108 protein-coding genes (1 of these 108 running past the window's edge) are annotated in these 112,851 nt (G+C 56.3%); 55 read left to right on the forward strand and 53 right to left on the reverse strand.

Annotation, left to right across the window (positions count from 1 at the left end; genetic code table 11):
• Positions 1 to 186 carry the end of a VirK/YbjX family protein gene (locus F3J28_RS10045; protein ID WP_166875469.1) on the forward strand. 762 nt of this gene lie to the left of the window's left edge, so the window shows 186 of its 948 coding nt (coding positions 763-948); the start codon falls outside the window, past its left edge; its stop codon occupies positions 184 to 186.
• A gap of 21 nt (positions 187 to 207) precedes the next feature.
• On the opposite strand, the gene F3J28_RS10050 is transcribed toward F3J28_RS10045, so the two are convergent.
• Positions 208 to 1,863, reverse strand: coding sequence for an ATP-dependent endonuclease (locus F3J28_RS10050; protein WP_008461098.1), 1,656 nt, complete (start codon positions 1,861 to 1,863; stop codon positions 208 to 210).
• A gap of 410 nt (positions 1,864 to 2,273) precedes the next feature.
• Here F3J28_RS10050 and aqpZ point away from each other — a divergent pair, with 410 nt between their 5' ends.
• The 4 genes from aqpZ (at position 2,274) to hcr (ending at position 6,789) form a co-directional block, all read left to right on the forward strand.
• Positions 2,274 to 2,969: an aquaporin Z gene (aqpZ, locus tag F3J28_RS10055; RefSeq protein ID WP_039291469.1), complete on the forward strand. Its 696-nt coding sequence runs from the start codon at positions 2,274 to 2,276 to the stop codon at positions 2,967 to 2,969.
• A gap of 147 nt (positions 2,970 to 3,116) precedes the next feature.
• Entirely contained in the window at positions 3,117 to 4,016 is a 900-nt protein-coding gene (locus tag F3J28_RS10060) for a LysO family transporter (protein ID WP_166875471.1), read from the forward strand.
• A 142-nt stretch (positions 4,017 to 4,158) separates the two neighbouring features.
• Entirely contained in the window at positions 4,159 to 5,811 is a 1,653-nt protein-coding gene (gene hcp / locus F3J28_RS10065; protein ID WP_166875474.1) for a hydroxylamine reductase, read from the forward strand.
• 9 nt (positions 5,812 to 5,820) lie between these two features.
• Positions 5,821 to 6,789, forward strand: coding sequence for an NADH oxidoreductase (gene hcr, locus F3J28_RS10070; RefSeq protein ID WP_166875476.1), 969 nt, complete (start codon positions 5,821 to 5,823; stop codon positions 6,787 to 6,789).
• 35 nt (positions 6,790 to 6,824) lie between these two features.
• Here the strand turns inward: hcr and F3J28_RS10075 are convergent, their stop codons facing one another.
• A complete protein-coding gene (locus F3J28_RS10075) occupies positions 6,825 to 7,256 on the reverse strand; it encodes a DoxX family protein (protein WP_166875479.1) in 432 nt (143 codons plus the stop codon).
• A 150-nt stretch (positions 7,257 to 7,406) separates the two neighbouring features.
• On the opposite strand from F3J28_RS10075, the gene poxB reads away from it, so the two are divergent.
• The 4 genes from poxB to F3J28_RS10095 all read left to right on the forward strand — a co-directional run bounded on the left by poxB (position 7,407) and on the right by F3J28_RS10095 (position 12,761).
• Positions 7,407 to 9,128 (forward strand): ubiquinone-dependent pyruvate dehydrogenase, encoded by a 1,722-nt coding sequence (gene poxB, locus F3J28_RS10080; RefSeq protein ID WP_166875482.1) that lies wholly within the window; start codon positions 7,407 to 7,409, stop codon positions 9,126 to 9,128.
• A 65-nt stretch (positions 9,129 to 9,193) separates the two neighbouring features.
• Positions 9,194 to 10,195, forward strand: coding sequence for a low-specificity L-threonine aldolase (gene ltaE / locus F3J28_RS10085; RefSeq protein ID WP_166875485.1), 1,002 nt, complete (start codon positions 9,194 to 9,196; stop codon positions 10,193 to 10,195).
• Positions 10,196 to 10,210: 15 nt separating this feature from the next.
• Positions 10,211 to 11,662 (forward strand): SDR family oxidoreductase, encoded by a 1,452-nt coding sequence (locus F3J28_RS10090; RefSeq protein WP_166875488.1) that lies wholly within the window; start codon positions 10,211 to 10,213, stop codon positions 11,660 to 11,662.
• A gap of 88 nt (positions 11,663 to 11,750) precedes the next feature.
• Positions 11,751 to 12,761 (forward strand): 3-beta-hydroxysteroid dehydrogenase, encoded by a 1,011-nt coding sequence (locus F3J28_RS10095; protein ID WP_008461085.1) that lies wholly within the window; start codon positions 11,751 to 11,753, stop codon positions 12,759 to 12,761.
• On the opposite strand, the gene F3J28_RS10100 is transcribed toward F3J28_RS10095, so the two are convergent.
• Together F3J28_RS10100 and F3J28_RS10105 are read right to left on the reverse strand one after the other, a co-directional pair.
• Positions 12,758 to 13,588, reverse strand: coding sequence for an N-acetylmuramoyl-L-alanine amidase (locus F3J28_RS10100; protein ID WP_008461084.1), 831 nt, complete (start codon positions 13,586 to 13,588; stop codon positions 12,758 to 12,760). The genes F3J28_RS10095 and F3J28_RS10100 overlap by 4 nt on opposite strands.
• The gene (locus F3J28_RS10105) at positions 13,585 to 13,908 is read right to left on the reverse strand and encodes a heavy metal-binding domain-containing protein (protein WP_008461083.1); all 324 of its coding nucleotides are present in this window, start codon (positions 13,906 to 13,908) and stop codon (positions 13,585 to 13,587) included. The genes F3J28_RS10100 and F3J28_RS10105 overlap by 4 nt, the downstream gene beginning before the upstream one ends.
• Positions 13,909 to 14,016: 108 nt before the next feature.
• Between F3J28_RS10105 and F3J28_RS10110 the strand changes: the two genes are divergently transcribed.
• From F3J28_RS10110 to artJ (F3J28_RS10135), 6 genes are all read left to right on the forward strand, one after another.
• The gene (locus F3J28_RS10110) at positions 14,017 to 14,541 is read left to right on the forward strand and encodes a lipoprotein (RefSeq protein WP_166875491.1); all 525 of its coding nucleotides are present in this window, start codon (positions 14,017 to 14,019) and stop codon (positions 14,539 to 14,541) included.
• A gap of 227 nt (positions 14,542 to 14,768) precedes the next feature.
• Positions 14,769 to 15,497 carry an arginine ABC transporter ATP-binding protein ArtP gene (artP, locus tag F3J28_RS10115; protein ID WP_008461079.1) on the forward strand — a complete coding sequence of 243 codons (729 nt, stop codon included), beginning with the start codon at positions 14,769 to 14,771 and terminating at the stop codon, positions 15,495 to 15,497.
• Positions 15,498 to 15,517: 20 nt separating this feature from the next.
• Positions 15,518 to 16,249, forward strand: a complete 732-nt coding sequence (gene artJ / locus F3J28_RS10120; protein ID WP_008461077.1) for an arginine ABC transporter substrate-binding protein — start codon at positions 15,518 to 15,520, stop codon at positions 16,247 to 16,249.
• A gap of 8 nt (positions 16,250 to 16,257) precedes the next feature.
• Positions 16,258 to 16,974 carry an arginine ABC transporter permease ArtQ gene (gene artQ, locus F3J28_RS10125; protein ID WP_166875494.1) on the forward strand — a complete coding sequence of 239 codons (717 nt, stop codon included), beginning with the start codon at positions 16,258 to 16,260 and terminating at the stop codon, positions 16,972 to 16,974.
• Positions 16,974 to 17,642 carry an arginine ABC transporter permease ArtM gene (artM, locus tag F3J28_RS10130; RefSeq protein ID WP_061274240.1) on the forward strand — a complete coding sequence of 223 codons (669 nt, stop codon included), beginning with the start codon at positions 16,974 to 16,976 and terminating at the stop codon, positions 17,640 to 17,642. Before artQ ends, artM begins: the two co-directional genes overlap by 1 nt.
• A 155-nt stretch (positions 17,643 to 17,797) precedes the next feature.
• The gene (gene artJ, locus F3J28_RS10135) at positions 17,798 to 18,529 is read left to right on the forward strand and encodes an arginine ABC transporter substrate-binding protein ArtJ (RefSeq protein ID WP_166875496.1); all 732 of its coding nucleotides are present in this window, start codon (positions 17,798 to 17,800) and stop codon (positions 18,527 to 18,529) included.
• 253 nt (positions 18,530 to 18,782) lie between these two features.
• Here artJ (F3J28_RS10135) and F3J28_RS10140 read toward each other — a convergent pair whose 3' ends face one another.
• Complete coding sequence (locus tag F3J28_RS10140; RefSeq protein WP_166875499.1) at positions 18,783 to 19,532, reverse strand: GntR family transcriptional regulator; 750 nt, start codon at positions 19,530 to 19,532, stop codon at positions 18,783 to 18,785.
• A gap of 323 nt (positions 19,533 to 19,855) precedes the next feature.
• Between F3J28_RS10140 and F3J28_RS10145 the strand changes: the two genes are divergently transcribed.
• Positions 19,856 to 20,785 carry a DUF7916 family protein gene (locus F3J28_RS10145; protein ID WP_166876568.1) on the forward strand — a complete coding sequence of 310 codons (930 nt, stop codon included), beginning with the start codon at positions 19,856 to 19,858 and terminating at the stop codon, positions 20,783 to 20,785.
• A gap of 71 nt (positions 20,786 to 20,856) precedes the next feature.
• Positions 20,857 to 22,710 carry a glycosyltransferase family protein gene (locus tag F3J28_RS10150; protein ID WP_166875502.1) on the forward strand — a complete coding sequence of 618 codons (1,854 nt, stop codon included), beginning with the start codon at positions 20,857 to 20,859 and terminating at the stop codon, positions 22,708 to 22,710.
• Between the two features lie 77 nt (positions 22,711 to 22,787).
• Here the strand turns inward: F3J28_RS10150 and rlmC are convergent, their stop codons facing one another.
• The 13 genes from rlmC to F3J28_RS10215 form a co-directional block, all read right to left on the reverse strand.
• Positions 22,788 to 23,915, reverse strand: a complete 1,128-nt coding sequence (gene rlmC / locus F3J28_RS10155; protein ID WP_166875505.1) for a 23S rRNA (uracil(747)-C(5))-methyltransferase RlmC — start codon at positions 23,913 to 23,915, stop codon at positions 22,788 to 22,790.
• 48 nt (positions 23,916 to 23,963) lie between these two features.
• Complete coding sequence (locus tag F3J28_RS10160) at positions 23,964 to 24,437, reverse strand: YbjO family protein (RefSeq protein WP_166875508.1); 474 nt, start codon at positions 24,435 to 24,437, stop codon at positions 23,964 to 23,966.
• A 75-nt stretch (positions 24,438 to 24,512) separates the two neighbouring features.
• Positions 24,513 to 25,358, reverse strand: a complete 846-nt coding sequence (potI, locus tag F3J28_RS10165) for a putrescine ABC transporter permease PotI (protein WP_008461065.1) — start codon at positions 25,356 to 25,358, stop codon at positions 24,513 to 24,515.
• Entirely contained in the window at positions 25,355 to 26,317 is a 963-nt protein-coding gene (potH, locus tag F3J28_RS10170; RefSeq protein ID WP_166875511.1) for a putrescine ABC transporter permease PotH, read from the reverse strand. The genes potI and potH overlap by 4 nt, the downstream gene beginning before the upstream one ends.
• Before the next feature lie 9 nt (positions 26,318 to 26,326).
• Complete coding sequence (gene potG / locus F3J28_RS10175) at positions 26,327 to 27,460, reverse strand: putrescine ABC transporter ATP-binding subunit PotG (protein ID WP_166875514.1); 1,134 nt, start codon at positions 27,458 to 27,460, stop codon at positions 26,327 to 26,329.
• Between the two features lie 141 nt (positions 27,461 to 27,601).
• A complete protein-coding gene (potF, locus tag F3J28_RS10180; protein WP_008461059.1) occupies positions 27,602 to 28,714 on the reverse strand; it encodes a spermidine/putrescine ABC transporter substrate-binding protein PotF in 1,113 nt (370 codons plus the stop codon).
• 383 nt (positions 28,715 to 29,097) lie between these two features.
• Positions 29,098 to 29,577, reverse strand: a complete 480-nt coding sequence (locus tag F3J28_RS10185; protein WP_008461058.1) for a YbjN domain-containing protein — start codon at positions 29,575 to 29,577, stop codon at positions 29,098 to 29,100.
• 92 nt (positions 29,578 to 29,669) lie between these two features.
• On the reverse strand, positions 29,670 to 30,572 hold the full coding sequence (gene rimK / locus F3J28_RS10190) for a 30S ribosomal protein S6--L-glutamate ligase (RefSeq protein ID WP_166875517.1): 903 nt from the start codon (positions 30,570 to 30,572) through the stop codon (positions 29,670 to 29,672).
• 75 nt (positions 30,573 to 30,647) lie between these two features.
• Positions 30,648 to 31,553 carry a LysR family transcriptional regulator gene (locus tag F3J28_RS10195; RefSeq protein ID WP_166875520.1) on the reverse strand — a complete coding sequence of 302 codons (906 nt, stop codon included), beginning with the start codon at positions 31,551 to 31,553 and terminating at the stop codon, positions 30,648 to 30,650.
• Between the two features lie 65 nt (positions 31,554 to 31,618).
• Entirely contained in the window at positions 31,619 to 32,875 is a 1,257-nt protein-coding gene (locus F3J28_RS10200; RefSeq protein WP_166875523.1) for a nucleoside permease, read from the reverse strand.
• A gap of 28 nt (positions 32,876 to 32,903) precedes the next feature.
• On the reverse strand, positions 32,904 to 33,737 hold the full coding sequence (gene xapA, locus F3J28_RS10205; RefSeq protein WP_166875526.1) for a xanthosine phosphorylase: 834 nt from the start codon (positions 33,735 to 33,737) through the stop codon (positions 32,904 to 32,906).
• A 140-nt stretch (positions 33,738 to 33,877) separates the two neighbouring features.
• Positions 33,878 to 34,600, reverse strand: coding sequence for an oxygen-insensitive NADPH nitroreductase (nfsA, locus tag F3J28_RS10210; RefSeq protein ID WP_008461053.1), 723 nt, complete (start codon positions 34,598 to 34,600; stop codon positions 33,878 to 33,880).
• Positions 34,584 to 34,883: a YbjC family protein gene (locus F3J28_RS10215; protein ID WP_166875530.1), complete on the reverse strand. Its 300-nt coding sequence runs from the start codon at positions 34,881 to 34,883 to the stop codon at positions 34,584 to 34,586. Before F3J28_RS10215 ends, nfsA begins: the two co-directional genes overlap by 17 nt.
• A gap of 175 nt (positions 34,884 to 35,058) precedes the next feature.
• On the opposite strand from F3J28_RS10215, the gene F3J28_RS10220 reads away from it, so the two are divergent.
• Positions 35,059 to 35,331: a GrxA family glutaredoxin gene (locus F3J28_RS10220; RefSeq protein ID WP_008461049.1), complete on the forward strand. Its 273-nt coding sequence runs from the start codon at positions 35,059 to 35,061 to the stop codon at positions 35,329 to 35,331.
• Positions 35,332 to 35,357: 26 nt separating this feature from the next.
• Here F3J28_RS10220 and F3J28_RS10225 read toward each other — a convergent pair whose 3' ends face one another.
• Entirely contained in the window at positions 35,358 to 35,741 is a 384-nt protein-coding gene (locus F3J28_RS10225; protein WP_166875533.1) for an inner membrane protein YbjM, read from the reverse strand.
• A gap of 297 nt (positions 35,742 to 36,038) precedes the next feature.
• On the opposite strand from F3J28_RS10225, the gene F3J28_RS10230 reads away from it, so the two are divergent.
• A complete protein-coding gene (locus tag F3J28_RS10230) occupies positions 36,039 to 37,721 on the forward strand; it encodes an aspartate:alanine antiporter (protein WP_166876571.1) in 1,683 nt (560 codons plus the stop codon).
• A gap of 205 nt (positions 37,722 to 37,926) precedes the next feature.
• Here F3J28_RS10230 and F3J28_RS10235 read toward each other — a convergent pair whose 3' ends face one another.
• Positions 37,927 to 38,487, reverse strand: a complete 561-nt coding sequence (locus F3J28_RS10235) for a TetR/AcrR family transcriptional regulator (RefSeq protein WP_166876573.1) — start codon at positions 38,485 to 38,487, stop codon at positions 37,927 to 37,929.
• A 110-nt stretch (positions 38,488 to 38,597) separates the two neighbouring features.
• Here F3J28_RS10235 and F3J28_RS10240 point away from each other — a divergent pair, with 110 nt between their 5' ends.
• From F3J28_RS10240 to F3J28_RS10250, 3 genes are read left to right on the forward strand one after another with little or no spacing between them, the layout of a single operon-like run.
• Positions 38,598 to 39,803, forward strand: coding sequence for an MFS transporter (locus F3J28_RS10240; RefSeq protein ID WP_039301447.1), 1,206 nt, complete (start codon positions 38,598 to 38,600; stop codon positions 39,801 to 39,803).
• An 11-nt stretch (positions 39,804 to 39,814) separates the two neighbouring features.
• Positions 39,815 to 40,627 carry a Cof-type HAD-IIB family hydrolase gene (locus tag F3J28_RS10245; RefSeq protein ID WP_166875536.1) on the forward strand — a complete coding sequence of 271 codons (813 nt, stop codon included), beginning with the start codon at positions 39,815 to 39,817 and terminating at the stop codon, positions 40,625 to 40,627.
• Positions 40,628 to 40,644: 17 nt separating this feature from the next.
• On the forward strand, positions 40,645 to 41,085 hold the full coding sequence (locus F3J28_RS10250) for an acetyltransferase (RefSeq protein ID WP_166875539.1): 441 nt from the start codon (positions 40,645 to 40,647) through the stop codon (positions 41,083 to 41,085).
• A gap of 72 nt (positions 41,086 to 41,157) precedes the next feature.
• On the opposite strand, the gene F3J28_RS10255 is transcribed toward F3J28_RS10250, so the two are convergent.
• The 3 genes from F3J28_RS10255 to mntR form a co-directional block, all read right to left on the reverse strand.
• Positions 41,158 to 42,201, reverse strand: coding sequence for an aldo/keto reductase (locus tag F3J28_RS10255; RefSeq protein ID WP_166875541.1), 1,044 nt, complete (start codon positions 42,199 to 42,201; stop codon positions 41,158 to 41,160).
• 123 nt (positions 42,202 to 42,324) lie between these two features.
• Positions 42,325 to 43,437, reverse strand: a complete 1,113-nt coding sequence (locus tag F3J28_RS10260; protein WP_166875544.1) for an SLC13 family permease — start codon at positions 43,435 to 43,437, stop codon at positions 42,325 to 42,327.
• A 2-nt stretch (positions 43,438 to 43,439) separates the two neighbouring features.
• Complete coding sequence (gene mntR / locus F3J28_RS10265; protein ID WP_008461034.1) at positions 43,440 to 43,907, reverse strand: manganese-binding transcriptional regulator MntR; 468 nt, start codon at positions 43,905 to 43,907, stop codon at positions 43,440 to 43,442.
• 190 nt (positions 43,908 to 44,097) lie between these two features.
• On the opposite strand from mntR, the gene mntS reads away from it, so the two are divergent.
• Together mntS and F3J28_RS10275 are read left to right on the forward strand one after the other, a co-directional pair.
• Positions 44,098 to 44,226, forward strand: a complete 129-nt coding sequence (gene mntS, locus F3J28_RS10270; RefSeq protein WP_008461033.1) for a manganase accumulation protein MntS — start codon at positions 44,098 to 44,100, stop codon at positions 44,224 to 44,226.
• A 321-nt stretch (positions 44,227 to 44,547) separates the two neighbouring features.
• The gene (locus F3J28_RS10275) at positions 44,548 to 46,131 is read left to right on the forward strand and encodes a phosphoethanolamine transferase family protein (RefSeq protein WP_166875547.1); all 1,584 of its coding nucleotides are present in this window, start codon (positions 44,548 to 44,550) and stop codon (positions 46,129 to 46,131) included.
• Positions 46,132 to 46,202: 71 nt separating this feature from the next.
• Here the strand turns inward: F3J28_RS10275 and ompX are convergent, their stop codons facing one another.
• Complete coding sequence (gene ompX / locus F3J28_RS10280; protein ID WP_008461031.1) at positions 46,203 to 46,712, reverse strand: outer membrane protein OmpX; 510 nt, start codon at positions 46,710 to 46,712, stop codon at positions 46,203 to 46,205.
• A gap of 371 nt (positions 46,713 to 47,083) precedes the next feature.
• Here ompX and rhtA point away from each other — a divergent pair, with 371 nt between their 5' ends.
• From rhtA to glnQ, 5 genes are all read left to right on the forward strand, one after another.
• Positions 47,084 to 47,971, forward strand: coding sequence for a threonine/homoserine exporter RhtA (rhtA, locus tag F3J28_RS10285; protein WP_008461030.1), 888 nt, complete (start codon positions 47,084 to 47,086; stop codon positions 47,969 to 47,971).
• A 309-nt stretch (positions 47,972 to 48,280) separates the two neighbouring features.
• Positions 48,281 to 48,784 (forward strand): DNA starvation/stationary phase protection protein Dps, encoded by a 504-nt coding sequence (gene dps, locus F3J28_RS10290; RefSeq protein WP_039301421.1) that lies wholly within the window; start codon positions 48,281 to 48,283, stop codon positions 48,782 to 48,784.
• Between the two features lie 361 nt (positions 48,785 to 49,145).
• Positions 49,146 to 49,892: a glutamine ABC transporter substrate-binding protein GlnH gene (glnH, locus tag F3J28_RS10295; RefSeq protein WP_008461028.1), complete on the forward strand. Its 747-nt coding sequence runs from the start codon at positions 49,146 to 49,148 to the stop codon at positions 49,890 to 49,892.
• A 127-nt stretch (positions 49,893 to 50,019) separates the two neighbouring features.
• Positions 50,020 to 50,679, forward strand: a complete 660-nt coding sequence (gene glnP, locus F3J28_RS10300; RefSeq protein ID WP_008461026.1) for a glutamine ABC transporter permease GlnP — start codon at positions 50,020 to 50,022, stop codon at positions 50,677 to 50,679.
• A complete protein-coding gene (gene glnQ, locus F3J28_RS10305; RefSeq protein WP_008461025.1) occupies positions 50,676 to 51,398 on the forward strand; it encodes a glutamine ABC transporter ATP-binding protein GlnQ in 723 nt (240 codons plus the stop codon). The genes glnP and glnQ overlap by 4 nt, the downstream gene beginning before the upstream one ends.
• A 56-nt stretch (positions 51,399 to 51,454) precedes the next feature.
• Here glnQ and rlmF read toward each other — a convergent pair whose 3' ends face one another.
• Complete coding sequence (gene rlmF / locus F3J28_RS10310; RefSeq protein ID WP_166875550.1) at positions 51,455 to 52,396, reverse strand: 23S rRNA (adenine(1618)-N(6))-methyltransferase RlmF; 942 nt, start codon at positions 52,394 to 52,396, stop codon at positions 51,455 to 51,457.
• A 101-nt stretch (positions 52,397 to 52,497) separates the two neighbouring features.
• On the opposite strand from rlmF, the gene F3J28_RS10315 reads away from it, so the two are divergent.
• The 5 genes from F3J28_RS10315 (at position 52,498) to F3J28_RS10335 (ending at position 57,489) form a co-directional block, all read left to right on the forward strand.
• Positions 52,498 to 53,124, forward strand: coding sequence for a flavin reductase family protein (locus F3J28_RS10315; protein WP_166875553.1), 627 nt, complete (start codon positions 52,498 to 52,500; stop codon positions 53,122 to 53,124).
• Positions 53,125 to 53,317: 193 nt separating this feature from the next.
• The gene (gene mcbA / locus F3J28_RS10320; RefSeq protein WP_008461021.1) at positions 53,318 to 53,575 is read left to right on the forward strand and encodes a DUF1471 family periplasmic protein McbA; all 258 of its coding nucleotides are present in this window, start codon (positions 53,318 to 53,320) and stop codon (positions 53,573 to 53,575) included.
• A gap of 192 nt (positions 53,576 to 53,767) precedes the next feature.
• Complete coding sequence (gene celB, locus F3J28_RS10325; protein WP_166875556.1) at positions 53,768 to 55,075, forward strand: PTS cellobiose transporter subunit IIC; 1,308 nt, start codon at positions 53,768 to 53,770, stop codon at positions 55,073 to 55,075.
• A gap of 6 nt (positions 55,076 to 55,081) precedes the next feature.
• Entirely contained in the window at positions 55,082 to 56,050 is a 969-nt protein-coding gene (locus F3J28_RS10330) for a glycosylasparaginase (protein WP_166875559.1), read from the forward strand.
• Positions 56,047 to 57,489: a leucyl aminopeptidase gene (locus F3J28_RS10335; protein ID WP_166875562.1), complete on the forward strand. Its 1,443-nt coding sequence runs from the start codon at positions 56,047 to 56,049 to the stop codon at positions 57,487 to 57,489. The genes F3J28_RS10330 and F3J28_RS10335 overlap by 4 nt, the downstream gene beginning before the upstream one ends.
• A gap of 192 nt (positions 57,490 to 57,681) precedes the next feature.
• On the opposite strand, the gene F3J28_RS10340 is transcribed toward F3J28_RS10335, so the two are convergent.
• Positions 57,682 to 58,515, reverse strand: coding sequence for a helix-turn-helix domain-containing protein (locus tag F3J28_RS10340; protein ID WP_166875565.1), 834 nt, complete (start codon positions 58,513 to 58,515; stop codon positions 57,682 to 57,684).
• Positions 58,516 to 58,876: 361 nt separating this feature from the next.
• Between F3J28_RS10340 and ybiJ the strand changes: the two genes are divergently transcribed.
• Entirely contained in the window at positions 58,877 to 59,137 is a 261-nt protein-coding gene (ybiJ, locus tag F3J28_RS10345) for a DUF1471 family protein YbiJ (RefSeq protein ID WP_008461011.1), read from the forward strand.
• A 130-nt stretch (positions 59,138 to 59,267) separates the two neighbouring features.
• Here ybiJ and ybiB read toward each other — a convergent pair whose 3' ends face one another.
• The 6 genes from ybiB to F3J28_RS10375 form a co-directional block, all read right to left on the reverse strand.
• The gene (gene ybiB, locus F3J28_RS10350) at positions 59,268 to 60,230 is read right to left on the reverse strand and encodes a DNA-binding protein YbiB (RefSeq protein WP_166875568.1); all 963 of its coding nucleotides are present in this window, start codon (positions 60,228 to 60,230) and stop codon (positions 59,268 to 59,270) included.
• A gap of 14 nt (positions 60,231 to 60,244) precedes the next feature.
• A complete protein-coding gene (gene dinG, locus F3J28_RS10355; RefSeq protein ID WP_166875571.1) occupies positions 60,245 to 62,404 on the reverse strand; it encodes an ATP-dependent DNA helicase DinG in 2,160 nt (719 codons plus the stop codon).
• A gap of 196 nt (positions 62,405 to 62,600) precedes the next feature.
• On the reverse strand, positions 62,601 to 62,999 hold the full coding sequence (locus tag F3J28_RS10360) for a CesT family type III secretion system chaperone (RefSeq protein WP_166875574.1): 399 nt from the start codon (positions 62,997 to 62,999) through the stop codon (positions 62,601 to 62,603).
• Positions 63,000 to 63,001: 2 nt separating this feature from the next.
• Positions 63,002 to 64,381 (reverse strand): hypothetical protein, encoded by a 1,380-nt coding sequence (locus F3J28_RS10365; protein ID WP_166875576.1) that lies wholly within the window; start codon positions 64,379 to 64,381, stop codon positions 63,002 to 63,004.
• A gap of 77 nt (positions 64,382 to 64,458) precedes the next feature.
• The gene (gene xopG / locus F3J28_RS10370; RefSeq protein ID WP_008461005.1) at positions 64,459 to 65,094 is read right to left on the reverse strand and encodes a XopG/HopH/AvrPtoH family type III secretion system effector; all 636 of its coding nucleotides are present in this window, start codon (positions 65,092 to 65,094) and stop codon (positions 64,459 to 64,461) included.
• Positions 65,095 to 65,114: 20 nt separating this feature from the next.
• Positions 65,115 to 65,597, reverse strand: coding sequence for a CesT family type III secretion system chaperone (locus F3J28_RS10375; RefSeq protein ID WP_166875579.1), 483 nt, complete (start codon positions 65,595 to 65,597; stop codon positions 65,115 to 65,117).
• A 227-nt stretch (positions 65,598 to 65,824) separates the two neighbouring features.
• On the opposite strand from F3J28_RS10375, the gene F3J28_RS10380 reads away from it, so the two are divergent.
• The gene (locus F3J28_RS10380; RefSeq protein ID WP_008461003.1) at positions 65,825 to 66,457 is read left to right on the forward strand and encodes a response regulator; all 633 of its coding nucleotides are present in this window, start codon (positions 65,825 to 65,827) and stop codon (positions 66,455 to 66,457) included.
• Here F3J28_RS10380 and F3J28_RS10385 read toward each other — a convergent pair.
• Together F3J28_RS10385 and F3J28_RS10390 are read right to left on the reverse strand one after the other, a co-directional pair.
• The gene (locus F3J28_RS10385; protein WP_166875582.1) at positions 66,435 to 67,922 is read right to left on the reverse strand and encodes a histidine kinase; all 1,488 of its coding nucleotides are present in this window, start codon (positions 67,920 to 67,922) and stop codon (positions 66,435 to 66,437) included. The genes F3J28_RS10380 and F3J28_RS10385 overlap by 23 nt on opposite strands.
• A 45-nt stretch (positions 67,923 to 67,967) precedes the next feature.
• Positions 67,968 to 68,561, reverse strand: coding sequence for an RNA polymerase sigma factor (locus F3J28_RS10390; RefSeq protein WP_166875585.1), 594 nt, complete (start codon positions 68,559 to 68,561; stop codon positions 67,968 to 67,970).
• Positions 68,562 to 68,823: 262 nt separating this feature from the next.
• On the opposite strand from F3J28_RS10390, the gene sctW reads away from it, so the two are divergent.
• From sctW to sctU, 11 genes are read left to right on the forward strand one after another with little or no spacing between them, the layout of a single operon-like run.
• Positions 68,824 to 69,999, forward strand: coding sequence for a type III secretion system gatekeeper subunit SctW (gene sctW, locus F3J28_RS10395; protein WP_166875588.1), 1,176 nt, complete (start codon positions 68,824 to 68,826; stop codon positions 69,997 to 69,999).
• A 27-nt stretch (positions 70,000 to 70,026) separates the two neighbouring features.
• Positions 70,027 to 72,123 (forward strand): type III secretion system export apparatus subunit SctV, encoded by a 2,097-nt coding sequence (sctV, locus tag F3J28_RS10400; RefSeq protein WP_008460998.1) that lies wholly within the window; start codon positions 70,027 to 70,029, stop codon positions 72,121 to 72,123.
• 11 nt (positions 72,124 to 72,134) lie between these two features.
• Entirely contained in the window at positions 72,135 to 73,079 is a 945-nt protein-coding gene (locus F3J28_RS10405) for an FHA domain-containing protein (RefSeq protein WP_166875591.1), read from the forward strand.
• Complete coding sequence (gene sctN / locus F3J28_RS10410) at positions 73,073 to 74,437, forward strand: type III secretion system ATPase SctN (protein ID WP_205247154.1); 1,365 nt, start codon at positions 73,073 to 73,075, stop codon at positions 74,435 to 74,437. The genes F3J28_RS10405 and sctN overlap by 7 nt, the downstream gene beginning before the upstream one ends.
• A complete protein-coding gene (locus F3J28_RS10415) occupies positions 74,424 to 74,891 on the forward strand; it encodes a type III secretion protein (protein WP_166875597.1) in 468 nt (155 codons plus the stop codon). The genes sctN and F3J28_RS10415 overlap by 14 nt, the downstream gene beginning before the upstream one ends.
• Entirely contained in the window at positions 74,888 to 75,511 is a 624-nt protein-coding gene (locus tag F3J28_RS10420) for a type III secretion system HrpP C-terminal domain-containing protein (protein ID WP_166875598.1), read from the forward strand. Before F3J28_RS10415 ends, F3J28_RS10420 begins: the two co-directional genes overlap by 4 nt.
• Entirely contained in the window at positions 75,508 to 76,560 is a 1,053-nt protein-coding gene (locus F3J28_RS10425; protein ID WP_166875601.1) for a FliM/FliN family flagellar motor switch protein, read from the forward strand. The genes F3J28_RS10420 and F3J28_RS10425 overlap by 4 nt, the downstream gene beginning before the upstream one ends.
• Positions 76,560 to 77,225, forward strand: a complete 666-nt coding sequence (gene sctR / locus F3J28_RS10430) for a type III secretion system export apparatus subunit SctR (RefSeq protein ID WP_008460987.1) — start codon at positions 76,560 to 76,562, stop codon at positions 77,223 to 77,225. Before F3J28_RS10425 ends, sctR begins: the two co-directional genes overlap by 1 nt.
• Positions 77,226 to 77,232: 7 nt before the next feature.
• Complete coding sequence (sctS, locus tag F3J28_RS10435; RefSeq protein WP_039291380.1) at positions 77,233 to 77,499, forward strand: type III secretion system export apparatus subunit SctS; 267 nt, start codon at positions 77,233 to 77,235, stop codon at positions 77,497 to 77,499.
• Positions 77,496 to 78,305 carry a type III secretion system export apparatus subunit SctT gene (gene sctT / locus F3J28_RS10440; protein WP_166875604.1) on the forward strand — a complete coding sequence of 270 codons (810 nt, stop codon included), beginning with the start codon at positions 77,496 to 77,498 and terminating at the stop codon, positions 78,303 to 78,305. Before sctS ends, sctT begins: the two co-directional genes overlap by 4 nt.
• Positions 78,306 to 78,329: 24 nt before the next feature.
• Positions 78,330 to 79,412 carry a type III secretion system export apparatus subunit SctU gene (sctU, locus tag F3J28_RS10445; RefSeq protein WP_008460983.1) on the forward strand — a complete coding sequence of 361 codons (1,083 nt, stop codon included), beginning with the start codon at positions 78,330 to 78,332 and terminating at the stop codon, positions 79,410 to 79,412.
• Positions 79,413 to 80,250: 838 nt separating this feature from the next.
• On the opposite strand, the gene F3J28_RS10450 is transcribed toward sctU, so the two are convergent.
• The 11 genes from F3J28_RS10450 to F3J28_RS10500 form a co-directional block, all read right to left on the reverse strand.
• A complete protein-coding gene (locus tag F3J28_RS10450) occupies positions 80,251 to 81,195 on the reverse strand; it encodes a type III secretion protein (RefSeq protein ID WP_166875607.1) in 945 nt (314 codons plus the stop codon).
• Positions 81,196 to 81,372: 177 nt separating this feature from the next.
• A complete protein-coding gene (hrpT, locus tag F3J28_RS10455) occupies positions 81,373 to 81,558 on the reverse strand; it encodes an HrpT family type III secretion system protein (RefSeq protein ID WP_008460981.1) in 186 nt (61 codons plus the stop codon).
• A gap of 9 nt (positions 81,559 to 81,567) precedes the next feature.
• On the reverse strand, positions 81,568 to 83,637 hold the full coding sequence (gene sctC / locus F3J28_RS10460) for a type III secretion system outer membrane ring subunit SctC (protein ID WP_166876576.1): 2,070 nt from the start codon (positions 83,635 to 83,637) through the stop codon (positions 81,568 to 81,570).
• A gap of 265 nt (positions 83,638 to 83,902) precedes the next feature.
• Positions 83,903 to 84,133, reverse strand: a complete 231-nt coding sequence (locus F3J28_RS10465) for a hypothetical protein (protein ID WP_008460979.1) — start codon at positions 84,131 to 84,133, stop codon at positions 83,903 to 83,905.
• A gap of 102 nt (positions 84,134 to 84,235) precedes the next feature.
• Positions 84,236 to 84,856: an HrpE/YscL family type III secretion apparatus protein gene (locus F3J28_RS10470; RefSeq protein WP_166875610.1), complete on the reverse strand. Its 621-nt coding sequence runs from the start codon at positions 84,854 to 84,856 to the stop codon at positions 84,236 to 84,238.
• A gap of 3 nt (positions 84,857 to 84,859) precedes the next feature.
• A complete protein-coding gene (locus tag F3J28_RS10475; protein ID WP_166875613.1) occupies positions 84,860 to 85,474 on the reverse strand; it encodes a type III secretion protein HrpD in 615 nt (204 codons plus the stop codon).
• Between the two features lie 5 nt (positions 85,475 to 85,479).
• A complete protein-coding gene (gene sctJ / locus F3J28_RS10480; RefSeq protein ID WP_166875615.1) occupies positions 85,480 to 86,280 on the reverse strand; it encodes a type III secretion system inner membrane ring lipoprotein SctJ in 801 nt (266 codons plus the stop codon).
• A 6-nt stretch (positions 86,281 to 86,286) separates the two neighbouring features.
• Entirely contained in the window at positions 86,287 to 86,700 is a 414-nt protein-coding gene (locus tag F3J28_RS10485; RefSeq protein WP_166875618.1) for an EscF/YscF/HrpA family type III secretion system needle major subunit, read from the reverse strand.
• 65 nt (positions 86,701 to 86,765) lie between these two features.
• Positions 86,766 to 86,975, reverse strand: a complete 210-nt coding sequence (locus tag F3J28_RS10490) for a hypothetical protein (protein ID WP_008460970.1) — start codon at positions 86,973 to 86,975, stop codon at positions 86,766 to 86,768.
• A 94-nt stretch (positions 86,976 to 87,069) separates the two neighbouring features.
• A complete protein-coding gene (locus tag F3J28_RS10495; protein WP_008460967.1) occupies positions 87,070 to 88,044 on the reverse strand; it encodes a sigma 54-interacting transcriptional regulator in 975 nt (324 codons plus the stop codon).
• 805 nt (positions 88,045 to 88,849) lie between these two features.
• Positions 88,850 to 89,875 (reverse strand): lytic transglycosylase domain-containing protein, encoded by a 1,026-nt coding sequence (locus tag F3J28_RS10500; protein ID WP_166875622.1) that lies wholly within the window; start codon positions 89,873 to 89,875, stop codon positions 88,850 to 88,852.
• A gap of 199 nt (positions 89,876 to 90,074) precedes the next feature.
• Here F3J28_RS10500 and F3J28_RS10505 point away from each other — a divergent pair, with 199 nt between their 5' ends.
• Positions 90,075 to 90,575 carry a lytic transglycosylase domain-containing protein gene (locus F3J28_RS10505; protein ID WP_166875625.1) on the forward strand — a complete coding sequence of 167 codons (501 nt, stop codon included), beginning with the start codon at positions 90,075 to 90,077 and terminating at the stop codon, positions 90,573 to 90,575.
• A gap of 40 nt (positions 90,576 to 90,615) precedes the next feature.
• Here F3J28_RS10505 and F3J28_RS10510 read toward each other — a convergent pair whose 3' ends face one another.
• Positions 90,616 to 91,041: a type III secretion system chaperone gene (locus F3J28_RS10510; protein WP_166875628.1), complete on the reverse strand. Its 426-nt coding sequence runs from the start codon at positions 91,039 to 91,041 to the stop codon at positions 90,616 to 90,618.
• A gap of 4 nt (positions 91,042 to 91,045) precedes the next feature.
• Positions 91,046 to 96,538, reverse strand: a complete 5,493-nt coding sequence (locus F3J28_RS10515) for an AvrE-family type 3 secretion system effector (protein WP_286178113.1) — start codon at positions 96,536 to 96,538, stop codon at positions 91,046 to 91,048.
• Between the two features lie 288 nt (positions 96,539 to 96,826).
• Between F3J28_RS10515 and F3J28_RS10520 the strand changes: the two genes are divergently transcribed.
• The 3 genes from F3J28_RS10520 (at position 96,827) to F3J28_RS22480 (ending at position 99,699) form a co-directional block, all read left to right on the forward strand.
• Positions 96,827 to 97,948, forward strand: a complete 1,122-nt coding sequence (locus tag F3J28_RS10520) for a ribosomal protein uL16 3-hydroxylase (protein ID WP_166875630.1) — start codon at positions 96,827 to 96,829, stop codon at positions 97,946 to 97,948.
• Between the two features lie 780 nt (positions 97,949 to 98,728).
• Positions 98,729 to 99,484 (forward strand): MerR family transcriptional regulator, encoded by a 756-nt coding sequence (locus F3J28_RS10525; protein WP_166875633.1) that lies wholly within the window; start codon positions 98,729 to 98,731, stop codon positions 99,482 to 99,484.
• Positions 99,485 to 99,606: 122 nt separating this feature from the next.
• Positions 99,607 to 99,699 carry a YohO family small membrane protein gene (locus F3J28_RS22480; protein WP_409335219.1) on the forward strand — a complete coding sequence of 31 codons (93 nt, stop codon included), beginning with the start codon at positions 99,607 to 99,609 and terminating at the stop codon, positions 99,697 to 99,699.
• Here the strand turns inward: F3J28_RS22480 and F3J28_RS10530 are convergent.
• From F3J28_RS10530 to osmF, 4 genes are all read right to left on the reverse strand, one after another.
• Positions 99,680 to 100,411 (reverse strand): ABC transporter permease, encoded by a 732-nt coding sequence (locus tag F3J28_RS10530; RefSeq protein WP_039291356.1) that lies wholly within the window; start codon positions 100,409 to 100,411, stop codon positions 99,680 to 99,682. The two genes, F3J28_RS22480 and F3J28_RS10530, sit on opposite strands and share 20 nt — an antisense overlap.
• Positions 100,395 to 101,342 carry an ABC transporter ATP-binding protein gene (locus F3J28_RS10535; RefSeq protein ID WP_166875636.1) on the reverse strand — a complete coding sequence of 316 codons (948 nt, stop codon included), beginning with the start codon at positions 101,340 to 101,342 and terminating at the stop codon, positions 100,395 to 100,397. The genes F3J28_RS10530 and F3J28_RS10535 overlap by 17 nt, the downstream gene beginning before the upstream one ends.
• On the reverse strand, positions 101,342 to 102,493 hold the full coding sequence (locus F3J28_RS10540) for an ABC transporter permease (RefSeq protein ID WP_502706899.1): 1,152 nt from the start codon (positions 102,491 to 102,493) through the stop codon (positions 101,342 to 101,344). Before F3J28_RS10540 ends, F3J28_RS10535 begins: the two co-directional genes overlap by 1 nt.
• Positions 102,494 to 102,611: 118 nt before the next feature.
• Entirely contained in the window at positions 102,612 to 103,523 is a 912-nt protein-coding gene (gene osmF, locus F3J28_RS10545; protein ID WP_166875639.1) for a glycine betaine ABC transporter substrate-binding protein OsmF, read from the reverse strand.
• A 260-nt stretch (positions 103,524 to 103,783) separates the two neighbouring features.
• Between osmF and F3J28_RS10550 the strand changes: the two genes are divergently transcribed.
• Entirely contained in the window at positions 103,784 to 105,202 is a 1,419-nt protein-coding gene (locus F3J28_RS10550; RefSeq protein WP_166875642.1) for a glutamine synthetase family protein, read from the forward strand.
• Between the two features lie 42 nt (positions 105,203 to 105,244).
• On the forward strand, positions 105,245 to 106,666 hold the full coding sequence (locus F3J28_RS10555; RefSeq protein WP_166875645.1) for an alpha,alpha-trehalose-phosphate synthase (UDP-forming): 1,422 nt from the start codon (positions 105,245 to 105,247) through the stop codon (positions 106,664 to 106,666).
• A 726-nt stretch (positions 106,667 to 107,392) separates the two neighbouring features.
• Here F3J28_RS10555 and F3J28_RS10560 read toward each other — a convergent pair.
• Entirely contained in the window at positions 107,393 to 107,968 is a 576-nt protein-coding gene (locus F3J28_RS10560) for a YceI family protein (RefSeq protein WP_166875648.1), read from the reverse strand.
• Positions 107,969 to 108,245: 277 nt separating this feature from the next.
• Here F3J28_RS10560 and F3J28_RS10565 point away from each other — a divergent pair, with 277 nt between their 5' ends.
• Together F3J28_RS10565 and folC are read left to right on the forward strand one after the other, a co-directional pair.
• Complete coding sequence (locus F3J28_RS10565; RefSeq protein ID WP_166875651.1) at positions 108,246 to 109,109, forward strand: dioxygenase family protein; 864 nt, start codon at positions 108,246 to 108,248, stop codon at positions 109,107 to 109,109.
• Positions 109,110 to 109,153: 44 nt separating this feature from the next.
• Complete coding sequence (gene folC / locus F3J28_RS10570) at positions 109,154 to 110,437, forward strand: bifunctional tetrahydrofolate synthase/dihydrofolate synthase (protein ID WP_166875654.1); 1,284 nt, start codon at positions 109,154 to 109,156, stop codon at positions 110,435 to 110,437.
• A 75-nt stretch (positions 110,438 to 110,512) separates the two neighbouring features.
• Here the strand turns inward: folC and bglX are convergent, their stop codons facing one another.
• Positions 110,513 to 112,810 (reverse strand): beta-glucosidase BglX, encoded by a 2,298-nt coding sequence (gene bglX / locus F3J28_RS10575; protein ID WP_166875657.1) that lies wholly within the window; start codon positions 112,808 to 112,810, stop codon positions 110,513 to 110,515.
• Positions 112,811 to 112,851: the final 41 nt, after the last annotated feature.

Raw genomic sequence — 112,851 nt, forward strand, 5'->3', positions numbered from 1 at the left:
CATGCGGACTATGACAGTTTCTGGCAGTCTATGAGCGGTGAACCTCGTGCCGACGGCCTGTTTGCCCTGCCGTCCAGCGTGGAACGCAAACCGCTGGAAGACATTGCCAGCAAAAAACGTGCAGAATATCGCCGCCGTTATGAATTGCTCGACGGCATGATGAACAGCATCAACGGTCATTTCTAAATCTGCCTTTCCAGCCGGGCGCTAATCCGCCCGGCCACGCGCCAGCCAAAGCACCCGGGAAAACATTTTACGAAACAGCGGCGGAACCGCATCCACGCCGCGACGCCCCGCCTCCAGCGCCACTTCGATAGCTAAATCAGGCTTTGACGAACGATGAATAGCTTTCGTAATAATCCGGCGCAAATTCATCGGCACATTTTCGGGCAGCTGAGCCACGCGATGAAACACATCTGAAAATCCCTGCCGATACATAAAGTGTTCCATATCCAGCGCAGGCAGCGCTGTAAGATGATCGCGCTCCTGATCCCGGTCATTGTCCAGCAAGCCGCGTACGGTTGCCGCATATTTTTTACCGGCATCATCCCCGTCCACCAGCACATGCCATTCAATGCCCATCCGGCGAGCGAACTTAATCAGCGGGCGCAGGCCAGATTGTGCAAACTCAATGACCTTCACGCCTTCGGCATCAAAATGGTGCCCACACTGCCGCGCCAGTTCGTTCATCACCCACACTTCGGTCTCGCCTTCCACCAGCAACCAACAGCGGGCAAAGAGCGACGACGCGCGATTAAAACGAATGTGGAAAGCAATTCTCCGGCTCTCTTCCGCGTTCATCCCGCCCGGTCCAAGCCGCCACGCGGCCACTCGGGAGGATTCACGCACCAGCCGGCAAACCTGTTCTACCGGCGTCAGAGAGAGCAGCTCTCCGGAATTGGTCGTGGTAATTTTTTGTAGCGGCAGCAGATTCAGAAGGTGCCAGGCGACAGACAGCATAATCGGATGCAGTCGGGTTTCAGGATCTTCCACCAGCAGCAGCGGGCGGGCGTCCCTGTCGAGCGCAATGCTGCCCTTCGCCTGTAGCAACGTGGAAAACATGCCCAGCAGGATCATGCGGTGCGAACGGCTGCCTGGCTTGTCGATCATCCGGTTGATCACGTCCAGATAGCGCCAGCTGCGCTGCTCATCATGAGAACGCCGCCGCATCAGGCGCTGGTGGGCTATCGCGCCCTGCTCAGAGAAATAGTGTTCAAGCAGCTGTACCATGGCCGACAGCCCTTGCCGCAGCTGCGCATCGGTGAGGTTTTGCGGCCTTGATACCAGCTCTCGCGCCAGGAAATCCAGCTGGCGCGCAGTCAGCTCCGTTTCCGGCATTTCGGGCATGCTTCCGTTGCGCAGCCGCCGCATGAATCGGGCATCTCTGAGGCGCAGCACCGGGTTCAGCCGCGTGATATTCATCGCCATGTCGTCAATTTCGTCCAGCGCCAGCGGCTGGCCGTGGGCATTAAGAAAGCTTCGCAGCGTTAAAACTGTCCCTTCATCCCCAAGCTCTCCTTCCAGACGGTAGTAAATACGATGAAAGCCGTCGTTCCCCGCCACCCAAACCGGGGAAAGATTACGATACCGCCGCCCTAAATGGTGGCCAGGCGCTGCCTCGCGGAAGGTCAGGATGATTTGCAAGTGACTTTCACGCCCATGCAGCTCGCCGGGGGGAAAATAGAAATCTTCGCGAACAAAATGGTACAGCTCCCGGTGCGGGGAAAGTAGCAAAGTCAGCGCATCTAACAGGCTGGATTTACCCCAGGCATTTTCGCCAATCAGCACGTTGTTTTGCTCAAGCATTAACGACAAACGGTTAATACCGCGAAAACCAACCATCTCAACTCGCTCGAGAAACATACCGCCTCCTGTGCATCCGCTTCCATCCAGCGTCCTTTTCGAGTATAGCGGCAACCCGGAAGGCAATGTAACCACACAATGTCAAAGCGTTACGCGATAAACGCACGCCGCCTTTACCATAATCAATTCGTGCTGAGGCGTATTTTTTTATTATCCGGAATATTCTTACTTCATTCAAAGATAACCTATACTTCTGCTACCTCTCCTCAGAAAAGGAATAACACCTCATTGCCCTAAATCAAAAAACCGGAGTTTATTGTGCTGGTGGCGAATTGACGAAATACCTAATATTAACGCGCATTTAATATTACTTTCGTCATTCACTTAATGACGGTGAATTAGCGACAGTCAGGATCATGTGATTTAGCGCGTGAGCCTTGTATTGTTTCTGGCTTTTATCAGAGGTGGTTATATTTAGAAAATTAGCAGCCGAGTTCTTCGGAACGTTCTGGCTGGTATTTGGTGGCTGCGGTAGCGCAGTATTAGCGGCAGCATTTCCGGAATTAGGCATTGGCTTTGTCGGCGTCGCGCTGGCATTTGGTTTAACCGTGCTGACCATGGCTTTTGCCGTCGGCCATATTTCCGGTGGTCACTTTAACCCGGCCGTCACGCTTGGCCTGTGGGCCGGCGGCCGCTTCCCGGCTAAAGAAGTCATTGGCTACATCATTGCCCAGGTGATTGGCGGGATTGTCGCTGCCGCTATTCTTTATTTAATCGCCAGCGGTAAAGCAGGCTTTGATGCCGCAGCCAGCGGTTTTGCTTCTAACGGCTACGGCGAACATTCTCCGGGTGGATATTCCATGCTGTCCGCCATTGTGATTGAAATCGTATTAACCTGTGGATTCTTGATTGTTATTCACGGTGCAACGGACAAATTTGCTGCACCGGGTTTTGCGCCAATAGCCATTGGCCTGGCATTAACCTTAATTCACTTAATTAGTATTCCGGTTACCAACACCTCAGTAAACCCTGCGCGCAGTACCGCAGTGGCTATTTTCCAGGGTGGCTGGGCGCTGGATCAACTGTGGCTTTTCTGGGTCATGCCTATTATTGGCGGGATTCTGGGTGGTATTATTTATCGTACCCTGCTGGAAAAACGCAGCTAAGTCTCCATGCAGGCTTACCCCGGTAAGCCTGCTGTTTTCTTTTTTTCCACACGCAAAGCTTTTTCTTCGCCCCTACTCGACTCAATTCCTTTCTTTCGGTAGTGTGACATCCGTCGTAACATTTTAACTACAAGGATTGTCCCTTCCATGCTGTCAGGATTACTTATTATCCTGGTGCCGTTGCTCGTCGGTTACCTGATCCCACTGAAACAAATCCACCTGCTCAGGCTGATTCACCGCCTGCTGGGCTGGATTGTTTACGTGATCCTCTTCCTGATGGGCATTAGCCTGGCATTCCTCGATAATCTCGCCAGCAACCTGCTGACTATCCTGCATTACTCGGTGATAAGCGTCGGGGTGATCCTGCTGTGTAACATCGCCGGCCTCTTGCTGCTGGAACGTGCTCTCCCGTGGCGGCATCAGCACAAACAGGAAAAACTGCCCTCACGCCTGGCGATGGCCCTGGAGTCCTTACAGCTTTGCGGGGTAGTGGCTTTGGGCTTCCTGCTGGGGCTGACCGGGTTTGAGGTGCTTAAATACGCCACAGAGGCCAGCGAATATACGCTTATTTTCCTGCTGCTGCTGGTCGGGATCCAGCTTCGCAACAGCGGCATGACCTTCCGGCAAATCGTTCTCAACCGCCGCGGCATTATTGTCGCCATTGTGGTCGTTTTCAGCTCAATGGTCGCCGGGACGATCAACGCCCTACTGCTTGGCCTGCCGATAAAAACAGGTCTGGCTATGGCCTCTGGGTTCGGCTGGTATTCGCTGTCCGGGATCCTGATGACCGAGTCCTACGGGCCGGTGATTGGCAGCGCAACCTTCTTTAACGATCTGGTGCGGGAATTACTGGCTATTATGCTTATCCCGGCTTTGGTGCACCGCAGCCGCTCAACGGCTCTGGGCCTTTGTGGCGCCACCTCGATGGACTTTACCCTGCCGGTGCTGCAGCGCAGCGGCGGTGTGGAAATCGTGCCTGCCGCCATTGTGCACGGATTTATTCTTAGCCTGCTGACTCCGCTGCTCATCGCCTTCTTCGCCGCCTGATACCTCTCTGGCGGTAGCCTTGCTGTCGCCAAAGTTGAGCTATATCAATCTCCCTTTAAGTTGCACCAAAAAGTCCTTTTAACCTGTTAAGCCGCAGCCTAACCTTAAACATGTATTTAAAATATAACTTTAAGGTGACATCATGTTTTGTGTGCAGTGTGAACAGACCATTCGTACCCCGGCCGGCGACGGCTGCGCCTATGCCCAGGGCGTCTGCGGTAAAACGGCCCAGACTTCCGATCTACAGGATCTGCTGATCGCGACATTGCAGGGGCTGTCCGCCTGGGCCGTTGCCGCACGCGAACGCGGTATTATCGACCACGAGATTGATAACTTTGCTCCCCGCGCCTTCTTCTCAACGCTGACCAACGTGAACTTCGACTCCGGCCGCATCGTTGGCTATGCCCGAGATGCCATTGCCATGCGCGAAGATCTGAAAACCCGTACGCTGGCTGTCGATCCTGCGGCCATCGTCACTAACCCGATGGCAGAGCTTCAGCTGGTCAGCAGCGATCTCGGTGAACTGCAGCGCCAGGCCGCTGAATTCACGCCAAATCGTGATAAAGCCGACATCGGCGAAGATATTCTCGGCCTGCGCCTGTTGTGTCTGTACGGCATGAAAGGTGCCGCCGCCTATATGGAACACGCGCATGTTCTGGGCCAGTACGACAACGATATTTACGCCCAGTACCACAGCATCATGGCGTGGCTCGGCACCTGGCCTGCGGATATGGGCGCGCTGCTGGACTGCTCTATGGAAATCGGCCAGATGAACTTCAAAGTGATGAGCATTCTGGATCAGGGGGAAACCGGCAAATACGGCCATCCAACCCCAACCCAGGTTAACGTACGCCCGGTCGCCGGGAAGTGCATCCTGATTTCCGGCCATGACCTGAAAGATCTCTATAACTTGCTCGAGCAAACCGAAGGCACCGGCGTGAACGTCTACACTCACGGTGAAATGCTCCCGGCACACGGCTATCCAGAACTGCGGAAATTCAAACACCTGGTCGGCAACTACGGCAGCGGCTGGCAGAACCAGCAAACGGAATTCGCCCGCTTCCCTGGCCCTATTGTCATGACTTCCAACTGCATCATTGACCCAACCGTGGGCTCGTACGATGACCGTATCTGGACCCGCAGCATCGTCGGCTGGCCGGACGTCAGCCACCTCGAAGGCGACAATTTTAGCCCGGTGATTACCCAGGCCCAGCAAATGGCCGGTTTCCCGTACAGCGAAATCGAACACCTGATCACCGTCGGCTTTGGCCGCCAGACGTTACTGGGTGCGGCAGACACGCTCATCGATTTGGTTAGCCGCGAAAAACTTCGCCACATCTTCCTGGTCGGCGGCTGCGACGGCGCACGCGGAGAACGTAACTATTTCACCGACTTCGCCACCAGCGTGCCGCAGGACTGCCTAATCCTGACCCTGGCCTGCGGCAAATACCGCTTTAACAAGCTGGATTTCGGCAACATCGAAGGGCTGCCTCGGCTGGTGGACGCCGGCCAGTGTAACGACGCTTATTCAGCGATCATTCTGGCGGTCACCCTCGCCGAGAAACTGGGCTGCGGCGTGAACGACCTGCCGCTGAGCCTCGTGCTCTCCTGGTTTGAGCAAAAGGCGATTGTAATTCTGCTCACGCTGCTGTCGCTCGGCGTCACCAACATTGTCACCGGGCCAACCGCGCCGGGTTTCCTGACGCCAAACCTGCTGGCAGTGCTGAACGAGAAATTTGGCCTGCGCGCCATCACCACCGTTGAGCAAGACATCCAACAGTTAATGAGCGCTTAAGGAGCAGCCATGACCATGCCAACGCCGCTGTGCCCGCACCGTATGCAGGTACACCATATTCACCAGGAAACGCCGGATGTCTGGACGCTGTCGCTGATCAACCACGACTTCTATCCCTACAAAGCCGGGCAATATGCCCTGGTGAGCATTCGCAACGGCAGCGAGACGCTGCGGGCCTACACGATTTCATCCACGCCGGGTCTGAGCGAGTTCATCACGCTGACGGTACGCCGCATCGACGGCGGCGCTGGCTCAGAGTGGCTGACCGGAGAAGTGAAAATCGGCGACTACCTGTGGCTGTCTGAAGCCCAGGGCGAGTTCAGCTGTGAAAACATCGTGTCGGAGCGCTATCTGCTGCTGGCGGCGGGCTGCGGCGTCACGCCGATTATGGCCATGCGCCGCTGGCTGGCAAAACACCGCCCGCAAGCGGACGTGCAGGTCATCTACAACGTGCGCTCCCCGCAGGACGTGATTTTTGCTGACGAATGGCGGCATTACCCGGTCACGCTGGTGGCAGAAAACAACGCCACCCACGGCTTTATCGCCGGGCGACTGACTCGCGAGATCCTGGCCGCGGTGCCGGATATCGCCAGCCGGACGGTTATGACCTGCGGGCCTGCGCCTTATATGGACATGGTTGAGAAAGAAGTGAAAGCGCTGGGAGCCGCGGCGTTTTATCGGGAAGTGTTCTTCACGCCAGCCGCTGCACCCTCAGCGGGCGGCCTGAAGTTCACCACGCTCCAGCCGATGCGTGAGTTCTACTCACCGGTGGGCAGCACGCTGCTTGCCGCGCTGGAGAGCAACAGCGTGCCGGTGAATGCCGCCTGCCGCGCCGGAGTTTGCGGCTGCTGTAAAACGAAAGTTGTGTCTGGCGACTACACCGTCTCCAGCACCATGACACTGACGGAAGAAGAAATTGCCAGCGGCTACGTGCTGGCCTGCTCCTGCCATCCACAGAGCGACCTGGTGCTCGCCTGATCTAAAAAGGCACCTTCACGGTGCCTTTTCTTTTTCTACCGCCAGGCCGACTTGCCAAACGCGTAACGCCCTGCGCCGCAAAAGACTATCGCCAGCGCGCCGAGGAAAAAGTACATCAGGCTTTCAATGCCCCAGGCCCCGGTTTTATCCAGCATGAAGGTTTCCCCCACGCCCACCAGCAGCCAGGCCACAATCATCGTGCACGCCAGCCCAAGCGCGGACAGGCGAGTGAGGATCCCTAAAATAATCAGCAGCGGGGCAAGCACCTCACCCAGCAGCACGCCATAGGCGACAAACTCCGGGATGCCATGCGCCGCCAGCATTCCCTTAATCCCGTCCACGCCGCCAAACAGCTTGTGCAGGCCGTGAAACAGCATCAGGCCTCCTACCGCCAGACGCAGTAACAATTTTCCCAGATCGTCTTTATTTAGCGTGCCATTCACTGCATTTAACAATTTAGTAACCATATGAATTGCCACCCTTTTAAAATGATAACGAGAATAATTTACGCTTAATATTTGCTAACAAATAGCCCCAATTTTAGGGAGGCCATTCCCTGCCGTTACGCAGAATTGAACTAAGCTTGTAAGCGCTATCACACTGGACAAGGAAAACCGATGAAACAATCCGTAGCGGCCTGGCTGGCCAAAACCCTTGAGAGCGCGGGCGTGAAACGTATCTGGGGCGTCACGGGCGACTCGCTGAATGGCCTCAGCGACAGCCTCAACCGGATGGGCACGATTAAATGGATGCCAACTCGCCATGAAGAAGTGGCCGCTTTCGCCGCCGGGGCCGAAGCGCATCTCACCGGCGAGCTTGCTGTCTGCGCCGGTTCATGCGGGCCTGGTAACCTGCACCTGATTAACGGCCTGTACGATTGCCACCGCAATCACGTGCCCGTTCTCGCCATTGCAGCCCATATTCCCTCCAGCGAAATTGGCAGCGGCTACTTCCAGGAAACGCATCCCGAAGAGCTTTTCCGCGAATGCAGCCACTATTGCGAACTGGTTTCTAACCCGGAGCAGATCCCACAGGTATTGGCGATTGCCATGCGCAAAGCCATTCTGAACCGGGGCGTTTCCGTGGTGGTACTGCCCGGCGACGTGGCGCTCAAACCCGCGCCAGAGCATGCCACAACGCACTGGTATCCTGCACCGCAGCCCATCGTGGTTCCCCCTCACGATGAGCTTAAAAAACTCGCCCAACTTCTGCGCTACAACGACAATATCGCCCTTATGTGCGGCAGCGGCTGCGCTGGGGCGCATACTGAGCTGGTGCAGCTGGCGGCAACCCTGAAAGCGCCCATTGTTCACGCCCTGCGTGGCAAAGAACACGTTGAGTACGACAACCCTTACGACGTTGGCATGACCGGATTAATAGGCTTCTCATCCGGCTTCCACACGATGATGAACGCCGACACGCTGATCCTGCTCGGCACCCAGTTCCCCTACCGCGCGTTCTACCCGACGGACGCAAAAATTATCCAGATTGATATCAACCCCGGCAGCATAGGCGCGCACAGCAAGGTCGACATGGCGCTGGTGGGCGATATCAAAGCCACGCTGTCCGCCCTGCTGCCGATGCTGGAGGAGAAAACCAATCGCAGCTTCCTCGACAAAGCGCTGGAGGATTATCGCAAAGCGCGTGAAGGGCTGGATGAACTGGCCAACCCCTCGGAAGGCAAGCAAATTCACCCGCAATATCTGGCGCAGCAAATAAGCCATTACGCCGCCGATGATGCCATTTTTACCTGCGACGTGGGCACGCCCACCGTCTGGGCCGCGCGCTACCTGAAAATGAACGGCAAACGCCGCCTGCTGGGCTCGTTTAACCACGGGTCAATGGCTAACGCTATGCCGCAGGCGCTGGGCGCCAAAGCCACCGCGCCCGATCGCCAGGTGGTGGCGATGTGCGGTGACGGCGGCTTCAGCATGCTGATGGGCGACTTCCTGTCCGTAGCACAAATGAAGTTGCCGATTAAAATCGTGGTGTTCAACAACAGCGTGCTCGGTTTCGTGGCGATGGAGATGAAAGCCGGGGGCTACCTCACCGACGGTACCGAACTGCACGACACCAACTTTGCCCGTATCGCCGAGGCCTGCGGCATTACCGGCATCCGCGTTGAAAAACCTGAGGAGCTGAACGCCGCGCTGGAAAAAGCCTTCAGCACCGATGGCCCGGTGCTGGTCGATGTTGTCGTCGCCAAAGACGAGCTGGCTATCCCGCCGCAGATCAAACTGGAACAGGCGAAAGGGTTCAGCCTTTATATGCTGCGCGCCATCATCAGCGGGCGAGGAGATGAAGTGATCGAGCTGGCGAAAACCAACTGGTTCCGGTAAAAAAGAAGGTTGCCTCAGGCGCCCGGATAACCGTCCGGGCGCAGCCTCTTGATAAAGGACCCGTCATGATCGATTTACGCAGCGATACCGTTACCCGCCCTTCCCGCGCCATGCTGGAGCAAATGATGGCCGCCCCAACCGGGGATGATGTTTACGGCGACGACCCCACTGTTAACGAGCTTCAGGCATACGCGGCAAAAATCAGCGGGAAAGAAGCTGCCCTGTTTTTACCTACCGGCACGCAGGCCAACCTCGTGGCTTTGCTGAGCCACTGCGAGCGCGGCGAAGAGTACATCGTCGGCCAGGCCGCACATAATTACCTCTACGAAGCAGGCGGCGCAGCGGTGCTGGGCAGCATTCAGCCTCAGCCCATTGAAGCGGATCGCGACGGCACGCTGCCGCTGGATAAAGTGGCGGCAAAAATTAAACCGGACGACATTCACTTCGCCCGCACTAAATTGCTGAGCCTTGAAAACACCCATAACGGCAAAGTGCTGCCGCGTGAATACCTCCAGCAGGCCTGGGAATTCACCCGCAAGCACAACCTGGCGCTGCACGTAGACGGCGCGCGTATTTTTAACGCCGTGGTGTCCTACGGCTGTCAGTTGGAAGAAATTACTCGCTACTGCGACAGCTTCACCATTTGCCTGTCGAAAGGTCTTGGCACGCCGGTGGGATCCCTGCTGGTGGGCAGTAAAGAGTACATCAAGCGCGCTGTACGCTGGCGCAAGATGACCGGCGGCGGTATGCGTCAGGCCGGTATTCTGGCGGCGGCAGGCCTGTATGCGCTGAAAAATAACGTCGAGCGGCTGAAAGAAGACCACGACAACGCCCACTGGCTGGCAGGCGAGCTGCGCGAAATCGGCGTCGATGTGATGCGTCAGGACACCAACATGGTCTTTGTGCGCATGACGGCGGAAGAAGCAGAAGATTTAGGGCCCTACATGCGTGAGCGCGGCATCATCCTCAGCGCAGGTCCGGCAACTCGGCTGGTCACCCATCTGGACGTCACCCGCAGCCAACTGGCTGAAGTCGTCGCCCACTGGCGCAGCTTCCTGCAAAACTAACGGGACTCAGGGACGATGGCAGAACCTCAAAGGATAGTGGTCCTCGGCGCCAGCGGCTACATTGGCCAGCATCTGGTGCCGTTACTCGTGGCGGCGGGACATCACGTCACCGCCGCAGCCCGCCGCATTGACTGGCTGAAAAAGCAGCCCTGGCCAGGCGTAGAATGCCGGCACGTAGATTTGCACTGGCCGCACCGCCTGGGTGCCCTGCTCGAAGGGGCGGATACCGTCTACTACCTGATCCACAGCATGGGCGACGGCGATAATTTTATGGAGTTCGAACGCCAGGCGGCGCTGAATATGCGCGACGCGCTGACCGAACATCCAGTCAAGCAGGTCATTTTCCTCAGCTCTTTGCAGGCCAAAAGCGGGCAAACGCATTCAAAGCACCTGAAAGCCCGGCAAATCACCGCGGATATCCTGCGAGATTCCGGCGTGCCGGTCACCGAACTGCGCGCGGGGATTATTGTTGGCGCGGGCTCGGCGGCCTTCGAAGTCATGCGGGATATGGTGTACAACCTGCCGGTGCTGACGCCGCCGCGCTGGGTTCGCTCCCGTACTTCACCCATTGCTTTGGATAACCTGCTGCACTACCTCGTCGCACTGCTGGACCATCCGGCCACAGAACATCGCCTGTTTGAAGCCGCCGGGCCGGAAGTTCTGAGCTATCAGCAGCAGTTCGAGCGCTTTATGGCTATCAGCGGCCGCCGCCGCCCGCTGATCCCCGTGCCACTCCCCACCAGCTGGATTTCCGTGTGGTTTCTGAATGTCATTACCTCGGTGCCGCCCGGTATTGCTAAGGCGCTGATTCAGGGTCTGGAACACGATTTGCTGGCGGACGACCGTAGCCTGCGCGAACGCATCCCGCAGCAGCTCATCAGCTTTGACGACGCGGTGCGCCTGACGCTGGCCAACGAACACCGGCTCGCCAACTCCCAGGACTGGGGCTACGACGCCCAGGCATTTGCCCGCTGGCGACCTGACTACGGTTTTTTTGCTAAACAGGCGGGCTGCACGCTGGCCACCCAGGCCTCACTCTCTTCGCTCTGGCAGGTGATCAACCAGCTAGGCGGCAAAGAAGGCTACTTTTTTGGCAATGCGCTGTGGAAAACCCGGGCGCTGATGGATTTGCTGGTCGGGCATAGGCTTGCCAAAGGGCGGCCTGATAAAGCCATGCTGGAAGTCGGCGACACCGTCGATAGCTGGAAAGTGATTATCGCTGAACCAGAAAAAGAGCTAACGCTGCTGTTTGGTATGAAGGCCCCAGGCCTGGGGCGGCTGTCGTTCACCTTGCAGGATGATGGCAAGCAGCGTCGGCTGGACGTCAGAGCCTGGTGGCATCCTCACGGCTGCGCCGGTTTGATCTACTGGCTGTCGATGATCCCCGCCCATTTATTTATCTTTAGGGGAATGGCGCGGCGAATTGTTCATTTAGCGGAACAAAACTCGATCAAAAAGAGAAGTTAGCTCCTAATCTTTCAGTATTCCCATTGCATGCGCTGCCGTTTCACGGAAAAATGCGCAGCGTTAATCCAAAACATAACGAGTTGGTCACATGAAGGTACTGGTCACGGGCGCAACCAGCGGTTTAGGCCGAAACGCGGTCGAGTATTTACGCGCCAGGGGCATCAGCGTTCGGGCCACCGGGCGCAACGAAGCGATGGGCAAACTGCTGCAGAAAATGGGCGCCGAATTTGTCCATGCCGACCTGACGGAGCTGGTCTCTTCCCAGGCGAAAGTGATGCTTGCGGACGTCGACACGCTCTGGCACTGCTCCAGCTTCACCTCGCCGTGGGGAACCCAGCAAGCCTTCGACCTCGCCAACGTCCGCGCCACACGCCGTCTGGGCGAATGGGCCGTGGCCTGGGGCGTGCGTGACTTTATTCATATCTCGTCGCCGTCGCTCTACTTCGACTACCACCACCACCGCAACATCAGCGAAGATTTTCGCCCGGTGCGCTTCGCCAACGAATTTGCCCGCAGCAAAGCCGCCAGCGAAGAGGTGATTCAGCTGCTGGCGCAGGCCAACCCGAACACCCGTTTTACCATTCTGCGCCCACAAAGCCTGTTTGGGCCGCACGACAAAGTGTTCTTCCCACGCCTGGTGCAGATGATGCGCCACTACGGCAGCGTGCTGCTGCCGCGCGGCGGCGATGCGCTGGTGGATATGACCTATCTGGAAAACGCGGTACACGCGATGTGGCTGGCGACACAGAAACAGAATTTACCTTCTGGCCGCGCCTACAACATCACCAACATGGAAGCCCGCCCGCTGCGGACCATCGTGCAGAAGCTGATCGACGAGCTGGGCATTAAATGCCGCATTCGCTCGGTGCCGTACCCGATGCTGGATATCATCGCCCGCAGCCTGGAGCACTTTGGCAATAAGTCTGCCAAAGAGCCGGTGCTCACGCACTACGGCGTCTCCAAGCTGAACTTCGATTTAACGCTGGACACCACGCGTGCGGAAACGGAGCTGGGCTATCAGCCTATCGTCACCCTTGATGAAGGCATTCGCCGTACCGCGCTGTGGTTGAAAGATCACGGCACGCTGCACCGGGGCTAACCCTGGCCATATTTCTCCAGTAATGCCTCGGCAATCGCCAGGCTTTCCGCATCCGCCTCGCCGCTGTAATTGGCCGGGCGGAAGTGCATCTGGAAGGCGGTAATCACTCTTTTCTGCTGCGCCTCGGTCATGCCCGGCAGCACTTCGTAGCCATACCGGGAAAGCACATCCAGCAGCTCGGATTTATCCACGGGCTGCAGCGGGCCGCGGCCGTTAAGATAAAACGCCACTCTAGCGGCGTCCGGCCATGCGCCAATCCCTTTTTCCGCAAATTGCTTCCAGGGGAATAGCGGGCCAGGATCAACCTTGCGCTGCGGCGCGATATCCCCATGAGCGACCACGTTCTGCGGTGCGATGTTATAGCGCGCAATAATCTGCTTCGCTAAATCCTCAAGCACCGCAATCTGCGGCTGGCTGAAGGGGTAAAAGCGCTGAACACCGCCAACCCGGGTATAGCCCTGGTTTTCCAGCTCAATACCTACGGACGTGTCGTTAATCCGCGTAGCCCCTCGCCAGAAACTGACCCCGGCATGCCAGGCCAGCTGCTCTTCCGGCACCAACTGCCAGACAACGGGTTTCCCGCCGGACAGCGGCGGCTCGGCGGGAACAAGATAGTGGGCGCTGACGTTACGATCGGTCAACGTAGAAAGCGAACTTGAAAAATCATCCGCCGTGTAATGGATCACCAGAATTTTCACCCGCGGATAAGCGGCCTGAGCCTGATGCAGGGTATCCACTTTATAGCTGCCTCGATCGACAATCCCTTTTTGCCCGGCGCAGCCCGCCAGTAACAGCGCCAGGGCAAGCGCTAAGATCCTCGTTTTCATTTCCGCGTTTTCACCGCCGTCCCGCTGACGCAAACCATCAGCATACTGCCGTCCTTGCCGACGGTTTCATAGTCGATATCAATCCCGACCACGGCGTTAGCCCCCAGGCTTTCGGCCTGTTCCTGAATTTCACGAAACGCGATGTCCCGCGCTTTGCGCAACTCTTTTTCATAAGCCCCGGAGCGGCCGCCGACGATATCGCGAACCCCGGCGAAAAAATCGCGGAAAATATTGGCACCCAGGATAGCTTCCCCGGTCACTACGCCGCAGTATTCAGTAATGGTGTGGCCTTCCAGGCCTGGCGTCGTTGTAAACTGCATCACGTTCTCCTCTCTTTGCCATCAACATGTTAGCCCGGCAATCGCCACGCGATTTTGAGCCAATACGCTATGCTAAGGTAGTCCTCCTGAGAAAATAAGGAAATAAAAATGCGCAGCTCAGCTTTGGCCCTTCTCCCCTGTGCGCTGGTGTTGTCGGCCTGTACCACCGTCACCCCGGCCTTCAAAGACATCGGCACCCGCAGCGGCCCCTGCGTCAGCGGCGGCCCGGATGACGTCGCTCAGCAGTTCTATGATTACCGTATCGCGCACAAGGGCGAAGGCCTGAGTTCCGTTGCCGCGCTGCGCCCCTATCTGAGCGATTCCCTGTTCCAGCTTCTGCAAAAATCCAGCACCTCTCCGGCGGCGCAAAGCGCGTTTACCCGCAGCGATATCTTCTCCAGCCAGTCTGAAGGGCCTGACAAAGCCAGCGTGGCTTCGGCGTCAACTATCCCAAATACCGATGCACGAAATATTCCTCTGCGCGTCGAGCTGACCCGCGGCAGCCAGACCTGGAAAGATGAAGTGTTGATGGTCCGTGAAGGCAGGTGCTGGGCGGTGGACGATGTGCGTTACCTCGGCGCGGCGAGCCATGCGCCAACCGGCACGCTGCGTCAGGCAGTTGAAGGCAAATAGCGGCAATTTATGCTTACGCTATGCGGGTGGAGGAAACGTAACCCCTGTAAATAGTCTGGTATATTCAGGGATCCCGGTTTTTTATACTTAGCCACCACCCGCCTCGATATTTTGTGCTAATTTTAGGCAAGGAAAGTGGTTACTTATAAGTTTTAACGCACAAAGATTGCATAACTATTCTGTTAAAGGTACCCTTTGCGGCCTCAATTGCTATTCAACTTCAGCGCATGAGTATTCAACTAGACAGCATTAATTGCTTTTACGGTGCCCATCAGGCGCTGTTCGATATCACACTACATTGCCCGCAGGGCGAGACGCTGGTATTGCTGGGCCCGAGCGGCGCCGGCAAGAGTTCTCTGCTGCGCGTCCTTAACCTGCTTGAGATGCCGCGTTCCGGTAAGCTGAGCATTGCGGGCACGACTTTCGACTTCGCCAAAGCCCCCAGCGACAAAGCGATTCGCGATCTGCGCCAGAACGTCGGTATGGTCTTCCAGCAATACAATCTGTGGCCGCATTTAACCGTGCTGCAAAACCTGATTGAAGCGCCGTGCCGCGTGCTCGGATTAAGCAAAGATCGGGCGCGTGAACGCGCCGATAAACTGCTTGAACGCCTGCGCCTGAAGCCCTACATGGACCGCTATCCGCTGCACCTTTCCGGTGGCCAACAGCAGCGTGTTGCCATTGCCCGCGCCCTGATGATGGAGCCGCAGATTCTGCTGTTTGATGAGCCTACCGCCGCTCTTGATCCGGAAATCACCGCGCAGATCGTCAGCATTATCCGCGAACTGGCGGAAACCAACATTACTCAGGTCATCGTGACCCATGAAGTAGAAGTGGCGCGTAAAACCGCCAGCCGCGTGGTGTATATGGAAAACGGCCACATCATCGAACAAGGTGATGCCAGCTGCTTTGCTAACCCGCAAACCGATGCGTTTAAATTCTATCTCTCTCACTGATGTTGAACGGGAAAACGACAATGAAAAAAGTTTTGCTGGCCACTCTTTTAGCCACTCTGAGCCTTTCTGCTACCGCCGCACAGACTATCCGTTTTGCTACCGAAGCCTCTTACCCTCCGTTTGAGTCTATCGACGCCAACAACAAGATCGTCGGTTTTGACGTTGATCTCGCTAACGCCCTGTGCAAGCAGATCGATGCCACCTGTACCTTCACCAACCAGGCCTTCGACAGCCTGATCCCAAGCCTGAAATTCCGCCGTATTGACGCGGTAATGGCGGGGATGGACATCACCCCTGAGCGTGAAAAACAGGTACTGTTCACTAAACCTTACTATGACAACTCCGCGCTGTTCGTTGGCGTGAAGGGCAAGTACGCTGATATTGCCGCGCTGAAAGGCAAAAAAGTGGGCATCCAGAACGGCACCACCCACCAGAAATACATCACCGACAAACACCCGGAAATCACCACCGTGCCTTACGACAGCTACCAGAACGCTAAGCTGGATCTGCAGAACGGTCGTATCGACGCGGTCTTCGGCGACACCGCCGTGGTGACCGAGTGGCTGAAAGCCAGCCCGGAACTGGTTGCCGTGGGTGACAAAGTGACCGACAAAGATTACTTCGGCACCGGCCTCGGCATCGCCCTGCGCCAGGGCAACACTGACCTGCAGAGCAAATTCAACGCCGCGCTGGATAAAGTGAAACAAGATGGCACCTACAAAGCCATCTACGACAAATGGTTCCAGAAGTAATCGACTCGATGAACGAATTGTTTCCATTAGCAAGCGCCGCCGGGATGACCGTCGGCCTTGCCGTTTGTGCCCTCATCGTCGGCCTCGTGCTGGCGATGATTTTTGCCGTCTGGGAATCCGCCAAATGGCGCCCGGTGGCATGGATAGGCTCCGGGGTGGTTACGCTTTTCCGCGGCCTGCCTGAAATCCTGGTGGTGCTGTTTATATACTTCGGCTCCTCCCAGCTGCTGCTGATGCTCTCTGACGGCTTCACCCTCAACCTCGGTTTTACCGCGATCCCGGTCAAAATGGAGATTGATAACTTTGACGTCAGCCCGTTTCTCTGCGGCGTGATTGCCCTCTCCCTGCTCTATTCCGCCTACGCGTCACAGACGCTGCGCGGCGCGCTGAAAGCGGTGCCGGTTGGGCAGTGGGAATCGGGCCAGGCGCTGGGTTTATCCAAAACTGCGATTTTCTTCCGGCTGGTCATGCCGCAGATGTGGCGTCACGCGCTGCCGGGCCTCGGTAACCAGTGGCTGGTGCTGCTGAAAGACACCGCGCTGGTGTCGCTTATCAGCGTGAATGACCTGATGCTGCAAACCAAAAGTATCGCCACGCGCACCCAGGAGCCGTTTACCTGGTACGTGATTGCGGCGGCCATTTATCTGGTCATTACCCTGCTGAGTCAGTACATCCTGAAGCGCATCGATTTACGCGCCACGCGCTTTGAACGGAGGCCTGGCTGATGCTCGAGTATTTACCGGAGCTGATGAAGGGTCTGCACACCAGCCTGACGCTCACCGCCGCTTCCATTGCCGTTGCGCTCGTGCTGTCGCTGCTGTTCACCATCGTTCTGACGCTAAAAACGCCGGGGCTGGTGCATATTGTGCGCGCCTACATCACGCTGTTTACCGGCACACCGCTGCTGGTACAGATCTTCCTGATTTACTACGGTCCAGGGCAGTTCCCGTCGCTCCAGCATTATCCGGTGCTGTGGCATCTGCTTTCCGAACCGTGGCTGTGTGCGTTAATTGCGCTCTCGCTTAACAGCGCCGCGTACACTACACAGCTGTTTTATGGGGCAATTCGCGCTATACCGGAAGGTCAGTGGCAGTCCTGCAGCGCCTTAGGGATGAGCAAGAAAGATACGCTGGCCATCCTGTTGCCGTACGCCTTCAAGCGCGCACTCTCTTCTTACTCGAACGAAGTCGTGCTGGTGTTCAAGAGCACCTCGCTGGCCTACACCATTACGCTGATGGAAGTGATGGGCTACGGGCAGCTTCTGTATGGCCGTACCTATGATGTGGCGGTCTTTGGCGCCGCCGGTCTGGTCTATCTCATCGTCAACGGGCTGCTTACGCTTTTGATGCGCCTGATCGAGCGCCGGGCGCTGGCCTTTGAACGCCGCAGCTAGACAAGCTAACACGAAAAGCGGGGCAACCCGCTTTTTTTACGCCCAGATAAATATAATTATACATTTTTATTGCATATAAATTCACACTTTGGCATGGTGGTTTGACGCCGGGAAACGGCGACTTAAAACAATATTGACAGACAGGAGCAACACGCATGAAAAAGTTACTGTTAGCCGCCATGTTCGCTACAACCGCATTCAGCGCGGCCGCAGCGGAGAAAATCAACTTCGGCTCTTCGGCAACCTATCCTCCTTTTGAATCTCTGGACGCCAGTAATCAGATCGTCGGTTTCGATATCGACCTGGCCAAAGCATTATGCAAACAAATGCAGGCAGAATGTACCTTCACCAACCACGCATTCGACAGCCTGATCCCTTCTCTGAAGTTCCATAAATACGACGCGGTGATTTCCGGGATGGATATCACACCTGAGCGCGCCAAACAGGTCGCCTTTACCAACCCGTACTACGCCAACTCGGCGGTGGTGATTGCGAAAAAAGGCCAGTTTGCTTCGCTGGACGATCTCAAAGGCAAACGTATCGGGATGGAAAACGGCACCACGCACCAGAAATACCTGCAGGATAAACATCCTGAGATCAAAACCGTCTCCTACGACAGTTACCAGAACGCGATTATTGACCTGAAAAATGGCCGTATTGATGGCGTGTTTGGCGATACCGCCGTGGTGAACGAATGGCTGAAGACCAATCCGCAGCTGGGCACCGTGGGCGAGCATGTGACCGACGCGCAGTACTTTGGCACCGGTTTAGGGATTGCGGTTCGCCCGGATAATCAGGCCTTGCTGAAGAAGCTGAACGACGCGCTGGCGGCGATTAAAGCGGACGGGACTTACCAGAAGATCAGCACTCAGTGGTTCCCAGGCTGATAATTCCTGTATTCATTATAAATGATGGCCTTTCGTACCCGGTTATTAGCCTGATCTATATTAGCTATTCTTCTAACCTGAGAGGTTGCAACACACTCTCAGGTTTATCCCTGCTCACATCTGTGAGCCGCCACTCATCTCATCGGCAAGCTACATGCTCGACGCCAGTTATTCTGAATACAAAAATATAAGCCGAATAATAAAATTCATCTTCTGCTGGCGCTAATGGGTAGCATTTTATTTTCCTGATGGATTATTTACCTTTCGTTTTGAGTTCAATTTTGAAATCGTAATATTCGTTCAGACACCATGTCTGCGTATATTCCACGGGAATATTATTATGGCTATACCCGATACGGGTGACCAATAATATAGGATCGCGTTCCGAGATATTCAGGTAATAGGCTAAGTGCTTATCTGCGGCAACTGCGCTAAATTTTTGGGTGGCTGATAACACCGGAACGCCTTTTTCCTCAAGATAGCGATAGAGCGATTCATTCAATTCGTTGATTTTATTCAGCAATGGCGCGGGTAATATCGCCCTCTGCACCGAAACGACGGTGCCACTAATTTTACGCAGGCGCGTCAGCTCGACAATATCTTTATGACTTTCTGCGAGCTGTAAAAATTGTTGTTCTTTTTCAGTCGCAGCTCGACGAACATAGCCCACCAATTCGCTTTGTGCCTCCCCCCCGCTGGCAAAGGCTATTTCACTGAAGCTCTCCAGCTGGACTAATGACTGACGGACGTGAGGAGCAACATAGGTCCCGGAGCCAGGATTTCGGATAAGGCTTCGATCCTCGATAAGCTGCTCAATAGCTTTTCTGGTGGTACCCCGAGAAATACCTAACGCCTCCATCAACGTGCGCTCTGAAGGCAATGCATCTCCAGGGCGAAGCTGACCTTCATCAATCACGCGCTGGATCTCATTCGCCAGTTGCATATACAGCGGCATGGCATTTGAACCATCGATTTTTAAATCAGCAGGTTGCAACAACTTCATTCTCTTTACGTCCAGGTTGCCAGGTAGTGATTCAACTATACCACTTATTAACAACACAAATATCAATGACGTCATTTTTGATAGTTCTGGCGATCTAAAGAGCCGTATAAGATCACAAAAAAGACAAAATAAGTATGAAAATTCCTCTCACCACCATTATGGTACACAAGTGGTACACTACAGGTACACAATGGACATTTGAATTTGCAAACGGTGTTTATGCAGGAACGTTTATTACGGTGAAACACCGTTTTTTCCCACACAAATACCCTGCAGAACGCAGGAGAATTTCGTTAACTACTGCACCAATGAGGAAATCTATGATGACATCGAAACGTTTACTCGACTGTAGTGCTTCTGAGCTGGCTGCGCTCACCAAACCGCAGCTACTTCACGCTATCCGCGCTAGCGAGGGTCGGGTCATGGTCAGTGAAACCATCGCCATCACTCCACCTCTGCTCGCGAACATCACGAATGCTGAACTTGCAGCCTCTCAGGGTGCCGATATTCTGCTGATCAATATGTTCGACTGCCAACAACCTTTGATACAGGGTATGCCAGGTGATATTGATCCGGCACAGACCTTACATGTGCTCCAACAGCTAACCGGCCGCGTAATTGGCGTCAATCTCGAAGCCGTCGATCCACGGTTTGCCACGGAACATGATGAGTTATGGAAAATGAAGCCAGGCCGTGCGGCGACACCTGAGAATGCCCGCAAATTGGTACAGATGGGGGCAAAAATTTTAGTTCTTACTGGTAACCCAAACAATGGTGTCAGCAATATGGCTCTGGCTCAGTCGGCAGGAAAAATCCGCAGTGCCATTGGCGACGAGGCCGTCATTATCAGTGGAAAAATGCACGGTGCGGGCGTGGTCCAGGAAAGCGGTACAGCCATTATAAATGAAAGCGATCTCCATGAATTTGCCCGCCAGGGCGTTGATATTGCGCTGATCCCAGCCCCGGGTACTGTACCGGGCATGAGTATTGAGGCAGCCAGCTCGCTAATTCGCTGCGCACACTCGGCTGGCATGATGGCGATGACGGCTATTGGTACCTCTCAGGAAGGTGCCGATCGGGATACCGTTCGCCAGATAGCCTTGATGAGCAAAATGGCCGGTGCCGACCTGCATCATATTGGCGATACCGGTTATATGGGAATCGCGCTGCCAGAAAATATTTTCGCCTACGGGATAGCTATCAGAGGAGTCAGGCATACCTACAGCCGAATCGCCCGCTCAGTGAATCGTTAATGATGACTCATTCCGACCGGTTCACCGGCTGGAATGCCCCCGCAATGAAATATCGATGAGGTACGATAATTATGCCACTTGCTGCATCCTCACTTTCGCGTCTATTAACTCAATTTAATCTGGAAAAAACAACAAAGCTCCTAATCGTCGGCTATTCGCCTACGGGTGGAGGGCATACAGGTCGACTATTACAAATAATCGATCATGCCCTTCAGCAAGACACGCTACCTAAAGACTCCATAGTAATATTTCATGCACCTCCCGCCTGGGAGAATGTCCAGCGCCGGGGAGAACTCCAGACGCTTGCAAATAAGCTGGCAAGCCGAGGAATTCACGTCTTACTGACAGAGTCAACTAAGCCCGTCTACGGTTATCTGGATGATAAAACTGGAGGGTCAGACGATGCAAAAATACTTGAAAGACTGGCCAGTAACCCTTTACGATATCGCAACAATCGTCCCGCCTTACTACCTGATATATCTCATCGTACGCGAACCCTATCCCCGGAAACGTTTCTTAGCAATATCCTCGACATCAATAAACTTCCCGTTATTGAAAGCGCCGATCTTTTTAGCCATCTGAAAAAACATCTCGACATAAAAACGTTTCAAAAACGTATCTATGTCTTTACTGATATGGATTATTCCCTGCAAAAATCAGCCGCCAAAGCTGGCGTGCCGGCTATACACCGTCTGGATCAGCAAAATCACGCCATTCTGCTGGATCCCAAAAATTCGGCAATGAACTTACTGCCAAAATATGCGTTGTTAGCAAAGGTATTGGGCGGTACTTTCGAAAATATTTCTCATATATCCCTTGGCGAAAAAAATACGCTGAGTTCAGTCAAATCTACCGCCGACATGCTGCGGATCACCTCAGCCAGCGGAATAAGAGAAGCACATACGAAAATTATTCAATTGCTGCAGGCTCATGCTCTCCCCTTGAATGCGGTCGCGAGTGCCTTAGGGAGCGGTGCTCTCTTTGCGGGAGTGATAGCAGGGAGCAGATGCATGGCAAACATGGCTCTGCGCAACATTGTTTATGTTTACGCGCATAAGAAAAGCAATCTCATTGCCCAGCATGTTCTGTCTAAAATCAGTCAGAACGATGAGCATTATTCCCGGCGCATATTTTTATTCTGCGGTGCAAAAGCAGTTGGAAACTATAACGCACTGCATCTGGCCTACCTGGCCGATGCTGATGGCATTACCACCGCAGGGGCTGGTACCAACGGAGAATTCAGTTACTTACATCGTAATACTCCATGTAAATCCCGTCTGCTGGTGCTGCCTATTGAAGGGCACAACGAACAGTTGGCCAACACCAGGTATCTCAGCAGTCATGCCGCTACAAGAGACTTTATCTACCAGCTTGAAGTAAATGAAAAACTTGACGCGGCGCTCGACAAATATGTTTCTACTGAACCTGACGTTATCGATACATCTTTGACGCTGGCCGCATTGATTGAAGCCATATCCTCGCAGGAAACTTATGTTTCAAAGGCACATGACATTTTGTTCAGGCAGCTTCCACTCGCCAATGATTCCCTGCGATTGAAAAATTTAGAGGAAAAAATGAATCAATCGGCGGTATTAAAAGCTACCCGCCGTTATCTAAAAATTGTGCTTCAGGGCATGCAGGCTCTGGCCTCCTCCCCCACAGGCAGCATTAGCATCTGGTATAGCGACAAAGCGACCAATCCCGTTCATTTCGCCAGCCCATGGGAACTGGGACTGATGCTTGAAAATAACAAAATGCTCAGCAACGCTATTGAAATTTCTGAAACGGAAATGCCTGAGCTGCCCTTGCGTCAGCAAGTTGCTAAGTTGTTTAAAGATGGTTCAAAAAATTGGAACACATTATTTATCAACGAGATGAACGTCATTAAACACAGGCTGGGTGATATCATGATCACTGGCTTCTGACAGTCTTAACGGCTACATATAAAAGCGGAAACGCGCATCGTGACGGCACCAACCCGGCGGCTTCCGCTTCCTGGATGTTAGTCCCGGACCAGCAGCGTCAACACTTCGTAATGCGAAGTATGCGGGAACATATCAAACAGCTGGGTACGCACCACGCGATAACCCGGCAGCATCTGAATATCCTTCGCCATGGTCTGCGCGTTGCAGCTTGAGTAGACGATAAACGCCGGAGCCATCTGCGTCAGATAATCGCACAGCGCTTTACCGATCCCACGGCGCGGCGGGTTCACCAGCACCATCTGCGGGATATCCTGCTGGGCGACGGCAAACTGAGTGGAATCCAGCGCCTGAAAATGAATATTATGCAGGCCCAGTTTTTCAGCCGACTGCTGTGCGCTGGCTATCGCCTCCGGGGCAATTTCAATCCCGGTAAGCTTCATCTCCGGCGTGGCGCAGTGCAGGCCAAAACCTCCCACGCCGCAGAACAGATCCCACATATGGTTGACGGGTAGCGCGCGCACCCAGTCACGGGCGGTGGCGTACAACCGGGAAGCAACATGAGGGTTAGTCTGGAAGAAACTTTGCGGACGAATATAGAGCGGTACGCCGTTGAAAACCTCTTCGAGCGCACGCTGTTCGGTCAGCGGAATTTCCTGCTCACCTTCCATAATCGCCATGTGTACGGGCTGAATGTTGGCCGAAATCACCTTAAGCTGAGGGAGTTGCTGCTGTAACCACGGCAGCGCCGCTCTCAACTGCCCCAGCTTGCTTTCCGAGCGCAGCACAAAGCGCAGCATCATGCCGCCATCCGCCAGGCTTTCGGTCAGCAGGAGATACTTCAGCTCTCCACGCTTACGCGCCACGTTGTAGGGCGTTAATCCTGCACGGGCAATAAAGGGCTTCAATGCCGCAAAAACAGGCTCAAATGAAACAGGATACAGCGGGCAGTCGGTTAAATCTTCGGGCGTGCCGTCGCGATGTAACATCCCCAGCAGCGGTTTTTCCACGCTGCCGCTAACCACCATTTTAGCTTTGTTGCGAAATGCCCGCTCAGGGCCGCTGACCGGCTGGCACCACTCGCCCACGGCAATGCCTTCCAGCAGTTGCCGGAGATCGGTCATTTTAGCGTGAAGCTGGTCTCCCACCGGTTGTTCAATCCACTGGCAGGAACGACAGCGGCCGGCATCATAGAGCGCGCATTGCATAGAAAAACCCTGAGAAAAAACGAGGGCGCAGATTGTAGCACTCCGCGCTTACTGAAGTCTGAAAAAAAGCCGGCTGCGGGCGGGGACAAATAGCAAAATCAGCACCAGAATATCGGGCAGCTTTTGGGTAAGCAGCGAACGGAAGATCTCGCGCTTAGTGCCCCCGGCAACGCTGAATAATTCAGGGTATCCCCAGCCCAGGGAGGACAGAGACAACCAGGTCACGGAAATAATTTGGGTCAGCAGGAACAGCCAGCGTCCCCAGTTACGCCCTTTGACGATGACGAACGCGCAGCGCAGTTCGACAAACAGCATCAACAGGCTGCCGAGAAAAACCAGCGTCAGGGGCCAGGTTTGCACGCTGCGATGGACAAAATCCATCACCCCGCTAACCCCAAGCATATTAAACAGCAGCAGCAGGTCGAGGCATCGGGTAGTGACGATGCCGATAGCCGCCACCATCACCAGCGTGGGGACGTTTAATTTTGCATGGGATGACCGCTGTTTCCTGATAATTTCCACAACCTCGCGTTCCTTACGTCACGGTGCCGCGACAAGCGCGGCACCGGAGGCACATCATTGCAGATTTTAGGCGTTTTAACCACGTCTTGCACTCTGGATATCGCGCAGCCGCTGCTTTTCTGCCCGCGCCATAAACCACCATGCAATCAAGCCGATAACGCCCACAACGCCGAGAATAATGGACGCCAGGGCGTTAATTTCCGGGTTAACCCCCATACGCACGTTCGAGAACACCAGCATCGGCAGCGTGGTCGCACCCGGCCCGGACACGAAGCTGGCGATAACCAGGTCATCAAGCGAAAGCGTGAACGCCAGCAGCCAGCCGGAGATAATGGCGGGCGAGATCATCGGCACGGTGATCACAAAGAACACTTTCAGCGGCGTCGCCCCCAGATCCATCGCCGCTTCTTCAATGGAGCGGTCCAGCTCCCGCAGGCGTGAGCTAATGACAACCGCAACATAGGCGGTGCAGAACGTCACATGCGCCAGCCAGATGGTAAGCATTCCCCTGTCGCTCGGCCAGCCAATCGCGTGCGCCAGCGCCACGAACAGCAGCAGTAGCGAAAGCCCGGTGATCACATCCGGCATAACCAACGGTGCCGTTAGCATAAAGGCAAAGCCGGTTGAGCCACGAAAGCGACCAAAACGCACCATCACCACGGCAGCAATCGTCCCCAGGATAACGGCCATCGTGGCGGCCGCCGCAGCAATGGTCAGGCTCAGGCCAACGGCGTTCATCATCGCCGAATCCCGGAATAGCTCCCCGTACCAGCGCGTTGACCAGCCGGCCCACACCGTCACCAGCTTAGAGCTGTTAAACGAGTAGATAACCAGCATCAGCATGGGCGCATACAGGAAGGTAAAGCCAATCACCAGAATCAAAATACGCCACGGAGAGCGCACAACCGGTAAGTTGTTCATGTGTGGTCCTCCGCCGCTTTGTTCTGGTATTTGTGGAACCACATGATCGGCACGATCAGCAGCAGAAGCATGATAATCGCCACGGCTGAGGCCACCGGCCAGTCGCGGTTATTAAAGAATTCCTGCCACAGGACGCGACCAATCATGATGCTGTCCGGCCCGCCGAGCAGTTCCGGGATAACAAACTCCCCTACCGCCGGAATAAACACCAGCATCGAACCGGCAATAATCCCGCCTTTGGTCAACGGCACAATCACGCTGAAGAACGTTTTCAGCGGCCGTGCACCGAGATCTAACGAAGCCTCCACCAGCGAATAATCTATGCGCGTTAGCGCGGTATAAATCGGCAGCACCATAAACGGCAGGTAGGCATAAACTACCCCGATGTAGACCGCAAGGTTGGTGTGCAGGATCGTCAGCGGCTGGTCGATAACCCCGAGCCAAAGCAGCACGTTATTCAATATGCCGTTGTTTTTCAGGATGCCCATCCACGCATACACGCGGATCAGAAACGAGGTCCATGAAGGCAGGATCACCAGCAACAGCAGGATATTTCGCGTTGAGGGTTTACTGTGTGCCACCGCCCACGCGAGCGGATAGCCCAGCGCCAGGCAGCACAGCGTTGACACCGCCGCGACCTGCAAAGATTGCAGATAAGCCTCGAAGTAGAGCGGATCGTCCGTCAGCTGGAAGTAGTTCGCCAGATTCAGGGTGATCGACAGCTGGCCATCGGCCCAGCTCACCAGATCGCTGTAAGGCGGGATCGCCCGGGCTATTTCCGAAAAACTGATCTTAAAGACGATCAGGAACGGCAGCATAAACAGCAGGATCAGCCACAAATAGGGCAGCGCGATCGCCAGCTTGCGCCCGTGCGCCATCTGCAAACGGGCAAGCAAACGCTTCACCCCCGAGGGCTGAGGAACCGTCGTCTCTGCCGGGCCTTCAGAAAGTGTTGTCATCTTGCCCCCTTAAACCGTCAGAACCACGCAGCTGTCGGCATCCCAGCACAGGCGAACTTCATCCCCCCAGGTGGGCGCTCCTTTACGGTAGCGGTGCTCATTTTGCAGCTGGGCGCTGATCATCTGCCCGCTTTTCAGCCGAACGTGGTAGATGGAGAGATCGCCGAGGTAGGCGATATGCACCACTTCTCCGACGGCAAAGTTATAGCCATCGGCGGGCGGCTCCTCGCAAAGCGTCACCTTTTCCGGGCGCAACGCAACGAAGACCGGGACGCCGTCCACCACGGAAGCATCAGGATCCACCTTCAGCGGATGCACAAGTCCGGGGCTGTCTATCACCAGCCCGTCGTCCTGACGCTCTTTCAGCAGCCCTTCGAAGACGTTTACCGACCCGATAAACTCCGCGCTATAGCGGGTGGTTGGGTGCTCATAAATCTCTTCCGGCTCGCCAATTTGCACGAACTTGCCGCGATTCATGATGGCTATTCGCCCGGCCATGGTCATCGCCTCTTCCTGATCGTGGGTCACCATCACGCAGGTCACGCCGACGCGTTCAAGGATGTCCACTACTTCCAGCTGCATCCGGTCACGGAGCTTTTTATCCAGCGCCCCCATGGGCTCGTCGAGCAGCAATAATTTGGGGCGCTTGGCCAGGCTTCGGGCTAACGCCACGCGCTGGCGCTGGCCGCCGGACAGCTGGTGAGGCTTGCGCCTGGCGAACTCCTGCATGTGTACCAGGGTCAGCATTTCTGCCACCCGGCTGGTAATTTCCGCCTTCGGCAGTTTGTCCTGCTTCAGGCCAAAGGCGATGTTTTGCTCCACGGTCATGTGCGGAAACAGCGCGTAGGACTGGAACATCATATTGATTGGGCGCTGGTAAGGCGGCACATGCGACAAATCGACGCCATCAAGCATGATTTGCCCGGCACTTGGCTGTTCAAACCCCGCCAACATGCGCAGCAGCGTGGATTTGCCGCAGCCCGAGGCGCCCAGCAAAGCAAAAATTTCGCCTTTATAGATGGTCAGACTGACGTCATCCACGGCATGTTGGCCATCAAACGATTTAGTGAGGTTACGAATTTCCAGCAGCGGCGTCATCGCTTTGGGTGTTTTGGACTGCGGGCGAGGGATTGCGTCGTTCAATTCTGTTGCTCTCCGGCAAAAGCAAAAAGAAGATACGGCCCGGTTGCCGTACTTTTCGCCATTCTGGAAACAAGGGCTTCCGTTCAGGCTGGGGCGATTGCACAACTCTGGTGCAACCGCCCGGTGCAGGGTGTCACAGGACTATTTGCCTGTTTTAACCTTAGTCCACGCGCGGGTGATAACCCGGTCAATCTTCGCTGGCATCACCGTTTGTGTGAACAACTTGGCACGAATATCCGCCGGCGGGTAAATTCCCGGATTGCTGCGGACCTCTTCGCTCAGTAACGGCGTAGCTTCTTTGTTGGCGTTCGCGTAGTAAATATGATTGCTGATGTTGGCGATAACGTCCGGCTTCATCAGGTAGTTGAGGAACTGGTACGCTTCGTCTTTGTTCTTCGCATCTACCGGCAGGGCAAACATATCGAAGTAGACCATCGCGCCTTCCTTAGGAATGGAATAGGCAACATTCACGCCATTTTTAGCTTCTTTGGCGCGGTTTGCCGCCTGCAGAATATCCCCGGACCAGCCAATCGCCACGCAGATGTCACCGTTGGCAAGGTCGTTGATGTACTGCGACGAATGGAAGTAACGGATATTTGGCCGCAGCTTCATCAGCAGATCGTTAGCCGCCCCGGTGTAGTCCGCGGCGTTGGTGCTGTTCGGATCTTTGCCCAGGTAGTGCAACACGGTCGCGTAAATTTCACTTGGCGCGTCCAGGAACGACACGCCACAGCTTTTCAGTTTTTCAAGGTTTTCCGGCTTGAAGATCAGATCCCAGCTGTCCACTGGCGCGTCTTTCCCCAGCACGGCTTTCACTTTATCGACGTTGTAGCCGATGCCGGTCGTCACCATCATGTACGGAATGCCGTATTTGTTGTCGTGGTCGTTTTGCGCCACCAGCTTGAGCATTTCCGGATCGAGGTTTTTGTAGTTCGGCAGTTTGCTTTTATCCAGCGGCTCGAAGATACCGGCCTGCGCCTGGCGCTCAAGGAACTGCGAAGACGGCACCACCAGGTCATAGCCCGTGCTGCCCGCCATCAGCTTCCCTTCCAGCACTTCGTTGGAATCAAACACATCGTAGACCACTTTGATGCCGGTCTCTTTCGTGAAGTTTGCCAGGGTATCCGGGGCTATATAGTCAGACCAGTTATAAACGTGCAGCGTCTTTTGTTCGGCGGCAGAGCTGGCGGCAGAAGCCACCATCAGCGCGCCAGCAACCATCCCCAACAACCCTTTTTTACGTAGGTAGAGCATAATTTCATTCCTTCTGAATAAAGGCCAAACCAGGCTCGAATGAGCCGAATTTACGCAATGTGGCTTATCCGCATTCACCGCACGCTTTTTTAGCATGCAAAATTCATGCATCTCTATTCATTCTGCTGAAAAAGAATTTGGGTAATCTTCACGCAGACGTTGCTCGTTTTTACGGCCAAGCAAGAATAACTGTAGCCAGGGTTGGCGACTATAGCCCGGATGAAAAAACGCCTTTTATCAACTTTTTAGACATCTTTCGTCTATTCAGGCGGCAAAAATGCGCCTTATGGCAGGGATTTGTCTGGCTGTGACGGCTTTATGACAGAATAAAAACATGCAGAACGCGGCGGCGCTGGTGGCCGCTGCGTTAAAAAAAGAAAGGATCAGTGCAGAGAGTGGGTGTGAATAATTGTGCCGTCGCGCTCTTCTTCTTCGGCCACAAAAAGCAGCTGATTAGCGCAAGCCTCGAGGATCACCATCGAAACCTGCTCTTCGCTCTGCTGAACAAAGGCGGCAAACTGCTCGCGGGTAATGCCCACGGAGGCAGACAACGACTGACACACCACCAGCTTGGGCAGGTTATCATCCTGGATGTCGAGAAATGCTTTCACCGTCAGCGAGCTGGCGTTGATCGAGGAGAGATCGGACGCCAACGGCAGCAGCGCCGACGGCTTAACTTCTGCCAATGCGGAAAACAGAATAATGTTGTCCACGAGATCGATTTTCGCGTCGTATACGCCATCGAAGTTCTGCATATGGGGCAAATGCAATGCCTGGCAGGTATCGCACTCGAAAAAGGTTACGCCAGTTTCATCCAGCCAGCGGCGTAAAGTGTCCAGAGTCGGGACCACGAGTGAATCCATAAACGCAAAAACCTCATTACCTGTTCAAAAATTAACGTGCCATCTTACGCAAAAATGACACGTCATACTATGCATTAGCGCCGATTTGGTAATTATCCCCCGGTTTTAAGACAGTACCCAGGGCGGGCCTGCCGCTCTATCCATTTGATCATCAGCCCGGCGATATCGACCCCGCTCGTGTTTTCAATGCCTTCCAGCCCCGGCGAGGCGTTCACTTCCATCACCAGCGGCCCGCGTTCGGCGCGTAAAATGTCCACCCCGGCAATATCCAGCCCCAGCGTGCTGGCCGCTTTTAGCGCCACTTCTCGCTCAAGATCGGTAATTGTGACCTGATGCGCGACGCCGCCACGGTGCAGGTTTGAGCGGAAATCGCCGGGCTTAGCCTGCCGTTCAATGGCGGCCACAACCTCATCGCCCACCACCAGACAGCGAATATCTCTGCCCTTCGCTTCTTTGATGTATTCCTGCACCAGAATATGGGCGTTAAGACCGCGAAACGCATCAATCACGCTTTCCGCCGCCTGCCGCGTTTCAGCCAGCACCACGCCAATTCCTTGCGTACCTTCAACGAGCTTCACCACCAGCGGCGCGCCACCCACCATATCAATAAGATCGCTGGTGTCGTCCGGCGAGTGGGCAAACCCCGTCACCGGCAAATCAATCCCCTGCTTCGCCAGCAATTGCAGCGAACGCAGCTTGTCCCGCGCGCGGGTGATCGCCACCGACTCATTCAGCGGATAGCTTCCCAGCATTTCGAACTGGCGCAGCACCGCCGTGCCGTAAAAGGTGATAGCCGAGCCAATACGCGGGATAACCGCGTCATAATGCGGCAGTTGACGCCCCTTGTAATGCACGGAAGGCGCGGCCGGATTAATGTTCATATAGCAAGAAAGGGGATCGATTACCTCCACCTGATGACCACGACGCGTTGCCGCCTCGCGCAGGCGCTTGCATGAGTAGAGCGTTCCATCCCGGGATAAAATAGCGATTTTCAACCTGCACCTCTGAGCAACCAGACCAAAATTAACCGCCCGCTAATCATACCACTGCCTTCACCTTTCAACGACGAACTAATCGGTGGGAGACATCTTAAGTGCCTCAATTAATTGCTTTGTGGTCGAGGTGAGATGGACGGGATCAAAAACGGCATACAGGTCGGCGGGTATCGGCCTCGCCGGGGGCCGAAAAGCCACGCCAGGCCAGTTCATCTGCGCGTAGCTGTCGGCGATGATGGTTAGCCCGAAACCAATGCTTACCAGCGCCAGGACGGTTTGCGGCTCCACCGCCTCACGAACAACCCTCGGGGTAAAACCAGCTTCACGGCAAACACGTTGCAGGAAAGTCCAGTCAGAGTGAATGGCGGTCATCGTCACGAACGCTTCATGCCGCAGTTGGGTAATGTCCAGCGTTTGCTGCCGGGCTAGCGGGTGCTGCTCCGGCAGCGCGACCATAAATGTCGCCTCATGCAGCTTTTCGCTCTTAAGGCCACCGGGCGGGCTGGTTTCCATCCGCCAGATCCCGGCATCAATCTCGTGACGTTCAAGCAAAGCAAGCTGATCCCCCGGGGACTTTTCGCGGAAGGTCACATCAATGGCGGGATAGTCAGCAATAAACCGCTGTAGCCCAAGCCGCAGCCCACCCCAAATGGCGGTGCCAACAATCCCTAGCTGAATTCGACCGCCTTCACCGCGGCCAATCTGCTCAACCCTGGCCAGCGCAAGGCTTGCGTTGTTCAGCAGCTGTTTTGTCTCTTCCAGCAGGACTTCGCCTGCGTGAGTCAGCGCCACGTGCCGGGAATGACGGATAAACAGTACCGTCCCCAGCTGAGCTTCCAGTTCTTTGATATGAAAGCTCAGGGGAGGCTGCGACATGTTCAGCCGCGCGGCGGCCCGGCCAAAGTGCAGTTCCTCGGCTACGGCCTGAAAATAGCGCAACAGCTTAAGATCGGTGCGATAGATACGCTGAGATGTATTCATGAGGCTCCCTGAGTGGCAAGCCTCATAAATTACCATCGCTTACGCTTGCTGTAAGGCCAGGAGCCTTAATGTGCGAGCGATGCCGAAGAATCACTCTGCTGGCGGTGGTGATAGTGGAAGCTAAAGTGGAAGACGACGGCAAGCACCAGCGCATAGCCAGCAAAAACCAGCCAGATAGTCGGCCAGTCTTTGGCGCCATCGGTGGTGAAATAATCCACCACATGACCGCTGACAATCGCCCCGAGATACGCCCCAACCCCGTTCACCATCGTCATAAACAGTCCTTGAGCGCTGGCGCGAATACGTGACTCCACCTCCAGCTCAACAAACACGGAGCCGGAGATATTAAAGAAATCAAAGGCGCAGCCGTAGACCACCATCGACAGCAACAGCAGCACAAAACCAAAGGCCGAAGGATCGCCCCAGGCGAACAGCGCAAAGCGCAGCACCCAGGCGACCATACTCATCAGCATGACCTGTTTAATGCCAAAACGACGCAGGAAGAAGGGGATCGTTAAAATAAAGGCCACCTCCGACATCTGCGAGACGGACAGCAAAATCGAGGGGTATTGCACCACAAAACTGCTGGCAAACTCCGGCTGACGGGCGAAGTCATGCAGGAACGGGTTGCCGAATGTATTGGTGATTTGCAGCACCGCCCCAAGCAGCATGGCGAACAGGAAAAAAACCGCCATTTGTGGCTTTTTGAACAGCACAAACGCGTCCAGCCCCAGGCGGCTCACCCAGCTGCGCGTGGCCTGGCTTTTTATCACCGGAATAGTCGGCAGCGTAAGCGCATACAGCGCCAGCATCCCGGAAGCCCCTGCGGCAATATAGAGCTGCATGCTGCTCAGCTCTATGCGCATCAGGCTGACGGTCCACATCGCCGCAATAAAGCCCACGGTACCGAACACCCTCACGGGCGGGAAATGCGTCACCGTATCCAGACCGGCTTTCTCCAGGCAGGCGTAAGACACCGTATTGGACAGCGCAATGGTCGGCATAAAGGCCAGGGCATTACCCAGCATTGCCCAAAACATCAACCCCGGCTGGTCGATGCTGGCCGCCCAGGCCAGCATCCCCGCTCCCACCAGATGGCAGAGAGAGTACACCCGATTGGCCGGGAGCCATTTATCGGCCACAATGCCGATAAGACCCGGCATCAGCAACGCCGCAAGCCCTTTGGTACTGTAAACCATGCCAACATCTGCCCCCTTAAAGCCGAGCGTATTGATCATGTAAGATCCCAAAGTGACCAGCCACGCCCCCCAGATGAAGTACTGCAAAAACAGCATGATTTTTAAGCGGAGTTTAATCGCCATCTGTTTTCCCTGCCTTGGTCAGTGAGGATCAGGCCAGTTTGCCCAGGAAGCCGCAAATCAGGTTAATGAAGTTCTGCCGCGACAGCGCAGCCGCTTTCAGCGTCTGTTCGTGGGAAAGCTGAATACTCCCCAGCCCTTCGGCAAGGTTGGTAATCGCCGAGACGGCAACCACCTTCAGGCCGCAATGGCGGGCGCTGATCACCTCCGGCACAACCGACATCCCCACCACGTGGCCGCCAATGATTTGCATCATGCGAATTTCCGCTGCGGTTTCGAAGTTTGGCCCTGGATAAGAAACAAATACTCCCTCATGCAGCGGGAACCCCTGCTCATGCGCAACCTGCTGGAGTACGACGCGATAGTCGGCATCATAGGCGTTTGCCAGCGAGAAAAAGCGCTCACCAAACCGCTCATCATTTGGCCCAACGGTCGGCGTGCCCGGCATCGTATTAATATGATCGCTGAGTGCCACCAGGCTTCCAGGTTCCACTTCCGGGCGCAGAGAACCGGCGGCGTTGGTAGAAAACAGAATTTCGCATCCCAGTAGCTTAAAAGTGCGAATTGCGCTGGTCATTACCGACATTCCACGCCCTTCATAAAAGTGCCCCCGCCCTTTCATACAGGCTACCGGCACGCCAGCCAGCGTGCCGACGACCAGTTCGCCCGCATGGCCGTGGACGGTGCTGATGGGGAACCCGGGCAGCTCTTCGTAGGAAAATGTTACAGGGGAGTCGATTTTTTCCGCCAGCTCCCCCAACCCGGAGCCCAGAATAAAAGCGATGCGGGGTACCAGACCGTTAATGCGGGCGCGAATAATGTCGGCGGCGTAGAAAGGTGAATTATCAAAAGCAGAGGTTGGCATAGAAGGTTCCTTGTCAGATTGTCGTTATAACTTCAGCAGTTATAACGACTCACCGACGGATGAAACCAATACCGTTTGAGGCCACGATTAATACTGAAAATGTATCGATCGCCGCTTTGATGGCCAGGCAGCCGCGTGAATTAGCGTGTCGCCCAGCCCTGCTTGTGCAGGTAATCCAGAATGAAAGGCCGGCTTTCTTTAATGATGGTACGGCTGATGTGGTCGCTCCAGGTGTCGCGCCGGGTATTGCTGTCCCGGCTCAAATAATACTGCGCCAGCTGCTCGTCGTACTCGTCCAGCAGCGGCCTGTTCAGCGGCTGATAGCGGTTTTCATGCACCAGCATCGCAGCCGGCATACGCGGCTTGATATCCGGCGTGGCGGCAGGCCAGCCCAGGCAAAGGCCAAACAGCGGCAACACGTATTTCGGCACGCCCAGCAGCTCTCCCACCGCTTCAATATTGTTGCGGATACCGCCAATATAAACGCCGCCCAACCCCAGAGACTCTGCGGCGGTAAACGCATTTTGCGCCAGAATCGCGGTATCGACCGCACCAAGCAGCAGCTGTTCCGCCAGCCCAAGCTGGGCGTCCGGGCAGATTTGAAGATTGCGGTTAAAGTCGGCGCAGAACACCCAAAACTCGGCGGCTTCCGCCACATGCTTTTGCCCGCCGGTCAGCGGCACCAGCTGCTCGCGCAGCGCTTTATCCGTGATGCGAATGATTGAACTGCACTGGAGGAAACTGGAAGTCGAGGCCGCCTGTGCGCTGGCAATTATGGCTTCGCGCTGCTCGTCGGTAATAGGTTCACCGGTAAAATGACGAATTGAGCGGTGGGAACGGAGCAGATCAATGGTCGGCGTCATCGTGATTTTCCTTTGGCTTTTTTATATCAGAGAGTTTTGAAGCAGAATCAGGCTGCGTCAGCTGCGGGGCAAGACGTTGAGCAATATTCCACGTCATGATTATTGCCGCCGGCAGCATCAGCCCAAGGCCAATAAATACCATGACTATGGCCGCCGTGGCAGTGGCCACAGGTGCGGGCAGCGTCAGGTATCCCTGCAGCGAGAGAAAAGCGAGCGCCAAAAAACCTATCCCCACCGCTTCCAGCACAATCACCGATTTGGGTAACGATCCGACCGCGCGCATAGCGGCACCTCCTGTGTTCAGGCCAGCTATCATCGAGTCCGCGCCACGCCCTTTCAGCGCAGATAGCCTACGGGCATCGAACTAACAGGCACGACCTTCTTTAAAAATGTGACGGATATCGGCATTATAAACGCATTCGCCGGTTCGTATCGGCCATAAAAACTGAGGAGAGAGCATGTTTGCAGTAATTTTTGGACGCCCTGGCTGCCCATATTGTGTTCGCGCTAAAGAACTGGCTGAGAAACTGACCGCCGAGCGTGATGACTTCAACTTCCGTTATGTTGACATCCACGCCGAAGGCATTACCAAAGCTGACCTTGAAAAAACCGTGGGCAAACCGGTTGAAACCGTGCCGCAGATCTTCCTGGATCAGAAGCACATTGGCGGCTGCACCGATTTTGAAGCTTACGCGAAAGAACATCTGAACCTGTTCCAGACCGCGCAGTAAGTTTTAAGAATGCAGAAAACCGACTCTCAGGAGTCGGTTTTTTTATGGGTGCGGCTCCGGCACATTATAACCAGCAGATAACACAGCGAGCCGAGGGACGACCAGAATACCGCACTCAGCACCCAGGCCATTTCCTGCCAGAAAGAACGCGTTACGGGGAAAAACAGGTGGGCAATCAACAGGCAAAACGGCGAAGCAAGCATCGCTCCCACAAGCGGTTTGACCACTCTATCGCCCTGTGAAAAAAAGCTGGCCGCGGCCCCCGGGAAGAGGAAAAAGAGCAGCCCAAGCTCATAATGCCCGGTGGCAATAAACTGCCCCATCACATCCAGGCGCAGCGAAAGAAAAACCAGAATAAAGAGCACGAAGCAGCAGGTAATTCCCAACCACCTTTGCGCGCGTCTGTGCATTTTACCTCCTGACATCTGCTTTTGCTCGAAAATACCCTGCCGGAAAATCCCACAGCGTCTTTACCCGATTTGATAATGCCTGGCCATCCGTGCCGATAAAGCATTGCCACATTTAGCACAATATTCTTACTAGCCGCTGATACAGAGAAAGATTAAACTAGCGGCTGAAATTCGGTCGTCGCGTGAGATATTTATATGCGTGATAACTTGCCGGTCGTCGCTGACGGAACCGTCAAAACCTTAGCGCATAACTCTATCTCTTTCAATAGCTTACTGGTAAACAAGAAGTTAGCCTTCGTGAATATAAACGTCGCAGATTTGTTAAACGGGAATTACATCCTTTTGTTATTTGTTGTACTAACGCTCGGACTCTGCCTGGGGAAATTACGCCTCGGTCCGGTGCAACTGGGTAATTCCATTGGTGTTTTAGTGGTCTCTTTATTACTCGGGCAACAGCATTTCTCGATCAATACCGACGCGCTAAATCTGGGTTTTATGCTGTTCATTTTCTGCGTAGGCGTCGAAGCCGGGCCAAACTTTTTTTCTATTTTCTTCCGCGACGGCAAAAATTATCTGATGCTGGCCCTGGTGATGGTTGGCAGCGCCCTGCTAATTGCGCTGGGGCTGGGCAAACTGTTTGGCTGGGACATTGGCCTGACAGCCGGTATGCTCGCGGGCGCCATGACCTCCACGCCCGTGCTGGTCGGAGCGGGCGATACCCTGCGCCATTCAAACATCCCCGCCGCGCAGCTTGCGACCTCGCTGGATAACCTGAGCCTCGGCTATGCCCTGACCTACCTGATTGGCCTGGTCAGTCTGATTGTTGGGGCTCGCTATTTGCCGAAGCTGCAGCATCAGGATCTGCAGACCAGCGCCCAGCAAATTGCCCGCGAGCGCGGCCTGGATACTGACGCGAGCCGCAAAGTTTATCTCCCGGTGATCCGCGCCTACCGCGTCGGGCCTGAGCTGGTTGCCTGGGCCGACGGTAAAAATCTGCGCGAACTGGGTATTTATCGCCAGACCGGCTGCTACATCGAACGTATTCGCCGCAACGGCATTCTGGCTAACCCGGACGGCGATGCCGTGCTGCAAATGGGTGATGAAATCTCGCTGGTGGGCTACCCGGATTCTCACTCGCGCCTCGACCCAAGCTTCAGAAACGGCAAAGAGGTTTTCGACCGCGATCTGCTGGATATGCGCATCGTCACCGAGGAAATTGTGGTGAAAAACCACAATGCCGTGGGCCGTCGCCTGGCGCAGCTCAAGCTCACCGACCACGGCTGCTTTCTGAACCGAGTAATCCGCAGCCAGATTGAAATGCCCATCGACGACAATATCGTGCTGAACAAAGGCGATGTCCTGCAGGTCAGCGGCGATGCCAGACGCGTGAAAACCGTTGCCGAGCGCATCGGCTTTATCTCCATTCACAGCCAGATAACCGACCTGCTGGCCTTCTGCGCCTTCTTTGTTATTGGCCTGATGGTGGGCATGGTCACCTTCCAGTTCAGCTCGTTCAGCTTCGGCATCGGGAACGCCGCTGGCCTGTTGTTTGCGGGCATCATGCTTGGCTTCCTGCGCGCCAACCACCCAACCTTCGGCTACATTCCGCAGGGTGCGCTAAACATGGTGAAAGAGTTCGGCCTGATGGTGTTTATGGCGGGGGTTGGTCTGAGCGCCGGCAGCGGGATCAGCAACGGCCTCGGCGCGGTGGGCGGCCAGATGCTGATTTCCGGCCTTATCGTGAGCCTGGTGCCGGTGATTATCTGCTTCCTGTTCGGCGCCTATGTGCTGCGAATGAACCGTGCGCTGCTGTTCGGCGCAATGATGGGGGCACGAACCTGTGCGCCAGCGATGGAAATCATCAGCGACACCGCCCGCAGCAACATTCCTGCGCTGGGGTACGCCGGAACCTATGCCATCGCTAACGTGTTGTTAACACTGGCCGGTACATTAATTGTCGTGATATGGCCAGGTTTGTGATCGCAACCACAGACAAAGAAAAATACTTTTTTTTTATACCTGAGCGAACTTTCTTTCGGGGCGTCAGTCTGAATTAGTGCCACTGCTTTTCTTTGATGTCCCCAATTTGTGGAGCCCATCAACCCCGCCGCTTTCGGTTCAAGGTTGATGGGTTTTTATTTTTTAAGGCTTCAATAACAAACCCTTACTACCCCCTCCACTCGCTTTATTTTGCATCCCCTGCCCCTACAATCCTGCGCACCATCACCCGCATATCGTCGCGGCTCATCGGCTCACGATCTGTGACGTAGTGCAGCGTCATGCCTTCCAGGAAAGCATCCAGCGCCCGGGCGGTTAGCGGATCGAAAAACGGCTCCAGCGCCTGCTGACTGCGAATCATCCACTCCTGCATGATGTCTTTTAGCTTCGGATTACAGCTGGCATAAGCATAAAGCTGGTACATCACCTGCATGTTATACGGCGTGGCCACGCAGCCGCCGCAAATCATATCGACAATCGCTTCGCAGGCCTCATCGCGATTGGTAGCCTGCTGCATACGCTCCCGGTAGCTATCCGACATTTGATGGGCAAACAGGGTAAACGCTTCGCAAAGCAGCGATTCAATCCCGGCAAAATAGTAGGTCATTGACCCCAGCGAAACGCCAGCCTCAGCGGCAATTTTGCGGTGCGTGATATCGCTGATACCGTGCTTTACCACCATATCCAGCGTCGCCTGCAAAATACGCGAGCGACGTTCGGGGTCATTCCGGCGCGGGGCTTTGCTCATCATTACCTACCTGAATTTAGAGTATGACAAAGAGTCTATACCGGGATGTGTACAAATGTACACAAGCTTGCTAGTCTGCTCCCCTGTTTCTCTTTCACTGGTTGTTGTTCATGTCTGTTTCGCAGAGAAAAGCCTTACAGCTCCGTACCTGGGCGTTATTCACCTTCTTCTTCCTTCCGGGCCTGGTGATGGCATCCTGGGCCACACGCACACCTGCCATCCGCGATACGCTCAGTGTCTCGACGGCCGGCATGGGCATCGTATTGTTTGGCCTGTCGATAGGGTCAATGGGCGGTATTCTCTGTTCCGGCTGGCTGGTGAAACGCTTTGGCACCCGCACCATTATTCGCAGCGGCATGACGCTGATGGTCGCCGGAATGCTAATGATGAGCTTCGCGCTGTACCTTGCTTCCCCTGTGCTATTTGCCTTCGGCCTGGCGCTGCTCGGCAGCGGTATGGGCTCATCAGAAGTGGCCATGAACGTTGAAGGTGCCATTATTGAGAGCCTGATGAAGAAAACGGTGCTGCCGATGATGCACGGTTTCTTTAGCTTAGGGACGCTGGTGGGCGCCGGAATTGGCCTGACCCTGACCGCGTGGAACGTCGTTTCCTGGGGGCACCTGCTACTGATTGGTCTGCTGACCATTGCGCCGATTGCCATCGCGCTTATCGCCGTGCCGCACGGCGTGGGCAAAGATAACCCGGAGAAAACCGAAGCCCACGAGCCGCACCGCCCGTTTTACAAAGATATTCAGCTATTGCTGATTGGTTTTGTCGTGCTGGCGATGGCCTTTGCCGAAGGCTCGGCCAACGACTGGCTGCCGCTGCTGATGGTGGACGGGCACGGCTTTAGCCCGACTTCCGGGTCGCTTATCTACGTAGGCTTTACCCTCGGCATGACGGTCGGGCGCTTCACCGGCGGCTGGTTTATTGACCGCTACAGCCGCGTTATTGTGGTCCGCGCCTGTGCGATCATGGGCATTATTGGCATCGGCACCATTGTGTTTGTCGACAATGCCTTCCTTGCCGGCGTGTCGGTGATTTTGTGGGGGCTGGGCACCTCTTTGGGCTTCCCGCTGACCATTTCTGCCGCGGGTGATACCGGCCCCGATCCGGCCAGCCGCGTCAGCGTTGTTGCCGCTTCGGGCTATGTGGCCTTTTTAGTCGGCCCGCCGCTGCTGGGCTTCCTCGGCGAGCATTACGGGCTGCGCCAGGCCATGTTAGTCGTGCTGACGTTGATGGTGATTGCGGCCCTGGTCGCCCGCGCGGTGGCCAAACCGGGGCAATCTTCCGGGCAGACTTTAGAAACTGAATAATGGAGAGTTCAATGAGCATCAAACTTATTGCAGTAGACATGGACGGCACTTTTCTTAATGACGAAAAAACCTACAACCGCGAGCGCTTTGCCGCGCAATACCAGCAGATGAAAGAGCAAGGCATCCGCTTTGTGGTGGCCAGCGGGAACCAGTATTTCCAGCTTATCTCCTTCTTCCCGGAGATTGCCCACGAGATCTCTTTTGTCGCCGATAACGGTGGCTGGGTGGTCAGCGAAGGCGAAGATCTGTTCAACGGCGAGCTGACCAGACAAGAGTTCAACACGGTGGTCGATCACCTGCTGACCCTGCCGCACGTGGAGATCATCGCCTGCGGCAAGCATAACGGTTATACCCTCAACGGCTATAGTGACGATTTTAAAGCGCTGGCGGCGAAGTACTATCACCGCCTTGAGCACGTGGAAAACTTCTCCGGCCTCGACGACGTGTTCTTCAAGTTTGCCCTGAACCTGCCGGACAGCCAGCTCGATGAAACCATGACCGCCCTGGGCGCAGAGCTGGAAGGCATTATGGTGCCGGTCACCAGCGGGCACGGCTCTATCGACCTGATTATTCCGGGGATTCATAAGGCTAACGGCCTACGGATCCTGCAGGAAAAATGGGGTATCCAGGACAGCGAAGTGGTGACCTTTGGCGACGGCGGCAACGACATCGAGATGCTGACTCAGGCGCAATACGGGTTTGCGATGGCCAACGCCCCGGACAAAATCAAACGCATTGCCAGCTACCACGCCGGACACTGCAATCAACAAGGCGTATTGGATGTGATCGACAAGATCCTGAAGAAAGAAGCGCCGTTTAACTAACGACCTCTGGAACAAGAATGTTAACGATAAGACAAGCAAACCCGGCGGATTTTGATGCGCTGGTGGAAATCTGGGAAGCATCCGTTCGCGCCACGCATGATTTTTTACCTGAAGAAAATATCAGGGCGTTAAAGCCGCAGGTGCGCGAACTCTACATGCCACAGATCCCGATGCTGCTGGCAGCCGGCAAAACCGGTGAGCCTCTGGGCTTTATCGGCTGCCACGAAAATCGGATTGAAATGCTGTTTGTTTCGCCTGAAAGCCGTGGCATGGGCGTGGGCAAACAGCTTCTGCAGTATGCCATTGAACATTTGCAGGTCGATGAGGTGGATGTTAATGAGCAGAATCCGCAGGGCGTAGGTTTCTATCTGCATATGGGATTTGCCCGGACCGGGCGGTCTGAACTCGACGGTGAAGGGAATCCTTTCCCTTTGCTGCATTTGAAGCTGAAACGATAGTTTTATCGCATCGCTTGTTTTCCCCCTCTCCCTCCGGGAGAGGGCCGGGGTGAGGGCTAAATTATTCCCGATTTATGACTGATTCTTCAGCTGTTCCCGGCGATACTCACCCTGCCGCTCAAGCATCCAGCCCGGATATTCGCGCGGCAGCTCACTCACCGCATTCAGCCTGTCAACCTCGTCCGCACTAAGCTGAACGCCCGTCGCAGCGATATTGTCCTCAAGCTGCTCAATGCGCTTCGCGCCCACGATGACCGTCGTCACCGCCTGCTGATGCAGCAGCCAGGCCAGCGCAATCTGCGCCACAGAAACGCCTTTGGCATCGGCGATGTCACGCATCACATCCACACAATCAAACGCGCGATCCCTGTTTACCGGTGGGAAATCAAACTCCAGGCGGCGGCTGCCGGTTTCGGCTTTCCCGTCGCGGTCGTACTTGCCGCTGAGCAGCCCGCCCGCGAGCGGACTCCACACCATCAGGCCGACGCCTTCACTTTGCATCATCGGCACCAGCTCCCGCTCCAGATCGCGCCCGGCAAGGGTGTAATAGGCCTGCAGAGAGGCAAAACGTGCCAGTCCCAGGCGTTCGGAAATCCCAAGAGCCTTCATGATTTGCCAGGCCGCCCAGTTGGAAACACCTATGTAGCGAACCAGCCCCTGCTGTACCAGCGAATCCAGCGCCCGCAGCGTTTCCTCTATCGGCGTCGCGGGGTCAAAACCGTGCAGTTGGTACAGGTCGATATAGTCGAGCTGCAGCCGCTGCAGGCTATCTTTGACGCTATTTAGCAGATGAAAACGCGATGAACCTCGAGAGTTCGGCCCGGCGGTGCCTGTTTCGCCGAATGCTTTGGTGGCCACCACCACATTCTCACGCGGCACATTAAGGTTTTTCAGCGCCTGGCCGGTGATGATTTCCGAACGCCCGCCGGAGTAAACATTGGCGGTATCAATAAAGTTAATCCCGGTCTCCAGCGCGCGTCCAACCAGCTTGTCGGCATCATTTTGCGCGAGCTGGCCTATTTTTCCCCAGATTCCATCTTCACCACCAAAAGTCATGGTGCCCAGGCAAAGCTCTGAAACAAACAGGCCGGTATTTCCTAATTTTTTATAACGCATAGCGGTACCTCATGTTCAGGATTTCAGGAAGGAAGAGTGCGGACTGCCAGTTATACGCGTCGCGCGAGATTCTGGAATGGGGGATTTCTGCTCATTCCTTGCCTGTTTCTGCCTGAGTGGGCGCTAGCGTAAAAGCAGTAATAAGCCGTAGCCGACCAGCGCGGCCCAAAGCAACATAGGGAGAGAATAGAGATGGAACCGCCACCAGATCCGACGGTCGTTGGCCATACGAAGGGCAATCAAGTTCGCCAGCGAACCCGGCAACAGGCCAAAACCGCCGATATTGACCGCGAAGGCCAACAGCAGCGAAGCAGGCACATAGTTCAGCAGTAAAATGGTGGCAGGCACATTGCTGATGAATTGTGACAGCAAAATACCCAGGCCAAACAACTCGCCAGAAGAGAGTTGCGCCACGCCCTGAAGCGAGTGCTGCAGCACCGGAAGTTGGGTGATGAGGTGAACATCAATAAACATCACCATAAATACCACCAGCAGGCTCCAGTCGATACTGAGCAGTACTTTGCGCGCCAGCCCCAGGAACCCAAGCGCAATCAGCCCCAGCCCCCAAAGCTCAAGCTTAAGCTCCAGGGCCAGAATAAAGACGATGTAAAACGCCAGGCAGCACCAGACCAGCTTAGGCTGCCAGCGGCTGTCATTCACTTCACCGTGGTAACGCAGCGGTTTTGGCTTGAAGCAAAGCCACGCCAACACCAGCAAGCTGGCGGTCATGACCAGCGCCAGCGGCATCATCTGCCAGGTGAAACCGCCGAAAGAGAGCCCGGAATGCCCCCACAGTAAGATGTTCTGCGGGTTACCGATAGGCGTGAGCAAAGAGCCGGCGTTGACCGCCAGCGCCTCAAAAATAATCAGCTTACTGGCCGGCACCGAGCAGAGTTTTTTCAGCGTGATGGTGAGAGGCACAATGATAAACAGCGCGACATCGTTAGTCAGGAAGGTCGACAGGACCGCCGCTGCCGTAACCATAAATAGCGCCAGCTGCCGCTCGTTGGCAAAGCGCGCCACCATCTTGCGGCCCAGCACGTCGAAATACCCGCTCAGCTCCACGCCCTTGGTCAACATCATCAGCCCGGCCAGGGTAATAATGGTGTGCCAGTCTATGGCGGCGGGCCATAAAGCCGGGCGGAACGGCACCGCCAGGCTCAGGGCGACGCCGATTAACAACAATAAATGCAGGAATCGATCGCGCAGGAACGGCTGCGCAAGACGCAGCAGCATGTTTAACCGATACCCCGCTCTGCGCTGAATTTGCGGAAAGCCTCCAGCGTCTCTTCGCTGACGTGGTGTTCCACACCTTCGGCATCAATACGCGCGGTCTCCGGGCTGATGCCCAGCGCGAGGAAGAAGTTTTCAACAATCTGGTGCCGTTCCCGGCTCTGCTGCGCCAGTTTTTCACCTTCCGGCGTTAAAAAAACGCCGCGCCATGGGATCTGCTCAATCAGCCCAACGGACGCCAGGCGTTTTAGCATCTTGGCAACCGTCGGCTGGGAAACGCCGAGACGAGCCGCCATATCTACCTGGCGAACCTCACCCACTTCATGAATCAAATCCGAAATCAGCTCAACATAATCATCAATTAACTCGCGGCGGTGCGCCTCGCGTACCTGCCTGAAGCCCTCAACATGCTCTTCAATATTCGGTAATGGCGTCACTTTTTCGCTGTTCTTTTGCCCTGCCCGACGGCTCATAGTGCTTCCTCTTCCAGTGGCGCGGCGTCGTCATCTGACGACGGAAGGCTTTATTGTAAACCAGCATTGCTCATCCACAAAAAATTAACGAAATAGCCATGGCTATAAAATATAGCCTGTGCTATACCTGTATGTAATGCAGTCAGGCTTGTTTACGGAAAAACGGTCGCACGGCTAACAGGAGGACGCTATGAACGAATTTAAGAGGTGCATCAACGTGTTTACACAATCTCCCTTCCAGGTACGCTTAATGCTGCTGAACATGATTTGTGATTGGGTTGCCGGTAAACCCCAGCAGAAAGAAGAAAAACAACAATAACGCCAGGCCACGCCGCCTGGCGACTTTGTTCAGCGTTCCGCGCCAACGATCATCCTTTTGTCACAATTCCCCTGCAAAATTCCCGTTAATGGCTACTCTGGCCGAGCTTTAACCCCATCATTTGTTGGATTTGCAATCAGCTTCGCAAAACCTCGCTCTGTTATCAGTTGATATTCTTATCTTACGGCTCTATCTTCTTGCAGCCCTGCACATGAAGCGGCTCGCAGATGCGGTGCAATTCCCCTTCGTTTCCGTCTGTCAGGCAGGCTCTGCCCTTATCGCCAGGGTCACCGCATGGCGTTTTGCAAGACCATAATAAAGATGAATGTAACGGTTAAAGATACCCTGACTGCGCGCGGAATCGCGCTGAATCCGTGGGCTGGTTTCTATTTTCTGCAGTCTCTGCTGATAAACTTCGCGCTGGGCTATGCCTTCAGCCTGCTTTACGCCATTGCCTTTAGCTGCGTCCTTATGCTGCTGTGGCGCACCGCTCCCGGCGTCCAGAAAATCCTGCTTGGGCTTTGCAGCCTCGTGGCAGCAATGTACTTCCCGTTCGGCCAGGCCTACGGTTCACCCAACTTCAATACCCTGCTGGCGTTGCATTCAACCAACTTTGAAGAATCCACGGAAATCATGACCATCTTCCCGTGGTACAGCTACGTGGTTTCTCTCTTTATTCTCGCCCTTGGCGTGATGGCGCTGCGCCGCAAACGTGAAGAAAAACGCCCCTGGGGTCATTTCGATAGCTTATGTCTCGCCGTCAGCGTGGTCTGTTTTTTTGTCACACCGGTAACCAACCTTGCCTACGGCGGCGTGTTTAAATTTAAAGATACTGGCTACCCGGTGGTGCGCTTCGTGAAAGATGTCGTGGTCAACAACCACGAAGTTATCGAGGAGCAGACGCGCATGAAAGAACTGTCGCAGCAAAAAGATTCCTGGAACGTAGTGTCGGTGCAGCCTAAATACCATACCTACGTCGTAGTGATTGGCGAGAGCGCCCGCCGCGATGCGCTGGGAGCCTTTGGCGGCCACTGGGACAACACGCCCTTTGCAAGCCAGGTCAAAGGCAATCTGTTTATGGACTACGTCTCCGCCAGCGGCTCAACGCAAAAATCGCTGGGGCTGACGCTGAACCGGGTCGTGGACGGCAAACCCCAGTATCAGGACAATTTTGTTACCCTGGCAAACCGCGCGGGCTTCCAGACCTGGTGGTTCTCAAACCAGGGCCAAATCGGCGAATACGATACCGCCATCGCCAGCATCGCCAAACGCGCGGACGAAGTGCAGTTTTTGAAAAATGGGGATTTTGAGGCGGATAAAAACACTCGCGATGAAGCCCTGTTAAAAATGACGGCCCAGGTGTTTGCTACTCAACGCAACACGCCGCAGCTGATTGTGCTGCATTTGATGGGTTCGCACCCGCAGGCCTGCGATCGCACTCAGGGGAAATACAAAGATTTTGTGCAGTCTAAAGAGACATCCTGCTATCTCTACAGCATGACGCAAACCGACGACTTGCTAAAACAGCTTTATCTGCAGTTACAAAACACCGGGAACAGCTTCTCAATGGTCTATTTCTCCGACCACGGCCTGGCGTTCAAAGAGCGCGGCACCGACGTGCAATATCTGGCGCACGACGATAAGTTCCAGCAAAATTTCCAGGTACCATTCATGGTGTTGTCGAGCGATGACACCGCACACCGGCTAATCAAAGCACGCCGCAGCGCCAATGATTTCCTCAACTTCTTCTCTGCGTGGACGGGGATTAAGGCGAAAGAGCTTACGCCGAAGTACAAATTTATTTCCGAGCAAAAGGCCGGGCCCGTCTGGATAACCAACTTCAACCTGAAGAAAGTGGACTATACTCATCTGCAGACGGATATGTTTGAGACCAGGACACGTTAACTTTTGTCGGTTAACCGATAAAAAAAATCCGCCACTTGGGCGGATTTTTTATTTCTATCCCGAAAGGGATATTAGAAGCGGTAGCCTACGCCAGCGATCCAGGTGCCAACGTCAACGCTACGAATACGGCTCTGCTCGTAGGAGAAGTCCAGAGCAACGTTTTCGATTGGGTTGAACTGCAGGCCAGCACCGTAGGAGAAGCCGTAGTCGCTAACGGAATCGTGAGCGCCAGGGAATTGAGTCGCCTGGAATTTACCGTAGCCAACACCCACTACACCGTAGATGCTTGCCCAGTCGTTGATGCGGTAAGCAGGACCAGCGGTGATGCCGTAGTACTGACCTTTGGTGTACACGTCGTTAGAAGTGTCACTTTTCTGGGTGTAGGTGAAGGAGCCGATGTAGCCCAGCGGGGTATCATTTTCGTAACGGTATTTCAGGTTGAAACCGCCAGCTTTGTTAGCAACGCCCTGCATATCGCTCTGAGCATAGCCACCGGTTACGGTGCTGGTTGCTGCAGATGCGGTACCTACGGAGACGGCCAGAACACAGGCCAGAGCTGAAAGACATGCAATTTTTTTCATAATATCCACCTCAAATGTGCTTCAAGTAAGTCCTAAGTTTTAAATATAACAAAACCATGACAGAAACTCTTCGCCAATTGTGTTGTCTAACGATCTTTTTCCTGTAACATAACATTTCCACTACATGCTAAATCACTAAAAAATCAGGAAAATACCGCTTCGCGACGGCAAATTTTAATCCCTTTAATAACATCGTCATTCAGATAATTCTGGAATTATTTTTGACACAAACTGACAAAAGCCCCCGGATCGTACTCCACGCCATGAGAATTTTTCTTAATGAAAGTTCAACCAGCCATAACTTAATCCTTTAGACTGGGCAGACTTTTATTTTCTTGACCAAACATAGACAAATACTGACAAGGTACAGGATGCCGCAAACCTCCCGTAATATGCCGCGCTGGCTGCCGATCGTAGTTTTACTTATCGCCATGACCTCGATTCAAAGCGGCGCCTCGCTGGCGAAATCATTATTCCCACTAATCGGTCCCCAGGGCGTCACTTCGCTGCGCCTGTTTTTAGGCACTCTTATTCTCGCGGTGATTTTTAAACCCTGGCGCCTGCGCTTTAAGCCGGAGCAACGCCTGCCTTTACTGTTTTATGGGCTGGCGCTGGGCAGCATGAATTACCTCTTTTATGTCTCTCTGCGCACGGTGCCGCTGGGCATCGCGGTGGCGCTGGAGTTTACCGGGCCGCTTGCCGTGGCGCTTTTTGGCTCACGCCGTGCCGTGGACTTTATCTGGGTGGTGCTGGCGGTGGCCGGACTGTGGTTCCTGCTTCCCCTCGGCCAGGACATCTCCCAGGTAGATTTGACCGGTGCTGCCTGCGCCCTCGGGGCCGGTGCCTGCTGGGCTATCTACATTATTGCCGGGCAAAAAGCGGGCGCTGAGCACGGCCCGGCAACGGTCGCGTTTGGTTCTCTGATTGCTGCCATTATCTTTGTCCCCCTGGGCGCCTGGGAAGCCACCAGCTCGCTGCTGCAGTGGTCGCTGCTACCCGTCGGCCTGGCGATTGCCGTGCTTTCCACGGCGCTGCCTTATTCGCTGGAGATGATTGCGTTAACCCGACTCCCTACCCGCACCTTTGGCACACTCATGAGCCTTGAGCCTGGCCTTGCGGCCCTGTCAGGTATGCTGTTCCTCGGGGAGCATCTGACCCTGGTACAATGGCTGGCTCTGCTCTCCATCATCGCAGCATCGGTGGGATCAACGCTGACCATGAAACGCGAAGCACAGATTAAAAACGTCGACATAAATTAATCTGTTGCCCTGCATTTAATGCGGTGATAATTGCCGCATTAAATGATGTATCCGTAATCAAGCACTTATATTCCCGCCAACTGTAATACTCAATAAGAATTATTTTCTTTTCGCCGTCATATTTATTCATGATTTTTGACATAAATTAAGAACACTCAATAACCAGCTGTTAAATAACAAATTAATCTTTTCCATTTTTCTCTTACTATCGGTTTGATAGGTATTACCCTCACCAGCAAAGTAAAAAAGCGGTGCTATACTTATCCCCGGTAATTCATTGGGACACCAACATCAAGAGGATGAAAGATTATGAGCACCGCTAAACTGGTAAAAACTAAATCTACAAACCTGCTATATACCCGCAATGATGTGAAAGACAGCGAGAAAAAAGCCACCATCGAGCTGCTGAATCGCCAGGTCGTCCAGTTCATCGACTTGTCGCTGATTACCAAGCAGGCTCACTGGAATATGCGCGGAGCTAACTTTATTGCCGTGCACGAAATGCTGGACGGCTTCCGTACGGCGCTGACCGAGCACCTGGACACCATGGCAGAACGTGCCGTGCAGCTTGGCGGCGTGGCGTTGGGCACCACTCAGGTGATCAACAGCAAAACTCCGCTGAAAAGCTACCCACTGGACATTCACACCGTTCAGGAGCACCTGAAAGAGCTGGCAGATCGCTATGCCATCGTGGCGAACGATGTGCGTAAAGCCATTGGTGAAGCAAAAGACGAAGATACCGCAGATATTTTCACCGCCGCTTCCCGCGATCTGGACAAATTCCTGTGGTTCATTGAGTCCAATATCGAGTAACCAGAGCATTTTCCTATGGCTCCTCCTCCGCCCGGGGGCGGAGCCTGCACCAAAACAGCGCAGACCATCGATTAATTCATAGCCCAAAGTTAATCAAATGTAATAATCACCTCACACAATCGTTAACGAATGATTGTTTTGTCCACTGATTTCGCGGTAAAACTAACCCCTACCCTGCCGGCTCATTTTGCGCACCAAAATGGTGCACCATAACGGTGCGTTATGACCTGCTTGCAACGCTCAATGTGCAATGTTAAATAATCACATCCTTGCAAAACAGTAAGTTGCAAATTTGGCACGATTCTTTCATGAGTCGCCGCTGACGCAGGGGATCGCCCCGTGGATTAACAAAGGAAATGCTATGAAGTCGATTTTGAAAGTTTCACTGGCTGCACTTACCCTGGCTTTCGCTGTATCTTCCCATGCCGCTGATAAAAAACTGGTCGTTGCGACCGACACCGCGTTCGTTCCTTTTGAATTTAAACAAGGCGATCAGTATGTCGGCTTTGACGTGGATCTGTGGGCGGCTATCGCCAAAGAATTGAAGCTGGACTATACCCTGAAGCCAATGGACTTCAGCGGCATCATTCCTGCCCTGCAAACCAAAAACGTTGACCTGGCACTGGCCGGGATCACCATCACTCCTGAGCGCGAAAAAGCGATCGACTTCTCCGACGGCTACTACAAAAGCGGCCTGCTGGTGATGGTCAAAGCCAATAACAACGACATCAAAAGCGTGAAAGATCTGGACGGTAAAGTGGTTGCTGTTAAAGGCGGCACCGGCTCCGTTGATTACGCGAAAGCTAACATCAAAACCAAAGACCTGCGTCAGTTCCCGAACATCGATAACGCCTACATGGAACTGGGCACCAACCGCGCTGACGCGGTTCTGCACGACACGCCAAACATCCTGTACTTCATCAAAACCGCCGGCAACGGTCAGTTCAAAGCGGTAGGTGAGTCTCTGGAAGCTCAGCAGTACGGTATCGCCCTGCCTAAAGGCAGCGACGAACTGCGCACCAAAATCAACGGCGCGCTGAAAACCCTGAAAGAGAACGGCACGTACAACGAAATCTACAAAAAATGGTTCGGTACCGAGCCTAAATAATAATTCTAAGTATGAGTAAGACCTGAGGGGCGCCTTTCGCCCCTCTTATTATTAAACGCCTCTCACGCTGCAAGGCCCCGGCCTGAAGCCCGAAGTGGTGAACCACGGTAGACAACAGGAACACATCATGCAGTTTGACTGGAGCGCCATTTGGCCTGCAATTCCCATCTTGTTTGAAGGCGCTAAGATGACCCTATGGATTTCCATCCTGGGTCTTTGCGGCGGTTTAGTAATTGGTTTAGTGGCGGGCTTTGCTCGTACCTACGGCGGCTGGATTGCCAACCACGTAGCGCTTGTTTTCATCGAAGTGATTCGCGGCACGCCAATTGTGGTGCAGGTGATGTTTATCTACTTCGCCCTGCCGATGGCCTTTACCGATCTGCGTATCGATCCGTTCAGCGCGGCGGTCGTCACCATCATGATCAACTCCGGGGCCTACATCGCGGAAATCACTCGTGGTGCGGTGCTCTCTATTCATAAAGGCTTCCAGGAAGCGGGCCTTGCGCTTGGGCTGTCAAAACGTGAAACCATCCGTCACGTAATTATGCCGCTGGCGCTGCGCCGTATGCTGCCGCCGCTGGGTAACCAGTGGATCATCAGTATCAAAGACACCTCGCTGTTCATCGTTATCGGTGTAGCAGAGCTGACTCGTCAGGGTCAGGAAATTATCGCCGGTAACTTCCGCGCGCTGGAGATTTGGAGCGCCGTTGCGGTCTTCTATCTGATTATTACCCTGGTGCTGAGCTTCGTGCTGCGTCGCCTTGAAAGAAGGATGAAAATCCTGTGATTGAATTTAAAAATGTCTCCAAGCACTTTGGCCAAACCCAGGTGCTGCACAACATTGACCTGAACATCAAACAGGGTGAAGTGGTGGTGATTATCGGGCCAAGCGGCTCCGGCAAATCAACCCTGCTGCGCTGCATCAACAAGCTGGAAGAGATCACCAGCGGCGACCTGATTGTTGACGGCCTGAAAGTGAACGATCCGAAGGTAGACGATCGCCTGATCCGTCAGGAAGCTGGCATGGTGTTCCAGCAGTTCTACCTGTTCCCGCACCTGACGGCGCTGGAAAACGTCGCCTTCGGCCCGATTCGCGTCCGCGGCATGAAAAAAGACGCCGCTGAGAAGCTGGCGAAAGAGCTGCTGGCGAAGGTTGGCCTGGCGGAACGCGCGCATCACTATCCGTCAGAGCTCTCTGGCGGCCAGCAGCAGCGTGTGGCTATTGCCCGTGCCCTTGCCGTGAAGCCGAAGATGATGCTGTTTGATGAACCAACCTCGGCCCTCGACCCGGAACTGCGTCATGAAGTGCTGAAAGTGATGCAGGACCTGGCCGAAGAAGGCATGACCATGGTGATCGTGACCCACGAAGTCGGCTTTGCCGCGAAAGTGGCTTCTCGCCTGATCTTTATCGACAAAGGCCGCGTGGCGGAAGACGGCAACCCACAAGAACTTATCGACAACCCGCCGAGCCCGCGCCTGCGCGAGTTCCTGCAGCACGTCGCATAACGTTCTTCTCAGGCGGCAGGTCTGGTGCCTGCCGCCCGCTAACCCAACGGATTAACTTATTTCCCGCGGGTTTTCGCCCAGCGTGCGCGCTGGGCATCATCCATAAAGCTCCAGGCAATAAAACGGCTCTGTTTTTGCCCCTGCGCCATCTCTTTTTTCACCACTTTCACCACGCCGTTTTCCTGCATCACGCGGTACAGCGCAGGCAGGTTTTCACCTTTTGAAACCAGCGACGTAAACCACAGCACCTGGCGGCCAAACGCTTTACTTTCTTTGATCATCTGGCTGACGAAGGCCACTTCGCCCCCCTCGCACCACAGCTCCTGCTCACGACCACCAAAGTTCAGCGCGGCCCCGGCGTCCTGGCCAAGATTACGGCGCTTACGCTCGCTGCCGCTGCGGGCCGCCTCGACTGAATCGTGGAATGGCGGATTACATAGCGTGGCATCATAGGTTTCATTTTTGTGGATGATGCCGTCCAGAATGCAGCCAGCATTTTTCTGGCGACGGAGACGGATCATGCGGCTAAGCCCAGGATTGCCGTCTACAATTTGCTGCGCGCTGCGAAACGCATCGCCGTCCAGCTCAGAGCCGGTAAAGCGCCAGCCGTATTCGTGCTGCCCGATGAGTGGATAAATGCAGTTCGCGCCGACGCCGATATCCAGGACGGAAGCCTGGGCAGGTACAACGCCGCCGTTGCCTTCCGCCAGCAGGTCGGCCAGATGGTGAATATAGTCCGCCCGGCCCGGCACTGGCGGGCAAAGGTACCCTTCGGGGATATCCCACTGCTTAACCTGATAAAAATGTGCCAACAGCGCCTGGTTCAGCGCCTTCACCGCCAGCGGATTTGCGAAGTCAACGGTTGTGTCGCCGTGCGGCCCCGGGCGTAAAAACTCGGCCAGCGCCGGGCTGCTCGCGGTTAATGCTGCAAAGTCATAGCGGCTACGGTGACGGTTACGCGGATGCAAACCAGGTTTGGTGTCGGCAGGGGTTTTCATTGGGGCTTCTCCTTGTGTGGCCGCGTAAGATACTCTGCTCTCCGCGTCGGGTAAATACATCGCTGACGATTTGACCTTTCCAACATGAATTCAGGTGCGTAATGAGTAAAAAACGTTATTACTACGAGCCCTCGGAAGGCCACGGTTTACCACACGATCCGCTGAACGCCATTGTCGGGCCGCGCCCTATTGGCTGGATTTCCTCCTGCAACCTGCAGGGCCAGCGCAATCTCGCGCCGTACAGCTTCTTTAACTGCTTTAACTATCGTCCACCGATCATTGGTTTTTCCAGCACCGGCTGGAAAGACAGCGTCCAGAACATCCTCGACACCAAAGAATTCGTCTGGAACCTGGCCACGCGCCCGCTGGCAGAACAGATGAATGAAACCTCCGTCACGCTCCCCAGAGGAGAAGATGAGTTCCAGCGTGCGGGCCTGACTCCAATTGCAGGCACCAGGGTCAGCGCCAGCCTGGTGGCTGAAAGCCCGGTCAACTTTGAATGCCGCCTGTCGCAGTGCATTCGCCTGACCTCTGCCGACGGCGACGAGCTGAACAGCTGGCTGGTGCTGGGGGAAGTGGTTGCCGTACACATCGACGAGCACCTGCTTATCGACGGCATCTACCAGACCGCGTTGGCGCAGCCCGTGCTGCGGGCCGGAGGGCCAACCGCCTATTACACAGTTGATGAATCACAGCGTTTTGACCTGGTTCGCCCTGACGCGCGCTAAACCAGAAAAAAAACAAATAAAATCAGCCACCTGGTTATGGCTTTTTTGTCAGCATTTGGTCAAGTTTTATCGTTCAAAAAACACGTACAAGTCCATCAGTTTTTTGCGCCATTGCCTGCCCAAAGGGGAACTAGACTGTAATTGTCAGACAACAAAAAGGTGTTTTGCTCTCAACGCTCAAGAGGATGTAAAGATGAAAAAACTGCTGTATTTCTCTGCGGTTATCTCTCTTGCTGCACTGCCTTTTGCCTCCATGGCAGCCCAGGAAATGAGTAACGCAAACGTCGGACAGATGCAACCTTTTGGCACCGTCACCGCCAAAGCGTCTAACCTTGACGATCTCCAGGCTAAACTGGCTGAAAAAGCGAAGGAACAGGGTGCAACCGGCTATGTAATTAACTCCGCTGGCGGCGATAACCGCCTGTACGGCACCGCTACTATCTACAAATAGCCCACGTTCCAGCCAACATAATGCCCTGCTTTGCGGGGCATTTTTATGGCACCTTCACCCTCAAATCATTTAAGCAATCATATGATACTTATATGGCTCATCTGTGAATTAACTCACTTTATTAGCCCCGAACAACCACTAAGGTAGAAGCACGCAAGAATTGTCTCTTGTGATTACTTACGGAGCGGTAAAATGAAAAACCTGATGGCCGCATTAGAAGCCCGGCTGATGCCGCTGGCTGCCAAAATGGCGCAGCAGCGCCACCTAGGCGCCATTCGCGACGCCTATATCTCGTTCATGCCGTTTATTATCGTTGGTTCCATTCTGCTGGTGATCTCGTCCTTCCCAAGTACCCATTACCAGCAGTTTATGGCTTCTGTTTTTGGTGAGGGGTGGTCCGCCACCGTTGAGATCCCTTTTAACGCCATCTTCTCTACGATGGCGGTGTTTATCAGTTTTCTGGTGGCCTACCGGCTGGCGGAACGCTACGACATTGACAGAATGTCATCGGGCATTTTGTCCCTCTCCTGCTTTCTGATCCTCACGCCTTTTGCGAAACACCCGGACGTCGGCAACCTGATCCCGATGGAATGGCTGGGATCGAAGGGGCTGTTTGTGGCGATGCTAGGTGCGCTGGCGAGCACCGAGCTTTTTGCCTGGATGCTGCGCCAGAACTGGGTGATCAAAATGCCGGATGGCGTCCCACCGGCGGTGCAAAAATCCTTTGCCGCCCTCATCCCTTCGCTGCTGATTCTGATTGTCGCCCTGGCGGTTCGCGTGCTGTTTGCCAAAACCGACTACCACACCATTCACCAGTTCGTGTATGAAGTACTGGCGACGCCGATTCGCCACTTCGGTACCTCTTACATTGGCGCACTGTTCACCTGTTTCAGCATCACCAGCCTGTGGTCGGTGGGGATAAACTCCGGCTCGATGGTCAACGGCATCCTCCGTCCGTTCTGGATGGAAAACCAAATGGATAACCTGGCCGCTACGCAGGCCGGGATGCCTCCCCCGCACGTAGTGACGGAACAGTTCTACGACATGATCTGGATGGGCGGCGCGGGCGCTACATTGTCTCTGGTGATTGCTATGCTGCTGTTTGCCCGCAGCCAGCACATCAAAAACGTTTCGCGCCTGGCCGTCGGCTCCTCCATCTTCAACATTAACGAGCCGGTGCTGTTTGGCCTACCGGTCATCATGAACCCCGTCATGCTGATCCCGTTCAACCTTGTGCCGCTGGTGCTGGTCACCGTGCAGTACATCGCGATGTCCATTGGCATGGTAGCCACCACCACCGGGGTGTATATCCCCTGGACGCTGCCGCCGGTATTAAGCGGATTTATCGTCACCGGCCACCTGAGCGGCGCGGTTATACAGATAATCAACCTGTGCATCGGGGCGCTGATTTATCTGCCGTTCCTGAAAGTGGTCGACCGGCAATATCGGGCCAATGAAGCACCGGCTCAAGTGACTGAACGTAAACCCGCCACGGAGTAGTTAAACATGACGTTAGCAGCAAACTGGGGAACGATCGCCACCTGGCGTATGGCATGGGAAGGGATAGGTGAAGCGGCTGAACGGCTGCAGCAAGGCAGTTCGGCGAGCGATGCCGTCGTGCACGCGGTTAAATGCGTGGAAGATTATCCCTTCTATAAATCGGTCGGTTATGGCGGCCTGCCGAATGAACAAGGCGAAGTCGAACTCGACGCCGCCTTTATGGACGGTACCAGTCTCGCGCTCGGTGCCGTGGCTGGGGTAAAAAACATTGCCAATCCGATTCTGGTGGCCAAAGCCCTGAGCGAAGAGCGCTTCAACAGTTTTATGGTCGGCCAGGGCGCCGAAGCGTGGGCCAAAGATCGGGGTTTTGAAAGCAAAACCATGCTGACCGAGCGCGCGTACAACCATTACCTGAAGCGCAAGCGCGAAACACTGGATCGCGGCTTAAGCCCGTACACCGGGCACGACACCGTGGGGGTTATCGCCCTTGACGGCCAGCAAAGAATGTCGGTCGCCACCTCCACCAGCGGCCTGTTTATGAAACGCCCTGGCAGGGTGGGCGATTCCCCGGTCTCCGGCTCCGGCTTCTACGCCGACAGCGAAGTGGGTGCCGCGACGGCGACCGGCCTCGGGGAAGACCTGATGAAAGGCTGTATCAGCTATGAAATCGTCAGCCGCATGGCGCGCGGCATGTCGCCTCAGCGCGCGGCTGAGTCCGCCGTGTACGATCTTGAAGCCCGACTGATTGCCCGCTACGGCCGGGCAGGCGACCTGTCCGTCGTCTGCATGAACAACCGGGGCGAATACGGCGCGGCGACAACCATCGACAACTTCTCCTTCTCTGTTGCCACTCCAGCGCAGCCCGCCCAGGTGTTTCTTACCGCCAGGGACGGCAACCGAACGGTCATCCGCCCGGCAGATCGTGAATGGCTGGACGCCTATAAACAGCGCATCACCGCGGAGGTAATCCAATGAAATGTATACTCGTTTCACCCGATGCAGCCTTTAACAACGCTCATCTTATCTTGTGGGACACTTCCCTAAGCCGCTGGCCAAACGCCCTGCAATCCTTGCTGGAAGAGATGTCAACCCACGATGAACCGCAAACCACTACCTTTGGTTTACGGGGTATCTGTGCGCGGCTGTCGCTGCTGCCTTCAGCAGAAATCACTCAGCCAGCCGTACTTCGCCAGCTGCTTTCCGCCGCCGAAGCGCTGCTGCCCTCCCCTGTTTTGCAGCCCGTGGCACTGGATCTCGCGGGCTTTAATCTGGCGGATGAAACCACCTTTGTTCGCCTGCGCACGCTGATGATTGCCCTCCTCAACCGCTTCTATCAGCTGCCGCAGCTGGGCTATCGCGAAGACGAACCGCAAAGCAATGGCGAGCTGTGGTTGATTACCGAACCCAATAATGCGCTGGCTCGCCGTCTGGCTTCCCAGGCCGAAGCCATCGCGCAGGGCATGCTGCTCTCTCGCCAGTTGGCGGATTTACCCGCGCTGAATTGTCGGCCACAGGATGTGGCGCTGCAGGCGGAAACCTGGGCCCGCCAACACCCGCAAACCCAGTGCGAGATTCTGGACGAGCAGGCCATTTTTGACCACGGACTCGGCTGCCTGCACGCCACGGGAAAAGGCAGCGTCAACCCTCCCCGGCTGGTGACGCTGCGCTGGCAGGGTGCCAGCGAAGAAGCGCCAGTTTACGCCCTCGTCGGGAAAGGGATCACCTTCGATACCGGCGGAATGTGGCTGAAAGAAGGTGAAGGCATGCGCACCATGAAATATGACATGTGCGGCGCGGCAGTGGTGTTCGGCATGATGGAAACGGTGAAGCGTCTTGAGCTGCCTATTAACGTCGTGGCCCTTATGGCGCTGGCGGAAAACATGCCCGGCAGCACGGCGATGATGCCGGGTGACGTCGTGCGCTCCCACTCGGGGGCCAGCGTCGAAATCATTAATACCGACGCCGAAGGGCGGCTGGTTCTCGCCGACGCGCTCAGCTACGCCGCAGCGCGTTTTAAGCCCGTCGAAATGATCGACGTCGCCACGCTGACCGGCGCGGTGGTCAAAGCGCTGGGCTACGATATTTCGGGCTTAATGAGTAACAATGAAGCCCTAAGCCAGCGCCTGCAGCAGGCAGGTAGCCTGACACAGGATCGCGTCTGGCCGCTGCCGCTGGACGAAAGCTTTGACGGTCAGGTCAAAAGCGTCATTGCCGACTACACCAACACGCCGCCCAACAACGCCGCCATTGCGGTGTCCGCCGCCCAGTTCCTGAGTAAGTTCTGCCACCAGCGCCCGTGGGCACATCTGGACGTCAGCGGCACCGCGCTGTCGCGTGGGAAATTCACCCAGGCCAGCGGCCGCCCGGCACATTTGCTGACGCAGTATTTCTTGTCGCTGTGTGAAGGGAAATAGCGTTGCCATGAATTAAACGCCCCAATGGGGCGCTTCGACGACTGACAAGCCTCTGACAAGAGAAGAAATATCAGGCCTCATGTTAAAAAACAGGAAAATCAATTTGTTGATTTTCGGCTGATAACCACAAAGAGGGAAAAACCACGCTTTTTCTCTCTTTGTCAACAACCTAAAGCGCCCCAATGGGGCGCTTTAACGATGGGAATGATGAAGTTTCAGCCACGCCTCGGGCGTCAGGTTTTTCAGCCGGCTGCGGATAATCCTTTTATTGAGCAGATCTTCAAACTCCAGCAGCACCGCCCCCAGCCCCAGCCGCTTATCAAAGCGCTCGCCGTTCAGCAGCGCTTCCAGCGCCTGGTGGTAATTGCCCTGTCCGGCTTTTTCCAGCCAGGCTTCCTGCGCCGTAGCCTGTAAAGGCACATCCAGCGCTCCGGCAAGCTTCTGCGTGAACGAGCAAGATTTTGCCGTTATGGAAAGCACGGCGAGCGGCAACCCTTCCCGCAAAAAGCCCACCAGCGGCTCCGCCACCTCTTCACTGCCGCGCTCGCGCAGCGCAACGGCCATATAGCCGGAGGTTCTTTCACTGAACACCAGCAGTTCACCTTGCTTATGGCTAATCGTCTCCGGCAGCGAGAAGGTATCCAGCGTAAAATGGCCCGGAGCCTGGCTGAGCGCAGGCTTAGTCATGCGCGACAGCTGCCAGTTTTGCAGCATACGGCTGACGCTTGCGCGGGAAATACCCTGCTGAATCAGTAAGCGAGCAGCTTCGAGAAGTTCATCGAGGGACAGCGCGAGGCGCACGCGCAGGAAGATCAGCATAGATTCCTGCTCGTGACTTAACGCCCGATGAATGGTATTCGGCCGGTGAGATTTGTCGTAACAGTCGTCGCGTTTGCGCCAGCGCCGGACGGTATCGACCGAAATGTTCAGCTCCTCCGCCAGCTCGCCGTCCGTTTTCGCGGACTCCTGAATGTACTTTCGCGTACGCGGCGTTGTTGTGGCGTTGGAGTGCAGCTTTATCTCCATCGAACCTCATCCGTCGGGTTAAAAAGGAAAGAGAACAGTATAAAAGCTTCCCTGCCAGCTTACTGCGCAAATCATCAAAGTCAGGCTGAAAAAGAGGCGCAAGCGATTGCTCATCAGGTAAGACCAGCTCTGGCAAAAAGAGTAGCAAAATGTGCGCAAACTAAGTGTTTCCAGGGTTAACGTCACGCAACGAAACTATTTACTCCGTAATTATCATTTATTTCAATACGTTATAACTAATTCAATTTTTTTGATTAAGGTCGTCAATTCTCTTCGATTTATTCTTCCACAGAAAATTGTGACCATAATCACATCGACGGAACAACGTCACCTTAACAGAACAACCTGCGAGAATTTAGCCATGAAAACCATCAAATATGCTGTAGCTGCAATTGCTCTTTCTACTCTGTCTTTCGGTGCTTTCGCTGCCCAATCCGTAAACGAAGCCCAGGCGCAGAACCTGAATAAAATTGGCGTTGTTTCCGCCACTGGCGCAACAACTCTGGATGGCCTGGAAGCAAAACTGGCCGCTAAAGCAGAAGCCGCTGGCGCAAGCTCTTACGCGATTACTTCTGCCAACACCGAAGGCCAAATGAGCGGCACCGCGGTTATCTACAAATAATCCCGCGCTCAAGTAATACCCTCATCAAGGCTGGTACCCTCATCGGCCTTGATAGCACTACCCTTGTTTAACCCTGATGTTACCCTTGTTTGCCCGCGATGCCTGTCGCGGGCTTTTTTTTGTTTAGCATTCAGAATACGTCGGCAACCCGCGCCAGGCCGGCCTCAAGCGTTGCAGCCTCTCCGGTAGCAACCAGGCAACAGGCCATCTGAATTTTCAGCGACTGCGGCACCGGCTCAACGCCCGCCACGCAGCGCTCAATCCAGCGGGCAGTGACTTCAGGATCTTTACCTGATGGCAGCACGACGCCTTCGTGTTCGGCTTGCCGCTCGCTCACGATGCGGGTGCCCTGTCCATCAATCAGCGTTATTTGCGGGCAGCGCTGCGGGTTGGCGTACACTTCACCTTCGGTGCCGTGCATTAACAGCCCCCGGCCGCCGATATCAGCAAAAAACTTCGCCACTTTCGGCACATATTCCGGGTGAGAAACGCTGGCCAAACGCAGCGCGGCCTCCTCCTCAAACGGCGTGGCCAGCTTCGCCAGCGTGTGCGCGCTGTTACGCACCCCCATGCGCCAGCGCATTGCCAGCTGGTTTTCCATCGGCGGGCAAAGCACGCCAATCGGCAGATAGACGGGATGATGAGATTCAAGCTTCGCCTGTGCCTGTCCGGCGTGGCGGGTCGGCTCAATGCCCAGCAGCGTAAAGATGGTTTCCGTCAGCACTCGGGTGGGATCTTCACTCACGCCGTGGATCACAACCGGGTAACCCAGTTTGTTGAGCAAAAGCGCCAGCAGCGGCGTGAGGTTAGCCTGCTTGCGGGCGCCGTTATAGGAAGGAATGACAATCGGCATCGGCTTGCCGGGCGGCGGCGTGAGCGTAATGACATGCTGCTTCATCGCCTCATAAAAACCGAGCATCTCCGCTTCGCCTTCGCCCTTAATACGCAGGGCAATCAGCACCCCGCCCAGCTCAAGGTCAGGCACTTCGCCCTTCAGCATGTGGCTATACAGCCCGCGCGCCGTATCAAAATCGAGATCTCTGGCGTGGTTTTTCCCACGGCCAATTTCTTTAATGATTTTGCGATAGTCCATCCAGACTCTCCTTGCTATTTCTTGCTCACACGTTTGCGCCGTACAGTGTGTTTCGGCGTCGTTATTATCACTTTTGCTTCCGGCGCGTCGGGCTGTTCAATCGGGAACACCGGCAGCGCGGCCAGCAGACGCTCGCCGTAGCGTTTACTCAGCAGGCGGCGGTCGTAAATGACTATCTCACCATAGCAGGCGTGGCTACGAATTAAACGCCCAACTTGTTGAATCAGATTAAAAGAGGCGCTGGGCAAACTCTGCACTTCAAAAGGATAGCGATTGAGGCTTTTCAGCCACTCCCCTTCGGTGACCACCACCGGGCTGTCTACCGGCGGGAAGGCAATCTTATGGATGTGCACCTGAGTCAGCAGCTCGCCTTTCAGATCCAGCCCTTCGGCAAAAGATTGCAGGCCAATCAACACGCTGGTTTCCCCGGCCTGGACGCGCTGGCGATGCAGCTCCACCAGCCGGTAACGGGGCTGATCGCCCTGCACCAGCAGCATCAGTCGCAGATCGGTGACGTGGGTTAAAAACTGCTGCATGGCGCGGCCGCTGGCGAACAGCACCAGCATCGCTTTATGCTCGCCCTGTGCCAGCTGCGCCCGGAAGAAGGCCGCCATCTCGGCAATATGCTGCGCCTCGTGCTCCATCAGCGGCTCAAAGCGCATTTTGGGGATGACAATTTTCCCTTGCTCAATATGATTAAACGGCGAGTCCAGATGGATAAACCGGTCGCCCGCTTTCTCACGCAGGCCGCTCATCTCCTGCAGGCGATCAAAGCGGTTGAGCGAGCGCAGCGTGGCGGAGGTCACAATCACATGCGGCACTTTGCGCCACAGCATTTTTTCCAGCTGATCGCTGACGCGGATCCCCACGCAGTGGAAGAACAGATGCGGCTGCCCCTCGCGGATTTCACGCGTCACCCACTTCGACACCGGCGCGCCGGAGGCCTGCTCCATCGCCGCCAGCTTCCACAGCTTGCTCTGCGCTTCAAAGAAGCCTAGCGCCCGGTTCATTTGCAGCAGCGCCCGGTGCAGGCGCACGATATCGTGGCTGGCGGTTTTTTCGCTCAAATCGTTGAGCAACGCTTCCGACAGGCCTCGCAGCGCCTCCATCAGCTTCGCGAGGCGCTGGCAAATCACCATGATCTCTTCGGGCAGGACGCCCATTTCAAAGCGGTGTTCGCCTTCCCGTTCCCCCGGCAGCCAAAGGCTAACGATCGCGTTAAACGACTGCAGCAGCTCATACACTTCGTCGCAGTGGTTGGTCAGACGTTCAGGCACGGTCAGCGGCGGGGGGCTTTTGGGCCGGAACTGCGCCATGCAGGTTTCCACCAGCTTGCTGAACAGGTCGAGCTGCAGGCGGCTGTAGCCCGGCGTTATCTCCGCGCTCATCTCCAGCGCGTCGCGGGCAACGTCCGCCAGATGATGGCCTTCGTCCAGCACCAGCAGCAGATTTTTCGCCTCCGGCAGCACCGCGTCGCTTTCCAGCGCCGCCATCACCAGCGCGTGGTTGGCCACGACCACTTCCGCCTCGTCGATTTCCCGGCGGGCCACAAAGAACGGGCACTCTTTATACCAGTGGCAGTTTCGCCCCAGGCAGCTGGCTTTATCGGTGCTTAGCCGCCGCCAGAGATCGTCGTCAATCGCCTCATCGGTGTGATCCCGCAGCCCGTCCCATTTATAGCCGTCGAGGCTGGCTTTAAGTTTGGCGCAGCGCTGCTGTTCGGCTTTGCTGGTCGGCGACATTTCATCGTCCAGAAACGCCAGCAGATCGCCCTGCGTAAAGTTATCGGTCGCCAGCGCGGCCAGATTGCGCGGGCACACGTAACGCCCGCGGCCAAAGGCGGCGGTAAACTTCAGGTCAGGAATGATTTTGCGCAGCAGCGGCAGATCTTTGCTGTAAATTTGATCCTGCAGCGCCACGTTGGCGGTGCTGACCACCAGCGTTTTTTGATCCCCTCTGGCGATAGCAATGCCGGGGATCAGGTAAGAGAGGGTTTTGCCGACGCCGGTCGGCGCTTCAATAGCCAGATGCCGCCCTTCTTCACCGGCAAGGGTCTTCGCCACCTCGGCGATCATCTGCCGCTGAGGCGCTCGCGGAATAAAATCCGGGATCTGCTGCTGTAACGCCTTATACCAGGCACCTATTTGCGCTTTTTGCGCCGACGACAAAGCCATAACATCACTTCTTTCTCTGGATAATTTAAGTCACAGAACGGCGTCTGTGGCCCGAATTATGACGAGATACTGTATAAACAGCCACTATTTGTTTTACTTTTACTCCCCTGACCCTGCCGTTTTTTGCCTCTTCCGGGAGGTTCATTCAGAAAACCGTTTTAACCGCACGGAGGCGGCTAAAACGTGAGGATCGCGGTTAAACCAGCCACGCGGCCAGCTTTTCGGCCTGCTGCGCAAAGCGGTTAAACAGCCGCTTGAGCACTTCCGGCTCCAACTGATGGAACGGCAGACTGCTCCACTGCACAACCTGCTGCTGGTCGGGCAGCAGCCCGGTGAGCACCGGGGGATAATCCATCCCCAGCAGATTAGCCTGCAGCAGCACCGTCAGCGTGTCGGTATCGCTCAGCCGGGTGGGCTGAACGGGCAGCATGCAGCTCAGCAGCAGGTGCCCAACCGGCGATTCGCTGATCTCCAGCGTCACGCCCTCGCCAAGCTCAACGGAATAGCCTTCTGCGTTCTCAAGCTCGACTCTTTGCCCCAGCTCATCGGTCAACAGCGGCTGCAAAATTTGCGCTAGTTTTGAAGGTGTGGGCATCGTTAGTTACCTATGATTCGCCGGAAAGCGGCAGTGACTGAGTTAGATCGAGGCCGGGTTCGGGCCGGGGCTGGTGCAGTGCCGTAGACATCAGGCGGAATGACCGGCGGCTCACGGTAAATTGGTCGGCTTGCCATCGCGTGCATGGGCGCATGGGCGTGCACCGGCGGCGGGCCATAGCTGTAAACCGGCGCTGCAGCTGGCGGTGGGCCGTAGCTGTAAACCGGTGCAGCCGCTGGCGGCGGGCCGTAGTTGAATGCGGGGGCATGACCCGGCAGCGGAACCGTGCTGTACATCCCTCCAGGCGCGGGAGGCAGTGGGGCATAACCAGGCATCGGGGCCGGACGAATATCGACGGAGTTTGCCCGGCGACGAGGGGCTGCGGGAGGAACCGCATTGGATGCCGTTCTCGGACGGCGGCCACGGGAAGAAGATTCCGCGGCGAACGATTCCGTGCGCTGACGAGGCCGATCGTTACTGGTGAACGTTGGCGCAGGTGTCCCACGCTGCTGCGCATCTACCGCAGCCTGAGGCCCGATCATTCGGGAGCGCATCTGCCCGACGGACAGCGTCTGGTCAAAATGTTGCACAACGCCCCGGCTGTCGGTGCCATCGTACTGAATACCCAGGTTGTTGGAGGCGTGCCGCTGCACGTATCCTGGCCCCGCCACCACCGAGTCCCGCAGCTTTTCAGGGCTTAGCTTCGCGAGTTTTGGCGCGGCCTTGCGGAACGCTTTATCCACTTCCGCCTGCGTCGCTTTCTCGCCACGCAGCAGCTTCTCGCGGACATCATCGTCCCGATGGCCAACAGGATACGTATGCAGTACGTGGTAACTGTCGCCGAATTTCGCGTCTTCTATCCGCATGGCTCGGCCAAATTCCGGCCAGGGATCGGACACCACAGACCGTCCGTTCTCCCGCGGATCGCCGATGATCACAAAAGCGTGGTCGACATCGCGGTTATGCACCACGGAAACCGGCTGTTTGACGCGGGAGTTCGCCAGCAGTAGCGCATTCACCGCCGCCATTTCGCCGCAGTTTCCCGCTCGAAACTTAGAGGCCTCCCAGGCGCGCACGGTGTAGTCCCCGTTGCCCGTTTCCTTCTGCGACAGAAGCGTTCGCTTATAGGATTCGGCCATCGTGGCGCGAACATGGTTCTTTTGGTTACCCGACCCCATGTCCAGAATGCGCCAGGTATCATCTATTGCCTTATTGGCGTAATAGAGCGCGTCAGCCCGGCGCGACGACACGTTCACGGTGCAATCGAAATGCTGAGTATTATTAGGCTCCAGCGCGAGGCGCATGGAAACCCGTCGGTTTGAGTTACCGCTTATCAGGCCAGGATCGACCCGCAGGCTGGTATCAACGTTGTTTAACGGCATGATATCTCCCCACTTTAGTTGTTGCGTCAACAGGTTATGTGGGGAGAGCGGCGCGGTGGTTCCTGCTGCGGAAGAATTTACCCTGCGGCGTACTGCCCGCGCAGCGGCAGGCCGTGCTCATGGCGAATACCGTTTTCGGACAGAGCTTCCCCCGCATACTTGCCGATGCCCACCGCGCGGGATTCCTCCTGCCCGGCCGGCGAGCCCGTATCGTAGCGGTCGGAAGTCCCTCCGGTGTAGGTCCCTTTCATCATGCGATAGCCGTGAACCAGCTCATGGGCAAGCGACACAAAAGCCAGCGAGGGATCGTCCAGCAGGCTTGGGCGGCCATGAGCGTCGATAGCCACGGACTGCCGCGGGTTCCAGTCGACGCTGACGCTGGTCCCCTCGCCTTTTTTGCCGAGCGGCTGTTTTTGCGCTAATTGCGTCGCTTTTTTATTGTGCGCTTTATCGTACTCGCTGCCGGAGAGGTGAAACCGGCGGACCTGAGAGTCGGTCAGCACCGGGCGGGCAACCGTATTCGCCATCGCCGTGACTTTCACCTTAACGTACCGGCCCTGGGTACTGAGGTTACGCAGTTCGCCCACCAGGCTTCGGCCATTGGGCCGACTGAGCAGCTTATGCAAAGCGCTTTCGGCAGCGAGATAGTCTTCCGGGCGGTGATATTCAATGGCGATATGTGGCGCCACATGGCTGGCAGAAATCGTACTCATCTTTTTCCCCTGGTTGGACGTTAACGTCGCAGCATCAGCGCTTCAATCTGGCGGCGCTGAAGCCGATCTTTTTCTGTCTCCGGTGCAGCCTGGCGCTCACGCGGCGCGGCAGACTGGCACCAGCGGTCAATCACCGACAGCGTCCAGCTCAACCGCTCCAACAAAGGCAGCAGCGTGTCGAGATGCAGCTCGTCCAGGGGTAACGCCGCCCAGACCACCAGCTGCGCACGCTCTTTATCGGCAGCAACGGTGATGGCTGGCTGCTGGTCAATGTTCAGGTTGGCCTGTAACAGCTCGAGAAGCAGCGCCTCGCCGGGATTGTCCGGCAGCGCCAGCAGGCCCATCATCGCCAGCGTCAGGTTTTCCGTCAGCTCCAGGAAAACCTGCTGGCCGCCATCGAGGGTTAACGAGTAGTAGCCCTGGGCGTTGTACACCATGCCAGGCGCATTCAGCTGTTTAAACAGCGGCTGGAGTTTGTGGTAGAGCTGCTCGGCAATCACCATGATTTCACCTGTCTCGGTCAGGAACATGGGGCGTGAGTGAGCGGCAGGCGAAGTGGGTTCCAGGGGGAACTTGTAACAAGCTGCAACCTTATCGCCCCCGGCAAAGCTAGATTCGCCGCAGCGAGGCTGCTATGTTCATTTAACACGCGTCTTTGCAATTCGTGCGCGATGATTATTCTTATAAAAAAGAACGATTTAATAACTATAAATTATGGATGACAGACGGTATGGCAATCAGACTCCTCCTCGCGGACGATCACATTTTGATGCGCGAGGGCCTGAAACAGATTTTTTCACTGGATAAGAAAATTAAAGTGGTAGCGGAAGCGGGCTGCGGCAAAACGGTGCTGTCGCTGCTGACGGAAATTGACGTCGATGTCCTGCTACTGGATCTCTCCATGCCCGGCGACTCCGGGCCGGAGCTGGTGCAGCAAATCACCCGCCTGTGGCCGATGCTGCCGGTGCTGGTGCTGAGCATGCACAACGAGCCGCAAATCGCCCAAATGGTCCTCGCCAGCGGCGCCCACGGCTTCATTACTAAAGACCAGGCCCCGCAAACGCTGCTGCACGCCATCCATCGCGTCGCCTCCCGCCAGCGCTATATTGATCCCTCCCTGGCGGAAGCCATTGTCTTTTCAACCCAGGAAAACGACCAGCTTCGCCGCTACGCCACGCTATCCCAGCGCGAGAAGCAGATCCTTCGCCTGCTGAGCAGCGGCGAAAACATCAATGGCATCGCAGAAACCCTAAGCATCAGCAACAAAACGGTCAGTACCCACAAGACCCGGATGATGGAAAAAATGCAGTTCGACAACAACGCCGACATCATCAAGTTTGCTATTCGCTATCATAAACTTTAGCCGGAGCCGGCAGGGCATAAGGGATCTCGATATGCACGCAGCTCCCTTTGCCCGGCGTGCTGTGGATGTTAAACGTCCAGCCTTTCATCATGCAGCGTTCGCGCATACTCAATAACCCAAAGGCCCCGTCGGAGACCTGGCCGGGATCAAATCCCTGCCCGTCATCATTGATACAAATCAGCACGACTTTGCCCTTTGTGAGCACCTTCACCTCCACTTCCCGCGCTTTGGCATGCCGCTGCACATTGGTGAGCGACTCCTGCACCACGCGAAAAATTGCGGTGACCTCATCGTCACACAGCGACACCGGCAGCGGCTGAATCGTCAGCGTACACACGCCGGAACGGTGCTTGTTGAACTGGTCCCGCAGCCAGATAAGCGCGGGTTTCAGCCCCATGTTCAGCACCGCCGGGCGCAGTTGGGTGGCGATATCGCGCACCACTTTGATGGTGCCATCCACCAGCTGCGTCAAAGGTTCAACTTCATGCTGCAGCGCAGGATGATTCTGGCCCAACAGCGAAATCCCCACCCGCAGCGAGGTCAGGTGCTGGCCCAGCTCATCATGGATTTCCCGCGCCATATGCTTGCGCTCGTTTTCGACGCTGCTTTGCAGCTTTTGGGTCATCTGCCGCAGCTGTTCGTGAGTCTGCCGCACCTGCTGTTCGGCAAAATATTGCCGGGAAGCGGGACGAGCGATCACCAGTACGGATTTCAGCGTCTGCTGCTGGGTAAATTCAGGAATAAAACGCGCCTGGTAGATTCTCGACACCCGCAGGTCGGATCGCATGCCGTGCAGCACGGCCTCCAGCTGAATATGCTTACTCAGCACCAGCTGCAGCGACCAGCTGATCTGCTCCATCAGCGTCGAATCCCCGATAAGCGAGTTGATCTTCAGCCCGATGGCCGCCGCGCTCTTGGGCATGCACTGCAGCGCCGTTTCGTTGGCATAGAGCAGCCGCTGTTCACTGTCCACGCGCAGAATCGCGTCCGGCATATTGTCCAGAATGTCGCGAAGTTCGTTTTCACGATCGTAGTAAAAACGATGAATATCATTGCGATAGCGGGTATCGCACACCACCATCATCACCCAGTTCTGCCGCTGAAACTCGAAGCGGCTCGGGCAAACCTCGACCGGAATAGCCTGCGTTGCCGTCTGAAACCGGGCGTTAATTTTATCGCCGTAAGGCGAATGTTCTGGCCGATCCAGCTGCTGCTCAACCACCGCCAGCAGCGGCAGATCGCCATAGCCCCGCAGCCGGGTAAAAATATTTTCACCCACCAGATGCCCGGCCCTTGCCTGGCCGGCGCCTTCCGGCAGGCAAAGACTGATCGCCTTGTGGTTGGCAAAAACAATATTGAAATCCCTGTCAACAATGAAAACCAGCTCGCGCATGCTATTGAAAGCGGCGCTCAGCAATGCCTGAGTATCATTGGGCCGTGGGTGCGGCCCGCCGTCTTGTTTCATAGAGTGTGATTCTTCTCGTTCAGGGAGTAACGAAGCACCGCTCGCTCAGTTCAGGCTGTCCCACCCCAGATCCTGTTTCAAAGACTGTCGGAGACGGGAAAGACGGGAACGCACGGTGCCGATAGGAATAGTCATCCGGTCAGCCGCTTCCTGGTAACTGATATCGTGATCAACGATCAGCTGTAATAATTGCTGATAATCTTCAGGGAGTTGCGCAATGCGCTGCAACACTTTCGACAGGATGTCCTTACCCTCAGTCACCCCTTCCGGCTGCTCCGAATGCAGCAGCGTACCGAGCACATCATCGTTTAACTCATCGTGCAGGTAGCTCACTTTGACGGATTTATAGTGATTTTTCACCAGGTTTACCGCAATCCCGAACATCCAGGTTTCCGGGCGCGACGTGCCGCAAAACTTGTGCTTGTTACGGATCACCTCATACCAGGTGTTCTGCACCAGGTCTTCTATATCGGCAAAATTTGCCACGCGTTTACGAATAAAATTGTACAGCCGCTGTTCGTTGTCGCGCATCACGCGCTCCCAGTTAACCACCGGAAACTCGCCCTGCACAACGTTGGACTCAAAAGCAGCCTGCGCATCCGGGAAAACCTGTGATTCGAAATCAAACATTGCTGACATAGTGAACACCTTTTTATGGAATAGATTCAGGAGTTCGTCCTATAGCAAGCGCCGTGCCAGCGAAAAATATCAATACAACACATTGATTAATAACAATTAATTTTTATTAATCAGATAAATATGAGCAAAAACACACACAGCCCGAAAACGGGTTTGTGCAACTTTTTACACATCCCCAGCGGCGGAAATTTTTTATTTGTCGGGGAACCGCCCCAGGCCTTAGCCCACACACTGACAGGCGAATTGGGTAAGGCACACCGCAATGAACATGAGAATCCCCCAGCACCACCATCACCACAATCTGCGTCTTGAAACCGAACAGGCGGACGCCCTGGTCGATGAGTTAATCAGCGACACTAATAACGATAAGAGCGCGGCGAGCAGTTCCTCGTCCGCTACTCGTGCAGCGCCCGCGCCGCAGCGGCCCGGGGCCGCTCAGGAGTCGATGGCGTCAACTTTTGCGGAAAGCATCGAACAGAAAATCAAACATGAGGAACAGCGCACGCAGGCCACCCAGCTGCGCCGTATCTCCGTGGCGGCAATCAAGGTCACTCACCTTGTAGAGCTGGGGAAACTGCTAGAAAGCCCGTCGGGGAAAGAGCAGGCCGAGCAGGAATCGGCTTTTGAACGAATGCTGTCGGGTGGCGACGGGAAGACCCCGACGCTGGATGATTTGCTCGAACAGGCCAATCACGACCCGGCCTCCGCGTTTGTCACCCTCAGCCTGATGGCCATGCGCCTGCGCAACGGTAGCAACCCGGCGCTGGCGGCACGCGTCGAGCAAATGCTTGCCGACCTGCAGCAGCAGCACCCGGAAAAAATTAACGCCGGGGTGAATACCGCCCCGGCAATTGCCGCCTTCAGCAGCGATCCGGCGCAGAAGCGCGAAATGCGCAAGCTCTATTACAGCGGCGTGATCAACCAGCAGTCTGCCGACAACATCATGGACGTGCTGCTGGACAAGTTTGGCGTCGATGGCTTCGTGCCCGCATTACGTACGCTGCAGCGCGCGCTTTCCGATGACATCGCCGCCCTGGCCCCATCAGCCCCGCCGACGGCCCTGCGCCGCCTGCTTTCCGGGCTGAACGACACCCGCGCCATTACGCACACGCTGTCGGAAGTCGCCCAGTTCCTCGACCGCCTGAAGAGCAAATATTCCCACGTCACGATGGGGGCAGATGTCATGACTCGCTCCTTGCTCAGCATGTGCCGCAACGGCTTCTATTCCCGCGACCTGACCCAGCTTGGGCTGCAGGTGGTGGGCGAAAAACCCCTGCAGCAGTCGCTCTTTTTCAACGGACTGCTGACGCTGCTCCAGGCGCTGCCGGAGAAAATTTGGGGCGGGAACGATGAAACCCGCAGCAACGCCCTGCTTCTGCTCCGCACCCTCAACGGCGAATACGCCGCGTGGGAAAAACGCAGCCAGCTGGCGCAGTAAACGGACTTTACCAGGATTTAATAGCCCATGAACGCTTTGTTTAACCTTCTTAACCGGCTGGCAATAACCGCCATGCAACGCTCCGAAGTCGTCGGGGCTTTCATCGCGTTGGCGGTGGTGTTCATGCTGATCATCCCGCTGCCGCTGGGGTTGATTGACGTCCTGATTGCGGTCAACATCAGCGTGTCGTGCCTGCTTATCATGACGGCGATGTACCTGCCCAAACCGCTGGCGTTCACCACCTTCCCGGCGGTACTGCTGCTGACCACCATGTTCCGCCTCGGGCTGTCTATCTCCACCACGCGCCAGATCCTGCTGCAGCAAAACGCCGGGCATATCGTCACCGCCTTCGGCAACTTTGTGGTCGGCGGCAACCTGGCGGTGGGGCTGGTGGTGTTCCTGATCCTGACGGTGGTGAACTTCCTGGTGATCACCAAAGGCTCAGAGCGCATCGCCGAAGTGGCCGCCCGCTTTACCCTCGATGCCATGCCGGGCAAGCAGATGTCTATCGACAGCGACCTGCGCGCCGGGCTGATTAACGTCCAGCAGGCCAAAAGCAAACGTGAAGATCTGGCGAAAGAGAGCCAGCTTTTCGGGGCAATGGACGGCGCCATGAAGTTCGTCAAAGGCGATGCCATTGCCGGGATCGTGATCCTCAGCATCAACATGGTGGGCGGCTTCTGTATTGGCGTGCTGCAGCTGGGCATGGCCGCAGGCGACGCCGCCAATGTCTACTCCATTCTGACCATCGGCGACGGCCTGATTGACCAGATCCCGGCGATGCTTATTTCCCTGACCGCCGGGATGATGATCACCCGCGTGTCGGCGAACGAAGACATTCCCAACAACAACATTGGCCGAGAAATCAGCGACCAGCTAACCAACCAGCCCAAGGCCTGGATCATGTCCGCCATCGGCATGTTCTGCTTCAGCCTGCTGCCGGGCATGCCCACGGCGGTATTTATCGTGCTCGGGATAATCACTCTGGGCTCGGGGCTGTTTCAGCTGTGGCGTGCCAAACGCGCGGCGGCCACCACCACCGGCGGCGAAATTGTCGCCCCGGAAGCCAACGGCGAAGAAGACATTCGTACCTTCAACCCCAGCCGCCTGTTTGTCCTCAGCTTCTCGTCGGCTCGCGCCGGTGACCCGGCGGCCATGGCGCTTATCGAAGATATTCGCCGCCTGCGTAACCGCATCGTGAACCAGTACGGCTTCACGCTGCCGGTCTTCAACATCGATTTCTCGCCGTACCAGCCTGACGATGAATTTCGTTTTCTGGTGTACGAAGTGCCGAAAGTGATTGGCACCTTTACCTCCAGCAAACGGGCGCTGGACTACCGCCTGCTGGCCCAGGAAGAGACCGGGACAGAACTCAGCACGGAAACCTATCCGCAGGAAAAAGGCTGGGCGTGGCTGGAAGAAAACGATCCTCTGCTGGATAAATTCCAGATGGAGTCCTGGAGTTCGCACCAGCTGCTGCTGGCCCGCATGGAAGAAGCGCTCTTTGCCAGCGGCCCGCGCTTTATCGGCCTGCAGGAGACCCGCGCCATTATCTCGTGGCTGGAGATGGATCTGCCGGAGCTGGCACAGGAATTCCAGCGCATCTTCCCGATCACCCGTCTGAGCGCCGTGCTGCAGCGCCTGGTGGCCGAACGAATTTCGCTGCGTTCGGTGCGCAGCATCACCGAATCGCTGATTGTGCACGGCCAGCACGAGCGCGATGTGGGCCTGCTGGTCGACCAGGTTCGCATCGACATCAAAGAACACATTTGCCATCAGTACAGCCACGACGGCGGGATACAGGTTTGGCTGCTGACACCGGAAACCGAAGAGATCCTGCGCGACAGCCTGCGCCAGACGCAGAACGAAACCTTCTTCGCCCTTAGCCAGGACAAACACGCCCTGCTGCTGGACCAGCTCCGGGAAGTGTTCCCCCTGTTCCAGCGGCAAACCAGCGTGCTGCTGTCCGCCCAGGATTTACGTAGCCCGCTGCGCCTGCTTATCCAGGACGAATTCCATCACGTCCCGGTGCTGTCCTTCGCCGAGCTGCAATTTAACCTGCCGGTCAACGTGCTGGGGCGCATTGATATTCACGAAAACGCGCTTGACGCCTTCACTGCATAAAGGGTGCTGCCATGTATGAGCTGAGAGTATTAAACGGATTACATGAAGGCGCGGCTCTGCCGTTAAGCGGCGAACGCTGGCAGTTGGGCAACGCCGCCGAAAGCGATTTGCAGCTCAACGATGGCGGTATTAAAGCCAGCCACGCCCTGCTAAGCCGCAGCGCCGAAGGCTGGATGCTCACGCCGATGGAAGGCACCGTTTGCCACCGCCACGGCGAACGCCTGAGCGCCCAACAGCTCTGGCAGCCCGGTGAAATCTTCGCCGTCGGCGGCGTCTGGCTGACGCTTGCCGCCGCTGACGACGAATGGGATAACCGCCCGCCACCGCCGTTGCCTGCTGTCAGCCCGAGTCAGCCAGAATCAGCTATACGCGAACCCGTCGGCGGGACACAAAGCAAACCGGCTCCTGCCGCACGTCGTTCGCTGCTGGCAAGGATCCTGCCCCGCTGGGCGCAAATCTTCACCTTGTCCAGCCTGATGCTGCTGACCTTCACCATCTTCAGCTGGGTGCTTCAGCCCGGCATCGCCCAGCAAAACAGCGACGATGAGCCGCAAATTAAACCGGCGATTACCAATAGCAACGAACTGCGCAGCCTGGTGGAACAGGATCTGCGCGAGCGGGAGCTCTATAACAAAGTGCAGCTGACCAGCACGCCGCAGGGGATTACGCTCACCGGGGATTTGCAGGAAAACCAGCTGCCGATTGTCAGCCGCATGGTGGACAGCATCCGCAGCGATTATCAGCTCAAGGTGGCGCTCACAAACCAAACCAAAGTGCGCGAGGCCGTGCTGCCCTTCCACATCGTGCAAATTACCGCCGGGCCGCACGCCAACATCGTGACCGAGGACGGACAGCGCCTGTTTGTCGGGGACGAACGTAACGGCCTGCGCCTGACCGGCATTACCGGCGACAGCGTGCAGTTTGGCGGCAAAGAAAACATCGCGGTGAAATGGTGATGGGGCACTATCAGTCCGACCTCAACGCCTGGTTTGCCCAGCGCCATAGCAGCCTGAGCCAGCTTTCCGCCGTCAGCGCCTACGGGCGCATCACCGGCATCAGCGGCATTCTGCTGGAAAGCAGCTTGCCGCAGGCGCGCATCGGCGACCTGTGTCTTATCAGCCGCAGCGGCGATACCGAAGTGATGGCCGAAGTGGTCGGCTTTAACCCCCGCCACACTTTGCTTTCCGCGCTGGGGCCGCTGGACGGCATCGCCCAGGGCGCTCGCGTCACGCCGCTGTTTCAGCCCCATTCTATTAGCGTGTCGGACAGCTTATTTGGCAGCGTGCTGGACGGCTTTGGCCGCGCCATCGACGAAGACAGCCTGTCGGCTTTTGCGCTGGCCAGCGAAACACCGGACGCCCGGGGCGTGCTTGGCGATGCGCCACCGCCGACCGACAGGCCGCGCATTGATACTCCGCTACCGACGGGCATTCGCTCCATTGACGGCGTGCTGACGATTGGAGTGGGCCAGCGGGTGGGCGTCTTCGCCGGGGCTGGCTGCGGCAAAACGACCCTGCTCGCTGAAATGGCGCGCAACACGCCTTGCGATGCCATTGTGTTTGGCCTGATTGGCGAACGTGGCCGCGAACTCCGCGAATTCCTCGACCACGAGCTGGATGCCGAACTGCGCTCACGCACCGTCCTGGTGTGCTCCACCTCTGACCGCAGCAGCATGGAACGCGCCCGCGCGGCGTTTACCGCCACGGCCATTGCCGAAGCGTTCCGTAACAAAGGCAAAAACGTCCTGCTGATTATCGACTCGCTGACGCGATTTGCCCGCGCCCAGCGTGAAATTGGCCTGGCGCTCGGCGAACCTCCGGGCCGGGGCGGACTGCCGCCGTCGGTCTATACCCTGCTGCCAGGGCTGCTCGAGCGCGCCGGGAAAACCTCACGCGGCTCCATCACCGCCCTTTATTCGGTGCTGATCGAACAGGACTCGATGAACGATCCCGTGGCCGACGAAGTCCGCTCGCTGATAGACGGCCACATCGTTTTGACCCGCCGCCTGGCGGAGCGCGGGCACTATCCTGCCGTGGACGTGCTGGCCAGCCTGAGCCGAACCATGAGCAACGTCGTCCCACGGGAACACATTGCCGAAGCCAGCACGCTGCGCCAGATGATGTCGGCTTACCAGCAGGTCGAAATGCTGATCCGCCTCGGGGAATACCAGCCGGGAAATGACCCGATGACCGACGCCGCAGTGCAATCTCAGTCGGCCATCAACGCGTTTTTACGCCAGGCCAACCACGCCCCGAGCGACTTCGTCGACACCCGCCAGCAGCTACAGGAGGTGATTGCTTATGCGCCGTTATAGCGAGGCGGAAACGCCGCTTTCACCGGACCCGCAGCAAGTTGCTCTGGAACAAGTGCTGACGCTCTTACTGCCCATCCGGCGGCGACGCTTACGCCGCTGTGAAAGCGAGCAGCGCCAGCATGAGCAGCAGCTCCGGCGCTGCCGGCAGGCCGTCGAAGAGGGCAAGCAGCAGCTGGCAGAGCAGAAAATCGGCTATTTGCAGCTGCGCAATAATTTCGTGCCGCAGCACGCGGGCGTCACGCAGCCGCTTAACGACCTGCGTGAGACGCTGGACGTTGAGAAATCCAGCCGCGCGGGCGTGATTCAACAAATTCAGCACACGCACCAGCTACAGGAAGAGGTGCAGCAACAGCAGGGGCGGCTGACCGCCGCGCAGTCAGCCGTACAGCGCTGCCAGCGGGACATCGAAAAAATGGAGTATTTGCTCAACCAAAATCAGGGGAACGCTTTATGATTCACCACGCGCTAAAAAACGCTCACCCGCAGCCGAAACTTTGGCAGCAGGCTCATCCTGCCCCGCAGCCACACCACCAGCAGGAGAACGCCCCGCAAACACCTGCGCCTCGTGCACCGCGCACGCCGGGGAATAACACGCCCTTCATGCCGCAGATGCCCGCTCGCAGCACGTCCTCGTCCGGCCGGGCCAGCGATCGCCAGAAGCTGTCGCGGGATGAAAAAGAGTTCAGCGATCTCCTGTCTGACGATGAGCCCGACCCGGTGATGCCCATTCTGGCGCTTAACCTGTTTGATGGCTCGCTCGGCGGCACGGAACAGCCGCAGCAGGCCAGTGAACCCCCGTCTTCCGCCCTGCGGGCGATGCTGGAATCGCACCTGATACAGGGCATTGAACAGCAGGAAAGCCTGCCCGCCCGCTTTAGCCTGCTGCTGCCGGATTTAGGCGAAGTGGTGGCGCAGGTTACCCCGGCCAATGGCGATGGGCTGGATATTGCCCTCGGCTTTTCCGCCGAGGTCTGGGACAAAGTTCGTGGCTTTGAACAGGATGGACAAGGCTCGCTCAGCGGCCGTCTGGGGAAAAAAGTTCGCCTGCGCTTTAAGCGGCGGGAGGCGGTATGAAACGCCTGGCGCTTGCCGCTCAGTCACCGGACGAAGCCCGCCTGCGGCGCTGGACCGGCAGCGGCTGGCGGCTCCCTTTCTTCCGGGAAGCAATAGCCGGAGAACTTCGCCTCCTGCCCTCCCGAGCGCTGATCCAGCCAGATATGCCGGGTGAAGCTTTTCACTGCGCGGCTGGCACGCTGCTTTTTAGCGACCCGCTGCCGGTGCTGGGGCTGCTGGCCGATTGCCCGGCGCTACCCGGCGTCTCCACCGAGGACAATGCCTGGTACTGGCGCTATTTCAGTCAACAGCTCAGCCCTGAACTGGCCGAACTCTTTGAGTTTCTGCAGCCCGCAGAAGAACGGCAAAAACCTGACATCACGCTGCGCCTTGAGGTTTTTCTCGGCGAAGCCCAGGCCTGCACGCTGCTGTCGCTCTCCTGGGCCACGCTACATCGGCTTGCTCAGCATCCGGCCTGGCAGCGGCTGATGGCCCCGCTAAACCCTGAACTCCCCCTCCAGTTACCGCTGACCGTTGGCAAGCTCCAGCTTTCCGCCGGTGCCGCCCGCCGTCTGGTTAGCGGAGATTTGCTTTTGCCCTCAGAGACGTTCTTCTCGCCGGAAGGACACGGCGTTATGCCGCTGGCGAGGCGACAATTTCAGGTTCACCTGGAACTGGCGAGCGAAACCACTCACAGAGACTTACTACACATTACGTTTAGCGAGGAGCTAACCATGACTTACCCGAACGCCCCCCTGGAGTACGACGATCAGCAGGACGGCGAAGAAGTGGTACACGCCGGGGAATGGCAAACAACACGGGGGAGTTTCGACGACTTGTCGCTGGATTTAACCATCCGCTGCGGCAACCTACAGCTGACGCTCGGCGAACTCCAGCAATTGGATGCGGGGTCAACGGTATTGGTTCAGCACGTCACGCCGGGCGAGGCGCTGCTGTGCCACGGCAACAGCCTGCTGGCAAAAGGTGAACTGGTGGACATTAACGGCACGCTCGGCTTCCAGGTCACCCGCATGCTGCGCCAGACGGGTACGGCCATGGAACCCGTGTGATGGCCGAGAATATCAGCTCATTCAATCCGCTGGCGCTGGCCATCCTGCTGGGGGCCATTTCGCTGCTGCCCCTGCTGCTGATGATCACCACCAGCTTTCTCAAGATTTCGATGGTGCTGATGCTGACGCGAAACGCCATCGGGGTGCAGCAAACGCCGCCCAACATGGCGCTTTACGGCATCGCGCTGGCCGCCACGCTGTTCGTGATGGCGCCGGTATTCGACGGGATGCAAACCCGCTTCAAAGAGAAGCCTCTCGATACCACCAGCGCCGAGCGCTTAGAGAACAGCTTGCAGTACGGCATTAAGCCGCTGACCGACTTTATGCTGCGCAACAGCGACCCGGACCTTGAAACACACCTGATGGAAAACAGCCAGCGCATGTGGCCGAAAGATCTGTCGGAGAAGGTCGTCCACCAGCGCGACAACCTGCTGATCCTGATCCCGGCATTCGTGCTGTCCGAGCTGCAAAACGGCTTCAAAATTGCCTTTTTAATATTTATCCCTTTCCTGGTGGTGGACCTGATTGTCTCCAACGTGCTGCTGGCGCTGGGGATGCAGATGGTGTCGCCGATGACCATCTCTTTGCCGCTCAAAATTCTGCTTTTTGTCATGGTGAGCGGCTGGACGCGCCTGCTGGACGGCCTGTTCTACAGCTATATGTGAGGACGTTATGGACATGATCTACATGTTTAAGCAGGCGGTGCTGATGGTGGTTGTGCTCTCCGCGCCGCCGCTGGTGGTAGCCGTGCTGGTGGGCATTGTGGTGTCCCTGCTGCAGGCGGTGTTTCAGCTCCAGGATCAGACCCTGCCCTTCGCCATCAAGCTGGTGGCCGTGGGTACCACGCTGGCGCTGAGCGGCCGCTGGATTGGCCTGCAAATGGTGGAGCTGGCGCAGTCCGCCTTCAACATGATGGCCGCGTCCGGAACCCTGCGATGATCGCCGCCGAACTGACGCCCATTTTCAACGGCATGCTGGGGCTGGGGCTGGCAATCGCCCGCATTTACCCGTGCGTGCTGCTGACGCCGCTGTTTGCGTTCTCTGCCCTGAAAGGCATGATCCGCACGGCGGTTGTCGTGCCGCTGGCGCTTTTTGTCACGCCGACTATTGTCCCGATGTTGACCCACGCCCCGCACACGCCGTGGGGCATTGTCGCCATGATGCTGAAAGAAGTGGTGCTGGGGATTTTTCTTGACTACCTGCTGGCGCTACCCTTCTGGCTGTTTGAGTCGGTGGGCGTGCTGTTTGATAACCAGCGTGGAGCACTCAGCGGCGGCCAGCTTAATCCGGCCTTGGGCGCAGACGAAACGCCGCTCGGCTATATGCTTTTGCAGTGGTCGATGATGGTGCTGATCGTCAACTTTGGCCTGTCCCTCGCCACCCAGGTTATCTGGGACAGCTACCGGCTGTGGCCGGTGGACAGCTGGCTGCCCGACTTCCGCGAGCAGGGGTTCCTGGTGTTTCTCGGCCAGGTAAAGCAGATGTTTATCGATATCATTCTGTACGCTGGCCCGCTGGTGCTGCTCCTGCTGTTCCTCGATTTTGCCGTTGGCGTGCTCAGCATCTACAGTCCGCAGCTGCAGGCCACGGTGCTGACCGTACCGCTAAAGTGCATCGCCGGGCTACTGTTCTTTATCTTTTACCTGCCCACGCTGGAGTATTTCGCCGGCCACCAGTTCAGCGGCCTACGCGATATGATCCCGCACCTGGCGGATATTCTGCCCGCCCGTCAAACCACCTGGTAACGCCGCTTCGGAGGGTGCCAAGCCGTGAGTGAAAAAACAGAGAAGGCCAGCCCCCATAAACTTCAGGAGGCCCGCAAAAAAGGCCAGGTGAGCCAGAGCCAGGACATCCCCAAACTGCTGATCATGTTCGGCGTCCTGCAGCTGATCTTTTCCATGATGGAGGCCAGCATGGCAAAGCTGCAGGCACTGATGCTCCTGCCGCTGATGCGCCTCAGCAGCCCTTTCAACCAGGCGTTAGGGGAAGTTGGCGGTGCCGCGCTGCTGACCGTCGGGGTGTTTTTTATGATGACGGTGGGCACCGTGATCCTGCTGCGCATTGCCGCAGGCTGGATCCAGTTTGGCCCGCTGTTTGCCATCGCCGCGCTGGCCCCAAAGCTTGAGGCGCTGAATCCGCTGAATAAATTCAAAGAGATGTTTTCGGTAAAGCAGTTTATCCAGATCCTCAACAGCCTGCTGAAGGCCATCACCCTTTCGGTGGTGTTCTGGCTGCTGATCAAACCCCGTCTGTCGCAAATGGCCAACCTTTCAGGCGGCACGCTGGACGGCTTCTGGCATGCGGGCGTGGCGATTCTGGAAACTCTCGCCCACACCATCGTTGGCGTGATGCTGGTGTTTTCGGTAGCCGACTTCGCGCTGCAGAAATACTTCTTCCTCAAGCAAAACCGTATGAGCCACGAGGACGTAAAAAACGAGTACAAGCAGATGGAAGGTGACCCGCACACCAAAGGCCACCGCAAACACGTCGCCCACGAAATCCTCAACGCACCGGCAAAAAAAGTCACCCCACAGGAGATGGAAAAAGCCGACGTTCTGCTGGTGAACCCGACGCACTATGCCGTAGGGCTGCGCTATCTCCCGGACGAAACGCCGCTGCCGGTGCTGTTGTTTAAAGCGCAGGACGAAGATGCCAAAGCGCTGATTAAACTGGCGCACGCCGCCAATATCCCGGTGGTGCGCTACGTCTGGCTTACCCGCAATCTTTACCGCACCACTGAAGAAGGCGCCTATATTCCGCGCGACACGCTAAAAGCGGTGGCCGCTATTTACCGCCTGCTGCGCAAGCTCGAGGGCCGCCTTAAGGGCGAGACGATTGAGTTTGAGGAGTAACGGGGACGATTTTCCCTTACTCTGGGTTCTTTCTTAACCACATTTTACTTGTGAATCTTCCAGGAGATATCTGTCATTCTGCAGTTATTCCGTTCACCTATAGATCTTTTTTCCCCGCATGTTCAGAAACGCTAAGCAGCAAACCCACCGGCTATCACCTAAATATTAGTGAACAATTCTGCCCCTCACCCCGGCCCTCTCCCCAAAGGGGCGAGGGAGAAAACATGTGAGGGGAGACATTTTTTTATTCCCTCTCCCTTTTAGGGAGAGGGTTAGGGTGAGGGTAAAACAACCAGCGACTTTGTGGCTGAGGAAAATGTTAGTCGTAAAGCGAGGCATGGTTCCGGCTTAAATCGCCTCCGTTTTCTCTCCGACTGGCCAGGGTCCGGACGTCGGGAACGGCTGGAGGCTGAGAGCGTCGGGAACGCGTCTCAGCCGACCCAGGACTGGGAGATAAAACGGAGGTCTGCCGCTCACGCGGTCGATTTATTTGGCCGGGAGTCCGGGGTCTCGGGGGAGTGACGGTGACTCCCCCGAGCCGTTCACGAGTTCAGTGGTGACATAAAAAACAGAACTGGAAGTGAACGGAATATTCGCCGCTCCTACATAATCGCAGAGATTTTTGACTAAGAGGCAGTTCTTAAGGAGAGAGCAGAATAATTTTTCTGCGATCCAAGAGCCTGGGCATGATCGAGACAAAAAAAGACCGGTATCCCACGCGATTAGCGCAGAAAAACCGGTCAAATAGAGGGCGAAGAAGAGTTTCGCGAAACACGCGTGGCGAAGTTACCTTGCACCACGCGTCAAAAAGAACATCTGTGGACTACAACCCAATCCCTTAGGCCAGCACGGCGCTGGCAAGGCCCATCAGCGCGCCGTGGTGGTGCTTCATGGCATCTTTGATGATATTGCCGTTAAACAGCTGTGCGTCGGCGTTCACCAGCAGGCTGGAAGAGCCATTGCCCGGTGCGGTGGAGGAGCCTGGAATTGAGCCGCCGACCATAGAAGTTTTCAGATCATTTTTCGCGGACTGGAAGGCTTTCAGCGAATCGCCGCTCAGCGGTTTGCTGTTTTTCAGTGCGTCTTCCCAGCTGGATGGGCCTTTACCAATGTGTACCAGGCCCGGTATACCGGCGCCCGCGCTCTGCGGCTTGCCGTAGATTTCCGGGTGCTGATCCATATATTTACCGATTTCAGCACGGGTCTCTTTGGAGCCCCCATCCACTTTACCGGAACCCATCAGAGACAAACCGCTGGTGTCTGACTTCACGTCATCCAGCGCCTGCAGGCCCATTTTGCTGCCGAGCTGGCTGCCCATATTGTTACCCAGCTGGTTAAAGCTGTTCGCGCTGTTGGCGCTGGTGGTGGACAGCGGCAGCTGGACCAGGCCAATGCCGGTAGACGGTGACTGCAGGCCGTTGCTCATGCCGCTGTTGAAGGCATTCATGTTGCCTGCACCCGCCTGGCTGTTGAACGGGGAGTTCTGGGAATTCACGCCCATCTGCTGGAGCACCTGCTGGAGCATCTGCTGCATATTGCTCATTGCCAGCGTGTTGCCCATGCTCGCGCCGCCCTGACTCTGCGGGGACATAAAGGTGTTGTTGTTATTGTTACCGTTCATGCCGCCGGAGAACAGCAGGTTGGTCAGTTTGGATGCAATGTCGTTCACCATCTGATCGCCAACGTTTTTCAACAGATTAGCGGCCATACCTTCTGGGGTTGCGTTCAGCGCCAGCTGCGGTAATGCAGTGGCCAGATTCAGCATATTTCCAATCGTACTCATTAGATTACCTCACCATGACAACGGGGTTGATACAGGCGACCAGCCCTGCTGGGTCGCAGTATTAAGACGCCTGTTAAGTGAAAAGAAACCGGCTTCGGTTCCACAAAACTGCATAACATCAGGAAAAAAATGATTTTTTAAAAACAGGCGTGAAAACAGCCACGCCCGCTCTGGCACTCAGCGCACCGGCATCTGCGTGTAATCCTGCACGCCGTTACGCATATCGTTCGGCCACCAGATGGTCAGGTGGTGGCTGTCTGACAGGGGACGACACGTCACGTTGTCACAGCCGTTGTCATTGCGGGTGGCACAGCCGCTAAGCACAAACGCCAGCGCCATCAGTATCAAAATTGAAGGTTTCATCGTGGCTCCTTAATGCAGTACGGGGCGCGGCGGCAGAAGATAGCTGCGCGACCTGGATGAATTCACCGGCAATGACGAGGCAGAGCTCAGCAGCGACTGGCGGCTACGGCGCCCTTCTCCCCGCGTGCGGTAGGCGATATACACCTCTGCCGACTGGCCTGGGGCAAGGTTTCCGCCCGGCCAGGCGGCCACGGCAAGCACGTCATCATCGCGGCAGTTGGATTCGTCAAAACGCTGCGGCTTGCCGCTGATATTGCGGATCAGCCCGACGCTGATTTGCACCGATGAATTGCTGTACCACTGGCTGTGGGAGCTGTCCGATGACAGCCCTGGCCCGACGTTGCATAGCTGGCCAATGCCCACGCCTTCACCGCCTGCCTGGAACCCGGTCGGGACTTTGTCCTCCGCCAGATCCCGCATGGCGTTTTCGATGTCGCCTTTCATCGAGCTGTAGCGCTGGCGGAGCTGCACTTCATTCATTGCCGAAGAAAGCTGCTGGCGATCCTGCTCGTCGATGTAGCGCGTCGGGTCCACCTGATCGCCCACCAGATGCGGCGTGATGATGAACAGCCGCTCGCGCTGCGACGTTTCGTGGCTGGTATATGAGAAGAATTTCCCCAGGTAGGGAATGTCGCCCAGCAGCGGAATACGGTGATCGGTGTCACCGGTTTCACGGGAATGGAAGCCGCCCATCACCAGCGAGCCGTTCTGCTGCACCAGCGCCTGAGTGCTGACCGTGGCGCGCTTCGCGCCGGTTGCCACGCCGTCATCGTTGACCTGGACTTTGCCGTCCTCCACATCCACCACTAACTGCACCGTGCTGGTTGGCCCGTTGCCGATGGCGCGCGGGACTACCTGCAGGCTGGTTCCGGCAGTCACCGGTTCAATGGTTGCCACGCGCTCGCCGGTCGCGGTAATGAAAGCGGTATCGCTCATGTCGATCACTGCGGGCTGGTTTTCCAGCGTCAGAATCGACGGGTTAGCCACGATAGAAGCGTTACCCTCGCCTTCCATCGCCTGGATCTGGGCAAAGAAGCGGCTGTAGTCGGTCACGAATAACGTGCCTGCGCCCTGCAGCATGGAAGAACCGGCGGTAATGTTGCCGAACGTGCCGCTGAGGTTGCTGGAGAACTTCGAAAACGCGTGGCGATCGACATCAATGATCATGGCGTCGATTTCCACCAGCTTTTGCGGCACGTCGATCTGGGAAATCAGCGCCTGATACTGCTCGCGGCGCTTAGGATCGTCCCGCACCAGCAGGGCGTTGTTGCGCACATCGGCAGACACCAGCGGGTTCATTTCCCCTTCGTCATCACCGCCTGCGCCGCGCATACGGCTGTCCTGGCCCTGAATCAGCCCGGAGAGAATATTGTCCGATTGTTCCTGGAATGACTTGTTGAGGGCTTCACGCGAGCTGCCTTCTCCGCCGGGTACAATGCCCTGCGAAGAGCGGGTGCTCTTTTTACCCAGCAATTCGTTAAGGATGGTTGCCACGCCGGGCACCAGCAGCGTTTTCTCGCGGTATTTAATCTCGCGGTCAGCCACCGAGGCGTACTTCAGCGGGAACGCCATCATCTCTTTGTTCTGCTTTTTGTCTTTGTCTTTGGCGCTAAAATCCGCCACCAGCGCGACGTACTCCGGCGGCCCGGTGACAATCACCACACCGTCGTCAGGCAGCTCGCCGTAGCCGAATTTATCTTCCAGCAGCCCGACATCACGCAGCGCCTGCTTGAGATCCGGCGCGGCATCGGCTGACACGCTGATGCGCTTTGAGGTTTCTGCCGACTGCGGGCTGACGAACAGCGAGCCGTTATAGACAAACCACTGGAAGCGGTACTGCAGCGCCAGGCGATCGAGAAAGGCCACGCCGCTGTCGGAACGCAGGCGTCCATCCACCACGCTGTCGGGCACATCCCCTAAACGCAGATTCACGCCGTGGCTGCTGGCGAAATCCTGCAAGACGGTGCGCAGCGGCGTGCCCTGGGCAGAATAGGCATAGGCGCCATTTTGCCAGTCGGCAGGCGTTTGAGCGCTAACAGTTGCGCTGAAGCAACCAGCGGTAGCGGCCAAAGCAAACATGGCTGAGCGCAGTAAACGTACGTGCTGATTCAACGACTCTTCTCCTGTAATCGACGGCATTAAGCGGTAGCCATCCGGGGTGCAAACTGCGTTAAAGTTGCTGACAAAGAGGGAAAAAGTGTGGTTTTTCCCTCTTTGTGGTTATCAGCCGAAAATCAATGCATTGATTTTCCTGTTTTTTTTAACGATCCATCTGATATTTCTTCTATCGACGGAAGCTTGTTAGCAGTCAGAACGGCTTACGAATAAGCCGTTGACGGCATAACTAGTTGATAGAGTCGATAATCTCCTTGCTCAGGCTATGCTTGAGCGACCCCAGCTGGCTGTCGGTGAAGGTCGCCGCCGCCTCTTTCATCAGGGCGTTTTTGAATTCCACCATGTCGCCCATGCTTGGCGCGGGCTGGCCGAGCGTGCTCTGCGCCAGCTCGGCAACCGAGTGGTGCAGACGGGACAGCTGGCTGTCGAGATTGCGCTGAATATCAAAGGAATTGCTCATACGTTTCTCCTCGCGTTGAAATCGCATGATAAGTGGCGGCAGAAAGGCGGCAGTTCCCGACGCGGGAAAATTAACTTCACGGCGGGACGTTTTTGGCAGTGGTTAGCTGGCGAGGCGCAGCAAATGCTGCTGGAGAGAAGCCCAGCTAATGCTGAACTCGCCCTGGGCGGTTTGCAGCAGCAGCGTTTCAGCCTCCAGCGCGTCGTCGGCGCAGCGCGTCCAGCCTAGCTGAGGGCGCGCGGCCAGCCAGCTTGCCAGCGGCGCTTCATACTGTGAGGGGTGATACAGCGTGACGTCCGTTGCCCGAGCGCCTGAACTCTGAAGCTGCGTGAGCAGCGCCGTGAGCTTTTGCTGGTCGCTCAGGCCGCCAAACAGCTGTTCAAACGCGGCCGCAATGAGTACCTGCGCCTGAGTGACAATTTCGGCACTTTGCGCGTCCCGCTCGGCCTGCCATTCGCTAAAAAAGGGCTCAGCCCGCAGCCAGAAATTCCGTTCGGCCTCTTCACAGCGTGTGATGACCAGCATTTCAGCATCGGCCTGCGCTTCGGCGAGCATCTGCTCAGCCTGTTGACGGGCCTCCTCCAGCAGGGCTTCACTCTTACGCATGGCCTGTTCTACCAGGCTTTGAGCCTGTTGCTGCTCCTGTAAAGCGGAGTGCGGCAACAGTACGCCTTCAATCACCTGGTCGTTCTCTTCTAAGGCAAGTTTACGGCCGACCCACATGGTTTATTGCTCCCGTGAAAAATCATTCAGCGCTGGCATCGCTGAACGTTGAGCCTGCCAGATCGCGCCATCCCACAGCGCCTGCAGGCGATTTAGCGGCGCAGGATCATCCGCCAGCCACGCTTCACATCGAGCAATGACAGGCTGAGGGAAACTGAACCGCAGCCGCTGCCAGGCCGCAGGCGTCAGAATCGGGCGCAGCAGGCAGAGCACGGCGAAACTCGGCTCTTCGCTAAAACTAAGACTTGCGGGCAGCCAGACGCCGGGGCGTAGCCCCCGGGTCAGACGTTCGCACCAGATCCGTTGAGATTCGGTGAGCTGCTCCACCCCGCTCCCGCGCTGACAAACCTCAGCCACCAGCGCAAAAAGCGTTTCGCGCTGGGCTAAGTCAAGCGAAACCAGCGCCAGCAGGCGGGCGTCGGGCGTTTCCGGCAGAGCGTTCTCCAGCGCAAGCATAGTCGGCACGGCCTGCGGCGATTTAAGCATCAGGCTCTGGCGTCGCGCCTCGTCCAGGCTGAACCAGGGCAGCCCGAACCAGCTGGCATCCGCCTGCCGCCAGAATCCCTCCTGCCACCAGCGCAGCCAGTTCGCCGCGAGCGCGTTGTCCCAGGCAACCACCGGGGCTACTGCCGCTCTGAGGGCACAACGGCCAGTCCAGTCGAGCCTGAGTTTTTACCGCGCTTCATCGCCTTTAGCTTCGGTAAAAGGGTGAAGATCCCGCCGAGCAGCAGTAACAGGCCCATCAGCGAGAAGAACAGCGTCCTGACCGTGGCATACTGCGAAAGCGTCAGCTGGAAAGGCCCTAAGGTCACCAGTTCCACTCGGTCGTGATAGGCCGCAGCGGGCACAAACACCACGGAAAGCGCCCCGTCATTTTTCCCGGAAAGCCCCGGAATACTCGCGGCGACCAGTCGACGGATCCTGGGCTCAATGCTGTCTGGGTCCATCTCCGGGGTGTATTTAATAAACACCGATGCCGATGCGGGCTGCACCGGCTCGCCGGGCGCCACGCGCTCAGGCAGGACAACGTTCACCCGAGCCACCACCACGCCGTCAATCTGTGAAAGCGTGGACTCCAGCTCCTGGGAAAGCGCATAGATATAGCGGGCGCGCTCTTCGAGCGGGCTGGAAATAATGCCGTTTTTCTGGAACACCTCGCCCAGATTTGTCCGCGCTTTGTGCGGCAACCCGTTGGCGTTGAGAATGCGGACGGAGCGTTCAATATTGTCCTGAGCCACCAGCACGGTGACGCCGGTTTTATCAATTTGCTTGTCGGCTTCAATCTTGTATTTCGAGAGTTCGGAAATGATGTCATTGGCATCGTTTTCCGTCAGGCCGGTGTTCAGAATGACCTGTGAGTCGCAGCCTGCCAGCAGCAGGACCAGCAGCCAGGGCTGCAGGATTTTTCGCCAGCGTCGTTGCATGATGGATTACTGCAGGTTAGTCAGTTTGTCGAGCCCCGAAATGCTCTTCGAGACGATCTTGGCGTTCATCATGCTCTCCAGGTAATAGTTCGAGAGCTGGTCGTCCACCTGGTTAAGCACCAGCGGATCGGTGGAGCGCGCGGCTTTACGCAGCACGTTATTCATCTGTTTCTGGTCGCCTTCCATCTGCTTGAACATGCCGGAGGCTTTTTCAAACATTGCGGCAGGTTTCCCGCCCACGCCGCCCATCGCCGAGGCCGCTTCCGGCTGCTCAAGTGCAGCGGAAAAGAACGCGGCATCGCTTTGATTCGCTACGTTGTTACCGAACGGGATGGAAGACTGAGTGGCCGGATTGGATACAGCGCCCAGAGACTCGGGTTCTGGCAAAGGCATACCTGTCGCAGGATTAAGAATGTGCATAAGAGAGTTTCCGCCAGCAGAAGAGAAGATCAGGGATTCACGCCGGGGCGAATCCCTGATTAGCATTAGAAGGAAATTTTGTTCTGTGCCAGAGAACTGATCATGGTGGTGGCGGAGTTCTGGTAGCCGGACACATAGGCGTTCTTACGGTCACGTTCAGCTTTGTCCAGAGAGTCCTGCATGGATTTGTTTTCGATAGAGTCCATCTGAGACTGGAAGCTATCTGCCAGGCTGCTGCTTGCGCCCGCGTTGTTACCGGTGTTTACTGATGCCATGATGTTTACTCCTCGTTAATTAAACAGTAAATGTTGTGTCATTCACGGATTAAGTGGCGCGGCGTAAGCGGCAGTTCCAAAGAAATTTAAAAAATTAATTTTCCTTTTCAGTCAAAGATTTAATTCTCTGGTACAGCGTTCTTCTTGGAATACCCAATTCATGTGCGGCGCTGACAACCCGATTTTCATGCCGCGAGAGGCAATCTTCTATCAGGCTGTATTCTATCCGCCGCAGGCGTTCGCGCAGCCGAACGGAACGCATCTCCGGGTGCGCCACCTGCCCCAGGGCCGGCAGCCCCAGCACAAACCTTTCGGCAGCGCCTTTCAGTTCACGAATATTCCCCGGCCAGCGGTGCATCAATAGTGCTTCGCTGAGGTGCTGCGGCATCGGCGGCATTGGGCGATTCAGCCGAATAGCAGACTCCTGCGCAAAACGGCGGAACAGTGGAATAATGCATTCCACACGTTCGCGCAGCGCCGGAAGGGAGATTTTGACCGTCGTCAGGCGAAAGAAGAGATCCTGGCGGAACAGCTTTTGCTCCATGAGCTGGGCAAGGGGCTTTTGCGAGGCCACAATCACCCGCAGATTAAGCGAAATAGACTGCGTGCTGCCCAGGCGCCCCACGGTGCGGGTTTCTAACACCCGCAGCAGCTTGGCCTGCAGGCTCAGGGACATACTGTCAATTTCATCCAGAAACAGGACGCCATTATTGGCGCTTTCAATGTAGCCAGCACGCGAATGTGTCGCGCCGGTGTAGGCCCCCGCCGTCACGCCAAACAGTTCACTTTCTGCCAGCGTTTCGGGGATCGCCGCGCAGTTAATTGGCACAAAAGCGCCACGACAGCCGGAATGGTCGTAGATACGGCGTGCAAAGGTGTCTTTCCCGGTGCCCGTTTCGCCTTCCAGCACCAAATCAACCTTCAGAGGGGCTAACGTTTGCAGCCAGATATCCAGCCCATCGTGCACATTTTCAGACGCGGGTAATGCGGCTGCGGACCGCGGCATATTCAAGTCGATATCGACCGGAATATGTTTTATCTCCCAATGATTCGAACTGTTTTCTTTCATAAATCCCCCGCTGCCTGGCTTATTCAAGGTCTGGCGTATGAGTCCCACTTATGAACCATAAACGTGAACCACAAAATAATTGCCGCCTGCTGCCGTGAATAAAATACGGTAGCACGCTAAATAAATGAGTTTTGTTTATGAGAAGCAGGAACAACCTATCACCGAGCCGCGGTTTCACAATCAGACAAAATTTTAGCCTCATGTAGGAATATCCCTACATAAGAATTCAGGTTTAACTGTTCCGATGTCTGGATAGCAGGTTGTTTTGAGCGTAATAAAATCGTCAGCCGATAGCGTTTGCTGAGATTAATTTCGTGAAGCCGACTGAAAAAAAATGTGAGGTTCGCTGAATATTTCCAAATGTATTAATAAGAATCTAAATATATCTACACTAAACTAAATAAATGATTTTAATGAAAAAATTAATTAAAAATAGACAGACCGTTAATTTTTCACCCTGTTGCGACCAAAAAATGAATTTTTGCCCGACTCACGCATGACGCCCGACGAATTCTCCGACAGGATTTCCTCACAATCCGCAAAGCCGATAATATATATTTACGATTATTTACATTGAGAGGTCGCTATGGAAACACCCTTTTCTTTTTGAAATATATTTCACTTTTAGTATTTATGTTTAATTGGGAACATTCCTGGACGCATTTACTGCGATAAATCACGCTATTTTAGCTTGTCAAAGAAATAAACTGCTTTGTAACTAAAAAAAGCAGCCACCCTCTTTGGAGAAGTGGCCACTGAATTACCCCATTTTGTAAAGAAACGGGTAAAAATTACCGCTTCACAATCAGGCGAATTTCGCCATGTGGCTGTTCACTTCGTTCACGTAGTTAGGGTCGCCTAAAGAGACGCTGGACAGGTTGTGCAGGTTCACCTGATCGTCGCCGGAGTTATAGGCGCGCAGCGCGGCATCATAGCTGCCGAATTTCTCTTTGCCTTCTTTAAGCATTAACGCCGAACACATGATCTGGTTGGCCGGTGAGTTCATGTCGCTGCCGAGCTTGTCCGGGTATTTGCTTTGCATCGCCCGGTAAGTGTCCGGGTTGATCTGGTTCATGCCGCTGTCGGTCAGGCCGTTGCCAGGGTTGGTGGATTTGGCATTCACGTCCCCACCGGATTCCTGCATCGTCAGAGCGGCTAAAAGCTTGGCCGGAACGCCGGTTTCTGCGGAGGCTTTTTCATATTCTCCCCCGAACTGGGAAACAATTTTTTGCAGCGTTGGATCGCTGGTTTTCAGGCTGGTGTCGCCCGGCGGCAGGCTATCCGCAGACGGCCCGGACGCACCGGATGGACCACCAGAAGGCGCGGCCGCGAGGTTATTCAGCGGGCGGCCAGCATCCCCGGCGCCATCGCTGCTGCCGCTGCCCATGCCAGAACCTGAGCCGGAGCCGGAACCAATGCCGCTCGCCGGTGAAGAGGAATCGTCGTCACCCTTACTTTGCCCGGTGTTCATGTGGAAGAGCTGCATCAGCTCTTTCAGGAACTGCTGCAGCATCTGCTGGAGTTCCTGCATCATGCTGTCGGCGGAACCGCTGCCGCTGCCTGACGAAGCATTCGCCGGGTTCGTTGCCGGGCTGTTATTACTGGCCGGTGAGTCGCCGAAGTTAATCGCCGAAGGCTTGTCCGCCGCGCCCGTGTTGGCAAAGTTCAGCGCCAGCGGGATCGCCAGCGTGTTCCCGCCGTTATTCAGCAGCAGTTTGGCGGTAATGCTGTTACTGCCGTTCTGTGAGTCAGGTGATGCCCCGTCCAGGCCTGGAAAATGGTTTTCCGGCAAAAGCGGTGAGAACCCGCCCGGTCCTGATGATATCTGCATACAACACACTCCCCTAAGTGATACCCAGTAGCAATAACCGGCCGCCGCTTAACCGCGCAATGACGCTTAGTTTTACCCACGCCCGGAATGTTCAACTGAGTGAGAGGCAGGGGTAAAGAGTTCCTTATATGGCGAAAAATGGGAACCCAAGTGCGCTTTTCGCCACACATTGCCTGTAAGAATTAGAGGAGATAACGCGATGCAGACCAAACAATGGCGCTGGGGACTTTTACTGCTTAGCCTGCCGGCCCTCGCCCAGGCCGAATGCTTTACCCGCGTGGGGCATGCCTTTGGGATTGCTCCCGCATTGCTGGAGGCCATCGCCTGGAAAGAGTCGAAATTTAGTCTCTCGTCGGTGAACGCCGCCAACTCGAACCACACCGAAGACGTGTGCATGATGCAGGTGAACAGCGTGCATTTTGGCCGGTTGAAGCAGCTGGGCGTGACGCGTGACAACCTGCTGCACGATCCCTGTACCTGCATCGCCACCGGCGCGTGGGTGTTACACGGGCTGTTCCGCCAGTATGGCCGCTCCTGGAATACCGTCGGCATGTACAATACCGGCCCGTCGGAAAAGCGCCGCCAGCTTCGAAGCCGCTATGCGGATGACGTCCAGCGTATTTATAAGATCCTGCAAAAGCAGCAGCCCGTGCGGCGTGAAGAGGATCTGTTTGCCAGCAACGAGGCTGCAGGCCAATAAAAAAACCGGGATATTTCCCGGTTTTTTATTTCTATCAATATCAGCGCGGCGTGGCCGCCTCCAGCAGCGAAGGCAGCTCGGCAATAAATGCTCTGACCTCGCCGCACTGGCTGATAAAGGCGTTTAACCAACCCGCAAACCGCTCGGCGTCCAGGGCAAACATTTCGCACTGAGTGCAAAGCCGAATGGCATTTCCCCCATCGAGCGCCAGCCAGCAGCCACGCATCGCGTTCATTTCAAAGTTCATCGCCAGCAGGTTCGGCAGCAGCGCCGCATCCTGCCCGGTTAATTCCCCTACCCGGCAATGCAGCACCACCGCGCTGCTGTCCGGCGGCAGTTCAATCACCGCCGCCTCTTGCTGCTGCGCATCCGTTAGCAGGCATACACCTTCTTCCAGACGAAGCGAGATCTTGTGCTGTTTTCCCCAGGCATCAAGCCACTGTTGAAGCTGCTGTTGCATCGTCATTTCCTTATCCTCCTTTCACCATAAATCCTGCCTCGGCGGCGTCTTGCAGCGCCGATTTCACTTCTTTTTCTGCCTGGGCCACGCCACCGTCCACGGTGTAGCTGAGCGGCGCGCTGTCGTCGTCGCCGTAGCTAAAATTGATGGTGCCCAGATTTTCGTTCATCGACAGCGACACGCCGTTAGAGCCGCCGAGTAAAAATGACGGCGTCGAGAACCCATCGGATTTGCTCTGCGTTTTGGTAAACGCGATAGATTTCAGTCGCAGTTTGTCGCGATCTTTTAACAGATCGACAATTGAGTCCTGGGTGACTGTATGGTTTGCCCACTGGTCAGCCAGCTTTTCACGCGGCTTGGTTTTCAGCTCAAGAGAGACCACCGCCTGGGAACTGCTGTTATCCTGCAGCCCGCGCAGAAGCGCTTTCAGCCGGTAATCCTCGCCCATCATCTGGGTAATGCGGTCGGCGTTACTCGGCGAAAACTCACCTTCCATAAAGTGGCGCATGAAGTGGAACAAGCCGTTGTTGTCGATGCGTGAAAGGTTCTTATAGGTGGACTGGTATTCCGCCTTGTTCACCAGCTGCTGCTGGTTGAGCACCGCATTTTGCTGGCGCACGGTTTGCTGCAGCGACTGCAGCGCCGCCTGCGGGCCGTTGCCCGTCAGCTCGTGGTGCCGCGACGGCGGAATAAAGCGGGCAAAGTGGGTTTCCAGCTTGCCCAGCCGCTCTCCGGCTGACATCGGCAGGCGTGGAGCCCCTTCTGCCGGCGTGAGTTCATCCAGAAGTTGGCGGCTGGCGAGGTCGGTAAACTCGCCGCGTAGCCCGGTGATAAGCGCATCCACCTCGGCATTGGTCGGTTCCGGCTGCGTATTCTGCACGGAAAGCGAGTCGGCCTGCTGCTGCCGGGCGGTCAGCTGCTGCAGCGTGTCGAGCAGCGGACGGCGCGCCTTCGCGTTATCGGCAGGCGGATACCAGCGTGTAAAATGGGCATCCAGCTGGCTGAGCTTATCTGCCACGGAGATCGGCAGCTCCCCTTCTTTCGGCTCCTCTTTCAGTTTGGCCAGCAGCTGCGTGGAGGCACTGTCGGTAAACTGCTTGCCCAGCGTGGTCATCAGTTTTTCCAGGTGAACGCCCTCCACCGGCTGGGCATTTTTTAAGTCTACGGTGAGGCTGTGCGTCGTCCGGTTGTTGATTGACAGCTGCACGCTGGCCCCGACGCCGACGCCCACCGAGAAGGGATCTTTATGCTTCGGCTGAAGGGTGGTGCTGACCGGAATGGCGATGTTAGCCCCGGCGCTCATCTGGTTAAATGCCCTCAGGCGGTGGTCGCTGTGGCTGACGCCCTGCCCTTCGGCGTTGCGAGAGTCCGTTCGTTCGCGGCTGCCCGCCAGCAGGTTAGTGTTGGCATAGACGCCGCCGCCGAGGCGGGCGCTGGTCGGGAAATCTTTCTCATGGCTGTCGGTAAACGGGAAGCCAACGCTCGCCAGCGCGGCGGCGTTGATGTCCACGCTGAAGCTCTGCGTTGCGCCACTTTTCACGCTGTGGTTGGCACCCCGGTTCAAAAACTCCAGCGGATCCAGCGTGCCGCTGCTCAGCTGTTCGATAAACCCGGGGATTTCGTGCTCCGCCAGTTCAAACGAGACGCCGTGCTGGGACTGAAGCTGCCCGCCCAGCGTGACGCCGCCGCCAAGCCGCACGCCCTGCGACAGCGGGTGTTTATGATCGCCGTCGAGGTAGACTTTGTGGGTTTTGTTGTAGTCGGTCAGCACGTTGTAACCGACGCCCACAATGCCGGTTGCCGACACGGCACCGGTGCGCCCGAAGCTGACGTTAATTCCCGTGTCGCCGCGTGAAAAGCTCATGGTGTAGCCACGATCTGCCCCCACTTTGCCGCCAACGCCCGCCACAACCTGAGTGCCCGGCGCCACCGTGGCGGTGGCAGACGCTCCATAGGTGCGGCTGAACGCCAGGTTTTCGCCGCTCTCCAGCGAGAGCACGGTGGAGACCATTTTGTCCTGCATTTCGCGCTGGCTTTCCGCCTGCATCACGGTTTTGGTGTTGATGTTAACGCCGTGGTTTTCTTTGCTGAACGCCTTGGTCATTGCCTTGATGGCGTCGTAGTTGGCCTCCAGCGACTTGTGGTTACCGAAGCCCTGGGTGGTGACCGTTTTAATCACATTCCCGCCCCATTCGCTGTCCCTCAGCCGGGCTACGTTGGCGGCAATTTCCGTCATTTTGGCCGAACGCTGAGGTTCACTCAGCAGCGAGGCCTGCTGCAGTTCATCCACCGAATCATGCAGGGATTTCAGCGCCAGCACGTCCAGCATCACCCTGGATTTCACCAGCCCGATGTCGTCATGGATATCACGTTGCCGCCCCATCGGGACCTGTTCTTTCTGGTGGTTAAGGGTGATCTGCCGCGCCTCCAGCTCGGCAATAATCGCCCCCGCATGGTTGCTTTTATCGGCCGGGTAGCGCCGTAGCAATTCGTTCAGTTGCCCGGTCAGGTTATCCTGACGGCTGCTCGACGGGTTCAGCGCCCCGCTTTGGCTGTGGTTCAGGCCAAAACGAGAAGGCGTGGCCTCTTGTCGACGTTCATCACGCACGCCATAGTGCTGGCCGATTTGCTCGCAGAAATGCGTGCTGCTGTCGGAAAGCTGGCGCGCAAAGCCGCTCATCTCTTCCAGCAGCGCTTTTTCCTGCGGCTGCCACTGGCGCGCCGCTTCCCCGCTCATGATCTCGAGGCGCTGGCTTAAGCCAGGGCGCGGGGCCGCTCTGCCCGGCTGCTGCGAGAGCGCCTTCAGCCGCTGGGTCAAATCCCCTTGCTGCTGGTAAACGTCTTTCAGCCCTTCGCGCCCGGCGTAGCGGTGCTGAATAGAATAGGCGGCGGTTTTTACCGGGCGCGGCCATTCCAGCGACGGGCGGAAGACAAACGTGCTCAGGCGAGTGCGGAACGAGGTCCGAACCTGCTTGCCGTCCTGCCCGGTCTGGCCGAGGAAGTTTACTTCGCGTTTGAAGGTGATTCCGGTGCCCGGCAGGCGCCAGTCTTTTGACGCTTTAGTCAGACGCTCGTAGTTCTGGGCTGCCATGTTGGGTTCTGCCACTGGCGCGGTCACCGGGTCGCCTTTTTCCCAGGCCCCGGCTTTGAAGACAAACGTATTCCCCTGTTTATCCAGCGCGCTGATTTGCCCTTTAGCCGAAGTTTGCAGCGCGGTGAGCTCAGACTGGCTACCGTCTTCATTGGCTGGCAAAACAGCCTTCGCTAATCCGTCGGCTTTGCCGCTGTTCCAGGCGTTTTCCGGCAGGCTGAACAGGCTCCCTTCTTTGCTTAACAGCCAAAGCTGCTTGTCTTCACCGAGGGCGAGATCGCTGACTTTTGCCGCATCCTCTTTCCCCGCGCTGCCGGGCACCAGCTTCTCAATTTGCTCTTTCAGTGTTGTCTGGCTTAGCGTCTGGGTGGCGCGCTGATTGCGGCGAGTGGTGGTGTCTATGTGGTGGAAGCCGATATCGCCTTGTTCGTTCACCGCCAGATAGCGGCGGCTGTCGATCGCCGTGAACGCCTGCGCTTTCTCGGCTTTGTCCAGCCCGGCCGTGGCCAGATCGGCGCTTACGCTTTTGGTCACCTGCGGCAGCGCAAAGACGTTACTGCCGTGGTCGACTTTGTTACTGCTCAGGTTGACCTTGAGGCGCTTCAGCTCGCCGTCTTTAATCAGCCACGGCTGGCCGTCCAGGCCGCACTGCAGCTTGTCCGCTTTTTCGTCGGATGCGGCCCACAGGCCGGTGGTTTCGTTGAAGTAGTGCACTTTGCCGTCGTGCAAAGCCAGCTTGCCGAGCCGCCCGAGATCCACCACATCATGGGCGGCAGGCGTGACCTGCGGCAGCCCTTTTTGGTAGTCCAGCACCAGGCTGTCGCTGAGGTTCCAGCTGCTCTGCGGCTTGAGATCGCCGCCGTGCCAGTGGAAGGTAATGGCGTGCTTCTGGTCGTACTTATCCTTCACGATAAGGTGCAGGCGATCGGTTTCATCGGCCAGCATATCTTCAATTCGCGCGCCATCCTCTACGGTTGCGGTTACGTATTGCGTGATGTTATCCAGCAGCGGCTTGTGCCGGGCTTCCCCAAAGGTCAGCGCCGTGCTTTGCTCATCAGGTTTGTCGCCGCAGTGCAGGCGGCCATTGTTGTCCAGCGCAAACAGCAGCGGGCCATGTAACGCCGTTTTTTTCAGCGTCATGTTCTCGGGCAGCGTCAGCATTTTGGGCTGGGGATCGGTCGACGCCAGGTTGGCCACATAGGCCACCTGCGGCTTCTTCTCGTCGTCGCTCAGCAGCACCAGGGCATCGCGCTTCGGGCCTACCGCATAGTGATCGATTTTGTGCTCAAAATTGACCTTGATCGTGTCACCCACGGCGCTGCCAAGCTGTTTGTCGTCGTTCACTCGCCACAGCATGCCGTCGCTCTGGCGCGACAGGGAGGAGAGTTTATCGTCCTCGCCGGAGAGCGATTGCCAGGCGTTGGCGGCGCTGTCAAAGCTATAGAGTTTTTTGTCGTGCAGACGGTAGCGCGTGCCGTCGCCGTCGGTGACGCTGTCCGTCAGGCGGTCGCGGATGCCCGTTTCCGGCAGACGCACTTTCTCACCGCCAATCTCGACGGTCTGGCGGTCGTGCCAGGAAAGATGCTGCCCGGCGGGCGCCAGGCTTTGGCGGCGCATAAATCCCCGATGGGGATGATGTACTTCCCGCCACTCCACTTTTTGCTGACTGTGGCTGAGGGCAATAAACGCGCCGGGCTGGCTGCGCAGCGTCATCAGCCGCCCTTCTTTATCCAGCAAAACATGCTGATGGCCGTCGTCGCTGGCCAGGTGGTTTTGATAACGCAGGCGGTCATGGCCGATGGTTTTTTCCATCAGGGCATGTAGAGGCGCAGAGGTTGCGGGCGTATCGATCTCCAGCCGCCCTTTTTTATCGAGCGACAGCCGGGTTTCCAGCAGCATGTTCTTTTCAGGCTCAATCTCCAGCGGCAGCTCGGCAAAGTGGCTGCCAGGCGTTCCGACTTCATTACTGGGGATGGCGTTCGGGTCGGACACATCCGGCTGACTATAAACGCTGGCGGAGCTGGCGCTGGGCTGGCTGTAGAGGCTTGGACTAGTGGCGCGAGAAGCATTGGCGCTGGCCTGGCTATAGAGACTTGGGCTGCTGGCGCGCGAAGTGTTTGCCGTGGCGGGGATCGTGATTTGCGTGGCTTCTTGTCCACCGCGATGCCGCCCTAAAAAACGGCTGAACATGCCTTTTTGCGGCGTCTGAGCATTTGTCGCGCTCTGCCTTAACCCTCCAGGGGGCAGTGTAGCGCCCGCTTCGGCATGCAGTGACCCGGACGCGGTTTGCGTGGGTGCCGCCTTGCCTTGTTTTATCGCGGTGGCGCGTGACCGCCCCTGCTGTAAATCGGTAATTTCCCGGTCGCTTATGGCTCGCCCTGGCTTGATAAAAGCCGATATTCCTAATCCCATGCTGTTACCCCTTAACAGTCAAACACGTTCTCCGCTTAGTCAGTGGTAAGAATTCAGTTCCGGTTCCAGGCTAAATTTTCTTTAACTCTGTGTAAAACCAGACAAAACCAGCCACAGCAAGGGCTGCAGCCCGGTTAAACGCTTAAATAAAATCAGAAAAAACCGATAGCCCCGGCGTTTTCTGGCCGGAGAAAAAGCGGGAATGTTGCGGCAGATTGACCCATGACAAGGTCGGCGGCGGACGCCGCTCCCTATAATCGGCCTCCTTCCGCACAGGGGTAAATAACCGTGGATTATCAACTTAATTTCAACTGGCCAGAGTTTATGGAAACGTACTGGCAGAAAAAGCCGGTAGTGCTCAAAAATGCGCTGCCTGATTTTGTCGACCCTATCACGCCCGACGAACTTGCCGGCCTGGCAATGGAAAATGAAGTCGACAGCAGGCTGGTCAGTTTTAAAGAGGGGAAATGGCACGCCAGCAATGGCCCCTTTGAACACTTTGATAATCTCGGCGAGACTGGCTGGTCGCTGCTGGCCCAGGCCGTTAACCACTGGCACGAACCCGCCGCCGCGCTGGTGCGCCCTTTCCGCGTGCTGCCGGACTGGCGGCTGGACGATCTGATGATCTCGTTTTCCGTGCCGGGCGGCGGCGTTGGCCCGCATATCGACAACTATGACGTGTTTATTATCCAGGGCATGGGCAGCCGCCGCTGGCGCGTAGGCGATAAGCTGCCGCTGAAGCAGTTTTGCCCGCACCCGGCGCTGCTGCACGTAGAGCCGTTCACGCCGATCATCGACGAAGATTTAGCCCCCGGAGATATCCTCTATATTCCGCCGGGCTTCCCGCACGACGGCTTCACCCATGAAACGGCCCTGAACTATTCCGTCGGCTTCCGCGGGCCAAACAGTCGCGACTTAATCAGCAGCTTTGCCGATTACGTACTGGAAAATGACCTCGGCGGCGATCACTACAGCGACCCGGATCTCACCTGCCGCGTAAACCCTGGCAAAGTAGAAAACTACGAGCTGGAACGCCTACGCGACATGATGACGGCGTTGATTAGCCAGCCGGAAGCGTTCAATCAGTGGTTCGGCAGCTTTGTGACCACGCCGCGGCACGAGCTGGATATTGCTTCTGCAGAGCCGCCTTACGAGCCCGAAGAAGTGGCCGCCGCGCTGGCTGGCGGAGAAGAGCTGATTCGCCTGAGCGGGCTGCGGGTATTGCAGGTTGGCAAGGGTTTCTTCGTCAACAGCGAACCGCTGGACGTTAGCCATCAGGCCGCCGCCGTGTCAATGTGCCGCTATACCCGGCTGACCAAAACGGAGCTGGGTGCCGCCGTGGAGGATGACGAATTTATCCGCCAGCTGACGGCGCTGATTAACCAGGGGTACTGGTACTTCGAGGATTAAGCCGGTCCAGAGCTGTCTCTCAGTCATAAATAGGCGTTATGAAAGACTGGCTAAAGTTCCGTTCACTTCCATGTCTGTTTTATATACAGCCCCGCACGGGTGAAAGTGTCAGGGAGATAACGCCATCTCCCTGACAACCCTGGCGCCCGGCGAGCTCCTCGCCTCTGAAGCGGTAAACCCAGCGGCTATCACCCAAACATTCGGGGTCGTTGAAAAATGACCGGGAATACGTCTTCCCCTCACCCCGGCCCTCTCCCCAGGGGGCGAGGGAGAAAATACCAGGTCAGAACAGAACACAATCTATTCCCTCTCCTTTCCAGGGAGAGGGCTAGGGTGAGGGTAAAAAAAAACCGGAAGCTATTCTGCAGGTTAAGTCAGGCCAGGAAATACAGCGAGGCACGGTTCCGGCTTAAATCGCCTCCGTTTTCTCTCCGACTGGCCAGGGTCCGGGCGTCGGGAACGGCCGGAGGCTGAGAGCGTCGGGAACGCATCTCAGCCGACCCAGGACTGGGAGATAAAACGGAGGTCTGCCGCTTCAGCGGTCGATTTATTTGGCCGGGAGTCCGGGGTCTCGGGGGAGTGACGGTGACTCCCCTGAGACGTTCACTGACTCTGTAATGACATATAAAACAGGGCTGAAAGTGAACGGAACTCGAGCCGATCCTTCATAGAACATATTTGTGGCTAAGTACTGCAGCACAACGCCCACTCAAAGAAGCCAAACTCACCAGAACTTACTACAGTTAGTAAGGGCCTCCCCTTAAGGTATCAGGTGACGTTATGGCGCTTTATTCCATCGGAGAAGTGGCTGCGCTTTGCAATATTAATCCGGTAACCCTCCGGGCCTGGCAGCGGCGTTACGGGTTGCTCAAACCTAAGCGAAGCGACGGTGGGCATCGCCTGTTTGACTCCGCCGACATCGAGCGGATTCGCGAGATCCAAACCTGGATCGAGCAAGGCGTGCAGGTCAGCAAAGTCAAAAGCCTACTCAGCGGTGAAAACCGGGAAAAAGAACACGCCTGGGGAGAGCGGCAGGAAACGCTGCTCCGCCATCTGCAAAGCGGCAACCCCAACCTGCTCCGCGCCTGGATAGCCGACATTGGGCGCATCTATCCGGCGCACACGCTGGTGCAACATCTTTATCTTCCGCTGAGACGCCGCCTTTACGGGCAGCAGATTGCGCTCTGCGCGCTGCTTAGCCTGCTGGACGGCGCTCTGATCAACTATATCGCGATGTGTATTGCCACCGCGCGCAAGCAAAATGGCAGAGATGCTTTAGTCGTGGGCTGGAACGTGCAGGACACAACGCGGCTGTGGATGGCGGCGTGGATTGCCAGCCAGCAAGGCTGGCGGGTCGACGTGCTGGCTAATTCGCTGAGCAGCCTGAAACCGGAGATTTTTGACCGGCAAACGCTGCTGGTCTGGTGCGGTGACTGCCCCGGAGAACGGCAAATAGACCAGATTGAATCGTGGCGCAGCGCAGGGCTGCCCGTTTTTGTGCTGGGCAACGTTGAGCGCAGACAGCCCACGGACTGACGGCAATAAAGAGGGAAAATGGGCTTTTTCCCTCTTCGTCACAATCAAAGGTTCATTAACAACCCCGCTTCCCTTTATAATCGCTTCGTTAACAAACGGAGCAACGGATGAAACTGTCAAAAATGGCCCTTGTGGGCGGAATGCTGGTTATGGCGATCGGCGGCATTGGCGGCGTGATGCTGGTCGGCTACATCGTTATTTTGCATGGCGCGTGACGTAACTTTCCAGGCGCTCAAACAGGCGGTCAGTAACAATAGCCGCCAGCGCCACCAGCACCGCGCCCTGAATCACATAGGCGGTATTAAAGCCGCTTAGCCCGATAATAATCGGTGACCCGAGCGTGTTAGCGCCCACGGTAGACGCGATCGTCGCGGTGCCAATATTAATAATCACCGACGTCCTGATGCCCGCCAGAATAACCGGCGCGGCGAGCGGCAGTTCCACTTTCCGCAGCATTTGCCCGCGGCTCATGCCAATGCCAAGCGCAATCTCGCGCGCGGATTCAGGCACCGCCCCAATCCCCGCCAGCGTCCCCTGTAAAATCGGCAGCAGGCCGTAAATCACCAGCGCGATGATCGCCGGCTCTTGCCCGAACCCCATCACCGGCACCGCCACGGCTAAGACGGCCACCGGCGGAAAAGTTTGCCCGGCGGCGGTAATGGTCTCCACCAGCGAACGAAACTCCTCCCCCGCCGGACGCGTGACCAGAATCCCCAGCCCCACGCCAATCACCACCGCAACCACGCTGGAAATGCCCACCAGCGTTAAGTGCGCCAGCGCCAGAGAGACAAAGCTGTCCTGCTGGTACATCGGCCTGGTCAGCTGCGGGAACAGCCAGCTAAACAGCCCGCTGGTGTAGGGCAGCAGCACCAAGAGCGCAGCAAAAAGCGCGATAAGCCACAGCAGAGGATCACGCAGCAGGCGCATGTTCTCTCCTTCTGACCAGGTCGCTAAAGTGCAGCACGCCGCAGGGCTGATTCTGGGCATCCACCACCGGCAGTTTTTCGCACTGGCGGTCGATAAACAGCGAGAGCGCTTCGCGCAGCGTCATGTCTGCCCGAATAGGTTCCCCTTCCAGGCGTTCATCGGCGCGAATGCTGTCCGCGACGTGGCGCAGCGAAAGCAGCCGGACGCCAAGCTCGCTGCGGCCAAAGAAATCACGCACAAAGTCGTTGGCCGGGTTAGTCAGCAGCTCCAGCGGCGTTCCCTGCTGGATAACTTTGCCGCCGTCCATCAGCACGATGTTGTCGGCCAGCGTTAAGGCCTCGTCAATGTCGTGGGTCACCAGCACGATGGTGCGCCCCAGCAGTTGATGAATGCGGATCATCTCCTGCTGCAGCGTCGCACGGGTGACCGGGTCCAGCGCACCAAAAGGCTCGTCCATCAGCAGCACTTCCGGGTCGGCCGCCAGCGCACGGGCCACGCCCACGCGCTGCTGCTGCCCGCCGGAAAGCTGGTGCGGATAGCGGTCGCGGAACTGCGCGGCGTCCAGGCCTAACAGCTCCAGCAGCTCGTCAATACGTTCGGCAACTCTCGCCTTCGGCCACTTCAGCAGCTCAGGCACCGTGGCGATGTTCTGCGCCACCGTCCAGTGCGGGAACAGGCCGATGGACTGAATGGCGTAGCCCATGCGGCGGCGAAGCGCCTTCGGGTCAAAGCTGCGGATTTCTTCCCCGGCAAAGCGAATGCGCCCTTCGTCGTGCTCTACCAGGCGGTTGATCATCTTCAGCGTGGTGGACTTGCCTGAGCCGGAGGTGCCAATCAGCACGGTGAATTGCCCTTCACGGATGTTCAGCGTCAAATCACTGACCGCCGCTTCGCCGTGGAAGTATTTGCTGACGCGATCGAACTCGATCATTATTTTGCCTCCAGCAGAGAAATAAACAGCTTAAACAGCGCGTCGACGATCACCGCCAGGGCGATAACCGGCATCACGCCAAGCAGAACCAGATCCAGCGCGCTGCTCAACAGCCCCTGGAAAATAATCGAGCCAAATCCACCTGCGCCAATCAGCGCGGCGATCACCGCCATGCCGATAGTCTGCACGCAGACCACACGCAGGCTGCGGAGCAGCACCGGCAACGCCAGCGGCACTTCCGCTCGCCAGAAAATTTGCGCCCGCGACATGCCCATGCCCAGCGCGCTTTCCACAATGTTGCGCGGTACCTGCTGCAAACCCGCCACCACGCCACGCACCAGCGGCAAGAGCGCATAAAGCACCAGCGCAATCAGCGCAGGCGCGACGCCAATCCCGCTCACGCCCATTTTCCCCAGCCACGGCAGCCAGGCGGCAAGACCCGCCAGCGGCGCAATAAGCAGGCCAAACAGCGCCACGGAAGGCACCGTCTGGATCACGTTGAGCAGAGAAAACACGCCGGATTGCCAGGCCGGGCGGCGATAGCAAAGGAGCCCCAGCGGGACGCCAATCAGCAGCGCCGGAACCAGCGTACCGGCCAGCAGAGCCAGGTGGCGGCTCAGGGCATCGTCAAACACGTCCTGGCGGTTGACGTACTCCTTCATCAGCGAAAGATCGCTGAAGTAGCCGGTTGCCAGCAGCGCGACGGGGACGATCCAGACCTGGAGATTCAGCAAGAGCCGCCATAAAGGGCTGGCCGTGAGTCTGTTAGCCGCATCGGCGCACAGCAGCAGGCAAACTGCCAGCATCAGCCACAGCCCGCTGCCGGGGGAAGTACGCGCGAGGGAACTGCCCTCCAGGGCAAGCTGGCTCGCGGTGTGCCCCAGCAGTAATAACAGGCCGATAAACAGCAGTTCGCCGGTGGCAATAATTACCAGCTGAGTGAGGGCGCGGCCGGGGGCCAGCGTCAGGCCAGCCAGCATCAGAAAAGGAATCGCCAACCAGTAATGCAGCGTGCCGGGCAACTGGGTGATACCCAGCGGCTCGCCGGAAACCAGGCGGTTAGGCGCGTTGTTGATGATCGGGAGTAACATCAAGGCGGCCGCCAGCAGTAACACCAGCAGCAGCAGTACCCTGTTATGAATTTTTAGCAAACGTCATTCCAGCAGATTGATGACAAACAGCCGACAACCGGCGTTGTCGACTGTTTGAGGCAGACCAAATAACGACGTGCATTTCGGGCTTTGAAGCACAATGCACGCCGCCAGCAGGCTATTTAACAAAGCCTTTTTGCTTTAAATAATCAGCGGCCACTTTTTTGGCATCCTGACCTTCCACGGCAATCTTCGCATTCAGCTGCTGCAGCGTTTTCTGGTCGAGGGAAGTAAAGACCGGTTTCAGCCAGTCGCCAATTTGCGGGTACTCTTTCAGCACGGCCTCACGCACTACGGCAGTTGGCGCAGAAACGGCCTGCACGCCTTTCGGGTCGGTGAGCGTTTCCAGGCCCAGGGCCGCAACCGGGCCATCGGTGCCGTAGGCCATCGCGGCATTAACGCCGGAGGTTTGCTGTGCCGCTGCTTTAATGGTTACTGCGGTGTCGCCCCCGGCCAGGGAAAGCAGCTGGCTTTGTTCCAGCTTAAAGCCGTAGGCTTTTTCGAAGGCCGGCAGCGCGTCGGAGCGCTCGATAAACTCGGCGGAAGCCGCCAGCTTAAAGGTGCCGCCCTTTTTCAGGTATTCGCTAAGATCCGCCAGGGAAACCAGGTGGTTTTTCTCCGCCAGGTCCTTACGTACCGCGATGGTGTAAGTGTTGTTGGCCGGGGCCGGCGTCAGCCAGACCAGGTGATTTTTGTCGTAATCCAGTTGCTTAACTTTTTCATAGCCCTTCTGGGCATCTTTCCAGGCCGGATCGTTTTCAGTTTTAAAGAAGAACGCGCCGTTGCCTGTGTATTCCGGGTAAATATCCAGCTCGCCGGAGGTAATCGCCCCGCGCACAACCGGGGTGGTGCCGAGCTGGACTTTATTCACGGTTTTTACATCGTGGCTTTCCAGCACCTGCAAAATAATATTGCCGAGCAAAGAGCCTTCGGTGTCAATTTTAGAGCCGACTTTCACCGGTTCCGCCGCCTGCGCGCCTGTTGCCAACATCACTAACCCTGCCAAACCCCAACGTGTTGATATGTTCATAGTTATTCCTCGTTGTTCTTTACTTAAAAATCATGCAGTAAACAAAGAATAGCCGAGTTTGAATCGGCTGGGGAAAGCACTAAGCGGTATATGATATGCGAACTCGTTTGGACAGGCGGACAGCCGCAGGTGCCGGGCTAAATCCCCACACTTATTGCCATTTATACTTTTTTTACCCACCGCCTGGGCTTTTTTACCTTCTTTTTATACGCCAGTGAATATGCTCTTTTCGTCGCCGAGAGGCTTAGAAAAAGACCGCTATGAACTCACTCATTCACCACTCACTCGTTAAAAACATTTTTACGCTTTTCGCTTTTCCGCAGGCCTCATCCAATGAAGAATCCGTCGGCCAGTCAGTGCGGCAAAAGCCAGCGGCGGAGCGAGCTAAAGAGTTTGCCGAAGAGGTACAGCGCTACCTGCAGCGTCACCCCGACACAAAGCACGTTGATATTTACCTCAATGACGTCAACGGAGCTTTTCGCGGCAAGCGCATCGCGGTAGACAGCCTGCTGTCGCTCTCTGCCGGCTGCTATTTCCCGCAGTCCGTTTACGCGATGGATCATGAGGGCAAGCCGTTTAGCCAGGCATCAGCCAGCGTGGAATACGACGAGCCAGACGGGCTTTGCCTGCCGGTGGCGGGTACGCTGCGGCCCTGCGCCCACGACCCGAAGCACAACGCGCAGCTGCTGTTAACCATGAAGCAGAGCGACGGCAGCGGCTACGCGCTGGAACCCAGAGTGGTGCTGGAAAATGTCCTGCAGAAGTTTCATTACCACGGCCTGTACCCGGTCGCCGCGCCGGAAATAGAGTTTTACCTGGTCAGCAAAGCCCAGCAGGACGTGCCGGCCCAGGGCTGCTTTTATATGCCCGTCCCTTCCGATTACACCGCTTTTATTGAAGCGCTGGAGCAGGCCGCCGCCGAGCAAAAGCTGCCGCTGAGCGGTATCGTCTGCGAAGCGGAAGCCGGGCAGTTTGAGCTGAACCTGAAGCATGGCAAAGACATCGTCGGCGTGTGCGAAAGCGTGCTGGCGCTACGCCGCCTGACCAGCATCGTGGCCGATAAGTTTGGCTATCAGGCCAACTTTATGGCGAAGCCATTTTCGCACCTGGCCGGAAACGGCCTGCATTTTCATATCAGCCTGAACGACCGCCAAGGCGACAACGTTTTTGCCTCCCCGGCGGAAAATCTGAACGAAATGACCCAGCTCTGCCTGGCGGGGATGCTGCAAACAATGCCCGCCGCCGTGGCCATTATTGCCCCGCACGTCAACTCTTTCAGGCGGCTGCGCAAAAACCTTACCGAGCCGCTGTTCAGTTCCTGGGGCTACAACAAACGCAGCGCCGCCCTGCGCATTCCCTGCTCTGACGACGGCAACCGCCGCATTGAGTACCGCCTCGCCGGGGCCGACGTGAACCCGTATCTGGCGATGGCCGCCATTCTGACCGGCATGCTTTACGGCCTGGAAAATATCGACAGCGATACCCTGAAAAATTCGGCGCTGTTTGCCCCTGAGCTGCCGCTGTTCCAGCACGTCGCAATCGATGAGTTTCAGCAAAGTCCTTACATGACCGAAAGCCTGGGAGAAGCGTTCTCCCGCCAGTGGGTGACCCACAAGCTGTCGGAACTGGCGTGGTTTGAAACTATCGTGACCCAGGAAGAGGCGGTGCTGTCCCGCTAACGCCCGTGTGCTCTTAACCTGAATGCTAACCTGAGGTGATGTATGTCTCGTCTTATCATGCTGTCTAATCGCTGCGAACCAGAACGCGGGCAGCGCGGCGATCCTCTGCTTCCGGTACTTCATGCCGTTCTGAAGAAACATTCGGGCCTGTGGTTTGGCTGGAACGGTGAAATAGCCGCAGGGAACAGGCAGAGAAAAGAGCGTTTTTTCAGTCAGTCGGGCTACCAGCAATACAGCTGGGCGCTGACCCCCAACGAGTATGACAACTTTTACCAGGGCTATATTCATCAGGTGCTGTGGCCGGTTTTCCACAATCGCCCGGATTTGATCCACTATAAAAAAGAGTATTTCACCACCTGGAAAAATTATAACCATGACGTGAAAGCTCGGGTGGCCGCCAAAATCGAGCCTGACGACCTCGTCTGGGTACAGGACTACCATCTGTTGTTCACCGGCAAGATGCTGAAAGAGGATGGCTACACCAACCGCTGCGGCTTTTTCCTGCATCAGCCCTTTCCGCCAGGCGATGTGCTGCGTTCGGTACCCGAGCACGACAGCCTGATGCTGGCGCTGTTCAGCTACGATCTGCTCGGCTTTCAGTCGAGCGGAGATGTGAATAATTTCCTCGCCTATGCGCTGCGGTTTTACCGCGTGGAGCGGCTGGCGGATAATCTTATTCAGCTCAACGGGCACATTATCCGGCTGGGGATTTTCCCCTGCGGCGTGGATAAAACCCTGCCGCCGCTTTCGCACACCAACGCCGAAGCTGTGCGGAACTACCCTCGCCAGATTGTGATCGGCAACGACACGATCAGCGATATCAGCGGCGTGCACTGCCACCTGAATACGATGGAAACGTTTCTAAGTTCACACCCGGAGTACCTGCGTGACGTCAGCCTGTTGCAAATTTCTGACGCTTCAAGGGGCTATTCGTGGTCGGCGCGGGATCTCTGCGACCAGCTGGAACGCCAGTGCGCAGAAATTAACGCTCGCTTTGGGGATGCGACCTGGTACCCCATCAACTATATTCGCAACCATCTTTGCCACTCAGATTTGATTCACGCGTTTTACCGTAACGCCCACGTGGCGATGTTCACCCCACTTTCTGAGGGGATGAGCCTGGAGGCGAAAGCTTTTGTTCTCGCGCAGGATGCCGAAGACCCCGGCGTACTGATGCTGTCGGCCCTGACCGGCACGGCGGAACAGCTGACGGATGCGGTGTTGATCAACCCCTACGATGCCAACGAAGCAAGCCATGCGCTTTATTCCGCGCTGACGATGCCGCTGCACGAGCGAAAACGCCGCCACCAGCAGCTGCTGGCGAAAGTGGAAAGGTACGACAGCCAGTGGTGGGCCAGAGCTTTTATTGATTCGCTCAGCGCTGCGCCTGCTCCAGCGCCTGCCACAGTGATTCCTTTACGCACTTCCCACCACGGGATTTTTACGCCGCAGAATTTGTATTGATGGTCAGAGTTGGACGCTTTGCACCACTTATATATTGTCTATTTCGGGAGAACTATTTAGCTCAGGCATAATTCCGTTCACCCGTAGATCTGTTTCCCCTTTACGTCCAGAGCACGGTGAACGTGTCAGAGGGCATTACGCCATGCCCCCTGACAACCCCCGGCGCCCGGCGAGCTCATCGCCGCTGAAGCGGTAAACCCACCGGCTATCACCCAAACATTCGGGGTCGTTCGCGATTCGTTCCCGACGATCGCTCTCTTTCGCTGCTCCCGGCAGCTCAACCCCGCCTGAGTTGGGTCATACCCGGGGGCGCTGAGAGCCGGGGACAAGGGCGTGGCTGTGAGACTTGCAGCGACAGTGACGTTCTGCGTGGCTGCGGGTTTAAAGCGAGGCACGGTTCCGGCTTAAATCGCCTGCGTTTTCTCTCCGACTGGCCAGGGTCCGGCCGTCGGGAACGGCCGGAGGCTGAGAGCGTCGGGAACGCATCTCAGCCGACCCAGGACTGGGAGATAAAACGGAGGTCTGCCGCTCACGCGGTCGATTTATTTGGCCGGGAGTCCGGGTTCTCAGGGGAGTGACGGTGACTCCCCTGAGACGTTCACTGACTCTGTGATGACATATGAAACAGGGCTGGAAGTGAACGGAACCTTAGCTGACTCTGCATGAATAGAGATTTTTCTGGCAGAAATACTCTCTGGCCAATCCCCTGCCACAGCAGATATGCTCCTAACCAGCCAGACTAATCCTCGCGCGGATTTTAATCTCAATCGCAATACTGTCATCCACCACGGCCTCAAATTTATCCATATTATAGGCGGCGCGGGAGATAACCGTTGTGGCACGTAATGAGAGGGCATTGTGGCCTGAAGTTAATGTGGGGGCGTTATCCAGACTCGCCTCCAAAACCACCGGACGCTGAACATTTTTTACCTGCAGCAGGCCGAAAATCCGGTAACGCCCGGCCCCCTGGGCCACAACCCTGGTGCTGCTAAACGAGAGCGTTGGGTAATGTGCGGTATCAAAGAATAGCCCGCTCTGCAGTTGATAAGTCAGCAGGCTGTTTGAAGCCTGCAGCGTTGCGGCCGGGATGCGCACGCTGATGCTGTCGTGCATGTCGTTCCCTGCATCCAGCAAAAGTGAGCCAGTGACACCGTCGAGGTGCGCCTGAGAAGTCCCGCCAAACGCGCGCCATGAAAGTTCTATCGCCGTTTGCGGCGTAAGGACGCTGTAGCTTTCCGGCGCGGCATAAAGCCAGGGGCTAATCGACAGACCGAGGATTATTTTGAGAAGAATACGAAGCATGGAGTATTTCCGGTAGCGGACATACTCAGCTAACGTTTCACTGCCGCATTTTATTCATTTTAATTTTTATTAATTTTTTGTTGATGCAATAAACTATAAAAATCAGACAAAACCGCGAAGCTAGACGTCTAACCCCTTAATAACCCCACAAAAACAATTAAACCAAAATTAATACACTTGATTACATTAATTCCAGAAGAAGATATTTAAAGTTTAAAAAGTCAGTGTCACATTGTGGGTCCCTACCCTACTCCTCGTGGCAACGAGACATAATAAAATGTTAAACATTGATGATAAAAATATTACCCAGGAAGTGCTTTCCAAAATTTCAATTCCCACCGACGACCGTATGCATACGATTTTTACCGGCCTGATCGAGCATTTGCATTCTTTTGCCCGGGATGTCCAGCTGACGGAGCAGGAGTGGGAGAAAGGCATCGAGTTTCTTACCCAGGTTGGAAAATATTGCAGCCCCGAGCGCCAGGAGTTTATTTTGCTTTCCGATGTGCTGGGATTATCTTCTTTGGTCATTGCACAAAATAATCGCAAACCCGCCGGATGCACGGAATCTACCGTATTTGGGCCTTTTCATGTGGCAGAAGCCCCACGGCTTGAACCGGGAGAAGATTTTTCACAGGGCGCGCCGGGCACACCGTGGTTTGTAAGAGGCAAAGTAACCGGGATCGGCGGGGAAACCGTTGCCAATGCAACGATTGATATCTGGCATGCCGACGGCGAGGGCCAATACGATGTGCAGGCAGCGGATATTCACGGACTTCGGTGCCGCGGCGTCATGAAAACGGATTCACAGGGAAACTTCTTTTTTAGAACCGTGGTTCCTGAGGCTTACGAGATCCCCAGCGACGGTCCGGTTGGCAGCCTGCTCGCCGCCCAGGGGAGGACCGCGTGGCGCCCGGCGCATCTGCACTTCATGATCAATGCCGAGGGATACCAGCGTTTAATTACGCATGTCTTTAATAAAGAGGATGAATACCTCAATTCGGACAGCGTATTTGGCGTCAGAGCCTCATTGATTGCCGACTGGGTTAAGCACGCGCCGGGCATAGCGCCTGACGGTACGTTTTGCCCGCAATCTTTCTGCACCCTGGACTTCAATTTCGTCCTGAATCCGGCCAGCTAAAGCGCCCCATCCCGCAGATTTTAGCGTTAACCAAGGAATATTTGATGAGCAACCGCACCCACATACCCGATCTCACCGCAGACTTACCCCGCTGGCTGGCCTATATCGACAGCCTACATTCACAGGTCATTGATATGGGCCTGGACAGAATCAGGGACGTGGCAGCCAAACTGAATGTCTTACGGCCCGCCCCTTTTGTCTTTTTGGTCGGCGGGACCAACGGCAAAGGCACCACCTGCCATACCCTTGAAAAAGTGCTGATGCTGTCAGGGCACAAAGTGGGCGTCTTCAGTTCCCCCCACATGATTCATTATAAAGAGACCGTGCGCATTCAGGGCCAGGAGCTGTCAGACGCCGCCCACATTGCTGCTTTTGTTGAAATTGAAAAAGCGCGCGAGGCCACGACGCTCACGCCTTTCGAGTTCAATACCCTAGGCGCATTTTGCCTGATGAAATGGGCTCAGGTTGATGTCGCCATCATTGAGGTCGGCATGGGCGGCCGGGACGATGCGACCAACATTCTCACGCCGGATGTCTCTGTGATTACCAACGTGGCACTGGACCATGAAGACTGGCTGGGGAAAGGCACCGAAGCCATCGGCGAAATCAAAGCGGGTATCTTCCGCCCAGGACGTCCGGCGGTGATTGGGCAAGCCCAGGCCCCGGCGTCATTGCTCCGCTATGCGGAACAGATTGGCGCGATTCCCCATCAGCGTGGCGTCAACTGGCAGGTCACAGAACGCGGAGATGCATGGGCGTTTAGCGATAACCTCGGCGAAATTGCGCCGCTGAGTCAGCCTAAAATGCCACGCGATAACGTGGCTACCGCCGTCGCGGCTTTACGCGCCAGCGGGCTTAAATTTGATCTTACCGCACTAAGTGAAGTCATTGATAAAGCCAATTTGCCGGGCCGTTTTCAGATAATTAATCATCAACCGACGGTTATTTTAGATGTGGCGCATAATCCTCACGCTGCGGCATATTTAGCGGAAAGATTGCGTAACTTCCCCATAAAGGGAAGGTACCTTTTTGTAATCGGTATGCTTATTAATAAAGATATCAACGGCACTATTGAACAGTTAAAAGACCTCAACGGAGAGTGGTATTGCTGTGGTATTCAGGCGGGCCCCAGAAGCTCTAAAGCTGAAGATATTGCTCAGTATTTACCGAAGGCAAAAAGCTTCCCGGATATTTTATCCGGCTGGGAAGCGGCTAAAGATGACGCCAGTGCCGACGATGTAATTGTCGTTTGCGGCTCATTCTATTCTGTTGCGCCAGTATTAAACGAGCTAAATATTGCCAGCGAACATCATCAGGGAATACGCTAATTTTCGGCTAAGCATTGATTACACCTAAAAAAACAGCCACCTTTAAAGGTGGCTGCATTCTAATAATGCTCTGCTTTATTTCAGCTCAAATTCACCCTGCTGCACTCGGGCAGAATCGAGGCCGATAAACACGTTGAACTTGCCCGGCTCCGCATCGTACTTCATCTTCGCGTTCCAGAACTTCAGGGCGCTGATGTCGATTGGGAAGCTGACCGTCTGGCTTTCACCCGCTTTCAGCGCCACTTTCTTAAAGCCTTTCAGCTCTTTTACCGGGCGGCTCATGGAAGCGGTCACGTCCTGCAGGTACATCTGCACCACGGTTTCCCCTGCGCGGTCGCCGGTGTTGGTAACGGTAACCGACGCTTCAACTTTACCGTCGCGCTTCATGCCTGGGGCGGAAAGCTTCACATCACCGACTTTAAAGGTGGTGTAGCTCAGGCCGTAGCCAAACGGATATAGCGGCCCGTTGGCTTCATCGAAGTAGCGGGAGGTGTATTTGTTCGGTTTTTCCGGATCGTACGGGCGGCCGGTATTCAGGTGGCTGTAGTACGTTGGAATTTGCCCCACGGAGCGTGGGAAGGACATAGGCAGTTTGCCGGACGGGTTGTAGTCGCCGAACAGGATATCAGCGACGGCGTTACCGCCTTCCGTGCCGCCGTACCAGGCTTCCAGCATTGCGTCCGCCTGCTGATCTTCTTTCACCAGCGCCAGAGGACGACCGTTCATCAGCACCAGCACCAGCGGTTTACCGGTAGCCTTCAGGGCGGCAATCAGGTCACGCTGGCTCTGCGGCAGCGTCAGGTTGGTGCGGCTGGAGGCTTCGTGCGCCATGCCCTGGGCTTCACCGACCACGGCCACGACAACGTCGGCGTTTTTCGCCGTCTTCACCGCTTCGTCGATCATCGCCTGCGGCGTGCGCGGGTCAACGGTGACCGCCGGTTCGTACTGGTTCAGGAACTCGACGATATCTTTTTCATCAGTAACGTTCGCGCCTTTCGCAAACACCACTTTGCCCTGCTGGCCGACGGCATTTTTGATGCCCTCCAGCGGGGTGACAGACTGCGCGGCCACGCCTGCGGCAGACCAGCTGCCCATCGCGTCACGCTTGCTGTCCGCCAGGGGACCAATCACCGCAATGGTGGAGGTCTTTTTCAGCGGCAGAGTCTGCAGGCGGTTTTTCAGCAGCACCATGCTTTCACGCGCCACTTCACGCGCTTCTTTGCGGTGCAGGCGGCTTTCAGCGTTGGTATCTACCGGGTCAGAGTCCTTCGGCCCGAGGTGACTGTACGGATCGTTGAACAGCCCCATGTCGTATTTGACGTTCAGCACGTGGCGAGCGGCGTCATCCAGCTCTTTCATCGGCACCGCACCGCTTTTCACCAGCTCCGGCAGGTACTTGCTGTAATACTCGTCGCTCATGCTCATGTTGATGCCGGAATTGAGCGCAATGCGCACCGCGTCTTTCGGGTCGCTGGCTACGCCGTGCTTGATAAGCTCTTTAATCGCGCCGTGATCGGAGATGGTGATGCCTTTGAATTTCCATTCGTCGCGCAGCAAATCCTTCAGCAACCAGCTGTCGGCGGAAGCCGGCGTACCGTTCAGGGAGTTCAGCGCCACCATCACGCCGCCGCTGCCCGCGTCCAGCGCGGCTTTGTACGGCGGCATGTAGTCGTTGAACAGGCGCTGAGGGCTCATGTCGACGGTGTTGTACTCTTTCCCGCCCTCGACCGCGCCATAGGCGGCGAAGTGTTTCACGCTGGTCATCACCGAGTAGCGATCCGCCGGGCTTTTGCCCTGCATCGCTTCCACCATGGTGCGCCCCATAATTGAGGTCAGGTAGGTGTCTTCACCAAAGCCTTCGGACACGCGGCCCCAGCGCGGATCGCGCGAGACGTCCACCATTGGCGCCCAGGTCATGTTCAGGCCGTCATCGGCGGCTTCATAGGCGGAAATCCGGCCCACGGTTTTGACCGCATCAAGGTTGAACGAGGACGCCAGGCCGAGGCTTATCGGGAAAACGGTACGCTGGCCGTGCACCACATCGTAGGCGAAGAAGAGAGGAATTTTCAGGCGGCTGAGCTGCATCACCTGGTCCTGCATGGTGCGAATGTCTTCGCGGGTGACGGTGTTGAAAATGGCTCCCACCTGCCCGGCTTTGATCATTTCGCGGATGGCTTCTTTCGGGTTATCCGGGCCGACGCTTATCAAACGCAGCTGACCGATTTTTTCATCGGTGGTCATTTTTTTCAGCAGGTCGGTGACGTAGGCATCACGCGCTTCCGGCGTTAAAGGGTGCGGGCCAAACATTTCGTCGGCCAGCGCAGGCTGCAGCGCCAGGCTTACGGCAATCCCTACAGAACAGAGCCATTTCATCAGATTCACTCTCACAAGCTTTTGTTAAGGCGTGCAGTTTG

Origin of the sequence: Enterobacter sp. Ap-1006, from assembly GCF_011752835.1 — a bacterium.
Taxonomy (GTDB): domain Bacteria; phylum Pseudomonadota; class Gammaproteobacteria; order Enterobacterales; family Enterobacteriaceae; genus Cedecea.

What these genes read in the sequence shown, in the direction of transcription:
- F3J28_RS10090 (WP_166875488.1), top strand. Translation starts at nt 10,211, where the DNA reads ATGGCAGAACCTCAAAGGATAGTGGTCCTCGGCGCCAGCGGCTACATT.
- F3J28_RS10530 (WP_039291356.1), bottom strand. Translation starts at nt 100,411, where the DNA reads ATGCGCCTGCTGCGTGATCCTCTGCTGTGGCTTATCGCGCTTTTTGCT.
- F3J28_RS10555 (WP_166875645.1), top strand. Translation starts at nt 105,245, where the DNA reads ATGTCTCGTCTTATCATGCTGTCTAATCGCTGCGAACCAGAACGCGGG.
- F3J28_RS10485 (WP_166875618.1), bottom strand. Translation starts at nt 86,700, where the DNA reads ATGCACATTCTTAATCCTGCGACAGGTATGCCTTTGCCAGAACCCGAG.
- artP (WP_008461079.1), top strand. Translation starts at nt 14,769, where the DNA reads ATGAGTATTCAACTAGACAGCATTAATTGCTTTTACGGTGCCCATCAG.
- F3J28_RS10315 (WP_166875553.1), top strand. Translation starts at nt 52,498, where the DNA reads ATGAGTAAAAAACGTTATTACTACGAGCCCTCGGAAGGCCACGGTTTA.
- F3J28_RS10415 (WP_166875597.1), top strand. Translation starts at nt 74,424, where the DNA reads ATGCGCCGTTATAGCGAGGCGGAAACGCCGCTTTCACCGGACCCGCAG.
- hcr (WP_166875476.1), top strand. Translation starts at nt 5,821, where the DNA reads ATGACCATGCCAACGCCGCTGTGCCCGCACCGTATGCAGGTACACCAT.
- xopG (WP_008461005.1), bottom strand. Translation starts at nt 65,094, where the DNA reads ATGAGTACGATTTCTGCCAGCCATGTGGCGCCACATATCGCCATTGAA.
- F3J28_RS10360 (WP_166875574.1), bottom strand. Translation starts at nt 62,999, where the DNA reads ATGCCCACACCTTCAAAACTAGCGCAAATTTTGCAGCCGCTGTTGACC.
- celB (WP_166875556.1), top strand. Translation starts at nt 53,768, where the DNA reads ATGAAAAACCTGATGGCCGCATTAGAAGCCCGGCTGATGCCGCTGGCT.
- sctN (WP_205247154.1), top strand. Translation starts at nt 73,073, where the DNA reads ATGGTGATGGGGCACTATCAGTCCGACCTCAACGCCTGGTTTGCCCAG.
- artQ (WP_166875494.1), top strand. Translation starts at nt 16,258, where the DNA reads ATGAACGAATTGTTTCCATTAGCAAGCGCCGCCGGGATGACCGTCGGC.
- F3J28_RS10195 (WP_166875520.1), bottom strand. Translation starts at nt 31,553, where the DNA reads ATGAATACATCTCAGCGTATCTATCGCACCGATCTTAAGCTGTTGCGC.
- sctT (WP_166875604.1), top strand. Translation starts at nt 77,496, where the DNA reads ATGATCGCCGCCGAACTGACGCCCATTTTCAACGGCATGCTGGGGCTG.
- F3J28_RS10510 (WP_166875628.1), bottom strand. Translation starts at nt 91,041, where the DNA reads ATGACGATGCAACAGCAGCTTCAACAGTGGCTTGATGCCTGGGGAAAA.
- F3J28_RS10075 (WP_166875479.1), bottom strand. Translation starts at nt 7,256, where the DNA reads ATGGTTACTAAATTGTTAAATGCAGTGAATGGCACGCTAAATAAAGAC.
- F3J28_RS10420 (WP_166875598.1), top strand. Translation starts at nt 74,888, where the DNA reads ATGATTCACCACGCGCTAAAAAACGCTCACCCGCAGCCGAAACTTTGG.
- F3J28_RS10225 (WP_166875533.1), bottom strand. Translation starts at nt 35,741, where the DNA reads ATGCACAGACGCGCGCAAAGGTGGTTGGGAATTACCTGCTGCTTCGTG.
- F3J28_RS10390 (WP_166875585.1), bottom strand. Translation starts at nt 68,561, where the DNA reads ATGTCAGCAATGTTTGATTTCGAATCACAGGTTTTCCCGGATGCGCAG.
- mntR (WP_008461034.1), bottom strand. Translation starts at nt 43,907, where the DNA reads ATGAGCCGTCGGGCAGGGCAAAAGAACAGCGAAAAAGTGACGCCATTA.
- F3J28_RS10425 (WP_166875601.1), top strand. Translation starts at nt 75,508, where the DNA reads ATGAAACGCCTGGCGCTTGCCGCTCAGTCACCGGACGAAGCCCGCCTG.
- F3J28_RS10490 (WP_008460970.1), bottom strand. Translation starts at nt 86,975, where the DNA reads ATGGCATCAGTAAACACCGGTAACAACGCGGGCGCAAGCAGCAGCCTG.
- F3J28_RS10330 (WP_166875559.1), top strand. Translation starts at nt 55,082, where the DNA reads ATGACGTTAGCAGCAAACTGGGGAACGATCGCCACCTGGCGTATGGCA.
- F3J28_RS10235 (WP_166876573.1), bottom strand. Translation starts at nt 38,487, where the DNA reads ATGAGCAAAGCCCCGCGCCGGAATGACCCCGAACGTCGCTCGCGTATT.
- F3J28_RS10100 (WP_008461084.1), bottom strand. Translation starts at nt 13,588, where the DNA reads ATGAAAACGAGGATCTTAGCGCTTGCCCTGGCGCTGTTACTGGCGGGC.
- F3J28_RS10200 (WP_166875523.1), bottom strand. Translation starts at nt 32,875, where the DNA reads ATGGCGATTAAACTCCGCTTAAAAATCATGCTGTTTTTGCAGTACTTC.
- F3J28_RS10245 (WP_166875536.1), top strand. Translation starts at nt 39,815, where the DNA reads ATGAGCATCAAACTTATTGCAGTAGACATGGACGGCACTTTTCTTAAT.
- F3J28_RS10145 (WP_166876568.1), top strand. Translation starts at nt 19,856, where the DNA reads ATGACATCGAAACGTTTACTCGACTGTAGTGCTTCTGAGCTGGCTGCG.
- F3J28_RS10450 (WP_166875607.1), bottom strand. Translation starts at nt 81,195, where the DNA reads ATGAGTACGATTGGAAATATGCTGAATCTGGCCACTGCATTACCGCAG.
- folC (WP_166875654.1), top strand. Translation starts at nt 109,154, where the DNA reads ATGAGCAACCGCACCCACATACCCGATCTCACCGCAGACTTACCCCGC.
- hrpT (WP_008460981.1), bottom strand. Translation starts at nt 81,558, where the DNA reads ATGAAACCTTCAATTTTGATACTGATGGCGCTGGCGTTTGTGCTTAGC.
- nfsA (WP_008461053.1), bottom strand. Translation starts at nt 34,600, where the DNA reads ATGACGCCGACCATTGATCTGCTCCGTTCCCACCGCTCAATTCGTCAT.
- F3J28_RS10405 (WP_166875591.1), top strand. Translation starts at nt 72,135, where the DNA reads ATGTATGAGCTGAGAGTATTAAACGGATTACATGAAGGCGCGGCTCTG.
- dps (WP_039301421.1), top strand. Translation starts at nt 48,281, where the DNA reads ATGAGCACCGCTAAACTGGTAAAAACTAAATCTACAAACCTGCTATAT.
- F3J28_RS10105 (WP_008461083.1), bottom strand. Translation starts at nt 13,908, where the DNA reads ATGCAGTTTACAACGACGCCAGGCCTGGAAGGCCACACCATTACTGAA.
- artM (WP_061274240.1), top strand. Translation starts at nt 16,974, where the DNA reads ATGCTCGAGTATTTACCGGAGCTGATGAAGGGTCTGCACACCAGCCTG.
- xapA (WP_166875526.1), bottom strand. Translation starts at nt 33,737, where the DNA reads ATGCCAACCTCTGCTTTTGATAATTCACCTTTCTACGCCGCCGACATT.
- sctW (WP_166875588.1), top strand. Translation starts at nt 68,824, where the DNA reads ATGAACATGAGAATCCCCCAGCACCACCATCACCACAATCTGCGTCTT.
- F3J28_RS10275 (WP_166875547.1), top strand. Translation starts at nt 44,548, where the DNA reads ATGAATGTAACGGTTAAAGATACCCTGACTGCGCGCGGAATCGCGCTG.
- F3J28_RS10500 (WP_166875622.1), bottom strand. Translation starts at nt 89,875, where the DNA reads ATGCAGATATCATCAGGACCGGGCGGGTTCTCACCGCTTTTGCCGGAA.
- artJ (WP_166875496.1), top strand. Translation starts at nt 17,798, where the DNA reads ATGAAAAAGTTACTGTTAGCCGCCATGTTCGCTACAACCGCATTCAGC.
- F3J28_RS10050 (WP_008461098.1), bottom strand. Translation starts at nt 1,863, where the DNA reads ATGTTTCTCGAGCGAGTTGAGATGGTTGGTTTTCGCGGTATTAACCGT.
- potH (WP_166875511.1), bottom strand. Translation starts at nt 26,317, where the DNA reads ATGACAACACTTTCTGAAGGCCCGGCAGAGACGACGGTTCCTCAGCCC.
- F3J28_RS10095 (WP_008461085.1), top strand. Translation starts at nt 11,751, where the DNA reads ATGAAGGTACTGGTCACGGGCGCAACCAGCGGTTTAGGCCGAAACGCG.
- F3J28_RS10140 (WP_166875499.1), bottom strand. Translation starts at nt 19,532, where the DNA reads ATGAAGTTGTTGCAACCTGCTGATTTAAAAATCGATGGTTCAAATGCC.
- ybiJ (WP_008461011.1), top strand. Translation starts at nt 58,877, where the DNA reads ATGAAAACCATCAAATATGCTGTAGCTGCAATTGCTCTTTCTACTCTG.
- sctV (WP_008460998.1), top strand. Translation starts at nt 70,027, where the DNA reads ATGAACGCTTTGTTTAACCTTCTTAACCGGCTGGCAATAACCGCCATG.
- F3J28_RS10380 (WP_008461003.1), top strand. Translation starts at nt 65,825, where the DNA reads ATGGCAATCAGACTCCTCCTCGCGGACGATCACATTTTGATGCGCGAG.
- F3J28_RS10150 (WP_166875502.1), top strand. Translation starts at nt 20,857, where the DNA reads ATGCCACTTGCTGCATCCTCACTTTCGCGTCTATTAACTCAATTTAAT.
- F3J28_RS10240 (WP_039301447.1), top strand. Translation starts at nt 38,598, where the DNA reads ATGTCTGTTTCGCAGAGAAAAGCCTTACAGCTCCGTACCTGGGCGTTA.
- ompX (WP_008461031.1), bottom strand. Translation starts at nt 46,712, where the DNA reads ATGAAAAAAATTGCATGTCTTTCAGCTCTGGCCTGTGTTCTGGCCGTC.
- F3J28_RS10470 (WP_166875610.1), bottom strand. Translation starts at nt 84,856, where the DNA reads ATGTGGGTCGGCCGTAAACTTGCCTTAGAAGAGAACGACCAGGTGATT.
- F3J28_RS10340 (WP_166875565.1), bottom strand. Translation starts at nt 58,515, where the DNA reads ATGGAGATAAAGCTGCACTCCAACGCCACAACAACGCCGCGTACGCGA.
- F3J28_RS10220 (WP_008461049.1), top strand. Translation starts at nt 35,059, where the DNA reads ATGTTTGCAGTAATTTTTGGACGCCCTGGCTGCCCATATTGTGTTCGC.
- F3J28_RS10060 (WP_166875471.1), top strand. Translation starts at nt 3,117, where the DNA reads ATGCTGTCAGGATTACTTATTATCCTGGTGCCGTTGCTCGTCGGTTAC.
- sctJ (WP_166875615.1), bottom strand. Translation starts at nt 86,280, where the DNA reads ATGCAACGACGCTGGCGAAAAATCCTGCAGCCCTGGCTGCTGGTCCTG.
- mntS (WP_008461033.1), top strand. Translation starts at nt 44,098, where the DNA reads ATGAACGAATTTAAGAGGTGCATCAACGTGTTTACACAATCTCCCTTC.
- F3J28_RS10385 (WP_166875582.1), bottom strand. Translation starts at nt 67,922, where the DNA reads ATGAAACAAGACGGCGGGCCGCACCCACGGCCCAATGATACTCAGGCA.
- F3J28_RS10535 (WP_166875636.1), bottom strand. Translation starts at nt 101,342, where the DNA reads ATGATCGAGTTCGATCGCGTCAGCAAATACTTCCACGGCGAAGCGGCG.
- sctC (WP_166876576.1), bottom strand. Translation starts at nt 83,637, where the DNA reads ATGTTTGCTTTGGCCGCTACCGCTGGTTGCTTCAGCGCAACTGTTAGC.
- sctR (WP_008460987.1), top strand. Translation starts at nt 76,560, where the DNA reads ATGGCCGAGAATATCAGCTCATTCAATCCGCTGGCGCTGGCCATCCTG.
- F3J28_RS10335 (WP_166875562.1), top strand. Translation starts at nt 56,047, where the DNA reads ATGAAATGTATACTCGTTTCACCCGATGCAGCCTTTAACAACGCTCAT.
- ltaE (WP_166875485.1), top strand. Translation starts at nt 9,194, where the DNA reads ATGATCGATTTACGCAGCGATACCGTTACCCGCCCTTCCCGCGCCATG.
- potF (WP_008461059.1), bottom strand. Translation starts at nt 28,714, where the DNA reads ATGCTCTACCTACGTAAAAAAGGGTTGTTGGGGATGGTTGCTGGCGCG.
- F3J28_RS10375 (WP_166875579.1), bottom strand. Translation starts at nt 65,597, where the DNA reads ATGGTGATTGCCGAGCAGCTCTACCACAAACTCCAGCCGCTGTTTAAA.
- F3J28_RS10250 (WP_166875539.1), top strand. Translation starts at nt 40,645, where the DNA reads ATGTTAACGATAAGACAAGCAAACCCGGCGGATTTTGATGCGCTGGTG.
- F3J28_RS10260 (WP_166875544.1), bottom strand. Translation starts at nt 43,437, where the DNA reads ATGCTGCTGCGTCTTGCGCAGCCGTTCCTGCGCGATCGATTCCTGCAT.
- F3J28_RS10110 (WP_166875491.1), top strand. Translation starts at nt 14,017, where the DNA reads ATGCGCAGCTCAGCTTTGGCCCTTCTCCCCTGTGCGCTGGTGTTGTCG.
- potI (WP_008461065.1), bottom strand. Translation starts at nt 25,358, where the DNA reads ATGAACAACTTACCGGTTGTGCGCTCTCCGTGGCGTATTTTGATTCTG.
- F3J28_RS10515 (WP_286178113.1), bottom strand. Translation starts at nt 96,538, where the DNA reads ATGGGATTAGGAATATCGGCTTTTATCAAGCCAGGGCGAGCCATAAGC.
- rlmF (WP_166875550.1), bottom strand. Translation starts at nt 52,396, where the DNA reads ATGAAAACCCCTGCCGACACCAAACCTGGTTTGCATCCGCGTAACCGT.
- F3J28_RS10550 (WP_166875642.1), top strand. Translation starts at nt 103,784, where the DNA reads ATGAACTCACTCATTCACCACTCACTCGTTAAAAACATTTTTACGCTT.
- rlmC (WP_166875505.1), bottom strand. Translation starts at nt 23,915, where the DNA reads ATGCAATGCGCGCTCTATGATGCCGGCCGCTGTCGTTCCTGCCAGTGG.
- mcbA (WP_008461021.1), top strand. Translation starts at nt 53,318, where the DNA reads ATGAAAAAACTGCTGTATTTCTCTGCGGTTATCTCTCTTGCTGCACTG.
- sctS (WP_039291380.1), top strand. Translation starts at nt 77,233, where the DNA reads ATGGACATGATCTACATGTTTAAGCAGGCGGTGCTGATGGTGGTTGTG.
- bglX (WP_166875657.1), bottom strand. Translation starts at nt 112,810, where the DNA reads ATGAAATGGCTCTGTTCTGTAGGGATTGCCGTAAGCCTGGCGCTGCAG.
- F3J28_RS10505 (WP_166875625.1), top strand. Translation starts at nt 90,075, where the DNA reads ATGCAGACCAAACAATGGCGCTGGGGACTTTTACTGCTTAGCCTGCCG.
- glnP (WP_008461026.1), top strand. Translation starts at nt 50,020, where the DNA reads ATGCAGTTTGACTGGAGCGCCATTTGGCCTGCAATTCCCATCTTGTTT.
- F3J28_RS10185 (WP_008461058.1), bottom strand. Translation starts at nt 29,577, where the DNA reads ATGGATTCACTCGTGGTCCCGACTCTGGACACTTTACGCCGCTGGCTG.
- F3J28_RS10560 (WP_166875648.1), bottom strand. Translation starts at nt 107,968, where the DNA reads ATGCTTCGTATTCTTCTCAAAATAATCCTCGGTCTGTCGATTAGCCCC.
- hcp (WP_166875474.1), top strand. Translation starts at nt 4,159, where the DNA reads ATGTTTTGTGTGCAGTGTGAACAGACCATTCGTACCCCGGCCGGCGAC.
- F3J28_RS10495 (WP_008460967.1), bottom strand. Translation starts at nt 88,044, where the DNA reads ATGAAAGAAAACAGTTCGAATCATTGGGAGATAAAACATATTCCGGTC.
- F3J28_RS10365 (WP_166875576.1), bottom strand. Translation starts at nt 64,381, where the DNA reads ATGCCGTTAAACAACGTTGATACCAGCCTGCGGGTCGATCCTGGCCTG.
- F3J28_RS10255 (WP_166875541.1), bottom strand. Translation starts at nt 42,201, where the DNA reads ATGCGTTATAAAAAATTAGGAAATACCGGCCTGTTTGTTTCAGAGCTT.
- glnH (WP_008461028.1), top strand. Translation starts at nt 49,146, where the DNA reads ATGAAGTCGATTTTGAAAGTTTCACTGGCTGCACTTACCCTGGCTTTC.
- rhtA (WP_008461030.1), top strand. Translation starts at nt 47,084, where the DNA reads ATGCCGCAAACCTCCCGTAATATGCCGCGCTGGCTGCCGATCGTAGTT.
- F3J28_RS10215 (WP_166875530.1), bottom strand. Translation starts at nt 34,883, where the DNA reads ATGCGCGCGGTCGGATCGTTACCCAAATCGGTGATTGTGCTGGAAGCG.
- F3J28_RS10565 (WP_166875651.1), top strand. Translation starts at nt 108,246, where the DNA reads ATGTTAAACATTGATGATAAAAATATTACCCAGGAAGTGCTTTCCAAA.
- F3J28_RS22480 (WP_409335219.1), top strand. Translation starts at nt 99,607, where the DNA reads ATGGCCCTTGTGGGCGGAATGCTGGTTATGGCGATCGGCGGCATTGGC.
- ybiB (WP_166875568.1), bottom strand. Translation starts at nt 60,230, where the DNA reads ATGGACTATCGCAAAATCATTAAAGAAATTGGCCGTGGGAAAAACCAC.
- dinG (WP_166875571.1), bottom strand. Translation starts at nt 62,404, where the DNA reads ATGGCTTTGTCGTCGGCGCAAAAAGCGCAAATAGGTGCCTGGTATAAG.
- F3J28_RS10465 (WP_008460979.1), bottom strand. Translation starts at nt 84,133, where the DNA reads ATGAGCAATTCCTTTGATATTCAGCGCAATCTCGACAGCCAGCTGTCC.
- osmF (WP_166875639.1), bottom strand. Translation starts at nt 103,523, where the DNA reads ATGAACATATCAACACGTTGGGGTTTGGCAGGGTTAGTGATGTTGGCA.
- F3J28_RS10525 (WP_166875633.1), top strand. Translation starts at nt 98,729, where the DNA reads ATGGCGCTTTATTCCATCGGAGAAGTGGCTGCGCTTTGCAATATTAAT.
- poxB (WP_166875482.1), top strand. Translation starts at nt 7,407, where the DNA reads ATGAAACAATCCGTAGCGGCCTGGCTGGCCAAAACCCTTGAGAGCGCG.
- artJ (WP_008461077.1), top strand. Translation starts at nt 15,518, where the DNA reads ATGAAAAAAGTTTTGCTGGCCACTCTTTTAGCCACTCTGAGCCTTTCT.